This window comes from Pseudomonas sp. NFXW11 (genome assembly GCF_049887815.1).
GTDB lineage: Bacteria > Pseudomonadota > Gammaproteobacteria > Pseudomonadales > Pseudomonadaceae > Aquipseudomonas.
The window spans coordinates 1-111,769 of record NZ_JAGEKI010000011.1 but is presented as its reverse complement, the minus strand read 5'-3'; the positions used below and the strand labels follow the sequence as shown (position 1 = coordinate 111,769).

Here is a 111,769-nt window from a genome sequence, read left to right as displayed (position 1 = left end):
CTGGTCGAACACGCTGGGCAGGGTTTCGTGGGAAGGTGCCAGGGGCAGGCTCAGGGTGACCGCCAACATGCCCGCCGCCACACCCGTAAGGCCGACCCCGACCCAGCCCAGGGACGCTAGCCAGCCGGAGTAGTGGCTCCAGAACCGGGCCCTGGGCCGGTGGGCGGCAGCGCTGGCGACAATCTGCCGGACCAGCGCTGGATCGGGCGCGGGCAACTGGTAACTGTCGAGCTGCTGGTCCAGCCAGCGGGCCTGCTGCAAGGCTTGCAGGGCCTGGGGCTGCCGGCTGTCGAGCAGCACCTGGGCCGCACTGCGCTCGCTGGCGGGCCAGTGCTGCAGGTTGGCGCCATAGGCGTCGGCCAGGTGCGCAAAGCGTTCGGGGGTCATGGTGTTCTCCTTCCTGAGAGGTCCGCGCCGGGGGCCTCGGCGAGGTGGCTACGCAGGTTGCGACGGGCCCGCGCCAGCAGGCTTTCCAGGGCTTCGACGCTGATCTGCATCAGTGCCGCCGCCTCGGTGTTGGACAGTTCCTGGTAGTACTGCAGGACGATCGCCTCGCGCTGGCGCTCCGGCAGTTTGTCCAGGGCCGCGGCCATGCGCCGGCTTTGCGCGCTGGCTTGCAGTAGTTCGTCGGGCGCCGGGCCATGGTCCACCGCCTCCAGGGCTGGTTGGCTATCGACCGACAAGTGCTCCTTGCGCCGACGCAGGCGGTCGTAGCACAGGTTCAGCACCACCCGGTGCAGCCAGGTGTCGAAGCGAGCCTGTTCGCTGCGCCAGCTGGCCGCCTGTTTCCAGATCCGCAGGAAACTCTCCTGGGCAATATCCCGGGCCTCGTCGGCGTCCCCCAGCAGGCGGCCGGCCAGGGCCAGCAGGCGCGGCAGCTTGCGCTCGACCATTTGTTTCACGGCCTGTGCGTCGTTGTTGCCGATGCGGGCCAGCAGCTCCAGATCCGGGTCGGTGTCGTTCAAATGGGCAAGTCTCGGTGCACTAACGGGGCCATCCAGGGCATGACGGAATCAGCGCACCCAGTGGCCTTCGATCCAGAACCAGTTCGGGCCGCGGGCCTGCCAGTGCCCGGGCACCCACTGGCCACGGCGCATCACCGGCTGCCAATGGCCGGGCACCCAGGCATAACCGCCGCGGTGCCAGCGCCAGTGCCCGCGATCCCAGGCGTAGCCGGGGCGGGCCAGGGGGACCGGCTCATAGCGCACGGCGGGCGGCGCCTGCTGGATGATCAGGGGCTGGGCATAGGTGGGGGTGCTTGCCAGCGCGCCGAGTGCCAGGGGGATCAGCAGCACAGTGCGCAGACGCAGCAGGGAACGGACAAGCTTCATGGTGACTCCTTCAGGCCTGCGTTCGCTGATGAACGCAGCTGATGGGTTCAACGATAGATGGGCGAGGAATCCGTCGCGGGAAAATGAAATTTTTATCCGCGCCCGATTCAACCGCGGTTCAGCTTCCGGGGCGCGGGGCGGGCAGGGGTGGCTGGGAAATTTTTATCGAGGGCGGCGACGGATGTTTCCAGGGTGCGCCGTTGAATCGGTAACCCTGTGCAATCGCTGGCGATGGTCGCCAGCGACGCTTGCCGGTCCCATCACACAACCCATGAGGAATTCACCATGTCCCGTCGTATTGCACTGCTGATTGTCATGGCCACCATGCTGTCCCTGGGCGGTTGCGTGGTGTACCCCGGGCACTATCACGGCTGCTGCTATCGCTATGGCTACTACCGCTAGGGCCTGCCCGCCAATGACCCGTGCCCCTGGCGCACAGGGATGAGCGCGGGTGCGGCCGGCGGTTCTTGGCTAACGCCCAGGGGCTCGGCACAATCCTCGACCTTGCAGGGCTTGCTCCGCCGTCACGCCGGTGGCGGGTATGGCCCGATGCGGTGGAGGAAGGTGGATGCCCGAGTTGAAACAGCAGGCCCAGGACCCGGACGCGATTGCGCGCCCGGTGTGCGCCCTGCGCATTTCCACCCAGGAGCAGCGCTGGGAGCGGCCCTGGCACAGCCATCGCAAGGCCCAGCTGTTGTTTCCCCTGTCCGGAGTGATCAGTTGCGAAAGCGCCGAGGGCCTGTGGCTGGCGCCGCCGCAGTGCGCGGTATGGATTCCCAGCGAAGCCCGGCACAAGGTCCAGGGCCTGGAGAACGCCCAGGGTTATTGCCTGTTCGTCGAGCCGGAATATGCCCGCGCCTTGCCCGAAAGCTGTTGCACCCTGGCAGTTTCACCGCTGTTGCAGGAACTGCTGCGGCGCTGTGCACAACTGCCCGTGCTCTATGACCTGGAAGGCGCCGCAGGACGGCTGATGGCCGTGGCCCTGGATGAGCTGGCCGCCGCCCCCCGGGAACAGATCCACCTGCCCATGCCCCGGCATGAACAGCTGCGGCGCCTGGCCGAGCAGATCCTCGAGCAACCGCAACGCCGCCTGAGCCTTGGCCAGTGGGCGGAGCAGATTGCCCTCAGCGAGCGCAGCCTGAGCCGCTTGATCCAGGCCGAAACCGGCCTCAGCTTCGGTCGCTGGCAGCGCCAGCTGCATATTCTTCTGGGGCTCAAGCAACTGGGGCGGGGCGATTCGGTGGAGTGCGTGGCGCTGACCCTGGGCTACGACAGCGCCAGTGCCTTTATCCGCATGTTCAAGAAAGCCGTCGGCCAGCCGCCCGGGCGTTTCTTTGCCGAACGCCGCCAGGTGCTGGAAAGCGATCAGCCCTAGCCAGGTTGTTGGCTGGATTGATCAATAACTTGTCGATATTGACTGATGCGGACAATGGGTTCGGGGAAGATGATAAGCATTCTTGTTTATCAGCTTTCCGAGGTGCCCCATGTATTTCGATCATCAGCATTTTCCCCTGGTCTGGATGCGCCGCGCCGAGGGCGCAGGGCAGCCTGAACTCGATCCTTTCCAGCAGTTGGAGGCGCTGATGCAGCGCGGCCAGGCCTTCGTCCTGGTCAGCGATGCCCTGCCCGACCCGCAACAGCGCAACAGCGAGCAAGGCAAGGCATTGCTCAAGCAGGGGTCGCTGTGGATGAAGCGCAACAAGGCGGCGATTCGCCGCTGGATCAAGGCGCTGATCGTGATCGCCCCGGAGCCTGCGGCGCAGGTCGGGGTCGAGGCCTTTGCCGACACCTACGAAAAGTTCTGGGGCTACCCGCTGTTGCACAGCGCCTCGCCACTGGCCGCCGCCAGCCTGGCCCAGCAACTGCTGGCGCCACCGCGCAGCAACCAGCACAACTGGTGAAGGCGGCGAACCTGCCTTCAGCCTTGCAGGTGCTCGGGGATATTCGCGGTGATGAGCTTGCCCATGCTGATCCGTGGTTCGGCCTGGTAGCCCAGGGCCTGGTAGAAATCCTGCACGGGCGCATTGCTGCTGAGGATCTGCAGGTTGATCTTCAGGCAGCCGCGCGCCTGCAGGGCCTGCTCGCCGTGCTGCACCAGGGCCCGGCCGATGCCGAGCCGCCGCTGTTGCGGGTCCACCGCCAGGGCGTAGAGCCAGCCACGGTGGCCGTCGTAGCCGGCCATCAGGGTGCCGATGACCTGGCCTTCGGCCAGGGCGACGAAGAATAGCCCGTCATCCACCGCCAGCTTGCGGTCGATGGCCAGGCTGGGGGTGTTGTGGGCGGTCTCATAACCGAAGGTGCCATTCCACAGGTCGATCACGGCCTGGCGGTGGTGGGGGTTGCTGTATTCAACGAGTTGGATCATGGCGCAGGCTCGGCGAGGGTTGAGGGGCGGGGTGCGGGCGTTGCCGGCAGCGGCTTTCAGTCCTGGCGGCCGGGCCAGGTTTCCATGGGGAAATAGGCCTCCAGCCCCGGTTCCAGGTGCTCCACCCCGTTGTTGAACCAGTAGCAGCTCAGGCGCGAATAGTTGTCCAGGTCGCCGCGCACCAGGCAGGTGGCGCTGTGCCCTGGCCAGCTGAAATTCACCACGTCGGCCTCGGCGATGGTGGCGCGTTCCACCTTGCCGATGGCGGTGGTGGCCTGGCCGTCGATGGTCTTGACCAGGGTCAGGGCCTGGTTCTCATAGCGGATCACCGCCGTGCCGGCATACGCCGGGCCGCCATCGGGATACTTGCCGATCAGCATGAACTGGCCGGGCAGCATGCTGTAGTAGATGTGCGGTTCGGCCGGGTCTGCGGCCTGGATGCCGCAGCTCGCCAGCAGTGCACCCAGGGCAAGGCCCAAGCGGGGGGCGTGGTTCATGGGGGCTCACTCCTGTTGAGACGGGTGGGCATGATTCCAGACTTGGGTGGGTAGATAAATACCCGGTATCTGTTCGGGGGGCTACTGCGCCTGCGGTCTTGGCTGTTTGCCGAGCTGGCCCTGCGCACCGCCTGTGTTTGGCCTCCTTCATGCGCTTTTTGTAGGAGCTGTCGAAGGCTGCGAAGCAGGCGCAAGGCCTGAATCCCGGGTTTTTTGGGTGTACATATCCGTTGGCGTGGTGATGGCTGCTATTGGTTTCGCCCTTACGGCGCGGGACTGGGTACATATCCGTTGCTGCGGGTGTTGCGGCTATTGGTTTCGCTCTTACAGCGACTCACTTTTGAGGGGCGCAAAAGTAAGCAAAACGCCTCTGCCCTCGCATCCGGCGCCTCGCTAAGGCTCGGCGTTCCCTCGCTCCGGCATTGCTCCGGGGGCACGCCGCCACAGGCCATCCATGGCCTGGGGCGGCTAGCTCGGCATCCATGCCGAGCTGCCCCCTACGCAATGCCTGCACTCGGCCTCCTGAAGGGGCAGGAAGATCAAAAGCAAGATCAAGATCAACAGCGCGTTTTACGCGCTTTTCGTAGGAGCCGGCTTGCCGGCGAAGAGGCCCGTGAATCATGCATCGCTCTGGCGGACGACTTCGCTGGCAAGCGGAACGCCGCCCGGCCAGCTCCTACGAGGAAGGGGGGGCCGGGAGTGCGCTGGAATGGCGTTTAGTCTCTTTCTTTTGTAAGGCATTTCCGAGAAACTGCGGGCCGCTTGAATGCGCCTGGTGGGCGGGCTAGGGTGCCTGGGTCATCGCAAAATCGATGACTCGGATGTGCAAGTCCGAACTTTGCTAAGGCGTAGAAACGCTCAGCCATCCTTGAGCGTTTTTCATGTCCGCTGTTCTATGGCGGCCGTACGCGGGAGATCTTCGGATCTGCCGGGTGTCCTAGCAAACTCGGTCTTGCACACCTGCGTACGGCTGCCACCCTCATTCGTGTGCAAGCGAACGGTGTCGGCTCCTTTCCTTTGTTAGGAGTTTGACCATGAAAAAGATTGTCCCCGATCCACCCACTTCCTATCGCGATCCCGCACTTAAAGCCGCCAACGCCACCTTGCGCGTGGCCCTGGCCCAGCAACCGGCAGACCCGGCGCTGTTGCGGCTTCGCACTCAAGCCCAGCCCGTTGCCGCTGATTCTCTGTTCAGCGTTCGTCCGGGTGTCAGTGCCGAAGAGGCGCTGGTGCATGTCTCGCTGCTGCTCAAATGCGCTGAGGAGGTCTGTGATGAAATCACCCAGCAGGGCAGCGGGGTCGAGCGCGGCCTGATCTGGTCCATGGTGCATTCCGTGGAGATGGCTCGGGCGGTGGTGGAGGCATTGCTTGATGGTGCTCCCAGAGAAGCTGGTGCTTGCTCGCTTGGCCTGGGTTCTCGAGCTTTATTGGAGTAGGAACTCTCTTTAGTTGATTGACGGGGGCGGTTCGGCATTCATGCCGAGCTGCCTCCTGCGTATCGCCTGCGTTTGGCAGCCTTGATGCGGTTTTTGTAGGAGCTGCCGGAGGCTGCGAACGGCTGCGAAGCAGGCGCAAGATCTGAGTCCCAGGTTTTTGGGGTGTACATATCCTTTGTCGCGGGTGTAGCAGCTATTGGTTCCGCTCTTACAGCGGGTCACTTTGGAAAAGGCCCAAAGTAACCAAAGGCCTCCTGCCCCCGCATCCGGCGCCTCGCTAAGGCTCGGCGTGCCCTCGCTCCGGCATTGCTCCGGGGGCGCGCCGCCACAGGCCATCCATGGCCTGGGGCGGCTAGCTCGGCATCCATGCCGAGCTGCCCCCTGCGCAATGCCTGCACTCGGCCTCCTGAAGGGGCAGGAAGATCAGAAAACAAAGCTGCAAGCCGCAAGCCGCAAGCCAAAGCCAAAGCCAAAGCCGCAAGCTTGTAGCTGCCAGCTTGAAGCTTGCCGCTCAGTTTTTAGAGCTTGAGTATTTTCCCGCTGGCGGCCACCGCCACGAGCAATGCGGCAATCAGGCCGAAGGCCGCGCTCAGGCTGCTGCCGTGGGCGATGAAGCCGATCACGGCGGGGCCGGCGAGGATGCCGGCGTAACCGAGGGTGGTGATGGCCGGTACGGCAATGGCTTCGGGCATGACGGTCTGTTTGCCCACGGCGCTGTAGAGCACCGGCACTATGTTCGAGCAACCCGCGCCCACCAGGGCATAACCCAGCAGCGCCGCTTCCCAGGCCGGGGCCAGGGTGGCCAGCAGCAGGCCGGCGGCGGCGGTGCTGCCGCCGATGACGATCACTCGCCGTGCCCCCAGGTGATGGACGATGGCGTCGCCGGTGAGGCGGCCCAGGGTCATGGTCAGGGCGAAGGCGGCGTAGCCCAGGCCGGCGTAGGCCTCATCCAGGCCGCGTTCGGCGCTGAGGAAGACTGCGCTCCAGTCCAGCACCGCGCCTTCGGCGAGGAACACCACGAAGCACAGGCAGCCGATAAACAACACCACGCCATGGGGCACGGCGAAGGCCGGGCCCGAGCTCTGGCTGCCGTAGGGCAGCATGTGCGGCGCGGCCTTGAGCAGGGCCAGCAGGGTCAGGACGATTACCACCAGGGTTGCCCCCAGGGGCGACAGGCCCAGGCCCAGCAGGGCGCTGACCCCGGCGGCGCCGACGATCCCGCCGAGGCTGAACAGGCCGTGAAAGCCCGACATCATGGTCTTACCACTGGCGCGTTCGACGATCACCGCTTGCAGGTTGACTGTGGAATCCACAGCGCCCAGGCCGGCACCGAACAGGAACAGCGCGGCTATCAGCAAGGGTATCGAGCTCAGGGTCGCCAGCAGTGGCAGCGCCAGGCAGATCAGCAGGGTGCCGCCGGCCATCACCCGGCGGCAGCCAAAGCGCCCGGCCAGGGCCCCGGCGATGGGCATGGCGAGGATCGAACCCACCCCCAGGCACAGCAGCAACAGGCCCAGGGTGCCTTCGTCGAGCCCGGCCCGGGCCTTGGCGTAGGGCACCAGTGGCGCCCAGGCGGCAATGCCGAAACCGGCGATGAAAAAGGCGATGCGCGTGGACATCTGTTCAAGGCGGCCAGGGCTGGCCTGGAGGTGGGTGTTGCTGGCAGTCATAACAATCCTTGGCGGTCAGGTGCCGGTGCCGGGCAGCCTGCGGTACACGAGTCCTGATGCGCGCCGGCAACGGGCAGCCATCAGGGCCGGGGCGCGATTGTGACAAAACTGGCGGCTGAAGGTTGCACAAATAACCGTTCTGTTACTGCCCGCGGTCTGCCGGGAACCTGAACGACGCTGATTGCCCCCGGCGAAATAACCGTGGGCGATCGGGCGCTTATTTCGCATAATTGCCGCCCTTTGCACAAAGACCCCAGCAGTGTGCGCCGCTGCTTTTTGGAACCCTCGCCCGCATGAACACCAGTCTCGACGCCTATGACCTGAAGCTGCTCGCCGAGCTGCAGCGCGATGCCAGTACCCCGCAGAGCGAACTGGGGCTGCGGGTCAATCTGTCCACGGCGGCGGTCAATCGCCGGCTCAAGCGGTTGAGCGACGAAGGGGTGATCGAGCGCTACACCGTGCAGGTGGCGCCGGATGCCCTGGGCCATGAGCTGAGCATCATCGTCGAGGTGGAAGTGGAGAGCGAGCGGGCCGATCAGATCGATGCCCTCAAGCGCCATTTCCAGGCTTGCCCCCAGGTGCAGCAGTGCTATTACGTGGCTGGCGACTGCGACTTCGTGCTGATCTTCTGCGTGCGCAGCATGGCCCAGTACACCCAGCTGACCCACGAGCTGTTCTTCGGCAACGACAACGTCAAGCGCTTCAAGACCCTGGTGGCGATGAACCGGGTCAAGGTCGGCCTGGAAGTGCCCACCGCCAGTTGAACCTCAAGGGGCTTGCAGGGCTTGCACCAGGAAGTCGACAAACACTCGCACCTTCTGCGACAGGTGCCGCTGGCTGGGGTACAGGGCGTAGATCTGCCGGCTGCTCAGCTGTTGCTCCGGCAGCACCCGCTGCAACTGGCCGCTGTCCAGCAGCGGCTGGGCGATAAAGCCGGGCAGGGCGCCGATGCCCAGGCCGGCCACCAGCATGTCGCCCAGCAGCAGGCTGTTGTCCACGGCAAAGTGCACCGGCAGTTCGAGCCGGGTCTGGCCTTGTGGGCCTTCCAGTTGCCAGCGCCCGGGATGCTCCGCCAGCCGGTAGGCCAGGCAGCGGTGGCCCTGCAGGTCGGCGATCGAGGTGGGCGTGCCCTGGGCCTGGAGGTAGGCCGGGGCGGCGCAGATGATCTGCTGCACCTGGCCCAGTTGGCGGGCGATCAGGCTTGAATCTTCCAACTGGCGGCGAATCCGCAGCGACACGTCGAAGCCTTCGCCAACCACGTCCAGCACCTGGTCGTTGAGGGTCAGGTCCACCTGGATCTGCGGGTAGCGCTGCATGAAGTTCACCAGGATCGGCGACAGCACCTTGAGCCCGAACGACAGCGGCGCATTGACCCGCAGGCGCCCGCCAGGCTCGCGGCTGCCGGCCTGGGTGGCGCGCTCCAGGGCGTCCAGTTCATCCAGCAGGTGGCAGCATTCGCGGAAGTAGTTCTGCCCGGCTTCCGACAGGCTCATGCGCCGCGTGGTGCGCAGAATCAGCAGGCTGCCCAGGCGTTCCTCCAACTGGCGGACCTGTTTGCTCACCGCCGCGGTGGATTGCCCGAGATCGCTGGCGGCCTGGTTGAAGCTGCCCCGTTCCACCACCCGGCGGAACACCCGCATGCCCATCAGTACATCCATATTATTTCCTCTGGGTTGAATATCTATCCACGAATCGGCTGATTATCTCTGATTGCAAGCTCAATACCATGGCCACTTCACTGTCTAAGGAGCTTGGTCATGGCCAATCGCGCAATCTCGAAAATGCTTCCCGGGGTCTTGGCCCTGTCGCTGTTCAGTGGCCTGTGCAGTGCTGCCGCTGCGCCCCACCCCGAGGTGGGCATCAGCCCCTGGGGCCCCAAGGATGAAATCGGCCGCCTGAACCTGATCACCCCTGAATCCCGGGCGGCGATCATGGCCCGGGTCAGCGGCGCCCAGGCCTACGACCTGGCGGTGGACTACTTCGTCGGTATGCCCAGCTGGCAGGCCGCCGGCGATCCGCCTTATCAGATGTGGATGACCCACACCCCCCACGGCAATGTGATCGCCGACCCGATGCAGGTGGGCGAGCCGATGAACCAGCACGTCAGCTACAGCGGCTCGGCGGTGTCGATGTACGCCCATATGGGCACCCATATCGACGCCCTCAACCACTTCGGCCTCAACGGCAAGATCTGGAACGGCTTCAGTGCCGAGGAGCACCTGGGGGATCGCGGCTGGAATGTCACCGGGGCGGAGAAACTGCCGCCAATCATTGCCCGCGGGGTGCTGATCGATGTGGCCGCGGCCAAGGGCCTGGAGCAGTTGGCGGACAACTACCGGGTCACCCGCGCCGACCTCAAGCAGGCCCTGGCCAAGCAGCAGGTGAACCTGGAGAAGGGCGATGTGGTGTTGATTCGCACCGGGCGCATGCGTGACTACGACAAGGCCCAGCAGTACATGGCCAACCCGCCGGGGCTGAGCCTGGACGCCGCCAAGTTCCTGGTGGAAGAGGGCGGCGCCATGGTGGTGGGGGCCGACAACCTGAGCTTCGAGACCTTCCCTTCCGAGGTCGAGGGCAACTACCTGCCGTTGCATACCTACCTGCTGGCCATGCAGGGCGCGCCGATCATGGAACTGGTGAACCTGGAAGGCTTGTCCCGGGACAAGGTTTATCAGTTCGCCTTTATCGGTGCTTCACTCAAGTTGCGCGGCGCGGATGCGGCGCCGATCCGGCCGATGGCCCTGCCGATTCGTTGAACCTAGCCCATTTCATTGATGCAGGAGATACCCATGTCAAGCCAAGCGGCGCCCCAGGGCGTGCTCAACTTGTTCAACCCGACCGGGCTCTATGACCCCAGCGCCAACGGTTATTCCCATGTCGCCCAGGTGGCTGCCGGCGCGCGCCTGGTGTTTATCGCCGGCCAGGGCGGCGAGAACGTCGATGGCCAGTTGCCGGAAGATTTTCCCGGTCAGGTGCGCCAGGCCCTGGCCAACCTGCAGACCGCCCTGCACTCGGTGGATGCCGAGGTGCATCAGGTGGCCAAGCTCACGGTGCTGATCGTCGATCACAGCCATGAACGCCTGGTGACCTTCGGCAGCCAGCTGCAACAGCTGTGGGGCGATGCACCGACCCCGGCCTGCACCCTGATTCCGGTGCCGCGCCTGGCGCTGGACGGCATGCTGTTCGAGATCGAGGCGATTGCCGCCCTGGCCCCCTGAGTGTTTCCCGCCGCTGGTGGAGGCGCCGCATTTGCCCTAATGTCGGCGCCTCGGTTTTTTCTGGAGGCGGGGCGATGGCGGCGTTTTACGATGCGCGAGGCAATATCTATGCAGTGGTGGCTCCGGCGGCGCTGCGGCGCTTGGGCATTGCCCTGCCCGGTAGCGCGGCCGAGGCGGCGCGGGACCGGCGCCTGTGGGCCGAGCGGGCGATTGCCGCCTTGTGCGACTGGGCCCCGGGCACCCGCCCACCGGGGGCCAAGGCCCATCGCAGCGATGGCTTGCTGGTGGGGCCGTTCCAGGAGGCCGCACCCTTCGACCTGTTGATCGTCAACACCGACGGCACCCTGGCCGAACGCAGCGGCAATGGCTTGACGATCTTTTCCCAGGCGCTGACTGAGCAGGGGCTGTTAGCAGTCCAGGCGCCGACGCTGTTGCAGGTGCATCACGATCAACCCACAGGCGTCTCGCCGGTGGCCACGCTGGTGGAGCCGGCGCAAGTGGCGGGGCAGCAGGGCTTCTGGCTGGATCTCGGCCAGCCGTCCTTCGGGCCCGAGGCGGTCGCCGCGCTTGGTGTCGAGGCGGTGACCCTGAACGGCCGCAAGCTGAGCCGGGTGGCGCCGTTGCAGGCACTCAACCCGCTGTGGGAACACAGTCAGTTCGTGCGGGTGGGCAACCCCCATTGCGTGACCCTGGTGGAGGAGGCCGAGGCCTTGCCGAGCAATCGGCAGATGCTTGAGTCGCCCCTGGCCGAGGGCCTGACCGCTATCGCCTTTGCCTTGCCCCTGGGCAGCGGTGTGCCCTGTCCGGCGGGGGTCAATCTGCAATGGGCGGCGCGGGAATCGGCGCAGCGCATCCAGGCCCGGGTGTTCGAGCGCGGCGAAGGGCCGACCGCCTCCTCGGGCACCAGCGCCAGCGCGGTGGCCTGCGCGGCGTGGCGCCATGGCTGGGTCAAGGCCGGCGAGGTGCAGGTGGTGATGCCCGGCGGCACCGCGCCGTTGCTGCTGCAGGAGACTGACGGTGAGCTGACCCGGGTGAGCCTGTTTGGCTCGGCGCTGAAACTTGCGCAGTGAAGTGCAAGTTTGGTGGCGTCTGGCGCGAGGTGCATGGCATGGGGGCGGCCCCGATAGCTAAACGCCTGGCGCTGCTATAGGGTGGCGGCGGGCTCGGGCCATGACCCGATACAGAGGCCAATCAAAGAACGGATTCGACATGCAAAAAGCAATGCCCCGTCGTGCTGTGGTCAAGGGGGCGCTAGCGGCCCTGGGCGCGCTGGTGGCCGGCAGCCTTGGCGGTTGCCTGACCAGCACGCTGTATGAAGAGCAAGGCAGCGATGAGGTCTATACCGAAGCCGTCGGCCAGTTCTACCTCACCGGTGACGAGCAGAGCTTTGTCATCATTGGCAAGCAGTACCACTACTTTATGCAGGTCGATCCGCAGTTGCTGAAGGCCATTCGCTCAGGCTTGCATCGCAGAATGCAGGCCGAGTTCCTGCCGATCCGCGTCTCTTACTGGCAAACCCTGGAGGGTGAATTCATCCTCCGGATTCCCCAGCTGGATCAGCTTGACCCTGGCCAGATCGAAGAGGCCAGGGCCCTGGGCTTCGTTGCCTCAACGTCGCAGAATGCCCTGCTGCAGCGCTTTGCCATCCGCGGCAGCCGCTTCACCTCCAAGCGCGATATCAGCGCCTATCAGGCCAACCCGCTGAACAGCACCTACACCCTGCACTTCTCGGCCTATCGGGAGAAGAGCAAGGTCGCCCAGGTGCTGTTGACGCCGGTCACCGTCACCGCGGACGGTGTGCTGATGATCCTCGCCCTGCCGTTGCTGCCGCTGGGATTGATGGTGGCCAAGCCGTTCAAGGTCAAGTAGACAGGCCAGAGGCACGGCGGCTCAGTCGCCGATCAGCTGCACCTGGGCCATCTGCCGCTGCATCAGCACCTTGCCATTGCGGATCGAGTACAGCGCCAGGCCCTGGCTGCGGAGCATCTCGTAGTCGCTGTCGGCGGAGAGAATCAGCAGGTTGGCCGGGCGACCTTCCTCCAGGCCGTAGCCATCGCCCAGGGCCAGGGCACGGGCGCTGTTGTCGGTGACCAGGTCCAGGGCGCTCTGCAGGTTGCTGTAGCCGAGCATGTGGCAGATATGCAGGCCGGCTTCCAGCACCCGCAGGATGTTGCCGTTGCCCAGGGGGTACCAGGGGTCGACGATCGAGTCCTGGCCGAAGCAGACGTTCATCCCGGCGTCCAGCAACTCCTTGACCCGGGTCACCCCGCGGCGTTTCGGGAAGCTGTCGAAGCGCCCCTGCAGGTGGATGCTTTCGGTGGGGCAGGACACGAAGCTGATGCCCGAGTGCCCCAGCAGGCGGAACAGCTTGGCGCAGTAGGCGTTGTCGTAGGAGCCCATGGCCGTGGTGTGGCTGGCGCTGACCCGTGAGCCCATGCCGCGGCTGCGGGCTTCCTCGGCCAGCACTTCGAGAAAGCGCGAGTGCGGGTCGTCGGTTTCGTCGCAGTGCACGTCCACCAGGCAGCCCGTGCGCTCGGCCAGGTCCATGAGGAATTTCACCGAGCTCACGCCCTGGTCGCGGGTGTACTCGAAGTGCGGGATGCCACCCACCACGTCGGCGCCCAGGCGAATGGCTTCTTCCATCAATTCGCGGCCGTTGCGGAACGATTCGATGCCTTCCTGGGGGAAGGCGACGATCTGCAGGTCGACCAGGTGCGCGGCTTGCTCGCGGACTTCGAGCATGGCCTTGAGTGCGGTGAGGTTGGGGTCGGTGACATCGACATGGGTGCGCACGTGCTGGATGCCGTGGGCGGCCAGGGCGCGGATAGTCTTGTGGGCGCGCTGGCGGGTGTCTTCGGCGGTGATCGTGGCCTTGCGTTCGCCCCAGCATTCGATGCCTTCAAACAGGGTGCCGCTCATGTTCCAGCGCGGCTCGCCGGCGGTCAGGGTGGCATCCAGGTGAATGTGCGGCTCGACGAAGGGTGGCACCACCAGGTTGCCGCCGGCATCCAGGTGCTCGGGGCCGAAAGCTGGAACGCTGGCACTGGTGTCTGGGCCCTGGCGGACGATGCGGGCAATGCGGCCGTTCTCCAGGTGCAGTTGGTGCAGACCTTCACGGTGGCGCAGGCGGGCGTTGGTGATCAGCATCGGGACGGTTCCTCGGTTCAGGCAAGCAGTGATTCTGTAGCGCGATCAGGGCCGGGCCCTGTCGCGCTTTCGTTGGGCTGTCCCGGTAATGCCGGGGGACAGGGCGTGGCATGCGCGGGCCATGATAGACCCGCAAGGGCGCGGTTGACCAAGGCCAAGGGTTCCACGCCGTGGTTCAGGCCTCGGCGTCGGCGCCCAGGGCTGCGCGGCTGCCAAGCAGTGCGCTGAGCAGGATATAGCTCAGGCTGGCCGTGGCGATGCCCACCAGCGGCGCGACCCAGGGCGAGCTGAAGGCCGCCAGGGTGCCGATGCCGTAGGCGCCCAGGCCCGGCCAGTTCCAGGCCGGCAGTTGGCTCTCGGCCAGCAATGGGTAGCGGCCGCGCCAGCGGTAGAAGAAGTCGGCCATGATCACCCCGCCCACCGGCGGAATCACCGTGCCCAGCAGCACCAGGTAGGGCACCAGCAGGTCGTACATGCCGAGCATCGCCAGCAGGGTGCCGATCAGTGCGCCCACCAGGGTCACGGTCTTGCGCCGGCCAGTGCGCAGCAGGTTGCAGCCGGCCACGGCGAAGTTGTAGATGGTGTTGTCCTGGGTGCTCCAGATGTTCAACAGCAGCATGGCCATGGCCGCCAGGGCGAAGCCTTGCAGCAGCAACACTTCCACCACATCCGGCTGCTGGTAGACGATGGCGCCGTAGGCACCGATCAGCACCATCAGGCCATTGCCGATAAAGAAGCCGATCAGGCTGGCGCTGATCGCCACCTTCGCCGAGCGCGAAAACCGCGTCCAGTTGGTGGCCTGGGTGGCGCCGCTGACAAAGGTGCCGAACACCAGGGTGATGGCGGTGGACAGGTCCAGGCGGGTGCTTGGCGTCACCGCCAGCAGGCCGTCGAGGCCGCCGATATCCACCGTGGCGACCCACATCGACAGCACCAGCAGCAGGCCCATGGCCGGCACCGCGATCCAGGACAGGATCTCCAGCCCGCGATAGCCGATATAGGCCGTGGCGCAGAAGGCCATGCCGAACAGCAGCATCAGCCCCAGCACGGCGCCGGCATCCAGCTCGAAGTATTTGCCCAGCACCACCGCGGCGGTGGCGGTGCCCCAGGCGTACCAGCCGATCTGGGTGAAACCCAGGATCAGGTCGCACAGCTTGCTGCCCCGTTCCCCGAAGCAGAAGCGCCCCATGAGCACGGTGTTCAGCCCGCTCTTGAAGGCGATATAGCCCAGGCTCGCGGCATACAGGCCCAGCAGCAGGTTGCCCAGGACAATCACCGCCAGCAGGGTGGTGAAGTCGTAGGCCACCCCCAGCTTGCCGCCGGCAAACATGGTGGCGGTAAAGAAGGTGAAGCCCAGCAGCACCATAGCCATGGAGGCCAGACCCTTGCGGGCGTGCTGCGGAACTTCGCTCAAGGGGTAGTCGTTGCCGGGCTGCTGCTGGGTCATGGGCCTGTCCCTGGTCGCTGGTTGAGAGCCCGTTGTTGCAGTCGGCGTGCCAAACGGCGTGACAGCTGCGGGCTGCCCGGCAGGTATAGACGATGGTGGGCATTGCGCCACAGCTGGCCGCCGGCACCAGCACGAAAGCGGTGCAGGCGGCGTCATCTTGAGTCACTGGCTGTGCGTGCGGCTCAGTCGAACAGCACCAGGCTGCTACGGCCGTGGTGGAAATCGAAGGCCTCCTGGATATCCCGCAGCACGGTGCGCCCCTGGGACAGCTCGGGCAGTTGATCGAGGGCGAAGAACGCCGCGTCGCTGGTTTCGCTGCCGGCCACCGGGCTGTCGTCACCTTGCCGTTCGCAGAGGAAGTACAGCTTGTAGAAGTCGCGGTGATCGGCCTTGTAGGGGCCCTTGGCCTTGTGCCGCAGGCCGTAGAGCTGGCGCACCGTGACCTTGAGCCCGGCCTCTTCGTGGATTTCCTTGATGATGTTCTCGCCCGCCGACAAGCCGACATCGGCGTAGCCGCCGGGCAGGGCCCAGAGGCCGTCGTGCTGTTCGCGCACCAGCAGAATCCGCTCGTCCTCGATCAGCGCGCCGCGCACCTCCACCATGGGCGTGGAGTAGCGCTGGGCGAAGTCCGAGACCAGGTCGGTGATGCGTTCCAGGGGCACATCGCCCAGTTGTGCGAGCATCTGGTGGGCAATATCGGCGATTTCCTGGTAGCGCTCGCGGTCGTGTTCGTCACGGCAGAAGTGCAGGCCGGTGGAGGCGATGGCTTGCAAGCGTTTGGCGTGGGTCAGCCAGCGGCTTTCCATGGTTGAGGCTCCTGGACAATCCAATTTGAGGCGCCTGTTTTAATCCCTTGGCCGGCCCGGAGCAAGCGCCACGCCGCCGTTTGCGGCGTAGCGCCGGCCACTTAGCCCGGAGCGCCCTGCAGATGGCAGCGCACCTGCTGGCTGGCCGCGCCCTGCAAGGCTTGCGGGTTTTCGCAGCCCGGGCCACGGCGGCTGCAACGTTCGAGGAAGAAGCAGCCACCGGGCAGCTTGCGGTTGCCCGGCAGTTCGGTGGGCGCCGCGCTCTGGCTGTGGGCCAGGGGTGCACCGAGGCGCGGCACCGCCTCCAGCAACAGCCGGGTGTAGGGATGGCGCGGGTGTTCCAGCACCTGCTCGGCGCGGCCCAGCTCGACGATCTGCCCCAGGTACATCACCGCCACCCGGTCGGCCATATGCCGCACCACCGAGACGTTGTGCGAGATCAGCACGAAGGTCAGGCCGCGGCTGCGTTGCAGCTCGGCCAGCAGGTTGAGGATCTGCGCCTGCACCGAGATGTCCAGGGCCGAGGTCGGTTCGTCGAGGACGATGATGTCCGGGTCCGACGCCAGGGCCCGGGCAATGGCGATGCGCTGGCGCTGGCCGCCGGAAAACTGATGGGGGTAGCGCTCCAGGTATTCGCTGCGGATGCCCACCTGCTGCGCCACCCTGGCGGCGATCGCGCGCATCTCGGCCACCGGGGTGCCGCCGAGGGCGAACAGCGGCTCGGTGATGATCTTCCAGATTGGCAGGCGCGGGTCGAGGGACGATTGCGGGTCCTGGAACACGATCTGCACATGTCGGTGGCGTTCGCGCTCGCTGGCGTAGGCCCAGCGCAGGTCGCCGCTGCTGGGCTGCACCAGGCCCATCAGCAGTTGCGCCAGGGTGCTCTTGCCGCAGCCGGATTCGCCGACAATGCCCAGGGTTTCCCCGGGGCGCAGTTCCAGGTCGATGCCGTTCAGGGCGTGGGCGAAGGCCCGGGGTTGGCCCAGCCAGTTGTTGCCCAGGGGAAAGCGTACGCGCACGTCGTTAAGAAGCAGCAGCGGTGCGGCTTGAGTTGGCGAAGCGGTCATTGCGCGGACTCCTTGGCGGACAGCCAGCAGGCGCTCTTGCGCTCGGTGCTGGCGTCGATCGAATGCAAGGGCGGGCGCCGATTGCAGGCCGGCATGGCCTGGGCGCAGCGTTCGCGGAAGGTGCAGCCTTCGGGCAGGTGGGCCAGGTTCGGCACTTGCCCGGGAATGGTCAGCAGCGGCGCGCCGGGCGCCACCTGCTCCGGCAGGCCGCTGAGCAGGCCGCGGGTATAGGGGTGCTGCGGGTCGAGCATCACCTGGGCGGTGCTGCCTTGCTCCACCACGGCGCCGGTGTACATCACGTAGACCCGGTCGCAGAACTGCGAGACCACCGCCATATCGTGGGTAATCAGCAGAATCGCCGTGCCCCGTTGCCGGGCTTTCTCGCGCAGCAACAGCAGCACCTGGCGCTGCACCGTGACATCCAGCGCGGTGGTGGGCTCATCGGCGATCAGCAGTTGCGGGTCGCAGGAAAACGCCAGGGCGATCATCACCCGCTGGCGCATGCCCCCGGACAGCTCGAAAGGGTAGGCCTGGAGCACCTGCTCGGGGTCGGCGATATGCATGTCGCGCAGCAGTTCGATGGCCCGGGCCCGGGCCTGCTCCTGGCTCAGGCGCTGGTGATGGACGATCACGTCGAGCATCTGCCGGCCGATGCGCCGGGTCGGGTTGAGAGCGGTCATCGGCTCCTGGAAGATCATCGCCGCGTCGCGGCCACGGATCTGCAGCAGTTGCTGTTCCGGGGCGGCGAGCATGTCGCGGCCCAGCAGGCTCAGGCTGCCGGAAGTGATGCGGTAGCTGCGCTCGGGCAACAGCCGCAGGCTGAGCATGGCGGTCACCGACTTGCCCGAGCCGGACTCGCCGACCACGCCGACGATTTCCCCCGGGTTGACGTGCAGCGACACGCCGTTGAGGGCTTGCACCTTGCTGCGGTAGGCGGGGAATTCCAGGCTCAGGTTTTCGATGTTGAGAACGGCGGCTTGGCTCATGGTCATTTCCCCTGTTGCCGTGGGTCGAGCAGGTCACGGACGCCGTCACCCAGCAGGTTGAAACCGGTGGCGGTGAACAGGATCGCAAGCCCGGGAAAGGTCGAGTACCACCAGTTGTCGAGGATGAAATTGCGCCCGGTGGCCACCATCGCCCCCCACTCCGCGGTGGGTTGCTGGGCCCCCAGGCCGATGAAACCCAGGGCCGAGGCCATGAGGATGGCGCTGCCGATGTCCAGGCTCAGTTGCACCAGCAACGGCGGCATGGCGTTGCGCCCCACGTGCCAGCTGACGATGTGCCAGCGCCCGGCGCCGTAGGTTTGCGCGGCCTTGACGTAGCCCATCTGGCGGATGCTCAGGGCCTGGCCCCGGGCCAGGCGCACATAGAACGGAATGCGCACCAGGGTGATCGCCAGCATGGCGTTGAACAGGCTCGGGCCCAGGGCGGCGGCCAGGGCCATGATCAGCACCAGCGAGGGCACCGAGAGCATGATGTCCATCAGGCGCATGATCAGGCTGTCGAAGCGCCCGCCGATGATCCCCGACAGGCAGCCCAGCAGGCCCCCGGCCAGGCACGAGGCGAAGGCCACGAACAGGCCCACGCCCACCGATTGGCGGCTGCCGTGCAGCACCCGGCTGAACAGGTCGCGGCCCACTTCATCAGTGCCGAACCAGTGGGCGGCGCTGGGGGCGGCCAGGCGCTGGGCCAGGTTCAGGGCGTTGGGGTCATGGCTCGACAGCCAGGGGGCGAAGGCCATGCACACCAGCACCAGCAGGGTCATGCCCAGCCCGGCGATGGTCAGCGGGCTTTGCCGCACGCGGTAGCCCAGGTAGGCCAGGCGCGCACTCAGGGGGTTGCTGCGGGCCGTGGCCAGGGGAAGATTCAAGGGGGCGGACATCTCAACTTACCTCGCCAATGCGCGGATCGATCACCCGGTACAGCAGGTCGATCGCCATGTTCAGCAGCACATAAATGAATGACACCAGGATCGCGAAGCCCATTACCGCGGGGAAATCCAGGGCCTGGATCGACTTCACCACATAGGCCCCCATGCCCGGCCAGGCGAACACGGTTTCAGTCAGCACCGCGCCGTAGAGCAAGTCGCCCAGGGTCAGGCCGAGCACCGTCACCGAGGGGATCAGGGCATTGGGCAGGGCGTGGCGCAGGATCACCGTCCAGCGCGACAGGCCATAGGCACGGGCGGTGCGGATATAGTCTTCGCCGAGCTGGTCGAGCATGGCCGAGCGAATCTGCCGCGCCACCACCCCGAGGTTGACGAAGCCCAGGGTCACCGCCGGCAGCACCAGGTGCTGCAGGGCATTGAGGAACAGCGGAATATCCCCGGCCAGCAACGAATCGATCAGGTAGAAACCGCTGACCGTCGGCGGCGGTTCCAGGCCTTCATCCAGCCGGCCGCTGCCGGGCATCCAGCCCAGGTGGCCGTAGAACAGCACGATCAGCCCCAGGCCGAGCCAGAAGGCCGGGGTGGAAATGCCGGTGACCGCCAGGGTGCGGGCGATCTGGTCGATCAGGCGGTTGTGGTAGACCGCCGACAGCACCCCCAGCGGCACCCCCACCAGCACCGACAGCAGCAGCGCCGCCAGGGCCAGTTCCAGGGTCGCCGGGAAGAACGCCTGCAGGTCTTCCAGCACCGGCCGGCTGGTGCGGATCGAGGTGCCCAGGTCGCCGTGCAGCAGGTCGAGCATGTAGCGCCCATATTGCTGGTACAGCGGCAGATCCAGGCCCAGTTGGTGACGGATGTTCTGCACGATGGCATCGCTGGCCCGGTCGCCGGCGATCAGCCGCGCCGGGTCACCGGGAATCAGGTGCGAGATGGTGAAGGTGATCAGCGAAACCCCGACGACGACCAGCAGCAGACCGAGCAGGCGTTTGCGCAACATATTCAGGAAGGCCATGAGGCAACCTCGTTAACGCTTGACGAACGGCCGGGAGCACCACGCCCCCAAAGCCGGGCACACAACGCTCCGCCGCAGGCCCGGCGGGGCCTGCGAACGGATGGGCACAACGCCTGTTACTTGCTGATCTGGGCGATGTTGAACACCTGCTCCAGCATCGGATGGAACACGTAGCCCTTGACCGCATCACGCATCGGCAGGCTGTAGTTCTTCTGAAACAGGTAGGCGTAGGCGTTGTCCTTGAGGACGATTTTCTGCGCGCTCTGGTACAGCTCGACGCGCTTGGCGGTGTCGTTGGTGGCCGCAGCTTCGCGCACCAGGCGGTCGACCTCGGGGTTGCTGTAGAACGAGCGGTTGCCCGGCAGCCCTTGCAGGCTGGAGTCGAACCAGAAGTTCATGAACATGTAGGGGTCGGCGAAGTCCGGGCTCCAGGAGCCGATGGCCACGTCGAAGTCACCCTTGCCCACGCGCTCGCGCATGGTGGCGTTGGCCAGTTTCTCCATCTTCAGGTTGATGCCCAGGGGCGCCAGGCCCGCCTGCAGGGTCAGGCCAATGGATTCCCAGTTGGCGTCCTTGTCCGAGTAGAGGTAGGTGAGGTTGCTGATTTTCTGCGGCGCCTTGGCCAGGCTGGCCTTGGCGCCCTCGAGGTTCTGCTGCATCAGCGGCAGGCTCGGGTCGTGGGCCCACATGCCGTCGGGGATCGGCCCGTTCATCAGCTTGGCCTGGCCCTTGAGGATGCCGTCGACGATGCCCTGGTAGTCGATGGCCTGCACCAGCCCCTGGCGTGCCTCGACATTGTTCAGCGGTGCGCGCTGGTTGTTCAGGTACAGGTAGTTGACCCGCAGCGAGGGGAAGGTCTGGATCACCACCCCGGGCTTGCCGGCCAGGGTGCCGAGCTGGTCTTCGGGCATGTCCTCGATGATGTCCAGGTCGCCGCGTTCCAGTTGCAGGCGGCGCACCGAGGCCTCGCTGATGATCTTGATCACCACCTTGTTCAGGCTCGGCTTGGGTCCGGCGTAATAGCTGTTGGGTTCCAGGGTCAGGGCCTGGCCCTTCTGCCAGTTGCTCAGGCGGAAGGCCCCGGAGCCGGCGGTGTGGGTGGAGAGGTAGGCGTTGACGTCGCCCTGCTTGGCCACGTCCGGGTTGATGATGCCGCCACCGTTGTGGGCCAGGGTGTAGAGGAAGGGCGCGTAGGGTTTCTTCAAGGTGAAGCGTACGGTCAGCGGGTCAACCACGGCCACGCTCATGTCATCCGGGAAGGCCCCGGACGGGCCTTGCTTGAGCTGCATCAGGCGGTCGAAGGAGAACTTCACCGCGGCGGCGTCCACCGGCTTGCCGTCGTCGAACTGGTTGCCGCTCTTGAGCTTGAAATCCCAGGTGAGGTTGTCGGCGGAGGTGCTCCAGCTCTCGGCCAGGTCGCCCTCGACTTCGGTGCTGCCCTTGCCGTTCTCGACCTTGTAGGTCACCAGCTTCTGGTAGGCCGGATAGGTCACGGCCCAGTCGTTGTTGTCGATGGTCACGGCCGGGTCGAGGGTTTGCGGGTCGGCGGCCTTGCCGATCATCAGGGTGTCCTTGGGCGCGGCGGCGCTGGCTGCCTGCCAGGCGCCCAGGCTCAGGGCGGCGCACAGCAGCGACAGGGCGACACGGGTGGACAGGCGTGCATCAGGTTGCATACGGGTGCTAGGGGTCATGCCGGTTTCCTTGATCATTCGATTATTGGAAGTTCGTCAGGTTTTTTATAAAAGCTATAACCGGGCAGTTGGAACAGAAGCGGTGCTGCGGGTAACGACCGGCTTGGGGCAGTGGCCTGCCTGTTGTTGTGGCCGGTGGGGGAATGCTCGATCAGTGGTCGAAGGGCTGCTCGTGCTCCTGGATCAGGGGGAAGTCCTCGGCGTTGGGCAATTCGTAGTGCCACCACTCGGTGGGGATCGCCTCGAAGCCAGCGCTGAGCATGATCCCCAGCAACAGCAGGCGGTTGCGCTGCACCTCAGGCGGCAGGTCGCTGTAGAACTGGTGCGACTTGGGCTCCATGGCGTCGAAGGCGGTGCCCATGTCCAGCGGCTGGCCGTTCTCGTCCACCAGGGTCAGGTCCACGGCCACGCCGCGGGTGTGGTGCGAGCCCAGGCGCGGGTCGCGCACATAGTCCGGATTCGGCAGGGCCTGCCACAGCAGTTGCTGGGCGTAGGCTGGGCGGTAGGCGTCGTAGATGCGCAGGCCCAGGCCGGCCATGCGCGCCAGGCGAGCGGCCTGGTACAGGCAGGCCGCGGCGTCCTTGTGCAGCAGGCAGCGGGCGTTGCGGTAGATCACCTGGCCGGCCAGGTTGTCGGCGCTGGCGTACACCAGGTCGACTTGCATCTGGTGGCGCTGGGCGTCGATTTCGACAAGGGGGCTGTTGTTCACTCACTCACTCCATCTTGGGTAACGCTGGAAGATCAGGACTCGAACTGGCCGAAGGCTTGCTGCAATTGGCGGTTCTTCGCCAGGCGCTGGTCCAGGCGCTCGCCATAGCCCTCGGCCACGGCGGACACCATCAGGTTGAACAGGCAGGTCAGGGGCGCCAGGGAATCCCAGAACTGGCCGACATCGGTTTTCAGTTGCAGCAGGTCCAGCGGGTAGTCCCGGGCCCAGGGGCATTGCAGGTCGGTGACCAGGGCCAGGGGCAGGGCATTGGCGTTGGCCACTGCGCAGAAGGTCTGGGTGAGGCTGGAGTAGGCGCGAAAGTCGGAAATGATCGCGTAGGGCTTGGCGAAGCCGGAGTTCAGGGTTTCCGCGTAGATGCCCGACAGCCCGTCGACGTAGTAGACCTTGGGCCGGATGTATTCCAGGTGGCTATGGAAGGCGTTGAGGATGCCCCGGGTGGACTGGATGCCGATGATGAATACTGCGTCGGCCTCGACTATCTGCCGCACTATGTCGGCGAAGGCCTGGCTGCGGGCCAGGCCATAGACATGCTGGATGGCCTCGATCTCGCGGTGCATCGAGCGTTCCAGGGCATCGTCCTGATCGGCTTCGCTGCGAAAGGCGCCCAGCCGGTCGGTGATCAGCCAGGAGGCCGGGGCATCTCCGCGCAGCCCTTGCTTGACCTCGTCCAGGTTGCGGTAGCCCAGGGAACGCAGGAAGCGCCCCACGGAAATGCCCGTGGTGCCGGCTTGCTGGGCAATGCTGTCGGCGGTCTCGAAGGGCAGTTGCTGGAGGTTGGCCAAGAGGTAGGTGGCGATGCGCTTGCCGGTGGGCGTCAGGCTTGCAAACTGCTGTTCCAGGGTGACTTGGAAAGGGTTCTTGTCCATGGGCATCTCACCAGGCATTTGCGGGGAATGTTATTTGAATTTCATTTTTATAGTTTGTGTTAGAAACATAACATCGGCATTCGCGACAAGACAAGGCTTTTGTTCATCGCCCAGGTGACGTGCCACTCAAGCGGTTTTGGTCGAGGTTCAGCGGGCTTGGGCGCCCGCGTTCAGCCATTGGCCGAGGTCGTGGATGGCGCTTTCCACGGTGACGCTGCGCCCGCTCCAGGTGCAGGCCAGCATCAGGTTGCGCGGCAGGTTGAAATCTTCCACCAGGTAACCCTGGGCATCGCGCCCGGCGCCATCGTGGGGCACTTGCTGGCGCAGGCTGGCGGGGCCTTTGAAATACACCCACACCGGCTTGCCCAGGGCGATGGCGGCGCCCACTTCGAAGGCGGTGCCGGAGTCGGGTTCCAGGCCGCGAAAGTCATTGAGGTTGGCCAGCAGGGCGTCGCAGTCGCGGATCATCGCCAGGTTCTGCTGGCAGATCCACTGCGCGGTGGCTTCGGGGCGAGGTTGTGCGGCCCCTGGTTGTCCAGGGGGAACAGCCCGGCAAGGCCCTGGGCCCGGCACAGGGCCTTGAGGTGTTCGCCGTGGGCTAGGGCATCGGCGCGAAACACATCGAAACCGGCGAGGTAGATACGTGGCGGCATGTGGGGGCTCCTAGGGGTATCAGTCCAGCGACTTGTTCATGTACACCCGATGCAGCCCGTGCTCCACCGCGCGATGGGTTTCCACATAGCCGTGGCGGCCGTAGAGGGCAATGTTCTCGCCCATGGCCTCATTGGTGTAGAGGCGCACGCAACTGTGCCCGGCGGCCCGGGCCTGGGTTTCGGCGAAGGCCAGCAATTGCCGGCCATGGCCACGGCCCTGGGCCTCGGGGCTGACCGCGAGATTGTCCAGCAACAGGGCTTCCTGGGCATCGAGCAGGACGATAAAGCCGGCGATCGCTTGTTCCTCCTCCAGCACCCAGACCTGATGGGCCAGCACCAGGCAGGAATAGTCTTCGAGCATGGGGGCAGGTTCCCGGCCGATGCGCGCGATATAGGGCGCGTAGGCGCTCTTGGCGATGCTTTCGATGGCGGCGAGGTCGGGCGGGGCGGCGGGGCGAATGATCGGCGGCATGCTGGCGGGCGCTCGGGCGAAGGGGATGGCGCCAAGCATAGGTGGGAAAAGCCGCGCCTGTCTGTGGACCGCGCCAGAGGTTTGCCTCAGGCCAGGCAATGCCCCGTTGTGGCGAGGGAGCTTGCTCCCGCTTGCGTGCGTAGCGCGCAAGGGCGGCGCAGGTATCAGGTGATTCAGCGAGGGGCCGCGAGCGGCCCAGCGGGAGCAAGCTCCCTCGCCACGCAAGGGCTGTTTATTCGCCGCGGTAGATGCAGCCGCTGGTGCAGGTTTCGTGGATGCGGATCGCGCTCAGCTCCGGCAGCAGGGGCTTGAGCTCGTTCCAGATCCACTTGGCCAGTACTTCGCTGGTGGGGTTTTCCAGGCCGGGAATGTCGTTCAGGTAGTTGTGGTCCAGGCGCTCGTAGAGCGGCTTGAAGATCGCCTTGATTTCCGAGAAATCGCGAATCCAGCCGGTGTGCGCATCGATTTCGCCACTCAGGTGGATCGCCACCTTGAAAGAGTGGCCATGCAGGCGGCCGCACTTGTGGCCTTCGGGCACGAAGGGCAGGCGGTGGGCGGATTCGAAGGTAAATTCTTTGAAGATTTCCACGGTGTCGGTCAGCTCTGTCAGAGGGTAATCGCCAGGTGCGGTTCGAGGCAGGCGGCGAGTTTATCAGCTTGGCCTGCGGCCTGCGGAAAAACCCTGACTAAAGGGTCAGTCCGCAGCCCTGGGCCTTCTCTTAGAGGCTTTGCAGGCGTTCGCCCAGGCGGTTCTGCGCCGCCAGTTCGAGAAACTCGTCACCCAGGCGCCGGCTTTCGTCCATGGCGCTGCGCCAGTATTTCTGTCGGCTGGCGTCGTCGCCCATAAAGCGCTTGAAGTCGTTGCGGTCCGGCAGTTTGCCGTAGGGCAGGCGCGCCAGGTATTCCCGCGATGGCGCCAGCAGCAGGACATCCCGCAGGCGCTCGGGGCTGGCCCGGCGCCAGGGCAGGGTCTTGTCGAACCAGCCGGGGATCACTCGGTCGGTGAAGTGCGGGTAGAGCACGATATCGCTGCCGCTGTAGGGCAGGTCCAGGTGGTAGTCCAGCAGGCCGCCATCGCGGAAGGTGCCAGTGCCGGCACCGGGCAGTTCGCGCACGCCCTGCATCACCATGGGGATCGAGCCCGAGGCCAGCAAGGCCTGGCGCAGGTTGCCGCGATCCAGGGGCACGAAGCGCGAGGGAAAGTCTTCCAGGGCCTGCAGCGGCGGCGCCAGGCGCGGGTCGTGCAGCACCAGGCGCTCGAAATGCCGGGACAGCCGGGCGCGGCCCCGCAGGTTGTCGGCGATCACCGAGCCCAGGCCCAGCCCCAGGCGCCCGCGATGATCGTCGGCGAGCAGGCCGTGGCTTTTGACCACCATGATGTTCAGCCGGTAATGGGGGTTGTCGAGGATCGACGCATCGCGGCCATCCAGCAGCTCGTCGAGCATGCGCTGCGAGCTCTGGCTGATCTGCGCCATGCTCACGCCCTTGGCGAAGCTCTGGGCGTTGTACAGCTGGCCCAGGCGACGGATGCCTTCGGCTGCGTCCGGCAGGCAGGCGCTGGCGAAGCGCCAGGAGCCCACCGAGGCGCCGATCAGCGAGCGTTCCCGGGGCGCGGCGGGCAGCCATTCGCCGAACAGCGCCAGGTCCAGGCCCTGGATGCCCAGCGCCTTGGGCCCGCCGGCAGCACCGGGCAAGGTGCCGACTTCGCTGGCCTGCAGCCCTTGCCGGCGGATGCGCGCCAGGGCGCGAGGGCCGGCCTTGAGGGTCAGGGCGGGAAACTTGATATGGATGGCGGTCATACCGGGCTCACTGTCGAATCAGCCGGGCAGTATAGAGAACCCGCGGGCTGCGGGCCGAGTGAAACTTCTGTCAGGCCCTGTGGCCATTCAGTTTCAATTAAGTTGCCTTGGTTATTGTCGGCGCCATCGGCCTTTGGCCATTGATTCCGGAGACCTGCCATGAAGACCTTCACCCTGCTGTTGAGTGCCGCCCTGGTCACCCTCACCGCCAGCCTGGCCCACGCCCGCGACCTGGGCCCCGACGAAGCCCTGCGGTTGCGCGACGCTGGTACCATTGTGTCCTTCGAAAAACTCAATGCCACGGCCCTGTCCCGGCATCCTGGGGCGAGCATCAGCGAAACCGAGCTGGAACAGGAGTACGGCAAGTACATCTACCAGGTCGAGTTGCGCGACCCCGAGGGCCTGGAGTGGGACCTGGAACTGGACGCGGTGAGCGGCCAGGTACTCAAGGATCATCAGGACACTTAATGAACTCGACTTCGCGTATCGGTCGTCGCGCGGCCCTGGGGCTGTTGCTGCTGTGCTCCCTGGCCCATGCCCGCGATCTGGACCAGGACGAGGCCCTGCGCCTGCGCCAGCAGGGGGTGATTCTGCCCCTGGAGCAACTGCTCAAGCAGGCCCTGGACCGCTACCCGGGGGCCAAGCTGCTGGAGGCCGAGCTTGAGGAAAAACACGATGTGTATATTTACGAGGTCGAGCTGTTGACCCCGGACGGCGTGGTTCGCGAACTGGACCTGGACGCCGCCACCGGGCGCCTGTTGAAAGACGAGGAAGACGACTGATGCGCCTGCTTGTGGTGGAAGATCATGTACCCCTGGCCGACGAGTTACTCGACGGCCTGAAGCGCCAGGGTTACGCCGTGGACTGGCTGGCCGACGGCCGCGATGCCCTGTACCAGGGCGCCAGCGAACCCTATGACCTGATCATTCTCGACCTGGGCCTGCCCGGCGTGCCGGGCCTCGAGGTGCTGCGCCAGTGGCGTGCCGGTGGCCTGGCGACCCCGGTGCTGGTGCTCACCGCGCGGGGTTCCTGGGCCGAGCGCATCGAGGGACTGAAGGCCGGCGCCGACGATTACCTGAGCAAGCCCTTTCATCCAGAAGAGCTGCATTTGCGGGTCCAGGCGTTGTTGCGCCGCGCCCATGGCCAGGCCAACCAGCAGACCCTGGAAGCCGCCGGGCTGCAGCTGGACGAAAGCCGCCAGTGCGTGCTCCGCGATGGCCAGGACGTGCAACTGACCGCCGCCGAGTTCCGTTTGCTGCGCTACTTCATGCTGCACCCGCAGCAGATCCTCTCCAAAAGCCACCTGGCCGAGCACCTGTATGACGGTGAGACCGAACGCGATTCCAATGTGCTGGAAGTCCACGTCAACCATCTGCGGCGCAAGCTCGGGCGTGAGGTGATCGAAACCCGTCGCGGCCAGGGCTACCTGTTCGGCGGGGCGAGCGCGTGAGGTCGATCCAGCGGCGTTTGAGCCTGGGCCTGGTGACGGTGCTGGTGGTGGTCGGCCTGGTGCTGGCGCAAACCAGCCTGTGGTTGTTCGAAGTGGGCCTGCAACGTTACCTGGAGGCCGGCCTGCGCAACGACAGCGAGAACCTGCTGCTGGCCCTGGTACGCGGGCCCCAGGGTTTGCAACTGGATGAACGCCGGCTGTCGCCGGCCTATCAGCGGCCCTTTTCCGGGCATTACTTCCGTATCGATTTTGCCGATGTGCACTGGCGTTCCCGTTCGCTGTGGGACCAGGAACTGCCACAACTGGAGCGCGCCGGCCTGCAGAGCGGCCTGCAACTGGGGCCGGAAGGCCAGCAACTGCTGGTGCTGCGCAGCGACTACAAGCGCCTGGGGCAGTCGATCGCCATCAGCGTGGCCCAGGACTACAGCCCGGTGCGCGAGAGTTTCCAGCGCCTGCGGCAGATCGGCCTGGGCCTGGGGCTGGCGGGGTTGTTGCTGATTCTGCTGCTGCAACGCCTGACCGTGCGCCGCGCCTTGCGCCCGCTGGAAGCCGCTCGCGAGCAGATCGCCCAATTGCAGCAGGGCCAGCGCTCGCAGCTGGACACCCAGGTGCCCCAGGAACTGGAGCCCCTGGTGGCACAGATCAACCATCTGCTGACCCATACCGAAGACAGCCTCAAGCGTTCGCGCAACGCCCTGGGTAACCTCGGGCATGCGCTGAAGACGCCGCTGGCGGTGCTGCTGAGCCTGGCCTCCGGGCCGAGGCTTAAGGCCCTGCCCGAGGTGCGGCGGATACTTGAGGAACAGTTGGAGCAGGTGCAGCAACGGCTCAATCGCGAGCTCAATCGTGCGCGGCTGGCGGGGGATGCCTTGCCGGGCGCGCTGTTCGATTGCGACGCCGAGCTGCCGGGGCTGCTGGCGACCCTGAACATGATCCATGGCGAGCATCTGCACCTGAGCGCGCGGGCCGTGCCCGGGCTGCGCCTGCCCTGGGACCGGGAAGACTTGCTGGAACTGCTGGGCAACCTGCTGGACAACGCCTGCAAATGGGCGGATGCCGAGGTGCGCTTGAGCGTCGAGGAGCGGGCCCAAGGTTTTGTGCTGGCGGTGGACGACGATGGCCCGGGCATTCCCCCGGAGCGCCGCGACCAGGTGTTCAGCCGTGGCACGAGGCTGGATGAGCAGACCCATGGCCACGGCCTGGGCCTGGGCATAGTGCGCGACATAGTCGAGGCCTGGGGCGGGCGCTTGAGTTTGCTGGACAGCGACCTGGGCGGCTTGCGGGTGCAGATCGAGCTGCCCGGGCGCTGAGTGTGCTGCTGGGGTGACGGGGGGGGCCGTTTTCGGGCCCCGCGGGAGCAAGCTCCCTCGCCACCAGCTTGGCTGCGCTTGCTGTGCCACGGCTCAGACGCGGAACTGGTCCATCAGGCTCTGCTGCTGGTTGGCCAGGCTGTTGAGGGACTGGCTGACCCGCGCCGATTCATTGGCCTGCTCCGACAGCGATTCGGTGACATCGCGAATGGTCGCCACATTGCTGTTGATCTCTTCGGCCACCGCGCTCTGCTGTTCGGCGGCGCTGGCGATCTGCAGGTTCATGTCGCTGATCACCGTCACGGCGTCGCCGATCTGGCGCAGGGCGGTCACCGCCTGGCCCACCTGTTCGACGCTGCCCTGGGCATGTTGATGGCTGCTGTGCATGGAGCCGACCACTTCCCGAGTGCCGTTTTGCAGTTGCTCGATCACCTGGCGGGTTTCTTCCACCGATTCCTGGGTGCGCTGGGCCAGGTTGCGCACCTCGTCGGCCACCACGGCGAAGCCGCGCCCGGCTTCCCCGGCGCGGGCGGCTTCGATGGCGGCGTTCAGGGCCAGGAGGTTGGTCTGCTCGGCGATCGAGCGGATCACTTCCAGCACCGAGCCGATCTGCTCGCTGTTGGCCGCCAGGCCTTCGACCTGATTCATCGCGGTGCTCATGTCGGCGGCCAGTTGGTCGATGCTGCGGGTGGTGCGATCGATCACCCCCAGGCCCTGTTGCGTGGCCTGGTCGGCATCGCGCGCGGCCTGGGCCGCCTGGGCGGCGCTGCGGGCCACGTCCTGGGCGGTGGCGCTCATCTCATGGGAGGCGGTGGCCACCTGGTCCACCTGGCGATACTGCTGCTCCATGCCGGCGCTGGTCTGGTTGGCGATGGCCGAGGACTGGTCGGCGGTGCCGCGGGCGTCCTGCACCGAGCGTTTCACTTCGGCAATGATCGGTTGCAGCTTGTCGAGGAAACGGTTGAACCAGCCGGCCAGTTGCCCCAGCTCGTCCTTCTTGTCGTAGGCCAGGCGCCGGGTCAGGTCGCCTTCGCCGCTGGCGATGTCTTCGAGCATATGGGCCACGCCGAGGATCGGCCGGGTCACGCTGCGGGCCATCAGCCACACCAGCAGCAGGCCGACCACCGCGGCCAGCAGGCCCAGGCTCAGCTCGATCAGGGTGCCGCTGCTGTTGCTGGCGTCCAGCTCGCTTTTCAAGGCTTCGGCCGGGCCCACCAGGACCTTTTCCGGAACGTCGAGCAGCACGCCCCAGTTGTTGCCGCCGGGAATCGGGGTGAAGGGCGCCAGCACCTTGAGCCGGTTGTTGTCGTGCAGGCTCTGGGTCTGGCTGCCGTTGGCCAACTTGCGGATCAGTTCGGCGCCGTTGAGGCTGTCGACGCTGTCCAGGCGCTGGCTGAGCTTGCCGGCATCCGGGCTGTAGCCGGCCAGCAGGCCCACCGGGCTGAGGATGCTGACGCTGGTCTGGCCGGCGTAGAGCTTCTGGCTGGCATTGCGGCTGACGGCCTGGAGGCTGTTGAGGTTGATGTCCACCGACAGTGAGGCGATCACCTTGCCGTTCACCAGCAGCGGGAAGACGATGCTGGTCATCAGCACTTGCTGGCCGTCGATGTCATAGAAGTAGGGTTCGATCACGCAGGGCTTGAGGGTGCTGCGCGGGCAGGTGAACCAGGCGTTGGCCGGCTGGCCGCTGGGGCCGCTGCGGGTGTCGCTCATATCGCTTTCCGGCAGCGACATGGAGGTCAGCTTGCCCGGGGTGGGTTGCGACCAGTACAGGGCGAAGCGGCCCTTTTCATTGCTGCCCAGCTCGGCCTGGCCGCTGAACAGCTCGTCCTTGCCATCCAGGGCGTTGGCTTCGAACACCAGGGACAGGCCCAGCAGGTCGGGGTTGGCCTGCAGCGCCGACTTGACCTGGCGGGTCAGGTCTTCACGCAGGTCGAAGGCGTCGAGGAAGCGTTTCTCGGCCTGTTCGCGCAGGAACAGCACCTGGCGCGAGAAACCGTGGCCGTATTGATAGGCGTCCATGAACTGCTGGCGAATGCCCAGGGCCTGGACTTCGCCCTGGGCCTCGATCCGCGCCTGGGCGGCTTCATTGAGCATCTCCATGCTCGAGGTTTTCACCAATTCGGAGCTGTGCTCCATGCGATACAGCGAAAGTCCCACCAACAGCGACACGATGGCCAACAGGCAGAGCCCGGCCAGCAAGGTGATCTTCCATTGGATGGAAAGTTGTCTGAGCGACATGGAGGCGTCCTTTATTCGATAAATATCTGAGACTTTGCACTGTAGCGGCCGACGAACGGTAATCTTTAAACGCGCGTTCGATTTTCTGGGAGGGGGTGGCGGTCTCAGAGAGCATCGCGAGCAAGCTCGCTCCTACAGGTGTTGATGGGAGTTGATGGGGTGTTGGTTTTGACAAGCCGGGCGTGCTGCTGCAAAGTGCGCGCCCTCTAATAAGACCCAATTTCCATTCGATGTCGGCAGCCCGCTGCCTTCCGGTCGGTCACAGGCTTTTGCCCGGTTTTTGCCGGCACTGTAATGAGGTAACGATGATTAACGCAGTAATTGCCGCGGTTGGCGTGATGCTGGTGCTCAGCCTGTCCCGTGTGCATGTGGTGATCGCCCTGATCATTGGTGCGCTGGTGGGCGGGTTGACCGGCGGCCTGGGGATCGAGGCCACGCTCAAGGCCTTCAATAGTGGCTTGGGCGGCGGCGCCACGGTGGCCTTGTCTTATGCGTTGCTCGGCGCCTTTGCCGTGGCGATTGCCAAATCCGGCCTGGCCCATGCCCTGGCGGACAGGATCCTGCTGCTGGTGGACCGCCAGGACGCCAACGGCGGCGGCCAGGTCAAATGGCTGCTGATGGGCCTGCTGTGGGTGGTGGCGATCGCTTCGCAGAATATCCTGCCGATCCACATTGCCTTTATTCCGCTGCTGGTGCCGCCGTTGCTGTATGTGCTGACCAAGCTGCAGCTGGATCGCCGGCTGATCGCCTGCGTGATCACCTTCGGCCTGATCACGCCTTACATGTTCCTGCCGGTGGGCTTCGGCAATATCTTCCTCAATGAGATCTTGCTGGCCAACGTCGCCCGCAGCGGCGTTGACGTCAGTCAGATCAACGTCACCCATGCCATGGGCATCCCGGCACTGGGCATGCTCTGTGGCTTGCTGCTGGCTTTTGTCAGTTATCGCAAGAAGCGTGTCTATGACCTGGAGCGGATCGAGAAGGTCGAGCAGGTGGCGGTGCAGTACAACCCGCGGACCTTGCTGGTAGCGGCGGCTGCGATCATTGCCGCGTTCGTGATCCAGCTGCTGCTGGACTCGATGATTATCGGCGCCCTGTGCGGCTTTCTGATCTTCTCGCTGTCGGGCATCGTGCGCTGGCGCGAGACCGACGAGCTGTTCACCGAAGGCATGAAGATGATGGCGATGATTGGCTTCATCATGATCGCTGCCTCGGGTTTTGCCGAAGTGATGAAGGCCACTGGCGAGGTGAAGAGCCTGGTGGAGGCTTCGGCCGCCTGGATCGGCCACAGCAAGGGCGTGGGTGCGCTGCTGATGCTGCTGGTGGGCCTGCTGGTGACCATGGGCATCGGTTCGTCGTTTTCCACGGTGCCGATCCTCGCGGCGATCTTCGTGCCTTTGTGCGTGCAACTGGGCTTCAGCCCGCTGGCCATCGTCTGCATCGTCGGCACAGCCGGGGCCTTGGGCGATGCCGGTTCGCCAGCCTCGGACTCGACCCTGGGGCCGACCTCGGGCTTGAACGTCGACGGCCAGCATCACCATATCTGGGACACCGTGGTGCCCACCTTCCTGCATTACAACCTGCCGCTGCTGGCCTTTGGCTGGGTGGCTGCCATGGTGCTTTGATAGCCCGGGCAGGGCGGGGCTCAACTTTTGTATTGGCGTGCCGTTAACGCGGTTATCACGCCAATAAAAAACACGAGTGAGCCCACTATGCGCTTGAGCCTGAAGGCCAAAGTTTTGTCCCTGGCGGTACTCCCGGTACTGCTGTTTGCTCTGGTGATCAGCCTGAGTACGGTGTTCATGCTGCGCCAGCAGGCGCAGAAGGAAGTCGAGGAAACCCGCCAGCGCCTGATGGGCGAGGCCAAGGCCACGCTGCAGAGCTATGTCGAGGTGGCCCTGAGCACCGTCAAGCCGCTGTACGACGCTGCCGCGTCCGGGGATCAAGCGGCCCGGGCCGAGGTGGTCAAGCTGCTGTCGAACATCACTTACGGCAAAGACGGCTACTTCTTCGGCTACGACTCCGAGACCGTGCGCCTGTTCAAGGGCAACAGCGCGGATGGCGTGGGCAAGAGCTTCAAGGACAACCGCGACCCCAATGGCGTGTACGTCAACCGCGAGCTGGTGCGGGTGGGCAAGGACGGCAGCCACTACGTGCAGTACAGCTCGACCCAGCCGGGCAGCGATGTGCTGGTACCCAAGCTCGGCTACACCGAATACCTGCCCAAGTGGGACATGGTGCTGGGCACCTCGGTCAATCTCGACGGCATCGACGCCCAGGTGGCGGCGGTGGAGGCCAGCGTCAACCAGCGCATGGAAGGCATGGTGCTGAGCATTCTCGGGATCGCCGCGGTGCTGCTGGTGGTGATCGCCGCCCTGGGCATGCTGGTGGCCAACGCCATGCTGCGGCCGCTGAACCTGATGAAGGCCAACCTCGACGATATTGCCGCCGGCGAAGGCGACCTGACCCGGCGCCTGGCGATTACCAGCCAGGACGAGCTGGGGGACCTGGCCGCCTCCTTCAACCGCTTCGTCGACAAGATCCATGGCCTGGTGCGGCAGATCACCGAGATGACTGGGCAGCTCACTGAGTTGGTGACCCAGGTGTCCGACCAGGCCCATCGTTCGGAGCAGGCCATGGAGCGCCAGCGCCACGAGACCGATCAGGTGGCCACTGCGATCAACGAAATGTCTTCGGCGGCCCAGGAAGTGGCCCGCAGCGCCCAGGGCGCAGCGGTGGCGGCGCAGCAGACCGATGAGGAAGGCCAGGCGGCCAAGCGGGTGGTGGATGGCAGCATCCAGCAGATCCATGCGCTGGTGGGCGACATTCGCAACAGCGGCACTTCACTGGACAGCCTGCAGCAGGACGTGGCGTCGATCGTCAGCGTGCTGGATGTGATTCGTTCCATCGCCGAGCAGACCAACCTCTTGGCCCTCAACGCCGCCATCGAGGCGGCCCGGGCCGGTGAGGCCGGGCGCGGTTTTGCCGTGGTCGCCGATGAGGTGCGGGCCCTGGCCAGTCGGACCCAGCAGAGCACCCAGGAAATCCAGGGCATGATCGATCGCCTGCAGCAGGGCACCCGGGTGGCGGTGGACGCCATGCGCCGCTCCAGCGATGCCGGCGACGGCACCTCGAGCCAGGCCAATCAGGCCGGGGCGTCGCTGGACACCATGGCCCAGCTGATTGGCACCATCAATTCGATGAACGCGCAGATTGCCAGCGCCGCCGAGGAGCAGACGGCCGTGGCCGAGGAGATCAACCGCAGCGTGCACCAGATCGCCGTGGCGGTGGACAGTGTGGCCGACGAAACCCAGCGCGGCGCCCAGACTTCCCGCAGCCTGGCGGACCTGGGCCAGCGCCTGGGTCGTCTAGTGGGACAGTTCCGGATCTGATGCATGTCCCGGCCGCGGCGAGCCGCGGCCTCAGGCGCTGATATCGCGCATCAGCAGGCCGAAGCGCAGGTCCACCTGGTCGGGGATCGGCAGGTACACGGTGTGGCCATCCCCCGGGGCGACTTCGATGTTCTGGCCCTGGGCGTTGTGCAGCTGCTGCAGGTCGAACTGGAAGTTGCCCTTGGGGGTCATCAACTCCATGTGATCGCCCAGGGCAAAGCGGTTCTTCACCTTGACCTCGGCCAGGCGGTCGCGCCGCTCGCCGGTGAGTTCGCCAACGAACTGCTGGCGCTCCGACACCGAGCTGCCGTTCTGGTAGTTCTGATATTCATCGTGCACGTGGCGGCGCAGGAAACCCTCGGTGTAGCCGCGCTGGGCCAGGGACTCCAGGTCGCTCATCAGGCTGCGGTCGAACTCGCGCCCGGCGGCGGCATCATCGATGGCCCGGCGATACACCTGGGTGGTGCGGGCGCAGTAGAAGTGGGATTTTGTACGGCCCTCGATCTTCAGCGAATGCACGCCCATGCGGGTCAGGCGCTCCACGTGCTGCACCGCGCGCAGGTCCTTGGCGTTCATGATGTAGGTGCCGTGCTCGTCCTCGAAGGCCGGCATCAGCTCGTCCGGGCGGTTGGCTTCCTGCAGCAGGAACACCTGGTTGGTCGGCGCGCCCAGGCCCAGGGTCGGCTCCGGTTCGAAGCTCTGGACGATCTCCCCGAGGTTGTTCTCGGTGGCTGCCTCGGCCTTGTACTTCCAGCGGCAGGCATTGGTGCAGGTGCCCTGGTTGGCGTCGCGCTTGTTCATGTAGCCCGAGAGCAGGCAGCGCCCGGAATAGGCCATGCACAGGGCGCCGTGGACAAAGACCTCCAGCTCCATGGCCGGCACTTGCTGGCGGATTTCCTCGATCTCTTCCAGGGACAGTTCGCGGGACAGGATCACCCGGCACACGCCTTGCTGCTGCCAGAACTCGACGCTGGCCCAGTTCACCGTGTTGGCCTGCACCGAAAGATGGATCGGCATCTGCGGGAAGTGCTTGCGCACCAGCATGATCAAGCCCGGGTCGGACATGATCAGCGCGTCCGGGGCCATCTCGATCACCGGCGCCAGGTCCTTGAGGAAGGTCTTGAGCTTGGCGTTGTGCGGGGCGATGTTGACCACCACATAGAAGCGCTTGCCCTGGGCCTGGGCCTCGCGGATGCCGAGCGCCAGGTTGGCGTGGTCGAATTCGTTGTTGCGCACCCGCAGGCTGTAGCGCGGCTGGCCGGCATACACCGCGTCGGCGCCGTAGGCGAAGGCGTAGCGCATGTTCTTCAGGGTGCCGGCGGGGGCCAGGAGTTCGGGTTTGGCGAGGAGGGTCATGGGCCTGTCGATCGCAAAAGGTCGCGAGGGTAGGGCAGTGCCGCACAAGATTCATTGATCTGGATCTATGTCTGTTGCACAAAGCCCCAGTGGCCGGTGTCCGGGGCGTTCAGTCCACCACCTGGTCGAGCATGTGCAGTACTTCATGCTCGTTGAGCAGGCCCTTGCGCACCAGGTTTTCCGCCAGCAGCGAGAGGAACTTGGCGCTGCGGTGGCCTTCCAGGTGCTTGAGTTCGGTGAGGGCGTCGTACACCCGGCTGGAGGTGCAGCGGCCGGCGACACGGTGCGGGTTTTGTGTGGGCATGGCTTCGTCCTTGTTGTAATGGGCCTGTGGCGCGCGGACTGGATCGATCTTGCAGTCCTTGAATGACACAAAGGTGACCGTCCCATGTCGCCCGGAGCGCTGGTGAGACCGGCACACTATTGGCGAATTTGAACGCAAATACTGTTCCAGCAGCGACATCGCGCAGAATTATTCAGATAGTCGGGTGATGGCAGAATGCAACAGGCCCCGCTGGTGGGGCGGGGCCTGTGGGGTTGCTGTCGGTTACCAGCGGCCGGGGCCGTAGTAGTAATGCGGGTGGCCGTAGTAGCCACGGGGCGGGCCGTAGTACACCGGCGCCGGGCGGTAGTAGATAGGTTGCTGCACATAGACCGGCGCCGGCTGGTAGTAGACCGGAGGCGGCGGCGCGGCATACACCGGCTGCGGCTGCACATACACCGGTGCCTGCTGCACGTAGACCGGGCGCTCCTGGTTGGCGACCACCGAACCCACTACGGCCGCACCGACAACCGCGCCCAGGGCCGCAGGGCCGACCCAGCCGCCGCCATGGGCCGACGCCTGGCCGGCCACCGCCAGAGCACCAACAAGCAAGGCAATCTTGGGGATTTTGGAGATCATGATTCTTCCTCGGTTCAACCCTGCGTTTATGGTCTGCACCAGACTCAAGAACTGACGCGGGGATACTACTGAGACAGCACAATGGGTGAAATCTGCACAGTCGTTGAGTAAATATTGTGTAAGGTCTGTACCGGCTTCTTTACCGTCATCCCTGGGCGGTGGGCAGAGGCCCGCGAACAAGCGTCGATATGATCAGGCACAGCGCTACGGCTGACCAATCCCGTCTATCCGAAAGTCCCCAGCGAGGAACACCACATGCAAATGAACCCCAATAAAGACACCCAGCTGTGCATGTCGCTGTCTGGGCGTCCGGGGAATTTCGGCCTGCGCTTTCACAACCACCTGTATGAGCAACTGGGGCTGAATTTTTACTACAAGGCCTTCAGCAGCCAGGACCTGCCCGGTGCGGTGCAGGGCATACGGGCCCTGGGGATTCGCGGTTGCGGGGTGTCGATGCCGTTCAAGGAGGCGTGCATCGCCCTGGTGGATGAGTTGGACGCTTCGGCCCGGGCCATCGATTCGATCAACACCATCGTCAACACCAACGGCCACCTGAAGGCCTACAACACCGACTACATGGCGGTGGCACAGTTGCTGGCCGAGCACCGGGTACCGCGTGATACGAGCTTCGCCCTGCGTGGCAGCGGCGGCATGGCCAAGGCGGTGGCCAGCGCCTTGCGCGACGGCGGGTATGCCCGGGGCGTGATAGTGGCGCGCAATCAACGGGCCGGAAGCGCCCTGGCCGATTCCCTGGGTTATGGGTGGCAGGCGGAGCTGGGGGAGTGGCGCCCGCAGATGCTGATCAACGTCACGCCCATTGGCATGAGCGGCGGGCCGGAAGCCGAGCAACTGGCGTTCTGCGTCGAGGCGATTGCGGCGGCAGAGCGGGTATTCGATGTGGTGGCGGTGCCGGCCGAGACGCCCCTGATACTGCGCGCCCGGGCCGAGGGCAAACAGGTGATCACTGGCCTTGAGGTGATTGCCTTGCAGGCCCTGGAGCAATTCGTGCTCTACACCGGGGTGCGTCCCAGCGCCGAGCAGTTCCAGCAGGCCGTGGCCTTCGCCCGGGGCTGAACGGCCAGTGCTGTAGCCGCTGCGGGCGGCTACAGAGGTTGCGTTTCCCTTAGCCTTCGAGGCGGGCCAGGCGCTCTTCCAGGGCGGCGATCCGTGCTTCCAGTTCTTCGATGCGCTCCACCGAAACAGCGCCGCCGCTGCTGCTGCGCTCCGCTGGGTTGCCGCGGGCGGCGAGTATCGCTTCGATATCCGCCGGGTCGCCCAGGGCGTGGGTGTAGCGGTCTTCGCGCTGGCCGGCCTGGCGTGGCAGGTGCAGGGCCAGGCCCCGGGCGATCAGGCGTTCGAGCTGGTGCAGCACCTGTTCGCTGTCTTCGAAATCATGCATGCGGCCGCTGCGGGTCAGCAGCTCGTTGATGGTCTGCGGGCCCCGCAGGAACATCAGGCCGCAGAGAATCAATTGCGCCGGCACCAGTTCCAGGGCCTTGTCCAGGCGCTGCTCCCAGCGATCGGCGCGGCTGCCCATCACCAGCCGGGTGAAACCCTGGGCCTCGAGGGCGCGCAGGCTTTGCCCAACCTGGCCTTGGGTCAGGTTCATCACTGGCTCGCGGCTGGTTTTCTGGTTACAGGCGATCACCAGCGCATTGAGGGTCAGGGGATAGGTTTCCGGGCTGGTGGCCTGCTTTTCGATCAACGAACCCAGGATGCGGATGTCGGTGCTGCTCAGTTGCAGTGCTGCGCTGGCGTTCGCGTCGTCGCTGTTCATAAGTGCTGGTCCCTTGGTCACTGATGGAGAGGAAGCCGGGCAACGGCCCTAGTCACGCAGCTTCAGGCGTAGCGTGACCGGGGCGGCCGGCTTCGAGGGGCTCTGTTTTACCTGTAGAAGGCGCTTCTGGCCATCGGAACTTGATTGGGCGCGCCGCCGATCGGCCGCGGCGCGCCGGCTGTTCAACCGGCCACCGGCTCGCTGGGCGCCGGTTCGGCCGCTTGCGGCTCGACACTGGGCTTGGAGTGGGCGGCGCTTTCCAGGCATTGCCGGGCAAACCGCGCCAGGTCGGCCAGGGCGGTGCGCGCCGAGCGCAGGTAGAAAGCCTGGAGCTGGAACACATGCCAGCGCTCGGCATGGATTTCCAACCGACAGGGCACGGCGCATTGCCTGGCGCGCTCGGCCAGGCGGCAGGCGTCGGACAGCAGCAGCTCCTGATCGCCGACCTGGATCAGCATTGGCGGCAGCCCACGCAGATCGGCGTGCAGCGGGCGGTGGGCCGAGGCGGGCGGGGCGTAGGCGGCGAAGGCCTGTTGCAGCCAGTCGCGGCGGATCATCGGATCGGCGTTGCGCCGTGTCTGCAGGCTGGCACCGTTCAGTTCGGGATCAGTTACCGGCGACAACAGCATCAACCCGGCGGCGGGCTCGGCACCGAGGGCCTTGAGGGCCAGGGCCAGCTCCAGCACCAGGGCGCCACCGGCGGAGTCGCCGGCGATCAGCACACGCTGCGCCGGGCAGCCCTGGGCGCGGATCGCCTCGTAGCAGGCCAGGCAGTCGTCCAGGGCGGCGGGGTAAGGGTGTTCCGGCGCCAGGCGGTAGTCCGGCACCCAGACCGTGCAGCCGCTGTCCCGGGCCAGGCGGCGGGTGATGCTGGCGTGGCTGTGGGGGCTGCCCAGGCAGAAGGCGCCGCCGTGCAGGTAGAGGATCACCGCGTCCGAAGTGCTCTGGCGGGGCTCGATGATTTCCACGGGCAGTTGGCCCAGCAGGCTGCGCCGACGTTGCACGCCGCCACACCCGGGCATCAGCCAGGACAGGCCGGCGACCAGTTGGCGCTGGGTGGGCAGGCTGCGTGGCGGGCCGATCAGGGCGCGGAAGCTCAGGCGCAGGAACAGCCGCAGAAAGGCCGCATTAGCGCGCTCCAGCCAGTCCCGGGGGGCTGCCACCTGTTGCCCGGCGGCGGGCGAGGGCGCATCCGCCAGGGGGCTGGCGAAGCGATAGGCCGGCAGCGCGGCGTAGCGAGTCAGCAGCCGGTAGGTCCAGGTAAAGCCCGGCCAGTTGGTGCTGTTGTGGCCCTGGCTGTCGACATACCAGCTCTTGCAACCGCTCCATACCGAGGTGGCCAGGCGCCGCTGGATGCCCCGCTGAAAGCGCTGATGCAGGTTGGCGTCCACTTCCAGGGTGCGTGCGCCGCTGTCCAGCAGTGCCCGGCGGGCCTTGATGATGTGGGCGAACTGGCTTTCGAGCATATGGATGATCGAGTTGTGGCCCAGGTTGGTGTTGGGCCCGTAGAGCATGAAGAAATTCGGAAAGCCGGGCACGCTCAGGCCCTGGAAGGCCGCGGCGCCCTGTTGCCAGAGCTGATTGAGCTCCACCCCGTTACGGCCGCTGATGCGCATGGGCGCGAGGAACTCGGTGGCGGCGAAACCGGTGCCGTAGATGATGGCATCGAGCTCATGCTGGCGGCCGTCGAGGGTTTCGATGCCCTGCGCGGTGATGCGCCGGATGCCCTGGGTCAGCAGCTCGACATGGGGCTTGGCGAAGGTCTTGAGGTAGTCGTTGGAGAGCAGGATGCGCTTGCAGCCGATGGGGTAGTCGGGGGTCATTTGCCGGCGCAGCTCGGGGTCGGCCACGGAGCTTTCCAGCAGTGTGCGGAAGGGTTTGCCGACCACCCATTTGGTCAGCCCCTTGAGGCGGGTGAAGCCCAGGGCGCGGGATTCGAAATGCAGGTAGTGGGCGGCGCGCAACAGCTTCATCCGCCACGGATGCTGGAGGAAACGCTGCTGTTCCCTGGCGCTGTAGGGGCGATCGGCCTTGGGCATGATGTAGGCCGGCGAGCGCTGGAAGACCTTGAGCTGGGCCACCTGGTCGGCGATTTCCGGAACGAACTGGATGGCCGAGGCGCCGGTGCCGATCACCGCCACCCGTTTATTGGCCAGGGGATAGTCGTGGTCCCAGGTGGCCGAGTGGAACACCCGCCCCTTAAAGTCGTGCATGCCGGGCAGGTCCGGCAGGGCCGGGCGGCTCAGCTGGCCGGTGGCGCTGATCAGCAGGCGGGCGACATGTTCCTGGCCGTCGTTGCAGGTCACGCGCCAGAGGCCGTGGGTTTCATCGAAGACGGCATGGCGCACTTCAGTGCCGAAGCGGATATGCCGCAGCAGGTCGTAGGCGCGGGCGCAGTGCTGCAAGTAGGCATGGATTTCCGCCTGGGGGGCGAATGCTCGGGACCAGTAGGGATTGGGCTCGAAGGAGAACGAATACAGATGGGAAGGCACGTCGCAGGCGGCGCCGGGGTAGCGGTTGTCGCGCCAGACGCCGCCGACGTCCTGGGCTTTTTCCAGGATCAGCAAGCGGCTGACATGGGCCTTGCGCAAGGCGATGGCCATGCCCAGGCCGCCAAAGCCGCTGCCGATGATGATTGCCTCCATGGGCGCGGTGGAACTGGATTGCAGGTTTTCCGTTGCGGTGAATTCGGGCATGACGACCTCGTTGTTATTGTTGTGCGGCGCGGGGTTGAAGCACCCGGGGCCACTTCCTTGTGTGCTGGGTTGCAGCCCCGTTCAGTGAAGCATGCGAACAATCTGTGGTGGAGCCCATGCTGCAACGGGACAAGTGCTTTAGTATTTGGGCCAAATCAGCTGCTTGATGAACCCGTCCATGAGCGTCCAGTCATTCACTCGCGGGCCCGCCAGTGCCCTGCTATTGCTGAACTTTGGCCGTGAGCGGGGCTTGTCCACGGCGCGCCTGCTGGCCGGCAGCGGCTTGTCCCTGGCGCAGTTGCAGAACCCCGACAGCCTGCTGGCGGCGGACCAGGAGCTGCAACTGGCGAGCAACCTGCTGCAACTGTTGGGGCATCCCCCGGGCCTGGGTTATGTGATCGGCGCGCGTTATCGCTTTTCCAGCTACGGGCTGTTCGGCTATGGCCTGATCAGCAGTGCCACCGCGGCAGATGCCCTGGGGCTGGCCCTGCGCTTTCTGCCGCTGACCTATGCCTTCGCCGGTATCGGCTATCGGCTGGAGGTCGAGCTGGGGGTGCTGACCTTTGATCCGCCCCAGGTGGCGGATGCCCGGGTGCGAGAATTTCTGCTGCAACGGGATATGGCCGTCGCCGCGGTGTTGATGCAAGAGATTGTCGGCGAGGATTTTTCCCTGGCGGGTTTCACTCGCAGTGGCGCCGCACCCCGGGAGGCTGTGGCCACCCAGGGGATTCTCGGCTTGGCGCCGGTGTATCGGGCGAATGGCCACAGCCTGGCCTTTGCCCGGCACTTCCTGGCTCGCGCCTTGCCCCAGGCCAACCCGCTGACGGTGGCCATGTGCGAACAGCTGTGCCAGCAGTTGCTGGAGCGGCGCCAGGCCCATCTGGGCATGGCGGCCCTGGTGTTGCAGCACCTGGACGCAGGGCCCGCCGATGCGCCGCCGGACTTGCCGGGCATGGCGCGCTTGCTGCACACCAGTGCGCGCACCTTGAAGCGGCGGTTGCAGGAGGAGGGCAGCAGTTATCGCCAGCTGCTGGCCCGCCAGCGCAGCGCCCGGGCCCTGGCGATGCTGGGCAATCCCGGGCTGAGCCTGACGCAGATTGCCGAACGCCTGGGCTTCAGCGACCTGTCGAGTTTTTCCCAGAGCTTCAAGCGCTGGTTCGGCGTCGCCCCCAGCCACTATCGCCAAGGGCCGCCGGGATAAGGGCCCCGAAGCGGGCCGCTGTGGCTATAATCGCGGTTCGCTGTTTTCCCCTCCTGCCTGTCGAGACTGTCATGACCATTTCCCTGTACGCCGCCTCCGTTCCTGTCTTCAAGCAAATGCTCAATGCCTTGAGCGATGTGCTGCACAAGGCCGAAGCCCATGCCACGGCGAAGAATATCGAGCCCAATGCGCTGCTGCAGGCGCGCCTGTACCCGGACATGTTCCCGCTGGTGCGCCAGGTGCAGATCGCCGTGGACTTCGCCAAGGGCGTATCGGCACGCCTGGCCGAGGTCGAACTGCCCAAGTACGACGACACTGAAACCAGCTTCGCCGACCTGCAGGCGCTGATCGCCAAGGTCCTGGCGTTTGTCGACGGTATCCAGCCGGCACAGATCGATGGCAAGGAAGGCATCGAGATCGTCACCCGTCCGGGCACCCCGAAAGAGAAGCGCTTCAGTGGCCAGTCCTACCTGCTGACCTATGGCCTGCCGCAGTTCTTCTTCCACGTCACCACCACCTACGCGATCCTGCGGCACAACGGTGTGGAAGTGGGCAAGCGCGACTACATGGGCGCGTTCTAAGCTTTCCGAGCCTGAAAAAAAGCCCGGCCAGGTTGACCCTGGCCGGGCTTTTTAATGACCGCGAATCAGGCGGCGGCTTGCGCCTTGCCTTCCTGGGCCATGCAGGCCGCTGCGGTGAACAGCACGTCGGTGGAGGAGTTCAGCGCGGTTTCCGCCGAGTCCTGCAGCACGCCGATGATAAAGCCCACGGCCACCACCTGCATGGCGATCTCGCTGGGAATGCCGAACAGGCTGCAGGCCAGGGGGATCAGCAGCAGCGAGCCGCCGGCCACCCCGGACGCGCCGCAGGCACAGATGGCCGCCACCACGCTGAGCAGCACGGCGGTGGGCAGGTCGACGGCGATGCCCAGGGTGTGCACGGCGGCCAGGGTCAGCACGGTGATGGTGATGGCCGCGCCGGCCATATTGATGGTGGCGCCCAGGGGGATGGACACCGAGTAGGTGTCTTCATGCAGGCCCAAGCGCTTGCTCAGTTCCAGGTTGACCGGGATGTTGGCCGCCGAGCTGCGGGTGAAGAAGGCGGTGATGCCGCTTTCCCGCAGGCAGGTCAGGACCAGCGGGAAGGGGTTGCGGCGGATCTTCCAGAACACGATCAGCGGGTTCATCACCAGGGCCACGAACAGCATGCAGCCGATCAGCACCGCCAGCAGGTGCAGGTAGCCGAACAGGGCGTCGAAGCCGGAGGTGGCCAGGGTCGAGGCCACTAGGCCGAAGATCCCCAGGGGAGCGAAGCGGATCACCACGCGGACGATGACGGTGACCCCGTTGGACAGGTCGTCGAGCACGGTGCGGGTGGTTTCGCCAGCATGGCGGATGGCTACGCCCATGCCGATGGCCCAGGCCAGGATGCCGATGAAATTGGCGTTCATCAGGGCGCTGACCGGGTTGTCCACCACGCTCAGCAGCAGGCTCTGCAGCACTTCGCCGATGCCGCCGGGGGCGCTGACGGCCACATCATGGGTGGCCAGGACCAGGGACGAGGGAAACAGGCTGCTGGCGATCACCGCCACCGCGGCCGCGGCGAAGGTGCCCAGCAGGTAGAGCACCAGGATCGGCCGGATATGGGTTTCCTGGCCGTGCTTGTGGTTGGCGATCGAGGCCATTACCAGTACGAACACCAGGATCGGTGCCACGGCCTTGAGTGCCGAGACGAAGACCTTGCCGATAAAGGTGGTGGATTTCGCCACCTCGGGCGCCAGCAGTGCCAGGGCGATGCCGGCAATCAGGCCGATGACGATCTGGGTCACCAGGCTCAGGCGTTTGAGGGCGTGGAAAAAGGAAGGAGGTGCGGCGCTCATAGCGGTATCTCTGTTTTTTTAATGTGCAGTGCGTGACAGGCGCTCCTGGCCGTATAGCGGTCCCGGCGCAAGCCGCGGCAGGCATGGCCGGGAAAGCAACGGGCGCTGGTGTAGCGCTTGGGCCAGGGTCCGTTTTTGGCAGGGGCGGACTTTATCACAGCAGGCCTGGCTCGCTGTGTCGATGTGACGATCTGCCACTCGCTGCCGATCGCCATCAGGCGGTGTTTGCCCTGAGCCAGGCTCACTCTGTTAAGATCCGCCATCCTCTTTTCCCATCCAGTCAGCGGGCCCTTCGGGCTGTCGCTGCTGTCGTTGTTTGCGGAGCTTTCCATGTTGTTGCCCATCCTGCTGTTGTCGGCCGCGGGTTTTACCGTGCTGACCACGGAATTCATCATCGTCGGCCTGTTGCCGTCGATCGCCCGCGACTTGCAGGTCAGCGTGTCCCAGGCGGGTTTGCTGGTAACCCTGTTCGCCTTCACCGTCGCCGCGTTCGGGCCTTTCCTGACGGCCTATTGCGCGCGTTTTCCGCGCAAGCAGCTGTTTATCTGGGTGCTGGTGATGTTCGGCCTGGCCAATACCCTGGCAGCACTGGCGCCGAATATCTGGGTGATGTCCCTGGCGCGGCTGGCGCCGGCCCTGGGGTTGCCGGTGTTCTGGGCCCTGGCCAGCGAGACCGCGGTGGATATAGTCGGGCCGGACTACGCCGGGCGGGCGATTGCCAAGATAGGTTTCGGCATCGTTTGTGCCACGGTGTTCGGCATTCCCGTGGGTACCCTGATCGCCGATGCCTGGGGCTGGCGCAGTGCCTTTGGCATTCTGGCGGTGGTGGCTTTTGCCAAGGCCTTGCTGCTGTGGGTGTATTTGCCCAGGACCGCCTCGAAAAACCAGCAGGCGAGCTTGCGTTCGCAGTTTCGCATCCTGCGCAGCCCGCTGATGCAGGGGCATGTGCTGCTGTCGATCCTGGTGTTTTGCGGCATGTTCACTGCCTACACCTACCTGGCGGATATTCTTGAACGCTTGGCCGGCTTCGACGGCACCCTGGTGGGCTGGTGCCTGATGGGCTTCGGCGCGGTGGGGCTGATCGGCAATTCCCTGGGTGGTCGGGCGGTGGACCGCCATCCGTTGATCGCTTCCATGGTGTTCTGTGGCTTGATGATCGGCGGCATGGTTGCACTGGTGCCGAGCATTCATTCGACCCTGGGGCTGGCCGCGGCCATGGGCGTCTGGGGCGTGACCCAGGCGGCGATGTTCCTGGTCAGCCATGTGCGCCTGATCAAGGCGGCACCGCAGGCGCCGGCGTTCGCCGCGTCGCTGAATATCGCCGGGGCCAACCTGGGCATCGGCCTGGGAGCGCTGGTGGGTGGGCGGGTGATCGATACCCTGGGCCTGGGCAGCCTCGGGTTCGCGGCGTCGGTCTTTATCCTGCTGTCCATCGCCCTGGCCCTGTTGCTGATGAGGCTCAAGGCGCCACAGGCCTGCGCTTCCTGATCAGTGCGCCAGCGGTGTGAACAGTTCCCGGCGTGCGCCTTCGGTGATGGCCAGGATGCCGGGGTGCTTGACCTTACGCTCCACCGAAATGGCATAGAAGGATTCGGCCACGGCGTCGGTCTGGCCAATCAACTGCACGCCGTACTGCTGGCGGACTTCGTCGGCGATCACGCTGGGGGCAATAAAGATGCCGCTGCCCGACTGGCCGAAGGCCTGCATCAGGGCGCTGTCGTCGAACTCGCCGATGATCCGCGGTTGCAGCTGTTGCTCGGCAAACCAGCGCAGCAGGCGGCTGCGAACCACGGTTTCCTGTCCGGGAATCAGTAGCGGTGCGCCGTGCAGGCCGCGGGGGAAGTCGGCGCCGTGCCGGCGTGCCAGTTCCTCGGTGGCGAAAAAGCTGATGCCGCATTCCCCGAGCTTTTGGCTGTAACCCTTGATGTCCAGGTGCGAAGGCATGGGGCTGTCGGAGATCACCAGGTCCAGGCGCTGGATGGCCAGGTCGGCGAGCAGGCGTTCCAGTTTGTCTTCGCGGCAAGTGAGGCGGATCGGTTCGCTGAGTTCCATGGTCGGGGCGATCAGGCGGTAGACGATGGACTTGGGCACCACATCGGCCACGCCGACGCGGAACTGGATCTGCTGTTCGTCGGGGCGGGCGCGGAACATGGCTTCCAGTTCGCCGCCAAGCTGGAACATCTGCTCGGCATAGGGCAGGGCCTGGCGCCCGGCTTCGCTGAGTTCGAGCTGGCGGCCGACCCGATGGAACAGCTCGATGCCGTAGGTCTGCTCCAGCAGGCTGATCTGCCCACTGATGGTTTGTGGGGTGAGGTTGAGCTGCTCGCAGGCGCGGACGATGCTGCCCGTCTTGGCCACGACCCAGAAGTAGTGCAGTTGGCGGTAGTTGAGCATGGCGACCAATCATTCGTGAAAAGCGAATTATAAGCCAAAAAAATACGAATTTTCCTGAAGTATCGACCTCCTTAGAATGCCTCGCTATCGACGCGGCGCTACTGGGCCCCGTGCGTTCTATCGAGGAATACGGCATGTCATTCAAAACCTTGGGCGCGGCATCGATGCTGGCCCTGTCTATGCTGGCTCTGGGCGGTTGCGAGCAGGCGGAAAAAAGTGCCCAGCAGGTGCTGGATAAAGCGGCCGAGAGCGCCAAGCAGGCCATCGACGACACCCACAAGGCGGCGGAGCAGGCGTTGAGCGATGCCACGCAGAGCGTCACCGGCAAGGAAAAACCGCGGGACGACGAGGCCAAGAAGCCTGAGTCGTCCCAGGAAATCTGATCTTTCATTACAACCGAGTCGGGATTGACCCATGGATTACCTTTTACAGCTCGCTGCCAGCCCTACTGCCTGGGTCGCCCTGGCCACCCTGGTGGTGATGGAGATCGTGCTTGGCATCGATAACCTGATCTTTATCTCCATCCTCACCAACAAGCTGCCGGAAAAGCATCGGGCCAAGGCGCGGCGCATTGGTATCGGCATGGCGCTGTTCTTGCGCCTGGCGTTGCTCAGCACCATCGCCTTCATTGTCCAGCTCACCGAGCCGGTGATTGAGGTGATGGGCCAGAGCTTCTCCTGGAAGGACATGATCCTGATTGCCGGTGGCCTGTTCCTGGTGTGGAAAGCCACCACCGAGATTCACCACAGCATGGTGCCGGAGCCTGAGGAAACCAAGACCGAGACCCCGGGCGTGGCCATTGGTTTTGCCGCGGCGATCGGCCAGATCCTGTTGCTGGACATGGTGTTTTCCATCGACAGCATCATTACCGCGGTGGGCATGACCGAGCACTTGCCGATCATGATCATTGCCGTGGTGGTGTCGGTGCTGGTGATGCTGCTGGCCGCCGAACCGCTGGCCAAGTTCATCAACGACAACCCGACTGTGGTGATGTTGGCCCTGGGCTTCTTGATCATGATCGGCATGACCCTGATCGCCGAAGGTTTCGGTGCTCATGTGCCCAAGGGGTATGTGTATGCGGCGATGGCCTTCTCGGCGGCCATTGAAAGCTTGAACATGCTGTCCCGCCGGGCCAAGCAGAAGCGGTTGGCGGCCCAGCACCAGGGCTGATTCGCTGGCAGGAACAACGGCCGTCTGTACTCTCGGGAGTCAGGCGGCCGTTTGCTTTTCGGGGGAAAGGCTGGTCAGTGCGCGGTGGCGTGGCGGCGGGCGGATTTTTCCGCGCTGCGTGGCTGGGGCTGAGGATGGTGGCGGCGGGTGATGCGCAGTACGCCCCAGAGCATCGCGGCGGCAACCGCCAGCCAGCCCAGGATCAGCATCAGGATCGTCGTTGTCAGGCTCATTTGTGCCTCCTTTGTGCCCAGGTCCGGGCACACACTCTTGCCAAGGGACAGTCTAGTCGGCGCTGTGTTGCAGGCTATTGACCAATAGTCGAGAGTCTTCGAACACTTCGCTCTATGGATTTCCATTTACTGTTATCTGACGCTATACCGTCGCTCCAAGGCACCCTATGATCAGGGCCCTCAGCCAGGGCGGGGTCGGCCCGGCGTCTGAATATAGAGAGTGATGATGGAGCGGGTTTTTCCTCGATTTCGCGTGGTGTTGCTGGCTGCTACCTGTGTCCTGGGTCTGGTCGGTTGCGCCGGCAATGTGCAACCCGAGATCCAGCGACTGCCGGAGCGGGTGGAGCTCAACAGCGTGCCGTTCTTTCGCGGGGAGCTGTATCAGAGTGGCCCTGGTGCCCTGGCCAGCATGCTGTCGCAGCAGGGCATAACCATCACCCCGGGGCTGCTGGACAAGCCCCTGCATCTGCCGGGCGCCGAGGCGCAACTGCAGCAGAACATGCAGAAGCTGGCGCGGGAGTACGGGATGCTGGTGTATCCGCTGGACGATCATCTGCCGGCCTTGTTGGCCCAGGTGGCGGCGGGGTATCCGGTGCTGGTGCGCTTTACCGAGGGTTCGGCCTTCTGGGCCGAGCCGCGCTATGCGGTGCTGGCCGGTTACAACCGGGACAAGCGGACGGTGCTGTTGCGGGGGGCGAAGAGCCGTCGGCAGTTGATGAGCTTCAGCGAGTTCGAATCGTCCTGGACCAATGCTGGCAATTTTGCGGTGCTGATCCAGGCGCCCAATCAGTTGCCGGCCAAGGTCGATCACCAGCGCTGGCTGAAAGCCGCCAATGAACTGGCCCAGGCTGGGCAGGAGCAGGCGGCGGCCCAGGCGCGCAAGGCACTCGAGGGGCATTGATTTCTGCTGGATAGAACAACGGCGCCAAGTGGCGCCGTTGTTCTATCCGGGAATCAGTGTGAGGCCTGGGGGGCCGCGGTCTGACGGTTCTTGAGGTTCTTGTCGGCCTTGTAGCGCAGGGCGACATCCGGTGCCGTGCCGCTTTTGCCGGTTTCCACCCAGTTGCGGATGCGGCTGGCATCGGCGAAGTGGGTGTATTTGCCAAAGGCGTCGAGGATTACCAGGGCGACCGGACGATTGCCCATGCTGGTGACCAGCACCAGGCAGTGACCCGCTTCATTGGTAAAGCCGGTCTTGGTGATCTTGATGTCCCATTTTTCCTTGTTGACCAGATGGTCGGTGTTGCGAAAGCCCAGGGTGTAGTTGGGCTTGCGAAAGGCCACGGTCTTTTCCTTGGTGGTGCTCAGTTCGCTGAGCAGCGGGTACTTGCGCGCGGCCACCAGCAGCTTGCTCAGGTCGCGAGCGGTGGAGACGTTGTGGATCGACAGGCCGGTGGGTTCCACATAGCGAGTGTGAATCATGCCCAGGGACTTGGCCTTGGCGTTCATCGCCGCAATAAATGCCGCATAGCCGCCTGGGTAGTGGTGGGCCAGGCTGGCGGCGGCGCGGTTCTCGGAGGACATCAGGGCGATCAGCAGGGTTTCCCGGCGGCTCAGTTCGCTATTGAGCTTGACCCGGGAAAACACGCCCTTCATCTCCGGGGTGTCGCGGATGGTCATGCTGATGTACTCGTCCAGGGGCAGCTTGGCGTCGAGCACCACCATGGCGGTCATCAGTTTGGTTACCGAGGCGATAGGCACCACCACGTCCGGGTTGCTGGAGTAGATGACCTTGTTGGTCTGCAGGTCCAGCAGCAGGGCGCTGCCTGAAGCGATATGCAATTGTGAAGTGTCTCTTGGCGCCGCGGTGGTTTCGCTGGCGTCGACGCTGTGCGCGATCAGGGTGCCGGACACAGCAAATAACAAGCTGAGAATGGAGAGACGAATTTTCACGCGGGCGGACTCGATAAAGATGGATGTGCCGTTTGGCAACGGGCTTTTTCGGAAAAGCGTTACATTTTATGAGTATGGCTGAAGTACTGTCGATTGTTCTTCAGCGGTCGGCTGAAAACCCTTAAAAACCAAGAAAAAACCCGTTTTTTTCCTGAGCGGCAGCCTTGATGCAGGATAGGCCGGGGAGGGGCTGGCAGGCTAAGAGTCTGGGGCAATAAAGAGCCTGCGGGGCTGTGCTGTCGCAGAATAAAAAAGCCCGCCGGGGTGGCGGGCTTTCGTGGAGCTGGGAAACACTCAGTTGTGCAGCGATTCTGCAGCGTACAGGGTATTTTCCAGCAGGCAGGCGCGGGTCATGGGGCCTACGCCGCCCGGCACAGGAGTAATCCAGCCGGCCCGGGGCAGGGCGGTGTCATAGACCACGTCACCCACCAGCTTGCCGTCTTCCTGGCGATTGATGCCGACGTCGATGACGATCGCGCCTTCCTTGATCCACTCACCCTTGACCAGGCCTGGCTTGCCAGCGGCGACCACCACCAGGTCGGCACGACCGACGTGGCCGGCCAGATCCTTGGTGAAGCGGTGGGTTACGGTCACGGTGCAGCCGGCCAGCAGCAATTCCATGGCCATGGGGCGGCCGACGATATTGGAGGCGCCCACTACTACTGCGTCCATGCCATATAGATCGGCACCGGTGCTTTCCAACAAGGCCATGATGCCTTTGGGGGTGCAGGGGCGCAGCAGCGGAATGCGCTGGGCCAGGCGGCCGACGTTATAAGGATGGAAGCCGTCCACATCTTTGTCCGGGCGAATGCGCTCTAGTAGTAGAGAAGCATCCAAGTGTTCGGGCAATGGCAGTTGTAGCAGGACGCCATCGATGTTCGGGTCATCATTGAGGCGATCGATCAGGCCGGCCAGATCTTCCTGAGTAGTGCTGGCGGGCAAGTCATAGGCTTGTGAGAGGAATCCGACCTCTTCGCAGTCTTTACGCTTGTGCGAGACATAAACTTGAGAGGCTGGATCGCTGCCGACCAGAATCACCGCAAGGCCAGGAGTACGCAGGCCTTGTTGGCGACGCTCGGCGACACGCTGGGCGATCTGCTGGCGCAGGCTAGCGGCGATCGCTTTGCCGTCGATTAGTTGTGCAGTCATGACGCGTGATTAACCATCGAAAGGGTGAGAAAAAGAGAACGCATTCTCGCATGTCGGAACGTGAGGGCAAAGGCGCTTGGTCTGCAAATTCCCCTAACCCCTTTAATTAAATGAATTTTTTTCAAAAAAGAGTTGACGACCTAACGGACCGTCTATAACATTCGTCGCACTTGTCGGGCACAGCCTAGCACTGGTTAAGAAGGTCGGGCAGAGTTAGATGTTTAGCTCGTAACGACTGAAGCAATTAGTTTGTAATCCCTAAAGAATACAGATTAATAAGGCGCCCGTAGCTCAGCTGGATAGAGCATCCGCCTTCTAAGCGGATGGTCGCAGGTTCGAGTCCTGCCGGGTGCGCCATTAGGCAGCTTTGGCACAAGTAACGCAATATGGTGGGCGTAGCTCAGTTGGTAGAGCACAGGATTGTGACTCCTGTTGTCGTGGGTTCGATCCCCATCGTCCACCCCATATTCGAAGAAGGCGCCAGATTAACAGTCTGGCGCCTTTGCTTTAAAAGCTTGTTACGCGGACGTGGTGGAATTGGTAGACACACTGGATTTAGGTTCCAGCGCCGCAAGGTGTAAGAGTTCGAGTCTCTTCGTCCGCACCAATCAAGTAGCTAGTTGATAGCAGAATACGGCGCAGTTCCTGAAAAGGGCTGCGCCGTTTTCGTTTCTGGGATCGATGTCTTGGCATGGGCCTCTGTAGTGGGGCGTCAAGATGTGTTCGAGTGCAGCTATCGCTGGTGTTGCTGGGGGTGCCGATTGCTTCCTTCTATATATAGAAGGGCTGGTGTAGAGGCCCTGGCTTGATTCGCAGTATTTGCTCTTATGGCAGGGTGCTGTCGTTTGTCCCTGTCTTCACATTGCCGGTGGTTTTTTACCCCTTTCCAGCAGGGTGACTTCTTGAGTTCGACCCTCTAGAATGCATGCCCTTGATTCTGGGGTCGGAAAACGGCCGGCTAACGTCTGTGCAACGAGGAATATCCATGCAAGTTTCTGTTGAAAATACTACTGCTCTTGAGCGCCGCATGAGCATCACCGTGCCGGCTGAGCGCGTCGAGAGCCAGGTCAACAAGCGTCTGCAGCAGACTGCCCAAAAGGCCAAGATTCCAGGCTTCCGTCCTGGCAAGGTTCCAATGAGCGTGATTCGTCAGCGTTATGAGGCTGATGCGCGTCAAGAAGCTGTAGGTGATGTGATCCAGGCTTCCTTCTATGAAGCTGTTGTCGAGCAGAAACTGAACCCGGCTGGCGCTCCTTCGGTCGAGCCGAAAGTGCTGGAGAAGGGCAAGGACCTGGAATACGTTGCTACTTTCGAAGTGTTCCCAGAGTTCACCGTTGCCGGTTTTGAAGGTATCGCTATCGAGCGCCTGAGCGCTGAAGTGGCTGATGCCGATCTGGACAACATGCTGGAAATCCTGCGCAAACAGAACGTCCGTTTTGAAGTGGCCGAGCGCGCCGCACAGAAAGACGACCAGTTGAACATTGACTTCGTTGGCAAGATCGACGGCGAAGCCTTTGCTGGCGGTTCGGCCAAGGGTACTCAGCTGGTGCTGGGCTCCGGTCGCATGATCCCTGGCTTTGAAGAAGGCCTGGAGGGTGCCAAGGCGGGTGAAGAGCGTGTTCTGAACCTGACTTTCCCTGAGAACTACCAGAACCTGGATCTGGCCAACAAGGCTGCCGAGTTCACTGTTACCGTCAACAGCGTTTCCGAGCCTAAGCTGCCAGAGCTGACTGAAGAGTTCTTCGCTCAGTTCGGTATCAAGGAGTCCGGTCTGGAAGGTTTCCGTGCCGAAGTTCGCAAGAACATGGAGCGCGAACTGCGTCAGGCCATCAAGTCCAAGGTGAAGAATCAGGTTATGGATGGTCTGCTGGCCGTCAACCCGATCGAAGTGCCTAAGGCGCTGCTGGACAACGAAGTCAACCGTCTGCGCGTTCAGGCCGTTCAGCAGTTCGGTGGCAACATCAAGCCGGACCAGCTGCCAGCCGAGCTGTTCGAAGAGCAAGCCAAGCGCCGCGTAGTGCTGGGTCTGATCGTGGCCGAAGTGGTCAAGCAATTCGACCTCAAGCCTGATGAAGATCGCGTTCGTGAGCTGATCCAGGAAATGGCTTCGGCTTACCAGGAGCCTGAGCAGGTCGTGTCCTGGTACTACAAGAACGAGCAGCAATTGAACGAAGTCCGTTCGGTTGTGCTGGAAGAACAAGTTGTGGATACTGTTCTGCAGAAAGCTAGCGTGACCGACAAATCGGTCTCTTACGAAGAAGCGGTCAAGCCGGTAGAAGCACTTCAAGCCGACTGATTCTCTTCTAGTTCGAAGCACACACCATAAGCCAGCCTTCGTGCTGGCTTATGCGTATTCAAGACATGACTATTTGGGAGTGACTGCAGGACATGTCCCGCAATTCTTATTATCAGCAGAGCTCTGACATCCAGGCCGCAGGCGGCCTGGTCCCGATGGTTATCGAGCAGTCCGCCCGTGGCGAACGCGCCTATGATATCTACTCGCGCCTCCTGAAGGAGCGGGTGATCTTCCTGATCGGCCCAGTAGAGGACTACATGGCCAATCTGGTTGCGGCGCAGCTGCTGTTCCTTGAAGCGGAAAATCCGGACAAGGACATCCATCTCTACATCAACTCGCCAGGCGGTTCGGTGACTGCAGGCATGTCGATCTACGACACCATGCAATTCATCAAGCCCGATGTTTCGACTATCTGCATTGGTCAGGCTTGCAGCATGGGCGCATTCCTGCTTGCTGGGGGCGCTGCTGGCAAGCGTCACTGCCTGCCCAACTCGCGAATGATGATTCACCAACCGCTCGGCGGTTTCCAGGGCCAGGCATCGGATATCGATATCCATGCCAAAGAGATCCTGCATATTCGTTCGCGCTTGAACTCGCTGCTGGCTCACCATACTGGCCAGAGCCTTGAAACCATTGAACGTGACACTGAGCGTGACAACTTCATGAGCGCCGAGCGCGCAGCGGAGTACGGTCTGATCGACTCCGTGATCAACAAGCGTCAAATGCCCGCCTAAGCAACTCAAATGTGGGTGGCCGGTTTAACCGGCTGCCTGCGGACTTGAAAAAGCCCGCAATTGCCTTCATCTTGTGTTGCAAGCCTATCGGATTTGGATCGATCGAATGACTGACACCCGCAACGGCGAGGACAACGGCAAACTGCTTTATTGCTCCTTCTGTGGCAAAAGCCAGCATGAAGTACGCAAATTGATTGCCGGCCCCTCGGTCTTTATCTGCGACGAGTGCGTCGACTTGTGCAATGACATCATCCGTGAGGAGGTGCAGGAAGCACAGGCCGAGAGCAGCGCGCATAAATTGCCTTCGCCTAAAGAAATCAGCGGCATCCTTGATCAGTACGTGATTGGTCAGGAGCGCGCGAAAAAGGTTCTGGCGGTAGCGGTGTACAACCACTACAAGCGTCTGAACCAGCGTGACAAAAAGAATGACGATGTCGAGCTCGGCAAGAGCAACATCTTGCTGATCGGCCCTACCGGCTCGGGCAAGACGCTGTTGGCGGAAACCCTGGCTCGTCTGTTGAATGTCCCTTTCACCATCGCCGACGCTACCACTCTGACCGAAGCCGGTTATGTGGGTGAGGACGTCGAGAACATCATTCAGAAGTTGCTGCAGAAGTGCGACTACGACGTAGAGAAGGCCCAGATGGGTATTGTCTATATCGACGAAATCGACAAGATTTCCCGCAAGTCCGACAACCCTTCGATCACTCGGGATGTTTCCGGCGAAGGCGTGCAGCAGGCTCTGTTGAAGTTGATTGAAGGCACGGTCGCTTCCGTTCCACCTCAAGGTGGTCGCAAGCACCCGCAGCAGGAATTCCTGCAAGTCGACACCCGTAACATCCTGTTCATCTGCGGTGGTGCGTTCTCGGGTCTGGAGAAGGTTATCCAAAACCGCTCCACCCGTGGCGGCATTGGTTTCAATGCCGAAGTACGCAGCAAGGAAGAGGGCAAGAAGGTTGGCGAATCGCTGCGTGAAGTCGAGCCTGACGATCTGGTCAAGTTCGGTCTGATCCCGGAGTTCGTGGGTCGTCTGCCAGTGTTGGCTACCCTGGACGAGCTGGATGAAGCCGCTCTGATCCAGATCCTCACCGAGCCGAAGAACGCCCTGACCAAGCAATACGCCAAGTTGTTCGAGATGGAAGGTGTAGACCTGGAGTTCCGTACCGACGCATTGAAGTCGGTGGCCAAGCGCGCGCTAGAGCGCAAGACTGGTGCTCGTGGTCTGCGTTCGATTCTCGAAGGTGTGTTGCTCGACACTATGTATGAAATCCCATCGCAGTCCGATGTGAGTAAAGTAGTGATCGATGAAAGCGTTATTGAAGGCAAGTCCCAGCCACTGTACATCTATGAGAACAGTGAGCCGACGGCCAAGGCAGCGCCAGACGCCTAAGCGTTGTGCTGTTGGATTGAAAGAAGGGGCCTTCGGGCCCCTTTCTTATTAGTGCCTTTAAAGTGCTGACGTTGAGCTTGTTTTTTTTAAAGGCAGCCCCCATCTTGGTTTCAAGCTTACTTCCATCTGTTTACGGCCGAACGGCCGCCGTAGAGGCGAAATCATGAAGACAACCATCGAATTGCCTCTCCTGCCATTGCGTGATGTCGTGGTTTATCCGCACATGGTTATCCCGCTGTTCGTGGGGCGCGAGAAATCGATCGAAGCCCTTGAGGCAGCGATGACGGGTGACAAGCAGATTCTCTTGCTGGCACAGAGAAACCCTGCTGATGATGATCCCGGTGAAGATGCACTCTATCGCGTAGGCACCATCGCCACTGTACTGCAGTTGCTCAAGCTGCCTGATGGCACCGTCAAGGTCCTGGTTGAAGGCGAGCAGCGTGGTGCTGTCGAACGCTTCAGTGAAGTGGATGGTCATTGCCGCGCCGAAGTCTCCCTGATCGACGAAGTGGACGCCCCGGATCGCGAATCGGAAGTGTTCGTGCGCAGCCTGTTGTCTCAGTTCGAGCAATATGTGCAGTTGGGCAAGAAAGTTCCTGCCGAGGTGCTGTCTTCCCTCAATAGCATCGATGAGCCGAGCCGCCTGGTCGATACCATGGCTGCCCACATGGCCTTGAAGATCGAGCAGAAGCAGGAAATCCTCGAGATCATCGATCTCTCCGCTCGGGTCGAACACGTCCTGGCGTTGCTGGATGCCGAAATCGACCTGCTGCAAGTGGAAAAGCGCATTCGCGGTCGCGTCAAGAAGCAAATGGAGCGCAGCCAGCGCGAGTACTACCTGAATGAGCAGATGAAGGCCATTCAGAAAGAGTTGGGTGATGGCGACGAAGGCCACAACGAAATCGAAGAGCTGAAAAAGCGTATCGATGCCGCCGGTCTGCCCAAGGACGCCATGACCAAGGCCCAGGCCGAGCTGAACAAGCTCAAGCAGATGTCGCCGATGTCAGCCGAAGCCACTGTGGTTCGCTCCTATATCGATTGGCTGGTCCAGGTGCCGTGGAAGGCCCAGAGCAAGGTGCGTCTGGACCTGGCCCGCGCTGAAGACATCCTCGACGCTGACCACTATGGCCTGGAAGAAGTCAAAGAGCGGATCCTCGAATACCTCGCCGTGCAAAAGCGGGTGAAGAAGATTCGTGGCCCGGTGCTGTGCCTGGTCGGTCCGCCCGGCGTGGGCAAGACCTCCCTGGCCGAGTCGATCGCCAATGCCACCAATCGCAAATTTGTGCGCATGGCCCTGGGTGGTGTGCGTGACGAAGCGGAAATCCGTGGTCACCGGCGGACCTACATCGGTTCGATGCCGGGAAGATTGATTCAAAAGATGACAAAGGTTGGCGTGCGCAACCCACTGTTCCTGCTCGATGAAATCGACAAGATGGGCAGTGATATGCGCGGCGATCCGGCGTCGGCCCTGCTCGAGGTGCTCGACCCCGAGCAAAACCACAATTTCAACGATCACTACCTGGAGGTCGATTACGACCTGTCGGATGTGATGTTCCTCTGCACCTCCAACTCGATGAATATTCCACCGGCACTGCTGGATCGGATGGAGGTGATTCGTCTGCCGGGCTACACCGAAGACGAGAAGATCAACATTGCGGTCAAGTACCTGTCGCCCAAGCAGATCCAGGCCAATGGCCTGAAGAAAGGCGAGCTGGAATTCGACCCGGATGCGATCCGCGACATCATCCGCTACTACACCCGCGAAGCCGGTGTGCGTGGCCTGGAGCGGCAGATTGCCAAGGTCTGCCGCAAGGCGGTCAAAGAGCACGCTCTGGAGAAACGCTTCGCGGTCAAGGTCACCCCTGATCTGCTGGAGCACTTCCTCGGCGTGCGTAAATTCCGTTATGGCCTGGCCGAGCAGCAGGACCAGATCGGCCAGGTAACGGGCCTGGCCTGGACTCAGGTTGGCGGCGAGCTCCTGACCATCGAGGCGGCGGTAGTTCCAGGCAAGGGCCAGTTGATCAAGACCGGTTCCCTGGGCGATGTCATGGTCGAGTCGATCACCGCGGCGCAGACCGTGGTGCGCAGTCGGGCGAAGAGCCTGGGCATTCCCCTGGACTTCCACGAGAAGCGCGACACACATATCCATATGCCGGAAGGGGCCACCCCCAAAGACGGTCCTAGCGCCGGCGTAGGCATGTGCACGGCGCTGGTCTCGGCGCTCACCGGCATTCCGGTGCGGGCCGATGTGGCGATGACCGGTGAGATCACCCTGCGTGGCCAGGTATTGGCCATCGGTGGCTTGAAAGAGAAATTACTCGCAGCGCATCGGGGTGGAATCAAGACCGTGATCATTCCCGAAGAGAATGTTCGCGATTTGAAAGAAATTCCTGACAATATCAAGCAGGATCTGCAGATCAAACCTGTTAAATGGATTGACGAAGTCCTGCAAATTGCGCTGCAATACGCGCCGGAGCCCTTGCCGGATGTGGCTCCTGAGATAGTTGCAAAGGACGAAAAACGCGAGTCTGACTCTAAGGAAAGAATTAGCACGCATTAATACGCATTAGCCTGGGGGGCTTCCTTGACAGCTTTTTAGAGCCCTTGTTATAAAGCGGCTCTTAAGTGTCTGTAGGCCATTCAGCACTCGTTTTTGCTTTCACCAAAAAACTTAGAATCATACTCATAGATATATAAGGGGACTTAGAGTGAACAAGTCGGAACTGATTGATGCTATCGCTGCATCTGCTGATCTCCCGAAAGCTGCTGCTGGCCGTGCGCTGGACGCTGTAATCGAATCCGTTACTGGCGCTCTGAAGGCCGGTGACTCTGTTGTTCTGGTTGGTTTCGGTACTTTCTCCGTCACCGATCGTCCAGCTCGCGTCGGTCGTAACCCACAGACCGGTAAGACTCTGGAAATCGCTGCTGCTAAAAAGCCAGGTTTCAAAGCCGGTAAAGCACTGAAAGAAGCCGTTAACTAAGTTTCTTCAGGGGCTTTGCCCATCCGGGTCGGGGTCATGCCTGATCCGGCAGCGGGGCGCCAATCGGCCGGTAGGCACCGGCCATGCCGAGAGTCGCAATTTCAGCTCTCGTCCGCTTCGCCAGTTACGAGAAGGCGCATCCTCGGATGCGCCTTTCTTCTATCCGGACTCTACCCACGCTCCACGGTTGCTTACATTTGAAGTACAACCGTTTCTGGGGGACGCATGCTGCAGAATATCAGGGACAATTCACAAGGCTGGATTGCCAAAACCATCATCGGGGTCATTGTCGCGCTGCTGGCGCTGACCGGTTTCGATGCCATTTTCAAGGCCACTACCCACAATCAGGACGCGGCCAAGGTCAACGGCGAGGAAATCACTCAGAACGAGTTGAGCCAGGCCGTCGATATGCAGCGCCGTCAGCTGATGCAACAGCTGGGCAAGGATTTTGACGCCTCCCTGTTGGATGAGAAGATGCTGCGCGAAGCCGCTCTGAAGGGGCTGATCGATCGCAAGCTGTTGCTGCAAGGCGCACAGGATTCCAAGTTCGCGTTCTCCGAAGGCGCACTGGACCAGGTGATCCTGCAGACACCGGAATTCCAGGTAGACGGCAAGTTCAGCCCTGAACGATTCGACCAGGTGATCCGTCAGCTCGGTTACACCCGCCTGCAGTTCCGCCAGATGCTGGCCCAGGAAATGCTCATCGGCCAGGTACGTGCCGGCCTGGCAGGCAGCGGCTTTGTCACCGATGCCCAGGTACTGGCCTTCGCCCGCCTGGAAAAGCAGACCCGTGACTTCGCCTCCCTGACCATCAAGGCCGACCCGGCAGCCGTCAAGCTGAGCGACGATGAGGTCAAGGCCTACTATGACTTGCATGCCAAGGAGTTCATGACTCCGGACCAGGTGGTCATCGACTACATCGAGCTGAAGAAAGCCGCTTTCTTCGACCAGGTCAGCGTCAAGGACGAAGACCTGCACGCGCTGTACAACAAGGAAATCGCCAACCTGTCCGAACAGCGTCGTGCCGCGCACATCCTGATCGAAGTCAACGACAAGGTTAACGAAGCCCAGGCCAAGGCCAAGATCGACGAGATCCAGGCGCGCCTGGCCAAAGGCGAAAGCTTCGAGGCCCTGGCCAAGGAGTTCTCCCAGGACCCGGGTTCGGCCAGCAATGGTGGTGACCTGGGTTACGCCGGCCCTGGCGTCTACGACCCGACCTTCGAGAAAGCCCTGTACGCGCTGAACAAGGATCAGGTTTCGACCCCGGTGCGCACCGAGTTCGGTTTCCACCTGATCAAGCTGCTGGGTATCGAAGCTCCAGAAGTGCCTAGCTTCGACAGCCTCAAGGGCAAGCTGACCCGGGAACTGAAAGCCCAGCAAGTCGAGCAGCGTTTCGTCGATGCCACCAAGCAACTGGAAGACTCGTCGTTCGAAGCTTCCGACCTGGCCCAACCGGCTCAGGACCTGAAGCTGACCGTCCACACTTCCGCGCCATTCGGCCGTGAAGGTGGTGACGGCATCGCCGCCAACCGCGCCGTGCTGCAAGCCGCCTTCAGTACCGAAGTCCTCGACGAGGGTGCCAACAGCACCGCCATCGAACTGGACCCGGAAACCGTCGTGGTGCTGCGCGCCAAGGAACACCGCAAGCCTGAACAGCTGCCGCTGGAAAGCGTAGCCAGCGCCATCCGCACCCAGCTGGCCAAGGAGCACGCCAGTGCTGCGGCCATGACCAAGGCTGAAGAGCTGATCACCAGCCTGCGCGATGGCAAGACTGCACTGAACAAGCCGGTGAATGGCCAGGACTGGAAAGTCGCCCATGCCGTGACCCGTGGTCAGGAGGGTATCGACCCGACTGTGCTGCAGGCGCTGTTCCGCATGAGCAAGCCCGAGTCCAAGGACAAGCCGAGCTTCACCAGCGTGACCCTGCCTAACGGCAACCTGCTGGTGCTGCAGCTCAATGCGGTCAACGAGGCTGCTGCACCGACCGAGGAAGAGAAGGCCCAGTACCGTCGCTTCCTGGCTTCGCGCGTTGGCCAGCAAGACTTTGCCGCCTACCGCAAGCAGCTGGAAAACCAGGCAGAGATCAAGCGTTATTGATGCCTGATCTGCCCTGTTGAAAAAGACCCCGTCCGCAAGGCCGGGGTTTTTTTTCGCCTGGCGCCGGCGGCTTCAATAACGGGCGGGGAAGCCCTGGCGCCTGGCGTTCGCCACCACCGCCAAGCTCAGCAGCAGCAGGGCGCCAATCACCCAGGGAAAGGTGCTCACCCCCGGGCCTTGTAGCAGCAATGCCCCAAGCAGGCCGCCGCCGGCGATCGCCAGGTTCCACAGGGTCACCAGCATCGACTGGGCGCTGTCGGCATGCTCGCCGGCGGCCTTGGCCAGGGCGGTTTGCAACAGGGTGCCGATGCCACCGAACGCCAGCCCCCAGATGGCCGCCGCGGCATAGATCGCCGTGGGCCACTGGCTGCAGCCGGCAAGCAGCAACATGGCGGCGAAGAACAGCAGGCAGCTGCCCAGCACCAGCTGGCGCAGCCAGCGATCGATCAGCAGGCCGACGATCCAGATGCCGAGCACCGCCGCCAGGCCGAACACCAGCAACACTCGCTCGATCTGCCCGGCCAGCCCGAGGGGCTGCAGGAACGGCGCGATGTAGGTGTAGAGAATGTTGTGCCCCAGCACATAGGTGAAGGTCACCAGCAGCACCGGCTTGATCCCCGGCAGGGCCAGCACCCGGCGCAGCGGTTGGCGCTGGTTGGCGCGCAGCCCGGGAAAGTCCGGCACCTGCATCAGCACCCAGCCGATCAGCCCCAGGCTCATCAGGGTCATGACCGCGAAGCTCATGCGCCAGCCCACCAGGTGGCCCAGCCAGGTCCCGGCGGGTACCCCCACCGACAAGGCCAGCGGCGCACCCAGCATGGCCAGGGTAATTGCCCGGCCTTGCAGGTGCGGGGCCACCATGCGGCTGGCGTAACCGGCCAGCAGGGCCCACAGCAGACCGGCGAAGACGCCGGCACAAAAACGCGCGAGCAGGGTCAGGCTGTAGTCGGTGGACAGCGCGGTGACGCTATTGACCAGGGCAAAGCCGACGAGGGTGATCAACAGCAATGGCCGTCGCCGCCAGGCCTGGGTCAGCAGCACCAGGGGAATGGCCGCCAGCAGCGAGCCCAGGGCATAGACCGTGACCAACTGGCCGATCAGCGCCGGGGAGACGTCCAGGCCGCCGCTCATCTGCGGCAGCAGGCCGGCGGGCAGGGTTTCAGTCATCAGGGTAATGAACCCGGCGCTGGCCAGGGCCAGCAAGCCGCCGAGCGGCAGTCGATCATGGCTTGCCAAACCTGGGTGCAGCAGCTCGCCGGCATTGACGGAGTCGCTCATGGGGGCCTCGCTAGGAAGTCAAAAGTGAGGGGCCAGGGTAGGGCCCTGCGCATGGCGGAAAAATAGGCTAATGTTCCGAACTTATCGGACTTGAGAGTCCTTAATCCGGAGGTGGGCGATGGATTGGCTGGGCAGTATTCCGGTGTTTATGCAGGTGGCCGAAACCCGCAGTTTCACCGAGGCTGGGCGCTTGCTCGGGGTCTCGTCCTCGGCGGTGGGCAAGAGCATCGCGCGTCTGGAGGAGCGCCTGGAAACCCGCCTGTTCCATCGCACCACCCGCAGCATCAGCCTGACGGCCGAAGGCGCAGGCTTCCTCGAGCGCTGCCGGAGAATCGCTGCCGAGGCCGAGTCCGCCGAGTTCCAGCTGTGCGATTCCTCCAGCGCGCCGGTGGGCAAACTGCGCATCAGCGCGCCCCAGGTCCATGGCCTGCTGATGCCGGTGCTGGCCGAGTTCATGCAGCGTTATCCGCAGATCGAGCTGGAGGTGGACCTCTCCGACCGCATGGTCGACGTGGTGGAGGAGGGCTTCGACCTGGTGGTGCGTACCGGCAACCCCAAGGACTCACGGCTGCTGGCCCGGCAACTGGGGCGCTTTCGCATGGTACTGGTAGGCAGCCCCGGGTACTTCCAGCGCCATGGCGTGCCCCGCTGCCCCGAAGAGCTGCGCCAGCATGCCTGCCTGCGACACACCTTCCATCACACCGGCAAGCTCGAACCCTGGCCATTCAAGCCCCAGGCCTGCGGACCGGAGCCGGTGCTGCCAACCCGCCTGACCAGCAGTTCCAGCGAAGCCGTGGAGCATGCGGCGCGCAGTGGCCTGGGCATCGCCTGCCTGCCGGATTTCATGGTGCAGGACGCCGTGAGCCGGGGTGAATTGTACACAGTGCTCGACGAATACCTGGAGTTCAAAGGGGCCTTCTGGGTGCTCTGGCCATCGAGCCGACACGCTGCGGCCAAGTTGCGGGTGCTGATCGATCATCTGAGCGAGCGACTTTTTGCGTAAAACCGCGGTCAGTCATCAAGTGTGAGATTCAACACGCCAATTACCTGCGCGATGGGTTGTCGATCTGTTGCACAATACGCCCCGGAGCGTTTTCCTCAGGATTTTCGATGTCTAGATCATTTCATCTGCGTGCGGCAGCCGGGCTGTTGCTGCTGTCCGCAGTCGCCGGCTGTTCGTCGCACAAGACCGCCATCTACGAGCATGAGAGCTTCGACGATTCCGGCACCTTTTCCCGCAATTATCCGGTGAGCGAGGTCGCTTCCTGCGAAGCCGCGCGGCGTGCGCTGCTGAGCCAGGGCTACATCATCACCAGCAACGATCCGAAACTGGTCAGCGGTCACAAGAGCTTCCAGCAGACCGGCGAAACCCACCTGGAGATCAGCTTCAACGTGGTCTGCGCCCGAGACGGCAACAGCGGCCCGCGTTCCACGGTATTCGCCAACGCCCTGCAGGATCGCTATGCGCTGAAGAAGGTCAACAACTCGGCAAGCCTGGGTGTCGGGGTGCTGGGTTCGGTGTCGATGCCGATCGGCTCCACTGACGACTCGATGGTCAAGGTGGCCAGCGAGACAGTGTCCTCGGCCAAGTTCTACGAGCGTTACTTCGCCTTGGTGGAACTGTTCCTGCCTCAGGAAGCCAAGCAGGCGGCGCATATCGAAGAGAAGCCCAAGGCCGACCTGGGGGTGCCGGAAAGCAAGCCCGAGCCCAAGCCTGAACCCACGCCGGAAGCTGCGCCGAGTGCACCGGCAGCGGCGCTGATGCCGACGCCTGCGCCGGCACCCGTGGTCGCGGCGCCTGTGCTGAGCGAGCCCGAACCCGCCGCCTCGCAACCGCTGGCGCCACCGGCCGAGGCGGCGCCCATAGTTCCGGCCGCCAGCAGCGAGCCGGCCAGCCAGAGCATCACGCCGCCACCGGCCAGCAACCTGTCGCCACCTACCGAGCCGATCCAGGCCCTGCCGAGCCACTGAGTCACTCAACTCCAGCCCGGAGCTCTGTTTCCGGGCCGATTGCCTCACAGACTAACTTTTTCTCGCGCAGTTACGTTTTAACCCTATAAATCTTGACCGAGGGGGTAGAAATTTTTCTGTCATCCCGGCACTTTATGCTGGTCCCCACGGTCTCTAGGCACAGGGTTATTCAATCAACGGAAAAAGGAGTCCGCGATGGACGATTACCAAGAGGAACTGCTGGAGTACCAGGCTTTCGAACTCGATCCCCTGGAACCTGCAGACGACGCCACCGAGCTGTAACGCCGGTGGCGTTTTTTTTAGCCGAACTGCCGGTGGCTGCGGCGAAATTCCCCAGGGGTCTGACCGTTCCAGCGCTTGAACGCGCGTTGAAACGCCTCGGCTGAGGCAAAGCCCAGCAGGTAGGCAATCTCGCCGAACGCCAGTTCGGTATCACGGATATAGGTCATGGCCAGGTCGCGCCGGGTGTCGTTGAGAATCGCCCGGAACTGCGTGCCTTCCTCCGCCAGCTTGCGCCGCAGGGTCCAGGTCGGCAGCTTCAGGCGCATCGCCACTTCTTCCAGGTCCGGTTCCCGGCCGCCATTGAGCAAAGGCCCCAGCAAGGCAATGATGCGCTCGCGCAGGCTGCGGGTGCGGGTCAGTTGTTCCAGTTCCCGTTCGCACAATTGCAGCAGGTGGCGCCAGGTGCTCGGGCAATGTTCCGGGTTGCGCAGGGCCAGGCTGGCCTGGCTCAGGCGCAGCTGATTGCGTTCGGCGCCGAAGTGGATTGGCGCAGGGCCAAGCAGGGCATAGGCCTGGTGATAGTCCGGGCGCTCGAATTCGATATCGATCTGCTCGGCATCGATGCTCGCGCCACAGAGGCTGGACAACTGATGCAGCCAGCCAGAGATGATCGAGTCCACCACAAAGCGGTTGTAGGCGTTGTACGGGCTGATGGAGTAGAAGCGCAGCCAGGCGCCGTTGGCGTCCTCGTGAAAGCTTGACTGGCCGCGATAGTTGGAGCCGTACAAGGCTTCGAAGCGGGTCAGGCAGCGGGCCGCTTCGCGCACGCTGGGCGCCTGGGCCGCCGTAATCCCGGCCAGGCCGGCCTGGCTCAGGCGGCTGAGGCGGCCCATGCGCAGGCCCAGCGCCGGATCCCCCGTCAGCTGGATGGCGGCATGGCCCAGGCGCATATAGCGGGGGATCGACAACCGCGCTCCAGCCTCTGCCAGGCGAGCGGTGTCCAGTGCGTATTGTGCAAGCAGCGGGGCGGGGTCCTGGCCGTGGCTGCGCACCGCATCGGCCAGGCTGTGGACGAAACCGACAGACAAGTCGCCCAGGCGCATCGGCGGGTTCTTCATCGACCTAGAGCCAGAGGTTCAGCAGGCGGGCGCCCTGTTTGCCCTGATCGGCAAACACCTGGCCCTGGCTGTTGATAAAGCTTTGGCCGCTGCTGCCCTGGTCCCAGAACTGGCCGCGCAGGAACACGCTGACCCCGGCATTGGCCAGGCTGCCGGGGGCCTGGGCGCTGAGGGTCAGGCGCTGCCAGGCTTGGCCCTGGCTGAGCGCGCCGGGCTCGAGGCTGGCAATGCGCTGGTCGCCGCGCCAGGGTTGCTCCCAGCCATCGCGTCCCATGATGAAGGCCGGGACTGCCACCAGTCGCGCCCCCTGTTGATTGAGCGTGCGATAACTCTCGGGATACCAGCTGTCGCTGCCGATCAGCACCCCGAGGCGGCCGGCAGGGGTATCGATCACCTGCAGCCCTTGGCGTGTATCGCCGCTTACATAGCCGCTTTCGGCTGAGGTGGGGTAGACCTGCCGCTGGGGCTGGCCGATGGGCAGGCCGTCGCTGCCAAACACCAGGCTGCTGTTGTACAGGGCGCCGCTGCCGATCTGCAGCCGGCCCTGGCTGACGCTGGGCTCGGGCAGGATGATCGAGCCGGCCACTAGGGTCACTTGGAATTCCCTGGCCAGGCCGCCGAACAGCAACTGGTAGTCCTTGGCCATTTTCTTCGCCTTCATGCGCAGGTAGGCATCGTCCAGGCGGCTTTGCCCCTTGGCGCCGATCAGCGCCTTGAGGAACGGCAGGGGGTTGCTCACTGCCAGCCAGTTCATGGCTTCCTTCAGGGACCTGGCCTGGTACAGCTCATTCTTTTCGCCGCCGACCATCAGCCAGGTGCCGATATGTTCCGGTAGCACCACCACGGTCTTGGCATTCACCAGGCCTTGCTCCCGAGCCTGTTGCAGATAGGCCGCGAGCTTGCGGTGCAGGCGCTCGATGTTCTGGTAGTCGGTGGGGAAGACCTCGGTCTGCACGGCCAGCAGGTTGCCACGATCGGCAGGCGTGCCCTGGTTCACCGCGAGCTGGATGCGCAGGTCCGACAGGTAGTGCGCCTGCGGGCGATCGCGAGTCCATAGGGCATAGCTGGTAAGCAGTGCCATCAGGGCCAGGGACAAGCTGATGTAGAGGAGTTTGCGCATGGGAAAACAGTCAGCGACCGTGTGCAGGAAGCCTGTGATTTTCGCTCAATTTGCGGTGGGAAGATATGCAAAATTAATCGCCGCTGCCTCTGCAATAAGCCTCAGCGCTCAGTTCCAGCGGGTATCTTTCGGGAGCCTGGCGGCTGGCCAAGGGCGGATGCGCCTGGCCAGGCTGCTCACGTGCAGGCTAGGGCGCGACCTGTTCGCGCCATAGCTGGGCCCAGTTCCGCGCCCAGCAGCAATGGTGGTCATAGCCGGGAATCAGCCTGAGGCGGGTGCGACTCCCCGCGGGATAACCGGCGATGAAGGCTTGCGCCAGGTCCGCAGGCATCACAGTGTCCGCCTCACCCACCAGGTGCAGCTGCGGCACAGGGGCCAGCAACGGGCGCAGCGCGACCGGGTTGAGCGAGCCCCGCAATGGCGCGACCCTGTGGTAGCGGGTCCAGGCAGCATGATCGAGATTACCGGCCACCGTCACCACCCGTTCCACGTCACTGCGACGTGCCGCCAGCAGCAGGGCCAGGGCGCCACCGCCCGAGTAGCCGATGATGATCAGCCGCTGTGCGCCGGCGCGCGCCTTCAACTGTTCGACTGCCTGGTCGAGGCTCTGCACCACCTCCTCGGAAAACCGTGCATCCGTCCAATAGCGTGCATGGCAGGGTGGTAGTGTTCCCAGGTATTGGCAGGGGCGGCCCAGGTAGGCGACGTTGCCCGTCGGCTGCGCCAAGGCCAGCCGCAGTGCCAGTGGGTCCAGCGGGGTCGGGTCAGGGGAGGGCTGGCGGGAGTTGAGCCAGGCCAGGCCGTCGCCCTCGACATACACCGTGAGTACCGGGTTCGGCGCGTAAGTGCGTGGCACATAGGCTTGCAGGCGGAACGCCCCGGCGTTCAATTCCAGTGCCTGCCAGTGGTGCGCGGCGGCCAAGGCAGTGCTGTGTTCCCGGCGTTGTTCCGGTGTCGGAAGCGAGGCGCAAGCCACGAGCAGGGTGGCGATGGCCAGCGGCACTAGCCGTTGCAGTCCCATAGGCTGGAACTCCTTGAATGGGCGAGCGTGGTCGGTTGGGTGGCGGGATCGGGCCGCGTCCGGGGATGCGGCCCTGCTCCGGTGCAGCCAGGTGCTAGAAGGCCCAGCGGGCCTTTACCGAAGCGCCCTGATTGGTGAAGCCACTGCGCAGCTCGGCATCGTAACGCAGGCCGATTTCGCTGCCGTTGTCCAGGGTATGGGTCAGGCCCAGGCCCGCACGGGCCAGCCAGGGCTCGAGGTCCAGGCCCCGGGTGTGAAAGGTCGCGCCAGGCGCGCCGGCATAGGATGAAGTGATGGCGCTGCCATCGTCGATCACGTCATAACCGGCGCCCAGATTGGCGCTGACTACCGTGGCCTGGCTCAGGGCGTAGTTGAGCTTGCCATCGACGCTCAGCAGCAGTTCTTCGCTGGCATTGCTGTCGACCTTCAGGTTGAGCGCGCCGGCGCCTTTCTCTTGGTAGGCATCGCTGCCGATCCAGGTGTAGTCGGCACGGGCCGAGGGCACAAAGGTCAGTTGCTCGCTCAGATGCAGGCTGTGACCGATGCCCAGGCCGGCATGGAAGTTGTAGCCGTCATGGTTGCCCTTGGCGGTGGCATCGGCAAACGGCATGTGGCGCGTGCTCTTGGAACGGTTCTGGCCGCCGTCGAGCTGGAAGTTCAGCTCGGTTTCGGGGGCCAGGGCGTAGCTGCCGTAACCGATCAACTGGTAGGTATCGATCTTCATGTCTTGCGGCGCGACGTGGGAGTCATTGTTCAGGTCGGTGCGGGCATAGGCGAACGCCAGGCCCAGGCGCGCATACTCGGAAGTGGCGGCATCGGCACCGATCGCCAGGCCCTGTGTATTGGCGTCGTAACCGGAGACGCCACCTCGCGCATCCTGCTCGGCCCAAGAACCGAACGTCTTGATCCACAGGTTGTGCTCGGTCTGCACGGGGTCGCCGGAGGACAGCCCGCTGTTGCTTTCCTGGCGGGCCTGGATCACCCGGTTGATGCCGGCCAGGGTGCTGCTGGTGGCGTTCTGAGCGTTGCCGGCGGCGGTCGGCAGGGTTTGCGAAACGGCGTTGGAAACCTCCCCGGTGCTGCTCAGGCCGAGGAAGTGTCTGGCCAACTCGCCAGTCGGGTTGGCGCTGAACGCCTGGTCGAGCACCCGGGCGGCGCCAAACGCCGGACTGTTGCCCAGGTTACGCACGCTGTCTTCCACCAGGCCGGTACCGGCGCTGCCGGAGCCCCCCGCGGCGGCGAGGGTCAAATCTACGGTATTGCCGTCCTTGACTGCGCCGAAGTCGAACAACAGGGAGTTGTCGGTAACGGCGAAGGTGCCATCGCTGACCAGTGTTCCGGCCTTGAGAATGTCCTGCAGGCTTTTGCTGCTGAAGCGATAGCCAGGGTCGCTCACATCGACGTTGATCCTGGCGTTGCTGGGGAGGCTGGCCACGCCACTGACCCGCAATTTTGCGTAGGAACTGTCGTCGGCCACGCCAATTTTCAGGGTGCCGCTGGCGGTCTGGGTATAGTCGCCCTGTACGGTGCCGGTCACGCCGCTGGCCAGGGCCAGGGTACCGCTGTTGTGCAGGCCGTTGCTGACGCTGATGCCATCGGCCATGGCGCTGGTGGATGGGCTGTTGCGCAGATTCAACAGGGCGCCGTTTTCCACGTTGAAACTGCGCACCATGAAGGCATTGCTGCTGCTGAACACCGCGCCGGACTTGACGCTGACATCGCTGTCACTGGCACGCACATCCCCGCGGAAGGCCGCAGTGTCGTTGCCCATGATGTCGATGCGGGTCAGGGTCGCGCCGCTGTTGGGCGCGACATAGACCGCATACGTGCCACCCTCGATATGCCCGCTGTTGGTCAGCGAGCCAACCCTGGAGTTGGCGCCGATGGTCAAACCGTTGTCGCCGCCTTTGAGGACGGCCGCGGAATCGTTGGTGATGCTGCCCAGGGTACTGCCGTCAAGCTGCAGCCCGGTCAGTTTGCCCTGCAGGATGCCTGAGTTGACCAGGCTGTCGACAGAGCTCTGCTCAAGCAGAACGCTGGCCGTATCGCCGCGGCCATTGAGTGTTCCCTGGTTCGTCAAGGTGCCGCCGATGCTGCTGCCCGTAAGTCGGATAGCGCCGGCTGAGCCATCGATCACGCCCTGGCTGGCGTTGCTGAAATTGCCGCCGATGGTGAAACCGCTCAACTCGATCGCCGAATGTTCGTTGCTGCCCTGGTTGCTGATCTGGCCGTCATTGAGCAGGTCGCTGGTGATTTTGCCTGCGTCGCCGTAGATGGCTGCGCCGCCGCCGTTACTCGCGATACGGCCGTCGTTGATCAGGTTGCCATTGATCGAGGCATTGTTGACCAGCTTTATGGCGTTGCCGGACGCCGAGTTGTAGATGTTGCCGGTAGCCAGGTTGTGCAGCACGCCAATGGATGCGTTATCGATCGCTATCCCCGTACCGTTGATGTTGCCGCTGGTGATTTCGCCCGCGTTGGTCAACGAGCTCAGGTAGTAGCCATTGGCCAGAACAACGCCGTTGATGCCCCCCTGGATCGACGAAGACTCCTGGTTCAACAAGGCAAAACCACGGAAGTTGCCCGACAGATTGATACCGTTGCCGGTGCCGCTACCAATCACGTAGGCGTTGTTGGTGATCCGTATGAAGCCCCTGGGTGCCGTAATGGCGTCACTGTTGTTCAACAGTGTGGCATTGACCTCCACGCTGCCTTGGCCGGATGAGTGGAGCGTGCAGGTGTCGTTACCGCCGCCGTTGTCGGAAATCTCCACCTCAATGGTGTTGCAGCGCTCCTGGGCCTGCGCCATGCCTGGATTAGCCAAGACCAGACAGCCGCTGCCCGCCGCAGCCAGCAGCAGGCGTGAGTGGCTGCGCTTGCCGCCGGTAGCAGTGAGTTCATCGGTGACCATGAACGCCTGGCGGGCATGGCTGCAGATAATACGGAAAGCGCGCTTCATACTGCTCCTCTGGATGGCTGTGCAGGCCGTGTGAGAAATGACGCGCGAATCTAATAGGAAGATTGGTTCTAGAAAAGAGCTAATTTCAGCTTTATTTGAATAAGTGCTGCGCGTTTGGGTCATTAACTTGTCAGTTGCGGTCATTGAGCGCCGAATACGCTGCTCTTAGTCTGTGCAGCACTACTGATGGAAGCCGCAGAGCTTCCGCATTTTCCGTGATTGCCCGATCTGGAGTTCGACCATGGCTGCAGCCCCTTACCCGCACTTGCTGGCCCCCCTCGACCTGGGGTTCACCACCTTGCGCAACCGCACCCTGATGGGTTCGATGCACACGGGCCTTGAGGAGAAGCCCGGCGGCTTCGAGCGCATGGCGGCGTATTTCGCCGAGCGCGCTCGCGGCGGCGTGGGCCTGATGGTTACCGGCGGTATCGGCCCCAATGACGAAGGCGGGGTGTACTCCGGCGCGGCCAAGCTGACCACCGAAGAAGAAGCCCTGAAGCACCAGATCGTGACTCGTGCAGTGCATGAGGCGGGCGGCAAGATCTGCATGCAGATCCTTCACGCCGGGCGTTATGCCTACAGCCCCAAGCAGGTGGCGCCGAGCGCGATCCAGGCGCCAATCAACCCGTTCAAGCCCAAGGAGCTGGACGAGGAAGGCATCGAGAAGCAGATCCGTGACTTCGTCACCTGCTCGACCCTGGCGCAGAAGGCCGAGTACGACGGCGTGGAAATCATGGGTTCGGAAGGTTATTTCATTAACCAGTTCCTCGCCGCCCACACCAACCACCGCACCGACCGCTGGGGTGGCAGCTACGAGAACCGCATGCGCCTGCCGGTGGAAATCGTGCGCCGGGTGCGTGAGGCCGTGGGCCCGAACTTCATCATCATTTTCCGCTTGTCGATGCTCGACCTGGTGGAAGGCGGCAGCACCTGGGATGAAATCGTGCAGCTGGCCCAGGCCATCGAAGGCGCCGGCGCCACTATCATCAACACCGGCATCGGCTGGCACGAAGCGCGGATTCCCACCATCGCCACCAAGGTGCCACGGGCTGCATTCAGCAAGGTCACGGCCAAGCTGCGGGGTTCGGTGAGCATTCCGCTGATCACCACCAACCGCATCAACACCCCGGAAGTGGCCGAGCAGATCCTCGCCGAGGGCGATGCCGACATGGTCTCCATGGCCCGGCCATTCCTCGCCGACCCGGACTTCGTCAACAAGGCCGCCGCAGGCCGTGCCGACGAGATCAACACCTGCATCGGCTGCAACCAGGCCTGCCTCGACCACACCTTCGGCGGCAAGCTCACCAGCTGCCTGGTCAACCCTCGCGCCTGCCATGAAACCGAGCTCAACTACCTGCCGGTGCAGCAGATCAAGAAAATCGCCGTGGTCGGCGCCGGCCCTGCCGGGCTGTCTGCCGCCACCGTGGCCGCCGAGCGCGGGCACCAGGTGACCCTGTTCGATGCGGCCAGCGAGATCGGCGGCCAGTTCAACGTGGCCAAGCGGGTGCCGGGCAAGGAAGAGTTCTACGAGACCCTGCGCTACTTCAAGCGCAAGTTGCAGACCAGCCATGTCGAGCTGTGCCTCGATACCCGGGTGGATGTGCAGCAACTGGTGGCCGGAGGCTTTGACGAAATCATCCTGGCCACCGGCATCGCCCCGCGTACACCGGCGATTCCCGGTATCGAGCACGCCAAGGTGCTGAGCTACCTGGACGTGCTGCTGCAACGCAAGCCGGTGGGCAAGAGCGTGGCGGTGATCGGCGCCGGCGGCATCGGCTTCGACGTCTCCGAGTTCCTGGTGCACCAGGGCGTGGCCACCAGCCAGGATCGCCAGGCGTTCTGGAAGGAGTGGGGCATCGACAGCCAGCTCGAAGCCCGCGGTGGCGTGGCCGGGATCAAGGCCGAACCCCATGCGCCGGCGCGCCAGGTGTTCCTGCTGCAACGCAAGAAATCCAAGGTCGGTGACGGCCTGGGCAAGACCACCGGCTGGATTCACCGCACCGGGTTGAAGAACAAGCAGGTGCAGATGCTCAACAGTGTCGAGTACCTGAAGGTCGACGACGCCGGCCTGCACATCCGCATTGGCGAAACCGGCGAGCCGCAAGTGCTGCCGGTGGACAACATCGTCATCTGCGCTGGCCAGGACCCGCTGCGCGAGCTGCAGGAAGGCCTGCTGGCGGCGGGGCAGAACGTGCACCTGATCGGCGGTGCCGATGTGGCCGCCGAGCTGGATGCCAAGCGCGCCATCAACCAGGGCTCGCGCCTGGCGGCCGAGTTGTAATCCGCCTGCCAAACACGGCGGGCAAAGCAGAGGCGCACTGTTAAACTGCGCCTCTTTTTTTGAATCCAGCGCCGATGTCCTTTGCCACGTCCTTTGCCGGCTTGCCCCGAGCCCCCTTGCAACCACTGGAGCTGGACTGGCTGCGCCGGGCCAGGGTCGAGGTGGCGGTACTGCGCCTGGACCTGATCGACCCGCTGATCAGCGGCAACAAGTGGTTCAAGCTCAGCCAGCACCTGGCCGCCGCACATTGCAGCGGCGCCCGGGGCATCATCAGCCTCGGCGGTGCCCATTCCAATCATCTGCATGCCCTGGCCGCCGCCGGCCAGCGTTTCGGCTTTGCCACGGCCGGGCTGCTGCGCGGGCATCCCCAGGACACGCCGACGGTACGCGACCTGCAGCGCTGGGGCATGCAATTGCACTGGTTGGGTTACGGCGGTTATCGGGCGCGAAATGAGCCCGGCTTCTGGGCGCCCTGGCAGGCGCAGTACCCGCAGCTGTACCCGGTGCCCGAGGGCGGTGGCGGGCTAGCCGGTGCCCGGGGCTGCATGCCTTTGCTGGATCAGGTGCGCGAACAGCTGCCGGCCCTGGGCTGGGGCGACTATCACGGCTGGTGGCTGGCCGCCGGCACCGGCACCACCCTGGCCGGGCTGGTGTTGGCCGAAGCCGGGGCTCGCCCGGTGTACGGCGCCCTGGCGGTGCCGCTGGACCATGGCGTGGCGCAGTCGGTCAGGGCGATTCTTGGCGAAGCCGGGGTGGAGGACGCAGGTTATCGATTGCTGGACGCCAGCCGAGGCGGCTTTGCCAAGGTGGACGAGAAACTGCTGGCCTTTATCCAGGACAGCGAGCAGTGCAGTGGGCTGCCCCTGGAGCCGCTGTACACCGGCAAGGCGCTGCTGGCCCTGCGGCAACAGGTCGAGGCGGGTGTTTTTGCTGTGGGGAGTCGGCTGATCTTCGTGCATACCGGCGGCCTGCAAGGCCGCCGGGGCTTTGCGCCTCAGGCCTGACCGCGTTTGCGCCACATGCGTTGCAGGGTGTTGTCGCGCATCACGTAGTGGTGATAGAGCCCGGCCAGGGCATGCAGGCCGATCAGCCAGTAGCCGACCGTCCCCAGCAGCTCATGCCAGTTCTGCAGTTGCTTGGCCAGGGCCTTGTCCTCGTTCAGCAGCAAGGGCAGGTCCAGGCCATAGAACATCACCTGATGGCCCTTGGCGCTGGTGGTCAGCCAACCCAGCAGGGGCATGGCGATCATGAACAGGTACAGCGCCCAGTGCATCAGGGTCGACAGCAGCCGCTGCCACTGTGGTGGCGTGGGCACTATCTGCGGTGCCACCCCCAGGCTACGGGCGAACAGTCGCAGCCAGACCAGCACGAACACCGTCAGGCCGAGCATGAAGTGCGCCTCGACGATCAGGCTGCGGCCACCGCTGCCCTTGGGAAAGATGCCGCGAAATTCAATACAGGCGTACACCACCGCCAGCAGCACCAGCATCAGCCAGTGCAAGGCGATCGACACGGTGCTGTAGCGCGCGTCGGTGTTTTTCCAGGGCATGGGGGCTTCCTCGGTCATCAGGTCTTGAGCCTCCGTTCTTGAATGACGGAGTGTTCTAACTGTAATCCGCTTTGTGCCGATTTGCCCGGGCCTGGCATGGCTTTTATCGCGGCAGGGGGCTCTGGCCCGGGAGCTGGCGATAAAAAACGGCCCCGAGGGGCCGTTGTTTGAACGGGGTGCGCTGCGTTCAGCTGCTCTGGGGCATTTCCCCGCGGGCCAGGCGCAGGTTGATGTCGGCAATCACCTGGGGCAGGTCGGCGATGGTGTCGATCAGGTAGTGCGGGCGCGAGGCTTCGAACAGCTTGTGGATGCGCTGGCGCTCGCTGGCCAGGGTATCGCTGGCCAGGGCCTTGAAACCTTCGTAGCTCAGGCCCAGGGCGTTGCCCGAGCAGGTCAGGGCCACGGTCCACATGCCGGCGCGGCGGCCTTCGAGGATGCCCGGTACGGTGTCGTCGATCTTCACGCAGGCGGCCACATCATCGATGCCCAGGGCGATCACGTTGGCCAGGGCCTGGGCCGGCCAGGGGCGGCCGTTGGGCACTTCGTCGGTGGCCACCACATGGTCGGCCACGTAGCCGTTGCGGGCGGCCAGGGCCACCACCTTGTCCATCACCTGCTTGGGGTAGCCGGAGCAGGAGCCGATCTTGATGCCTTGCTCGCGCAACTGGGCAATTACCTCCAGGGCCCCGGGGATCAGCGCCGAGTGTTCGGCGATCTTGTCGATCTGCAACGGCATGAAGCGTTCGTAGATGGCGGTGGCGTCGGCATCGCTCGGGGTGCGGCCGAACACCTGGCGGTAACGCTCGGCCACCTGCGGCAGGTCGCACAGGGTGCGGATATGGTCCCATTTGCCCATGCCCATCGGGCCACGGGCTTCTTCGATGGAAACCTGTACATCGAACTCGGCAAAGGCTTCGACAAAGATCTGGGTCGGGGCGAAGGAGCCGAAGTCGACCACGGTGCCGGCCCAGTCGAGGATCGCGGCTTGCAGCTGAGTGGGGTTGTTGTAGTTCATGGGGCCAATACCTGTTGTTGGGGGCGAGGGTGCTCGCGAAAAAGGGTCTGGGACCGCGTTGCCTGGTTCGCGAGCAAGCTCGCTCCTACAGGAGGCGGTGGAACGTCAGATATCGAGCACTTGCATTTCCCGCAGCACTTCGCCAATGGCCGCGACCGCCGCCTGCATGCCCTGGCGATCGACATGGCCGATGCAGCCCACGCGGAAGGTCTCGACCTCGGTCAGCTTGCCGGGGTAGAGGATGAAGCCCTTGGCCTTGACCCGTTCATAGAAGTCCTTGAACTGGTAGCGCGGGTTTTGCGGGGCGTGGAAGGTGACGATGATCGGCGCCTGGATCGACGCCGGCAGGAAGCTGCGCAGGTCCAGGGCTTTCATGCCTTCGAGCAGGGCCTGGCAGTTGTCGGCGTAGCGCGCGTGGCGTGCCGGCAGGCCGCCTTCCTCCTGGTATTGCAGCAGGGCTTCATGCAGCGCAGCCACTACGTGGGTCGGCGGGGTGAAGCGCCATTGGCCGGTCTTGGCCATGTAGGCGTGCTGGTCGTGCAGGTCCATGGCCAGGGAATGGGCATTGCCCGCGGCACGGGCCAAAGATTCCTTGCGGGCGAACACGAAACCCATGCCGGGCACGCCTTCCAGGCATTTGCCGGACGCGGCGATCAGCGCCTCGAAGGGAATCTCGCGGGCATCGATGGGCAGGGCGCCGAAGGAGCTCATGGCGTCGATGATCAGGCGCTTGCCATAGCGCGCCACCACCTGGGCGATCTCCGGCAGCGGGTTGAGGATCCCGGTGCTGGTTTCGCAGTGGATCAGCGCCACATGGCTGATGGCACTGTCGGCCTTTAGCAGGCGTTCGACATCGGCGGCGGTGGTGGGCTGGTCCTCGGCGCTGACAAAGGTGCTGAAGTCGCGGCCCAGCACTGCGCAGATCTTCGCCAGGCGTTGGCCGTAGGCGCCGTTGATCAGCACCAGGACCTTGCCGTCGCGGGGCACCAGGGTGCCGATCGCGGCTTCCACGGCAAAGGTGCCGCTGCCCTGCAGGGGCACGCAGTGGTGGCTGTCGGCGCCGTCGATGATGGCCAGCAGCTGCCGGCACAGGCTGGCGGTCAATTGGTTGAAGCGCTCATCCCATGAACCCCAGTCCACCAGCATCGCCTGACGGGTACGGGCAGAGGTAGTCAGGGGGCCGGGGGTAAGCAGGATTGGCTCGGCGATGCTCATGCTGTGTCCTCGAAAATGATCGGATCAAGCTACGGGGACTAAATTGCAGTTTGCCTTGTCATCAATCAAATTGTTTGTTGTTATGCCAGCCATAAGTGAGGCCGATAAATATGAACCTGTTCCAACTCCGTGCATTCGACGCCGTGGCCCGTGAAGGCAGCTTCACCCGTGCTGCGGCGCGGCTGTTTATCAGCCAGCCGGCGGTGACCGGGCATATCAAGGCCCTGGAGGAGCACTACCAGATCACCCTGCTGCGGCGTACTGCGCGTCGGGTCGAACTGACCGAGGAGGGCACCAAGCTCGCGGCCATCACCCGGGCCATGTTCGGTATGGCGGAGGAGGCCCAGGCGCTGCTGGAGGCCAACCGGCAACTGCTGACGGGGCGCCTGGAAGTGGCGGCGGATGGCCCGCACCTGGTCATGCCGATGCTGGCCAGCCTGCGTGAGCGTTATCCGGGGGTGACGGTCAACCTGCGCCTGGGCAATGCCCAGGAAACCCTGGCGGCGCTGCTTTCCGAGCATGCCGACGTGGCGCTGCTGACCGAGGTCGAGCCGCGCAAGGGCTTGCATCTGCACAGCCTGGACGAGTCGCGGATGTGCGCCCTGGTGCCCGCCGGGCATCCCTGGCTGGAGCTGCCCGAGGGCATCGCCATCGACCAGCTGGACCAGGTGATCATGGTGCTGCGCGAACCCAGCTCCATCACCCGCCGCACCTTCGACCAGGCCTGCACCCTGGCCGGCATCCAGCCCCGGGTACTGCTGGAGCTGGACAGCCGCGAAGCGGTGACCGAGGCGGTGGCGGCGCATCTGGGGGTAGGTGTTGTCAGCTCGGTGGAAGTCGGCGCCGACCCGCGGGTACGTACCGTGCCGATTCGCGGGGAAGGGCTGGTCAATCGGCATATGCTCGGCTGCCTGGAACGCCGCCGTGATTTGCGCCTGATCCAGGCGTTCTTCGACCTGGCACCACGAGCAGCGGCAAGCGGCAAGCTGCAAGCCGCAAGATAAAAGCCTGCTGCCTGCCGCTTGAGGCTTGCCGCTGCCTCTATTGCAGGCTGTTGTGCACCAGTTCGAGAAAGGTCGCGACGATTCGTCGCGAGCTCTGCTCGCGCAGGCACACCAGGGTTTCGGTCATGCGCCGTTCGCAGTCGATGATCGGCAGGGCGCAGACCCGCGAGTCGGCGCCAAACTCCGCCGCCGACACCACCCCCACGCCAATCCCCACCACCACCGCCTCGCGCGCCGCTTCGCGGCCTTCCACCTGGATGGTTGGGCGGATGCGCAGGCCGGCGCGGTGCATTTCCTCTTCCAGGGTCTGGCGGGTTACCGAGCCGACTTCCCGCAGCACCAGGGGCATGTCGTCCAGGTCCGCCAGGTGGATCGACTGGCGCTCGGCCCAGGGGTGATGACGGGACACGAAGGCCACCAGTGGATCGTTGCGGAGGGTCAGGGACAGCAGGCGTTCGTCATCCACCTCGCGCCCCAGCAGGGCCAGGTCGGCCTGGTAGTTGAACAGGCGCAGCAGGGATTCGTCGGTGTTGCCGGTCTCGATCCGTACATTGATCCCCGGGTACAGCTCGCAGAAACGGGCGATTTGCGGCAGTACATGCACCGGTGCGTCCACTGCCAGCACCAGGCTGCCGGTTTGCAGGGCCTGGGAATCCTGCAGCAGTTCCTTGGCCTCGGCTTCCACCACGAACAGCCGATGGGTGATGGCCAGCAGGCGTTCCCCCAGGTCGGTGAGGCGCACCGAGCGCTTGTTGCGATGGAACAGCAAGACCCCGAAGCGCTCCTCGAGCTTGCGCACCTGGTCGGAAATGGCCGGCTGGGTCAGGTACAGGCGTTCGGCGGCCTTGGTGAAGTTGCCGTGCACCGCCACCGCGTGGAAGGCCTTCAACTGTGCATGGGAAACCGACATGGGCGAGTCCTCTTACAAGCTGAACTTATATTTGAAATACGATAAATCGATTTCATTTATTAATCGGTAATTGCTTCCATCTTTCAAGGCCCGCTGCCCCCTCGTTCGAGCGGCTATGGGCCCTGATGCCTGTGCGTGCATTTCCCCGCCTCGAAACCGGGGCAGCAACAGGACTCATCTGACCAGCAGTGCCCGCCGCAAGGGCCTTGCTGCAGTGCTCAACAATAAAAAACACAGGCGTTTGCTCCTCATTCTGCCGGCACACTCACCCTGAGGTCAGAACCACAATGAACAAGCAGAAGCGCACCCTGAAAAGTTGGCGAGTGCAGATATTCGCCATTACCTGGATCGCCTACGCGGCGTTCTACTTCACTCGCAAAGCCTTTTCCGTGGCCAAACTGGGGATCGCCGACGACCCCGATTTCACCCTCGACAAGATGGCCATGGCCAACCTCGATGCCCTCTACCTGGCGGCTTACGCCGTGGGCCAGTTCACCTGGGGAATCTTTGCCGACCGCTTCGGGCCGCGGGTGGTGGTGCTGGGGGGGTTGCTGATTTCCGCTGCAGCGGCCCTGGTCATGGGCAGCTTCGCCACCTTGCCGGTGTTCGCCACCTGCATGCTGGTGCAGGGGCTGGCGCAGTCCACCGGCTGGTCCGGGCTGTGCAAGAACATCGGCAGTTTCTTTCCCGCCCGGCAGCGCGGCCGGGTGCTGGGGCTGTGGAGTTCCTGCTATGCCTTCGGCGGGCTGGTGGCTTCGCCCTTTGCCGGCTGGTGGGCCTATACCCTGGTCGGCACCTGGCATGCGGCGTTCTATTCCAGCGCGGCGGTGGTGGCCCTGACCGCCGTGCTGTTTTTCATCTATCAGCGCGACACCCCGCAGGACGTGGGCCTGCCGGCGGTGGATGGCGAGTTGGCGGATGATGCCGACCAGCGCGCTGTCGGGCTCGGGGCGAGCGTTTGGGGGCCGCTGCGGGAGATCCTGCGCAACCGCACGGTACTGGTGCTGGGGCTTGCGTATTTTCTGCTCAAGCCGGCGCGTTACGCGATCCTGCTGTGGGGGCCGGTGATCGTCTATGAACAGATGCCCACGGTGGGCAAGGTGGGCGCGGCGATAGTGCCCACCAGCTTCGAGCTGGCCGGGCTGTTGGGGCCGATCATGATCGGCCTGGCCTCGGACAAGCTGTTCGGCGCCCGGCGCATGCCGGCCTGCGTCATCAGCCTGCTGGCGCTGACGCTGTCGCTGGCGCTGTTCATGGGGGCGCTGCACAGCGGCAGCGTGCTGCTGGTGATGGCGCTGCTGTTCTTTATGGGCCTGACCCTGTATGGGCCGGACTCGATGATCAGCGGCGCGGCCGCCATCGATTTCGGTTCGGCCAGGGCTGGGGCCACAGCGGCGGGCTTCGTCAACGGCTGCGGTTCGGTGGGGGCGGTACTGGGTGGCCTGCTGCCGGGCTATTTCGACACGGTCACGGTGTTCATCCTGTTTGCCGGCTGCGCCCTGGTCTCGGCGTTGCTGCTGTTGCCGTTCTGGAACAGCCGGCCCAATGGCGTCGAGCCGCCACAATCGGTGGTGCCCAACGGCCCCTTGCTGATCAAACCCCTGCGTTCCTGAACCACACCCCGGCCCGCCGGCTGCCGCGCATTGTTGCCGGAGGCGGCGGGTGCGGTGTTGGCCTTCGCCTTTGACTGGAGATCGAGCATGCGACCTTTCTGGCTGGAACAGGCCCTGCAACAGGAAAATCCCACCCCTTGCCCGCCCCTGCAAGGGGCTACCTCCTGCGCGGTGGCGATTGTCGGCGGCGGCTACACGGGGCTGTGGACCGCGATCATGCTCAAGGAGCAGAACCCGGGGCTGGATGTGCTGCTGATCGAGGCCGATATCTGCGGCGCCGGCGCCAGTGGGCGCAACGGTGGCTGTGCGCTGTCCTGGTCGGCCAAGTACCTGACCCTGGAGCGCCTGTTCGGCATCGAGGAGGCGGTGCGCCTGGTCAAGGAATCGGAGCGCAGCATCTATGCCATTGGCGACTTCTGCCAGCGCTACGCCGTGGATGCCCAGTACCGCCTCGACGGTACTTTGTACACCGCCACCAACGCCGCTCAAATGGGCGCCACCGATGGCGTGATCGCGGCCCTGGAGCGCCGTGGCATCAACTCCTTCGACAAGCGCCCGCTGGCCGATGTGCAACGCCTGGCCGGCTCCAGCCAGCACCTGGAAGGCTGGTATTCGAAGGCCGCCGCCAGCGTGCAGCCGGGCTTGCTGGTGCGCGGGCTGCGGCGGGTGGCCTTGCAGCTGGGGGTGCGGATTCATGAGCACACGGCGCTGACCGGGCTGGAAGAGGGGCGTCCGGCGCTGCTGCATACGCCAGCAGGTTCGATCCGCGCCGAACGGGTGGTGCTGGCGATGAATGCCTGGATGGCCCGGGCCTTCCCGCAGTTCGAGCGCAGCGTGGCCATAGTCTCCAGCGACATGCTGATCACCGAGCCGCGTCCGCAGCTGTTGCAGCAGATCGGCTTCACCAGTGGGGTGACGGTGCTGGATTCGCGGATATTCGTGCATTACTACCGCAACACCCCGGACGGTCGGATCATGCTCGGCAAGGGTGGCAATACCTTCGCCTATGGCGGGCGGATACTGCCGGTGTTCGACCAGCCCTCGCCGCACCTTGGCCTGCTGCAACGCAGCCTGGCGCAGTTCTTCCCGGCCTTTGCCCAGGTGCCGCTGGCGGCCAGCTGGAACGGCCCCTCGGACCGTTCAGTGACCGGCCTGCCGTTCTTCGGCCAGATGAGCCGCGCGGGCAATCTGTTCTATGGCTTCGGCTACTCCGGCAGCGGCGTCGGCCCCTGCCATATGGGCGGGCAGATCCTTGCCTCCCTGGTGCAGGGGCTGGACAACCCCTGGACCCGCTCGCCGCTGGTCAACGGGCCCCTGGGCTACTTCCCGCCGGAGCCGATCCGCTACCTGGGGTCGTTGATGGTGCGCAATGCCATTCGCCGCAAGGAGCGGGCCGAGGATCAGGGGCGCCGGCCGCGGCATTTGGATCTGCGCCTGGCGCGTTTTGCCGCTGCCGCGGGCAAGGCCGACAAGGGCTGAAGGGGCATGGGCCTTGAGTTTTTGGTCGATCAGGGCCTTGAGGACGTATAAACTTGCCCATCGCGTCGGCCAAATCCAACTCGACGCCATAGATCAAAGAGAGTGAGTAATGGGCGCACAGTGGAAGGTTAAACACAAAGAAGCGGCAGCCAACGCCAAGGGCAAGATCTTCGGCAAGCTGGTGAAAGAGATCACCATTGCCGCACGCAATGGCGCTGACACTGCCACCAACGCCCACCTGCGGCTGGTGGTCGAACAGGCCAAGAAGGCCTCGATGCCTCGCGAGACCCTTGAGCGCGCCATCAAGAAAGGCTCGGGCCAGCTGGGCGAGACCGTGCAATACCATCGCGTGACCTACGAAGGCTTCGCCCCGCACCAGGTGCCGCTGATCGTGGAATGCGTGACTGACAACATCAACCGTACCGTGGCGGAAATCCGCGTGGCCTTCCGCAAGGGCCAACTGGGTGCCTCGGGTTCGGTGTCCTGGGACTTCAACCATGTGGGCATGATCGAAGCCTCGCCAGACAGCCCGGATGCCGATCCGGAACTGGCGGCGATCGAGGCCGGTGCCCAGGATTTCGAGCCGGGCGAAGAGGGCGCGACCCTGTTCCTCACCGAGCCTGCCGACCTCGACGCGGTGCAGAAGGCCTTGCCCGAGCAAGGCTTCACCGTGCTTTCGGCCAAGCTCGGCTATCAGCCGAAGAACCCGATCAGCGGCCTGAGCGATGAGCAGATGGCGGAAGTCGAAGCCTTCCTCGAAGGTCTGGACAACCATGACGACGTGCAGGATATGTTCGTCGGCCTGGCGGGTTAAGACCGCAATTCGCCGGCAGCCCGGCTCTCACCCCTGGGGGTAGGAGCCGGCTTGCCGGCGAAGCTTTTTCAAAGCTCCGCCAATGCCTCGCAGACCTGGGCAAAGTCCGGTCGCGCCAGCACCTGCGGCTGGCAGCAGTCCTGCACCAGCGCCAGCAGTTTGCGCTTCGCCTCCGCGGCCAGCGAGCCGTCTTCACGCTCTAGCAACTCCTCCAGCAAGATACCGAAGGCCCGCACTTCCAGGCGTTGCAGTGCGCGGCTCTGCTGGCTGTCGTCCCTGGCATGGAAGGAGGCCGCGCCAAAGTCCCCCAGCAGGCAGTCGCCCTGGGCATTGAACAAGGTGTTGTGGCCGTACAGGTCGCCGTGGGTAATGCCCTGGGCGTGCAGGTGGCCGCCCACTGCAGCCAGGCCGCGGGCCATGCGCAGAATCACTGCGGCGCTGTAGCACGCGCCTTCGGGGTAGATGTCCCGGGAGCAGGAGTCCAGGCTCGGCAGCGCCGCCAGGTTGCCGAAGCTGGGGTCGATCAGTTGCATCACCAGGCCGTGCTGGCCCTGGGGGTGATCGGCGATCCGGCCCTCGACGCGGATCAAGTTCGGATGCAATCCGGCACTGATGCAAGCGTTCATTTCATGCAGCGGCGAACCGTCGCTGGTCATCTCGCCCTTGTACAGCTTGACCGCCACGGCCCGTGGCGGCTGCCTGGCGGCTTGCCATTGCGCCTGGTGAATCACCCCGGAAGCCCCTTCCCCCAGGCGTTGCCCCAGGCTCAATTGCGACCAGGGAATGTTCGGCGTGGATTGCAGCGCCGCGGCATCGGCTTCCGACTCCAGCGGATTGCCGGCGTAGGCCAGCCAGGTCAGGCTCGGCAGTTGCAACAGGAAGGGCGGCAGCTCGCTGAAGCGGTTGGCGGCGATGCGCAACAGTTCCAGGCGGTGGCACTGGCCAAGGCTCGCGGGCAGGCGGCTCAGGCGATTGCCGGCGAGCATCAGTTTTTGCAGCAGCGGGCGCCGGCCCAGTTCGTCCGGCAGCTCGCTGATGCGGTTGTCGGTCAGGATCAACCAGCGTAGCTGGGGCGGCAGGGCCGCAGCCGGTACTCGTTCGATGCGGTTGGCCTTGAAGCCGATCATGCTCAATTGTGCGCACTGGCCGATGCAGGCCGGCAGTTCGCTGAAGCGGTTGTCGGAGCAGAACAGGATGCGCAGGCGGGTCAGCCGGTGCAGGTCGTCGGGCAGGCTGCTCAAGGCATTGCCGCTGAGGTTGAGGATTTCCAGGGAGTCGGCGAGGGCGAAGATTTCCCGCGGGAATTCAGTCAGGCCGCAGGACAGGTCCAGGCGCTTGATGCCAGCCAGCTGGCCGGCCCGCAGTTGGGCAAGGGTATCCATGAACAGCGTCAACACTCGAAAGAGGAACAGGGCGCGCAGGATAAAGCAGATTGGGCGGTTTTGCTGCGTGCTCAGTGGTCGCGTTGGCACAGCCAGCGTGCCAGGCGGCGAAATGCTGCAGGCCGCTGCTTGTTCCCGGCAGCGGATAAAGGCTCGCGCAGGTTCTGCTGTTGCAGGGTGGCTTTGACGGCGCGAGTAGCGGCGTTAGCGAATGAGTGCTCAGTGTTGAAGTCGCTTTCCAGGGTGCTGAGCAAGTAGGCGCCTTTGCGGCTGCATTGGCTGAAGCGCAGGACGATTCGCTGGTCGAGTATTGCCGCGCCATCGCGTTTGTCGCTGGAAAAGTAGAAGACCCAATCGGGGTGGACGTTCTTCGCGTGCTTGAGCAGGGTGGTGAGGCGCACGCCAGGGGCAATGGAAAAGCCGCTGCCCAGGTCCTGGTCGTTGCAGAAGTAGCGCTTGCACAGCAGGCCCAGGGTTTTCTTCTGGTACCGGGCGCCCAGGTTCTTTTCGTAGAAGTGCAAGTCGGATGCTTCGCCAATCCGTTCATAGCCATGGGCCGCCAGCTCCTGTGGCGAGAAGCTGTTCAGGCCGAGCACATGGGGATGCTTGAAGGTCGAGTCCGCCCGGTACAGGGAGAAAATTTCGCAGAAGGTTGCCGGTAACATATCGATCTTGATCAATCCTGGATGTGGGCCGCGGGGTTCAGGCCAGCGCTGGCCGGGGGGCCGATTTCCTGCAACTGGCCAAGGCGGCTACGGGTCCGCGCCAGGTCGATGGCCTGGCCGCCGAGGCTTTCGCCAAGGGGCCGCTGGCCGATCAGCAGCAGGCGCTTGTCCTGGTCGTAGAGCACGTCGATCAGGTTGATAAAGCGCTGCTGGGCGGCGATCGAGCAGTCTTCCAGCAAGGGCAGCTCGTCGATGATCCAGGTGTCGAAGCGCCGGCTCAGTTCCAGGTAGTCCATCACCGCGGTGGGCTGTTCGCAGAGGTCGGCGAACTCGACGCGAATACTGCGCTGCTGCACCTGGCGTACCTGCAACTGGCGGTTGCCGACCCCCAAGCGGCTGGCCGGGGCATGCCGCTCGGGCAGCGCCAGGGCCTGGCGCTGGGCCTGGGTACCGGGCCAGACATACTGCCCCTGGGTGAAGAGCTGCTGGTCGTGGGTGCGCGCCTGGGTGCGGTAGTCGTGAGGGCCGCCCACTTCCATGACCTGCATCTTGCTGTTGATCAGGTCGATCACCGGCTTGAAGCGCGCGTGGTACAGCGGGTTGGGCAGCAGGCCCTCGGGGGCGTAGTTGGAAGTCACCAACAGCACGATGCCACGCTGGAACAGGGCCTTGAACAGCCGGGTGATGAGCATGGCATCGCCGATGTCATGCACATGGAATTCGTCGAAGCACAGCACCTGGCACTGATCCAGCAGTTCATCCAGGGTGGCTCCCAGGGCATCGCCCTGCTGCTGGTGGCGGAACATGCCCTGGTGCAGCTGGGCGAAGAAGTCATGGAAGTGCAGGCGACGCTTCTGCGCGATGGGCAGGGCGCGGAAAAAACCGTCCAGCAGCCAGCTCTTGCCTCGGCCCACGGCGCCATGCAGGTACAGGCTCCGGGCCTGATGCGGCACTTGCGACAGGCCCTCGGCTTGCCGGGCCATGCTGTCGATCACCCGCAACTGGCTGTGGCTCAGGGTGTAGCCCAGGCTTTGGGCCTTGTGTCGGAAGTAGTCGTGGATCACCCCACCGTTGCCCGGCATGGCTGGCCCGCTGCGGGCGAACAGGCGGCGCCAGCGTGAAGGCTGTGTTGCAGGTTCTGGTGGTAAAGCGGCCAATGGTGGTTACCCCGATGATTCCTGGCCGCAGACCTTAAAAGCGGCGCGGTAATTTAACCAATAGCAAAGCGCTCGACCAGCGATCTCGAAAAGGCATGGCTGCGAGCGCTGGCGCTCGGGCCAGCATGCCAGTGATCGATTAATACGCTAACTGGCGGTTTCTTCCCTGATTGCTAACCTGATTTCAGCGAATGCTCCTCACTAAGGATTTGAGGCCTTGAATGGATATAGGGGTTTGGCCGTCATGAGCGCCTTGCTGGGTGCTACGGCAAGTGCCACGGACCTGCAAGTGCAGGTGCGGGTCGATGTGCTGCGTGGCTGTCAGTTGGTAGGGCAGCAGCGCGAAGCGGGTGTGGCGCAGCTGGGTGTGCTGGATTTCGGCAGCAGTGCGCGCCTGGATGACCCGGCGGGCCCCTTGGGGGCGGCCCTGGCCAGTGGCCGTCAACCGCGTCTGGAATGCAATCCCGATACCCCTTATCAGATGCGCATCGACGGTGGTCAGCACGGCGGTGTCGGCGAGGTGCGCTATCTGGCCGGCAACGGCGCGTTGGCCAAGGCCATTCCCTATCGCCTCTACCAGGACCCGGCGCAGCGGATTCCGTTGCCGGTGAATGTCCCGGTCAGTGGCCGGGTGCCGGATTCCGGCACGGTGGACCTGCCGCTGTACGGGCGTATCGAACCCCTGGCCGAGATTCCTCGGGCCGGGAACTATTCCGATGTATTGAAGGTGACCCTGACCTGGTAGGCCGGGGTCATGAACGCTGCCGCGGGGAGCCGGGCAGTACAGGGAAGCCGTTGTTGCAGGCGGCTCGGGCGGGAGTCCTGATGGAACCGGGATGGATGCGATGAAAGGCAGACGCTGGACCATTGTCGCCCTGGGCTCACTGTGCCTGTTGGCCGACGACGCCCAAGCTGCGATCAGCGGGCAGATCCAGGCACGCCTAGTGATCACCGCCAGCTGCCAGGTGACCAATGGCGGCAGCGGCTCTGCCGGCGGTGCACTGAATTCTCCTGGAGTGCTGGATTTCGGTCAGCAGGGGCCGACCTGGGTCAACCCGATCAAGGCCAGCCTCGACAACAGCGCCGACGGCCAGGTGCAGGTGGCCTGCAACCCTTCGGTCACAGGTTTTACCGTGACCATCAACGGCGGTCTCAATGGCGACGGCAGCACCCGGCGCCTGAGCAACGGCCGCCAGACCATTCCCTATCGATTGTTTGTCGATGCTTCCGGTAGCGACAGCTACAGCATCGGCCAGCAGCGCAATTTCGCAGTGAGCAGCGGCAGACGGATTCCCATTCCGGTGTTCGGCTCTGTGGTCGCGAATACCCGCGCGGTTCCGGCAGGGGTCTACACCGACACCCTGACGATCACGCTGGATTGGTAATCATGAGAGGACATCCATCATGCACGCGCTTGTATTCAGAACTGCCTGGCCATTGCTGGGCCTGGCCATGTGTTGCTCGGCCAATGCCGCAACCACTGTCACCGGGCAGATCAACTCGACCCTGATCCTCACCAGCAGTTGCCAGGTCAACGGGGTGGGCGGCAGCACCGGCCTGAGCTTCGGTGCCTTGAACTTCGGCACCACCAACAGCCTGTTCACCACCGCCACTGGCCAGGTGCTGGGGGGCGGTGGTGGGGCGCTGTCGATCCTCTGCTCCAGCGGCACCACGCCGAGCCTGACGATCCAGGGCGGGGCCAATGACGGCATGTCCAGCGGTGGCACCCGGGCCCTGTATGACGGGGTGGCCAATTATGTGCCCTATGACCTGTACACCGACGCCGGCCATTCGCAGATTCTGGCGATCAACGGGGTGATCAACCTGGCGCCCAGCACCGGGGTGGCACAGACGGTGAACATCTACGGCCAGGCGGTGGGCAAGGCCGGGCTGCCGGCGGGGACCTACACCGATACGGTGGCGGTGCAACTGACGTTCTGAGGCCTGTGCCTGGCGCGGGCGATCAGCCCCGCCGGCAGGGCTTGATGTTCAACGCCAAGGGGCGAAACGCCGGGGGGCGTAGCATGCAAGCATTCACATCCAGATGGGGCCTGGCCTTGCTCGGGTTGGCCATGGTCGGCCAGGCCGATGCAGCCACCACGGTCACCGGGCAGATCAGTGCGTCCTTGATTCTCACCACCAGTTGCCTGGTGAACGGGGCCGGCGGCAGCTCGGGCCTGAACTTTGGCTCCTTGAACTTCGGCACCACCAACAGCCTGTTCACCACCGCCAGCGCCCAGGTACTGCAGGGCGGGGGAGGGGCCTTGTCGATCCTCTGCTCCAGCGGTACCTCGCCGAGCCTGAAAATCGCTGCCGGTACCAACGATGGCAAGTCCACGGGCGGCTCCCGGGCACTGTTCGACGGGGTGGCCAACTATGTGCCCTATGACCTGTACACCGACGCCGGCCATTCACAGATTCTGGCGATCAACGGGGTGATCAATCTGGCGCCCAGCACCGGTGTGGCGCAAACGGTGAACATCTACGGCCAGGCCGTGGGCAAGGCCGGGCTGCCGGCCGGAACCTATACCGACACGGTGTCGGTGCAGTTGACCTTTTGATGTCATGGCCCGCCATGGAGTGGTATGGCTGGCGTTGGTCTGCGCCAGTGTCTGGCCGGGAGGGGGCTTCGCGGCGACCAGCCAGAGCTTTCAGGTCAGCGCCAGCATCGTTGCCGGTTGCCTGGTGGTGGGCGGGGTCAGCAATTACGGCAGCCTGGCGTTCGGTACCCAGTCGGCGCTGGCCACCGGCACGGTCAATGTCGCCCTGAGCGGCGGGGTGCAGTTGCAATGCACCCCGGGGGTGACCCTGAACATGACGGTGGACGGTGGCCAGTACAACAGTGGCGGGCGGCATATGCAGCTCAATAGCGGCAGTGCCCAGGTGGCCTACCAGCTGTTTCGCGATGCCGGGTACAGCCAGAGCCTGGGCATTGGCCAGAGCGTGGCCGTGGCCTACAGCGATGCCAATAACATCAGCCTGCCGATCTATGGGCAGGCGCAGTTGCCGGGCACTCAGCCTGGGGGGACGTACAGCGATGTGCTGCAGGTGCAGCTGTCGTGGTGATGGGGCGGATCAACAACCAGCCGGCAGGCGGACAAGGAGTAGCAGTATGCATTTACCTTTGCGGGGCCTGCGGGTCGCCAGTGTTCTGATCGTGGCCGGACTATTGTCCGGCGTTTCCGGGGCCCAGGCGGCGAGTTCGGTGCTGATCTGGCCCATCGACCCGGTGCTGGAGGCGGACCAGCAGGCCAGTGCCCTGTGGCTGGAGAACCGTGGCAGCGAGACCGCCAACCTGCAGATCCGGGTGTTTGCCTGGAGCCAGAGCAGTTTCGATGATCAGTACCAGAACCAGCGCGATGTGATCGGCAGCCCGCCAGTGGCGAAGATCGAACCCGGGCAGAAGCAACTGGTACGCCTGACCCGCACCCGGGAGATTCCGCCAGGGCAGGAGCTGGCGTATCGGATCATCATCGACGAGATCCCTTCGGCCAAGCCCATAGTTCCCCAGGGCGAGGCCAAGAGCGCCGCGGCCATTCGCTTCCAGATGCGCTATTCGGTGCCGCTGTTCGCCTATGGGGCCGGGCTCTGGAGCAAGGAAGACAGCTCCCGCCCGCGTGACCCCAAGGGCGCCGGGGTGCCGGACCTGAGCTGGCGCAAGGTGGCGGTGGACGGCAAGAACTTCCTCGAACTGCGCAACCAGGGGGCGGTGCATGCGCGGCTCACCGATGTTTCCGTGAAGCAGGGCGGGCAGAGCCGGCCGTTGGCGCCGGGGCTCCTGGGCTATGTGCTGCCCGGGGCGGTGATGCGCTGGCCGGTGGCGGAACCGCTGACGGCGGAGGCCACTCTGCAACTGCGGGTCAACGGTGCGCCGCAGGTGCAGAACCTGGCCCCGGCGCACTGAGCCACAGGTGTAACGCGGCGGCCTGTCGGGCGGCTGTCAGGGAGAGAGACGGATGTGCGCGCAGTGGCGCATCCGCCTTGGGATGGAGAGGTCCATAGATGGGCTTGAACCCGCCATGAGCCAGGATGCGGCTCGTCGCTTGCGGCGCCGGAACGGATGGCTGAGCGGGCTCTGGGGCTTGACGCTGTGCTGTTCGATCGAGGCCGGCGAGCTGCCCCCTCCGCCCAGCAGCCCGGAGTCGATGGCCGATGCACCGCTGTTTCTGGAACTGGTGATCAATCAGATGAGCACAGGCAAGGTCGTGGCCGTGGAGCAACGCTCCGGACGCTTGTTTATGCCCTTGCAGACCCTGCAGGAGAACGGCATCACGCTGCCCGAGGGGCAGGGCGCCGAAGTCGATCTGGAAGGCCTTCAGGGCCTGCACAGCGACTACGACAGCCAGGGCCAGCGGCTGCTGCTGGAGGTGCCACCGGACTGGCTGCCGGAGCAGTTTATCGGCAGCCGCCAGGCCTACCCGCGAACCCCGGCCCTGAGCAGCTTTGGCGCCTTGCTCAACTATGACCTGTACCTGAACGACACCGATGACGGCGGCACCTACTTGGCGGCCTGGAACGAGGTTCGGCTGTTCGACAGCTGGGGCACCCTGTCCAACACCGGGCAGTATCGGCGGACCCTGTCCGGGGCCCAGGCTACTTCGCTGAACAATGGCTATCGGCGCTACGACACCACCTGGCGCTTCTCCGATGACGAGCGCCTGCTGACCTACGAGGCTGGCGATGTGATCAGCGGCGCCTTGCCCTGGAGCAGCTCGGTGCGCCTGGGGGGCGTGCAACTGTCCCGGGACTTCGGCGTGCGCCCGGACCTGGTCACCTATCCCTTGCCGCAGTTCGCCGGGGAAGCGGCGCTGCCGTCCTCGGTGGATCTGTTTATCAACGGCTACAAGTCCAGCAGCGCCGACTTGCAACCGGGCCCCTACACCCTGACCAACATCCCTTTCATCAATGGCGCCGGCGAAGCCGTGGTGGTCACCACCGATGCCCTGGGCCGGCAGGTTTCCACCACGGTGCCTTTCTATGTCACCAGCAGCTTGCTGCAGAAAGGCCTGACCGACTTCTCGGTGGCGGCCGGGACCTTGCGTCGGGACTACACCCAGCGCGACTTCGGCTACGGCCCGGGGGTGACCTCCGCCAGCCTGCGCCATGGCCTGAGCGACAGCCTGACCCTGGAAGGCCATGTCGAGGCGGCCAATTCCCTGACCCTGGGCGGGGTTGGCGGCAACCTGCGCCTGGGTCAGTTCGGCGTGCTCAATACTGCCATCAGCCAGAGCCGGTTCGAGGGCGCCGGCGGCCAGCAACTGAGCCTTGGCTACCAGTACAGCAGCCAGCGCTACAGCATTGCCTACCAGCGGATGCAGCGCCGCGACCAGTACGCCGACCTGAGCCGGGTCGACAGCCCCTACACCCGCCTCAGCGAGCGCAGCGAGCAACTGACCCTGAGCCTCAACCTGGAGCGCTACGGCAGCCTGGGGGCTGGCTACTTCGATGTGCGCGCCGCCGATTCGAGCCGTACCCGGTTGCTCAACCTGACCTGGAGCAAGCCACTGTGGCACAACAGCAGTTTTTATCTATCGGCCAACCGGGAAATCGGTGACAGCCAATGGGCCATGCAGGCGCAGCTGGTGATTCCTTTCGACCTGCACGGCAGCTTGAGTATCAGCAACGAGCGCAGCAAGGCCGGGGAGAACCGCCAGCGGCTCAACTTCAGTCGCGCGGTGCCGCTGGAGGGCGGGGTCGGCTACAACCTCGGCTATGCCACCGGCGATGGGCCGGACTATCGTCAGGCGGATGCCACCTGGCGCTTGCAATCGGTGCGCTTGCAGGCCGGGGTCTACGGCACGCGTGAAGCCGAGACGCGCTGGGCCGATGCCAGCGGCTCGCTGGTGTGGATGGACCGGCAGCTGTTCGCCGCCAACCAGATCGACGACGCCTTTGTGGTGGTCAGTACCGGCGGCTACCGGGATATTCCGGTGCGCTACGAGAACCAGCTGGTGGGCCAGACCGACAAGAACGGGCACCTGCTGGTGCCCTGGAGCAGCGCCTATTACCGCGGCAAGTACGAGATCGATCCGCTGAACCTGCCGGCCAACGTGCAGAGCCCGAATGTCGAGCAGCGGGTCGCGGTGCGCCGTGGCAGTGGTTATCTATTGGAATTCCCACTGACCCGGGTGATCGCCGCCAGCGTGGTGCTGGTGGATGCCGGGCAACGGCAACTGCCGTTGGGCAGCACCGTGACTCACCGGCAGAGCGGGGCGCGCACCGTGGTCGGTTGGGATGGGCTGGTGTATCTGGAGAATCTCTCGGCGCACAACGACCTGGAGGTCAGCCTGGCCGACGGTTCGAGTTGCCGGGTGCAATTCGAGATGGATCTGCAACAGCAGCAGGTGCCGCTGATCGGCCCGCTGGTCTGTCAGTAGCGGCGGTATCGGCCAGGGAGGGCTGGGTGTGGAAAGGTTCAAGGGTTGGCAACAGGCAGGGCTGGGATTGGCGGTGAGCCTGCTGGCGCTGCCGGCCCAGGCGCTGTGCAACACGGTGCCGACCGCTCCAGCGGGCTTTGGCACCGTCAGTTCGATCCTGGTGCGCACCACCTCGCAGCCGGCTTCCACCACCAATGCCGGCCTGAGCTGCACCGGCTCGCTGCTGAGCCTGCTGGCCAGCAACGATCACTTCTACGCCACCATCACCTCCGTTACCAGTGGCCTGGTCGGCCCCACGGGGGATGTCATCAACTACACCCTGTACGCCAACAACAGCACCAGCTACCCGATTACCCGAGGCGTGCAGTTCGACTTCGCGCGCAATTCGATCATCGACCTCCTGGGCCTGCTGGGCAGCCCCACCGTGGCCAAGACCGTGCCTATCTATATGGGCACGCTGACCGGCAGCAATGTCGCGGCGGGCATCTACAGCGAAACCCTGAGCATTTTCTGGAGCTGGAATTACTGCTCCGGCATCGGTGCCCTGGGTGTGTGCCTGGGGCGCGATATCGGCAGCGGCACCCAGAGCCTGACGGTGAACATGACGGTGTCCAACGACTGCGTGATCACTGCGCCGAACATCAGCTTCGGCAGCGCCCCGGTGATCAGCGCCTTCGCCACGGTCAGCGGCCAGACCATCAACCTCGCCTGCACCAAGGGCAGTGCCTACACCGTGGGCTTGAGCGACGGGCAGAACCCGGTGAGTGTCGGCGGCCGCCGGCGCATGGTGTCCAGCGGCAACTACCTGGCCTACGACATCTTCAAGAGCGCCGGCAGCACCCGCTGGGGCAGCGTCGGCAGTGCCCGGCGCTCCAGCACCGATGCCGAGGTGAACCCGGGCAACGGCCTGGGCACCGGCAGCCAGATCTTCAACTACAACGCCAAGATCTACACCGACCAGAGCACCCCGCCGGCCGGCACCTATATCGACAACGTGGTGCTGGATGTGGGCTTTTGAAGCCCGAGCCGTTGCGTATCGTTTTCGAGGCGACCCGGCCTATGGCGCATCAATTGGCACGGCGCACTGGGCGGGGGCTTGCGCGGGGCTCAGGCTCCACCGCCAGTAGCCCAGGGCGACGCCATTGATCGCCGCACCCAGCAGGCACACGCCGGTCCAGCCGGCCCAGGCATAGGTGGCGGTGGCGGCGATCGAGCCGCTGGCACTGCCGACCGAATAGAACAGCATGTAGCCGGCGGCCAGGCGGCTCTGGGCTTCGGGGCGCACGCTGTAGATCAGGCTCTGGCTGGTGACGTGCACGGCCTGCAGCCCCAGGTCGAAGGTGATCACCCCCAGCAGCAAGGCCAAAAGTGACGACTGGGTAAAGGCGATGGGCAGCCAGGACAGCAGCATCAAGGCCAGGGCCAGGCCGCTGGTCCACTGTGCCAGGCCGCGATCGGCCAGGTGCCCGGCGCGGGCCGCACCCAGGGCGCCGGCGGCACCGGCCAGGCCGAACAGGCCGATCTGGGTATGGGACAGAGACAGCGGCGGCGCGCTCAGGGGCAGTACCAGCGGGGTCCAGAGCACGGTGCCGGCGGCGAAGATCAGCATCGCCAGCACGGCCCGGTCACGCAGGACCTTTTCTTCCTTGAACAGCTGCCACAGCGAGCCGAGCAACTGACCGTAGCGCTGCTTTGCCGGTGGCTGCTCGACGCTCGGCAGCACGCGCCACAGGGCCAGGGCCACCAGCAGGGTCAAGGCGGCGGACAGCAGGTACACCGAGCGCCAGCCCGCCAGGTCGGCCATGGTCCCGGCCACGGTGCGGGCCAGCAGGATGCCCAGCACCACGCCGCTGGTGACCATGCCCACCACCCGTCCGCGTTCGGCCATTGGCGCCAGGTTCGCGGCGTAGGCCACCAGCACCTGGGTCACTACCGCCAGCAGGCCGGTGCAGGCCATGCCCAGCAATAGCCAGGCGCTGCTGGGGGAAAAGGCCACCAGCAGCAGGGCCAGTACCGACAACAGGCTCTGAGTGACGATCAAGCGTCGGCGGTTGAGCAGGTCTCCCAATGGCACCAGCAATAGCAGGCCCAGGCCATAGCCCACCTGGGTCAGGGTGATGACGATGCCCACCGTGGCCGGCGCCAGGTTGAAGGTGCTGGCCATGGCATCGAGCAATGGCTGGGCGTAGTAGACATTGCCCACCGCCAGCCCGCAGGCGAGGGCGAACAGCAGGACGACTTTGCCTGACAAGGTGGCAGGGGCGGAATCAGCTGACATGGACATCTCCGATAGTGGTTTCGTAATGAAACCACTTGTACGGTAGTGATGGCGGTTTTATATTGCAACCACTTTTCGTGGCCCGATTGGAGAATGCCCTGCATGGTCAAGCGCACCAGCCTGCAAGACGCCGAGTGCCCAGTGGCCCGTTCACTGGATGCGATCGGTGATTGGTGGTCGTTACTGATAGTGCGCGATGCCTTTGACGGCATTCGTCGTTTCGGCGAGTTCCAGCGCAACCTTGGCATGGCCAAGAACATTCTTGCCGCGCGCCTGCGCACCCTGGTGGAGCACGGCGTGCTCCAGGTGCTGCCGGCTTCCGATGGCAGTGCCTATCAGGAATACGTGCTGACCGAGAAGGGCCGCGGGCTGTTTCCCCTGATCATCGGCTTGCGCCAATGGGGCGAGGCGTATTTCTACCAGGAGGGCGAAGCCCATTCGCGGATGGTCGACCGGCACACCGGGCAGCCGTTGCCTGCCCTGGAGTTGCGGGCTGCGGATGGGCGTCTGCTGGGGCCGGATGACTGCCGACGAGTGCCGGCCGAGTAAGGGGAGGCTGGCTGCGGGAGTGTTTCCCGCAGCCAGTGGATGGGTTTAGCGCAGGCTGTCCACCAGGTCGGCGAGGGTGCTCAAGACATCCTTGCCCAGTTGCATGGAACGTTTGCCCGACCAGCCAGTGACTGGGTTGGGAGCGTCGTCGTGATCCTTGAAGGGCATTTCCAGGGTCAGCGCCAGGCAGTCGTACTTCTCTCCCACGGCGTTGCAGGCCAGGGCCATGTTGGCCTGGCCGGGCTGGTCGCGGGTGTAGCCGTGGGTGGTCTGGAAGTCTCGGGTTTGGCGCTTCAGGTGACTGCGGAAATGCTCTTCGAGCTCTGCCTGGCGCGGCGTGTAGCCCGGGTTGCCCTCGCAGCCGGCGGTGAACACGTGGGGGATCTCTTCATCGCCGTGCACGTCGAGAAACAGGTCGACGCCGTACTGTTCCATCTGCTGCTGGACGAACAGCACTTCCGGGCTGAGGTCTTTACTGGCGCTCTGCCAGGCGCGGTTGAGGTCCTGGCCCTTGGCGTTGGTGCGCAGGTGGCCGTGGAAGGCGCCATCAGGGTTCATGTTCGGCACCAGGTACAGGTCGGCCTTGGCCAGCAGCGCATTGAGCTCCGGGTCATCACGGTGCTGCAGGCGCTCGATCACCCCCTCCATGAACCACTCGGCCATGTGCTCGCCGGGGTGCTGCTGGGCGATGATCCAGATCTTGCGTTGACTCGGCTCGCCGCTGCCCTTGCGCAGTAGCTGGATTTCCCGGCCTTCGACGCTTTTGCCCATGGCCAGCAAGTCGCAATCGGCCTTGGTCAGGGCCTGGTCGATCAGCCAATCGTGGCGCCCGCGGCTGTAGGGCTCGAAGTAGGCGAACCAGGCGTGGGTCTGGGTGGCTTCGAGGTTGAAGCGCAGGGCGTCGCCTTCGAAGATGGTGGGGACGCGAAACCAGTTCACATGGTCATAGGAGGCAACGGCTTGGTAGCCGGTCCAGGCCTTGTTGTAGGAGGACTGGCTGGCATTGGTCAGGCGGAACCAGTGTTCCTGGCCAACATGCAAGCCGCTGACCTTGAAGTGAAACCACTGGAAATGCTGGCTTTGGCTGTCCGGGCGGATGGCCAGGATGGCCTGCAATGGATTGCTGATGTCCAGCACCTGGATATTGCCGCTGTCGAAGTCGGCGCTGATCTGGAAGGAGGTGTGATTGCCCACGGTCATAATAGGTTCCTGTATAGGATTGTTATGACCGCTACTCTACACATTGGAGGGGGTAATAGAAGGGGGGGCGTCGTCCTTGACGCGGACCAAGCTTAGTGTTTATGCGATTGATTCTCAAGCGCTACTTTGCACTTTCCAGGCCTTTAGTCCGGCGGTTCACTTGCAAATGGACATTCTTTTGCTATCATCGCCGCCATTCTTTTAGCAGCACCCACGTCTTCATTAGCCTGAAGCCAAGCCAGAAAACTGGCAAAAAAAAAGACCCGGCAAAAAAGCCGGGTCAAAAACCGTGATTAGCCTGATGAGGAGATAATCCAAAGGTCCGACCTAAGGTCCTTTGGGCTATCGACTGATCTCGCGACCAGTTGCTTGCAATAATAATCATTATCATTTGCAAGTCAAATGTTTTTCCCTCTCTCCTGGAAAATATTTTTCCAATCCTGCAGCTCCCCCTGGCCGATCGCTGATCCGCAGTAGAGCCTGCACTTCAACTTGACTCATAACGCTGGCTTTCCAGGGACTTGTCCACCAGGGCCTTGGCCAGGTCGATCATGTGCACCACTGAAAACGCCAGGTCTCGATTGGCTCCACGCAGATTGTCGGCCGCGTCGTAGGCGGTGGCCGCCGCGCAACGCAGCAGATCGGAGGCATGGATCATGGCTTCCTCGCAGCTCAGGCTGCGCCTGATCTCGAAGAATTTCTCTTCCTCCTTGTCCGGCTCGTTCAATGCGGGTTTCAAGTAGTAGTCCATGGCGCGTCGGGCCGCATGGCTATCCTTGAGTGAGTTCAATGTGGCTTCGGTATCGAATTCCGGCACGTCCTTGCTGCTTGTATTCATGAAGTGTTCTGCCTTGTTGGAGAGAATGAAGAAGAGGGGTAGGCAGGATGTTAATACGTATTGTAATTGTGACCATATTTCAAATACTACAACTTGTGTGTTGAGGAGGGAAATACACAACGTATTGTTCGGTCCATGGACAAATGGATCGAGTTGGTCAAAGCCAACATGAAAGGCCGCAAGGTCACACAGGAAAAACTCGCCGAGCGTCTGGGCATGTCTCAGGGTGGTATCGGTCATTGGCTGAGCAAGCGTCGCCAGCCCAAGATCGAAGACATGAACCGGGTGCTCGAAGAGATCGGCATGGGCTTCCTTGAAGTTGCCCTGGTGGTCCGCGAGAAACCCATGCTGGGCGACGATGGCGAGCCGCTGGTGAGCGAGCCTGCGCTGCAGGACAAGTACAACCCGTACTTCCGCTACCCAGTGAGCGATTGGCGGGTGGCCGGGGAGGTTCGCGAAGAAGGCCTGCCGGCCTATGTGCCGGAGCGCTATGAACTCTCCGACTACCAGGCCCAGGGCGCGGCGTTCTGGCTGGTGGTGGTGGGCGACGCGATGATTGCGCCCAGTGGTTTGAGTATCAGCCAGGGCATGTTGATCCTGGTGGATCCGGCGATTGCCGCCGAGCCTGGGAAGTTGTTGGTGGTGCAGTGTCCCGATAACACCGAGGCGGTCTTTCGCAAGTTGGTACAAGAGGGTGGCCAGCGTTACCTGGTGCCGCTCAACCCCACTTATCCGAAGATGCTCTACAGCGATGAGTGCCGTGTCATAGGTGTAGTCGTACAAGCTACTGCGAAGTTTTAACCTGATTGAAAAGCCCCTTTCCTACTTACGGGAAAGGGGCTTTCTTAGTTGGTGGCGTTACTCCAGCTCCACCAATGCGCTGCCTTCACTGACCATCTCGCCTTCCTGGCAGTACAGCGCCTTGACCACCCCGGCCTGGGGCGCGCGGATGCTGTGTTCCATCTTCATGGCTTCCAGCACCACCAGTTGTGCCCCGGCCTCGACGCTCTGCCCGGCGCTGACCAGCACCCGCACTATGCTGCCGTTCATGGGCGCGGTCAGGCCGCCGTGGTGGCTGTGACTGGCGTCGGCCGCCGCAATCGGGTCATAGGGAGTAATGCTGTGCATCTCGCCTTGCCAGTTCAGGTACAGGGTGTCGCCACGGCGGATGGCCCGATGCTCGCGGCGCAGCCCCTGCTGCTCCACCCACAGCCGTTCGCCTTGCAGTTGGAAGCCCGAGGTGGGGGCTCCCAGGCTGACGGCCTGATCCTGGCCGGCACAACTCAGGTGCAGGCTGGTTTGCGCCGGCAAGTTGCTGCGCCAGCCATTGACCGCCGACCAGGGCGATTGACTGTCGTCGCTACGCACCCGCTCAGGCTGACTTTGCGCAAAGGCTTGTGCGGCTGCTTGCCAGAAGTTGCTGTCGAGTTCAGTGGCCGCCGGCAGTAATTGCTCCTGATAGCGTGGGATAAAGCCGGTATCCAGTTGCGCTTCGGCGAACGCCGGGTGAGCGACGATGCGCCGCAGGAACGCCAGGTTGGTTTTCAGGCCGCCAATGCTGAACTCGTCAAGCATGCTCAGCAGGCGCAGGCGTGCCTGTTCGCGGTTCTCGCCCCAGGCGATCAGCTTGCCCAGCATCGGGTCGTAGAAAGGCGAGACACTGTCGCCTTCAGCGACGCCACTGTCCACCCGACGGCCCGGACCCGCGGCCGATTCGCGGTACAACTCCAGGCGTCCGGTGGCCGGCAGGAAGTCATTGCCCGGATCCTCGGCATACAGCCGCACTTCAATGGCGTGCCCCAGCAGCGGCACCTGTTCCTGGCTGATGGGCAGGGGCTCGCCCTGGGCCACGCGAATCTGCCAGGCCACCAGGTCCAGGCCGGTGATGGCCTCGGTGACTGGGTGTTCCACCTGCAGGCGGGTGTTCATTTCCATAAAGAAGAATTCGCCCCGGGCATCGAGGAGAAACTCCACGGTGCCGGCGCCGACATAGCCGATGGCCTGGGCCGCGCGCACCGCGGCTTCACCCATGGCCTTGCGCAGCTCGGGGCTGAGGCCCGGGGCCGGGGCTTCCTCCACCACTTTCTGGTGGCGACGCTGGATCGAGCAGTCGCGTTCGTTGAGGTACAGGCAGTTGCCGTGCTGGTCGGCGAATACCTGGATCTCCACATGGCGCGGCTTGAGCAGGTATTTCTCCACCAGCATCCGCGAATCGCCAAAGGACGACTGGGCTTCGCGTTGCGCCGAGGCCAGGGCTTCGGCCAGCTGGCTGACGTCCTCGACCACTTTCATGCCCTTGCCGCCACCGCCAGCGGTGGCCTTGAGCAGTACCGGGTAGCCGATGCGCTCGGCGGCGCTGCGGAAGGTTTCCAGGTCCTGGGCTTCGCCGTGGTAACCCGGCACCAGGGGCACGCCGGCGGTTTCCATCAGGGCCTTGGCCGCCGACTTGCTGCCCATGGCATCGATGGCCGCGGCGGGCGGGCCGAGGAAAATCAGCCCGGCGGCCTCGATGGCCCGGGCGAAACCGGCGTTCTCGGACAGAAAGCCATAGCCGGGGTGGATGGCCTGGGCGCCGCTGGCCTTGGCGGCGGCAATCAGCTTGTCGATCTGCAGGTAGCTGTCGGCCGCCTTGCTGCCCCCCAGGTCGACGCGGATATCCGCTTCACGGCTGTGCCGGGCCTCGCGATCGGTGGCGCTGTGTACCGCCACAGTCGTCAGGCCCAGGGCCTTGGCAGTGCGCATCACGCGGCAGGCGATCTCGCCGCGGTTGGCCACCAGCAGGGTATCTAGAACAGGGGCGCTCATCAGCGGGACTCCTTGGTCGGGCGCTCGGACTGCCAGCCGGGCGGGCGTTTTTCCAGGAACGCACGCAGGCCTTCCTGACCCTCGGCGCTGACACGAATCCGCGCAATGGCGTTTTCACAGTAGCGGCGCAGGGCGGTGGTCAGGGCGCCGTTGCCCACTTCCCGCAGCAGGTCCTTGCTGGCGCGCATGGCCTGGGGGCTGTTGAGCAGCAGGTTGTCGACCCACTGGCCCACCTGCTGTTCCAGTTCGGCTGTCGGATAGCTTTCCGCCAGCAAGCCGATTTCCCGCGCGCGCTGGCCGCTGAAGCGCTCGGCAGTTAGGGCATAGCGCCGGGCCGCACGTTCGCCGATGGCTTGGACCACGAAGGGGCTGATCACTGCCGGTGCCAGGCCGATTCGCACTTCCGACAGGCAGAACTGCGCCTCGTCGCTGCCGATGGCCATGTCGCAGCAACTGATCAGGCCCAGGGCGCCGCCAAAAGCCGCACCTTGGACCACGGCCAGGGTCGGGATCTTCAGCTTGGCCAGGTTGTACATCAGCTCCGCCAGTTCCCGGGCGTCATCCAGGTTGGTCTGGTAGTCGAGTGTCGCCGACTGCTGCATCCAGGCCAGGTCGGCACCGGCGCTGAAGTGCCGGCCACGGCCGCGCAGCAGCAGAAAGCGCAGGCTGGAGTCGCCTTGCACCTGATCCAGGGCGAGGATCAGCTCGCGGATCATTTCGGCATTGAAGGCGTTGTTCTTGTCTTCGCGGCTGAGCCACAGGGTGGCAAAGCCACGAGGGTCACGCTGCAGTTCCAGGGTATTGAAGTCGTTCATGATCTTCTCGCGCAGGATTACATGCGGAACACGCCGAAGCGGCTCTGTTCGATGGGGGCGTTGAGGGCCGCGGACAGCGCCAGGGCCAGTACCTCACGGGTTTGCGCCGGGTCGATGACACCGTCGTCCCACAGCCGTGCGCTGGAATAGTAGGGGTGGCCCTGGTGCTCGTACTGGTCGAGGATCGGCTGCTTGATCTCGGCCTCCTGGGCCGCATCGAAGCCGTGCCCGCCACGTTGTGCCTGCTCGCGCTTGACCTGCACCAGTACCCCGGCGGCCTGCTCGGCACCCATCACGCCGATGCGAGCGTTGGGCCACATCCACAGGAAGCGTGGATCGTAGGCGCGGCCGCACATGCCGTAGTTACCGGCGCCGAAGCTGCCGCCGATGATCACGGTGAATTTGGGCACCTGGGCGCAGGCCACGGCGGTCACCAGCTTGGCGCCGTGCTTGGCGATACCGCCGGCTTCGTATTTCTGGCCGACCATGAACCCGGTGATGTTCTGCAGGAACAGCAGTGGAATGCCACGCTGGCAGGCCAGTTCGATAAAGTGCGCGCCTTTCTGCGCGGCTTCGGCGAAGAGGATGCCGTTGTTGGCGAGGATGGCCACCGGATAGCCGTGCAAGTGAGCGAAACCGCAGACCAAGGTGGTGCCGAACAGCGCCTTGAACTCATCGAACAGCGAACCGTCCACCAGCCGGGCGATGACTTCGCGCACATCGAAGGGTTGCTTGGCATCGGCCGGTACCACGCCATACAGCTCGTCGCTGGCGTACAGCGGGGCGATAGGCGTGCGCTGCTGGAGCTGGCCCTGCTTGTGCCAGTTGAGGTTGGCCACGCTGCGCCGGGCCAGGGCCAGGGCGTGCTCGTCGCTGTCGGCATAGTGGTCGGCGACCCCGGAGATCTTGCAGTGCACATCGGCGCCGCCCAACTCCTCGGCGCTCACCACCTCGCCGGTGGCGGCCTTCACCAGGGGCGGGCCGGCGAGGAAGATGGTGGCCTGTTCACGGACCATGATCGCTTCATCGGCCATGGCCGGTACGTAGGCCCCGCCAGCGGTGCAGGAGCCCATCACCACGGCGATCTGCGGGATGCCCTGGGCGCTCATGTTGGCCTGGTTGAAGAAGATCCGCCCGAAGTGTTCGCGGTCGGGGAACACCTCGTCCTGGCGCGGCAGGTTGGCACCGCCGGAGTCCACCAGGTAGATGCAGGGCAGGCGGTTCTGCTGGGCGATGGTTTGCGCCCGCAGGTGCTTTTTCACCGTCAGCGGGTAGTAGGAACCGCCTTTCACCGTGGCATCGTTGGCCACGATCATGCATTCGACACCTTCGACCCGGCCGATACCGGCAATCACTCCGGCGGCGGGCACGTCTTCGCCATAGACCTCGTAAGCGGCCAGGGGGCTGACTTCCAGAAAGGGCGAGCCAGGATCGAGCAGGCGGTTGATGCGCTCCCGCGGCAGCAGTTTGCCCCGCGAGGTGTGGCGTTCCTGGGCCTTGGCGCCGCCGCCTTGCTGGACCTGGGCGAGCAGGCTGTGCAAGGCCTCGACCTGGGCCTGCATGCTCGCAGCGTTCTGCGCGAACTCGGGTGATTTCGGGTTGAGTTGAGACTTCAGGATCATTGGGGCTCCCAGCGCAGCTCGAAGCCATAAGCTTCAAGCTGCAAGAGTAAGTCGGTGTTATGGCTGCTGTGGCTTGCCGCTTGTAGCTCGCCGCTTGCTACTGTTCTCACTTGGTTTCGTTGAACAGTTCGCGACCGATCAGCATGCGGCGGATTTCGCTGGTGCCGGCGCCGATTTCGTACAGCTTGGCGTCGCGCAGCAGGCGGCCTGCCGGGAATTCGTTGATGTAGCCGTTGCCGCCGAGAATCTGGATCGCATCCAGGGCCATCTGGGTGGCGCGTTCGGCGCTGTAGAGGATCACCCCGGCGGCGTCCTTGCGGGTGGTCTCGCCACGCTCGCAAGCCTGGGCCACGGCGTAGAGGTAGGCACGGCTGGCGTTGAGCTGGGTGTACATGTCGGCGATCTTGCCCTGGATCAGCTGGAATTCGCCGATGCTCTGGCCGAACTGCTTGCGGTCGTGGATGTAGGGCACCACCAGGTCCATGCAGGCCTGCATGATCCCGGTCGGGCCGCCGGAGAGCACTACGCGCTCGTAGTCCAGGCCGCTCATCAGTACTTTCACGCCGCCATTGAGCACCCCGAGGATGTTTTCTTCCGGTACTTCGACATCATCGAAGAACAGCTCGCAGGTGTTGGAGCCGCGCATGCCCAGCTTGTCGAACTTGTTGCTGCGGCTGAAGCCTTTCCAGTCGCGCTCGACGATAAAGGCGGTGATGCCGTGGGGGCCTTTGTCCAGGTCGGTCTTGGCATAGATCACGTAGGTGTTGGCGTCGGGGCCGTTGGTGATCCAGGTCTTGCTGCCGTTGAGCACGAAGTGGTCGCCGCGCTTGTCGGCCCGCAGTTTCATCGACACCACATCGGAGCCGGCGTTGGGTTCGCTCATGGCCAGGGCGCCAATGTGCTCGCCGCTGATCAGCTTGGGCAGGTACTTGCTCTTTTGCTCATGGTTGCCGTTGCGGTTGATCTGGTTCACGCAGAGGTTGGAGTGGGCGCCGTAAGACAGGGCCACCGAAGCCGAGCCGCGGCTGATCTCTTCCATGGCCACCACGTGGGCCAGGTAGCCCAGGCCGGCGCCGCCGTATTCTTCCGCCACGGTGATGCCCAGCAGGCCCATGTCGCCGAACTTGCGCCACATATCGGCCGGGAACAGGTTGTCGACGTCGATCTGTGCGGCCCGAGGGGCCAGCTCCGCCTTGACGAAGGCCTGGACCTGATGGCGCAGCATGTCGATGGTTTCACCGAGGGCGAAGTTCAGGGTCGGGTAACTCATGGCGGGGCACCTTCAGACTTGTTTTTATCGAGGGATTTGGCGTGGAGAGTGGCATGGCCTGGCTCTCACCTTTACGTTAACGTAAACCTGCGACCGAAGGCTGTCAATCGTCCTTTACGTAAACGTCAACTTGCGCCAGAGTAGCCAGGCTTTCGAGTGGAGCCGGGCTTCTTCGCAGCATCGGCCGGGCTTCTGTACACCCACTAATAAAGACAATAGGGGTCGTCATGGAACACTTGGGTTTCCAGCCGGATCGCAGTTACACCCGTGGTACGCAAACGCAGCCACTGCTGGCCTTGACCATTGGCCAGGCCTTCGACAATACCGTCGCGGCCTATCCCCAGGGCGAGGCCCTGGTGGTGCGGCACCAGCAGTTGCGCTACAGCTGGCAGCAATTGCGCGAGGCGGTCGATCTGCACGCCAGGGCGCTGCTGGCCCTGGGGCTCAAGACCGGCGATCGCCTGGGAATCTGGGCCCCCAACTGCGCCCAGTGGTGCATTACCCAGTTCGCCAGCGCCAAGATCGGCGTGATCCTGGTGAACATCAATCCGGCCTACCGCAGCAGCGAACTGGAGTATGTGCTCAAGCAATCCGGCTGCCAGTGGCTGGTCTGCGCCGGAGCCTTCAAGACCTCCGACTACCACGGCATGCTCCAGGGGCTGATCCCGGAGTTGGCGGAACAATCCATTGGCCAACTGCTTTGCCAGCGCCTGCCCGAACTGCGTGGGGTGATCAGCCTGGCTGCCCAGCCGCCATCCGGCTTCCTGCCCTGGGCGCAGCTTGCGGACCTGGCCGCCGAGGCCAGTGCCGAACAGTTGCAGGCGCGCCAGGACAGCCTGGATTTCGATCAGCCGGTGAATATCCAGTACACCTCGGGCACCACCGGTTTTCCCAAGGGCGCGACCCTCAGTCACTACAACATCCTCAACAACGGCTACATGGTGGGCGAGAGCCTGGGGCTCACGGCGGCCGATCGCCTGGTGATCCCGGTGCCGCTGTATCACTGCTTCGGCATGGTCATGGGCAACCTGGGCTGCATCACCCATGGCACTACCATGATCTACCCCAACGACGCCTTCGACCCGCTGCTGACCTTGAGCGCCGTGGCCGAAGAGCGTGCTACCGGGCTGTACGGCGTGCCCACCATGTTTATCGCCATGCTCGACCAGCCGCGGCGCGATGAATTCGACCTGTCGAGCCTGCGCACCGGGATCATGGCCGGTGCTACCTGCCCGATCGAGGTGATGCGCCGGGTGATCAGTGAGATGCACATGAGCGAGGTGCAGATCGCCTACGGCATGACGGAAACCAGCCCGGTGTCCCTGCAAACCGGGCCCGATGATGATCTGGAACTGCGTGTTACCACCGTGGGCCGGACCCAGCCGCACCTGGAGAGCAAGATCGTCGACGAAGCCGGCAATGTGCTCCCGCGCGGTGCCATGGGCGAGCTCTGTACCCGGGGCTACAGTGTGATGCTCGGTTACTGGAACAACCCCGAAGGCACCCGTGAGGCCATCGACCCGGCAGGCTGGATGCACACCGGCGACCTGGCCACCATGAACCAGCAGGGTTATGTGTGCATTGCCGGGCGTAACAAGGACATGATCATTCGCGGCGGCGAGAATATTTACCCGCGGGAACTGGAGGAGTTCTTCTTCACCCATCCGGCGGTGGCCGATGTGCAGGTGATAGGCATCCCCTGTGCCAAGTACGGTGAGGAGATAGTCGCCTGGATCAAGTTCCATCCCGGGCATACCGCCAATGAGCTGGAGCTGCAAACCTGGTGCAAGGAGCGCATCGCGCACTTCAAGACGCCGCGTTACTTCAAGTTTGTCGAGGATTTCCCGATGACGGTGACCGGCAAGGTGCAGAAATTTCGCATGCGTGAAATCAGCATCGAGGAGCTGCGCGAGCAGGTAGGCAAGGGGTGATCGTTACTGGAGCGTGCATCGGGTGCGATGCACGCTTTATGGGCAAAACGAGGCAGGCAAAAGCTGAATGGCAGAAAGCACAAAGGGGAGCCGAAGCTCCCCTTTAATTTTGTCGTTGCGTGCTCTTTTTTATTATTGAGGGGCGGTCTGTTGTTGTTTTTGGTAACCGTGGCCCTTACCGCTGTTTTGGCGATCCCCATCCGGGATCAAGAGCAAACGTATTTTTTTGAGCGCTGATTCAATGTGTCGCCGAAGCGATCCAACCCGTTCTGGAGCTACCTTGGGGTAGTTTTATTGTTCTCTGACCGGTTGCGGGTGGCTCTTGCAAGCCCTCCTGCACATTGCACCTTCTCCAAAAAAATCTGTTAGCTGCGTCTCTGCCGTGTTGTTTTTGTTATGTCAGAGTCGTTTCGTCTTATTTTTATTAGCTTTGCTGCTTTTTATTCTTGTTATGCCATAGAGATAGCAGAAGCCGTGCCAACTTTTTAAAGTCCTTTAAAATCAATGGTTTGATAATTTTGTAGGACAATTAGTGCGGAAAGAAACTCGGTAAACTGTTTCCGTGTTACTCGTTCCCGCCGCAGTTTAGAGCGGTCGGTAACACCCGGCCGCATCATCTCACTTGGCGCTGCGGGCTTTGGCCACGCGGGAACCGCTGGGGCGTCCCAGCACGCTGCTGATCTGCCGGCCAGCCTCGACCAACCGGTCCATATCGATGCCGGTATGGATACCCAGGCCATCGAGCAGGTAGAGCACGTCCTCGGTAGCGACGTTGCCGCTGGCGCCCTTGGCATAGGGGCAGCCACCGAGGCCGGCGACCGAGCTGTCGAACACCGCGATACCTTCCAGCAGGCTGGCGTAGATATTGGCCAGGGCCTGGCCATAGGTGTCGTGGAAGTGTCCGGCGAGTTTTTCCCGGGGCACCTGGGCGCCCACCACTTCAAACATCTTGCGAGTGGCGCCGGCGGTACCGGTGCCGATGGTGTCGCCCAGGGACACTTCGTAGCAGCCCATGGCGTACAGCTCGCGAGCCACCAGGGCCACCTGCTCCGGGGCCACCGCGCCTTCATAGGGGCAACCCAGCACGCAGGAAACGTAGCCGCGCACACTGATGCCATGCTGCCTGGCGGCGTCCATGATCGGCACGAAGCGCTCCAGGCTTTCGCTGATGGAGCAATTGATATTGCGTTGGGAGAAGGCCTCGGACGCGGCGGCAAATACCGCGACTTCCTTGACCCCGGCCGCCAGGGCGTCCTCGAAGCCGCGCATATTCGGCGCCAGTGCACCGTACACCACACCTGGCTGGCGCTGGATACGGGCGAAAACTTCGGCCGAGCCGGCCATCTGCGGCACCCATTTGGGCGAGACGAAACTGCCGACTTCTATATAGCTCAGGCCGGCGCCGGTCAGGGCGTCGACCAGTTGCACCTTGTCCTCGACGCTGATGGGCTGGGCTTCGTTCTGCAGGCCGTCGCGCGGGCCGACTTCGATCAGGCGTACATGGCTGGGGAGTGACATTCAGGTTCACCTTTTGCTGAGTGAGGGCGGCCACCGGCGCAGGCGCCCGGGCGTGCCGAGAATTACTGGGCTTTCTGGCTTTGCAAGGTCTGCTGCAGGGCCTGGGTGCAACGCTCTTCGGCGGTGTCGAGTTCCAGCTTCATCTGTTCGATGTCCAACAACTGTTGCTCGAGCTGTTCACGGCGTTCGGTGATTTTCGCCAGCATGCTGTGCAACTGCTTGAGGTTGCCGCTGCTGGGGTCATAGAGCTCGATCAGCTCGCGGCATTCGGCCAGGGAAAAGCCGATGCGCTTGCCCCGCAGGATCAGCTTCAGGCTGACCTTGTCCCGGGGCGAATAGATGCGTTCCTGGCCACGGCGCTCGGGAGCCAGCAGGCCTTGCTCCTCGTAGAAGCGGATGGCTCGGGTGGTGATGTCGAGCTCGCGGGCGAGGTCGGAAATGCTGTAGGTCTGACTGCTCATGGGCACGCTCAAGGTGGGACTTGGCGCTAAGCTAAAGGCAGGTTGACGTATACGTCAAGCAGCGGTTTTCGCCGTTCAGCCAGCTCCTCTCCGGGCCTGTAGGAGCCAGCTGGCTGGCGAATGGGCTTCAAGCCGACTGCTGGTCGAGCTTCTTCTCGTGGGCGGTGACCTGTTGGCACAGCTCGATCATCTGCTCGCGCATCCAGCGGTTGGCCGGGTCCTGGTCGGTGCTTTCGTGCCAGTACAGGTGGGTTTCCACCGGCGGCACGTTATTCACTGGCAGGTTGAAGGCGTGCAGGTCGTGGCGACGGGCGAAGCGCTCGGGCACGGTCATCACCATGTCGGTCTGCTGCAGCACCTGGGAGGCCATCAGGTAATGCTGCGAGCGCAGGGCGATCTTGCGCTGGATGCCCATCTTGCCCAGGGCCAGGTCGACATGGCCCAAGCCACTGCGGCGGCTGGAGATATGAATGTGGGTCAGGGACAGGTAGTCCTCGAGGCTGAACTTGTCCTTGCCCGCCAGGGGGTGGCCCTTGCGCATGGCGCACACGTAGCGGTCTTCCATCAGCTTGACGTGGCGCACCTGCGGGTCGGTGTTGAGCGGCGCATCCACGGCGAAGTCCAGGCGTCCGGCCGCCAGTTCCTTGGTGGTTTCCCGGCGCTTGGAGAGGAAGCTCTCGATGACCACCGCCGGCGCCAGGCGGCGCAGGCGCTGGAACAGCGGCGGCAGGATCACTGCCTCGGTCAGGTCGGTCATGCTGATGCGGTAGGTCTTGACCGCTTGCAGCGGGTTGAAAATCCGACTTTCCTGGACCGAAACCCGCAGCAACGACAGCGCATTACGCACCGGTCCGATGATGTTCTGCGCCATGGGCGTGGGCACCATGCCCTGGGCGGTCCTGACGAACAGCGGGTCGTTGAAGGTCTCGCGCAGCCGGGCCAGGGCATTGGATACCGCCGGCTGGGTGATGCCGACGATCTGCCCGGCCCGGGTCAGGTTGGCTTCGGTGTAGATCGCGTCGAAAACGATGAAGAGGTTGAGGTCGACCTTGCTCAGATTCATGGCGCTGCACTCTTATTGTTAGGGCCTGTGGCTCGGGCTCGGAGGCCTGGCGGATCAGCCGATCATATATCGGTGATGAATGTTAATACACGCCGAGAATAGGTTAGGTAAATTTTCGTAGCTGAACTAGCATCGATTTCAGTCCCCTAACACCCGTTTTTCACAAAGGTAGAACTGCCCATGGAATTCGCCTATTCCCCCAAGGTTCAGGAACTGCGTGAGCGCGTCACCGCGTTTATGGATGCCTATGTCTATCCGGCTGAAGCGGTCTTCGAACGCCAGGTTGCCGAAGGCGACCGCTGGCAGCCGACCGCCATCATGGAAGAGCTCAAACTCAAGGCCAAGGCTGAAGGCCTGTGGAATTTGTTTCTGCCTGAGTCGGAACTGGGCGCCGGCCTGACCAACCTGGAATATGCGCCGCTGGCGGAAATCATGGGCCGTTCGCTGCTGGGCCCCGAGCCGTTCAACTGCTCGGCGCCGGACACCGGCAATATGGAAGTGCTGGTGCGCTATGCCAATCAAGAGCAGAAGCAGCGCTGGCTGGAGCCCCTGCTGCGCGGCGAGATCCGTTCCGCGTTCGCCATGACCGAGCCGGACGTGGCTTCGTCCGACGCCACCAACATGGCCGCCCGTGCTGTGCGCGACGGCGATGAATGGGTGATCAACGGCAAGAAGTGGTGGACCTCGGGCGCCTGCGATCCGCGCTGCAAGATCCTGATCTTCATGGGCCTGAGCAACCCGGATGCGCCGCGTCACCAGCAGCACTCGATGATTCTGGTGCCGGTGGATGCCCCCGGGGTGAAGATCGTCCGCCCATTGCCGGTGTTCGGCTACGACGACGCGCCCCACGGCCACGCCGAGGTGCTGTTCGAGAATGTCCGTGTGCCTTATGAAAACGTGCTGCTGGGCGAGGGCCGTGGTTTCGAGATCGCTCAGGGGCGTCTGGGCCCGGGGCGCATTCACCACTGCATGCGCTCCATCGGCATGGCCGAGCGCGCGCTGGAACTGATGTGCAAGCGCTCGGTAAGCCGCACCGCATTCGGCAAGCCGCTGGCCCGCCTGGGTGGCAATATCGACAAGATCGCCGACTCGCGGATGGAGATCGACATGGCCCGGCTATTGACGCTGAAGGCCGCCTACATGATGGACACCGTGGGCAACAAGGTGGCCAAGAGCGAGATTGCCCAGATCAAGGTGGTGGCGCCGAACGTGGCCCTGCGGGTGATCGACCGGGCGATCCAGATTCACGGCGGGGCCGGGGTTTCCAATGACTTCCCGCTGGCCTACATGTACGCCATGCAGCGCACCCTGCGCCTGGCCGACGGCCCGGACGAAGTGCACCGTGCCGCCATCGGCAAATTCGAGATCGGCAAGTACGTGCCCCGGGAACTGATGCGCAGCGGGCACTGATAGGCATGCCGCGGGCCGGTCAAGCGACAGGCCCGTGGCTTTGGCTTCAATGCACCCAGACTTCCACCCGGCGGTTCTTGATCCTTCCCTCATCGGCAGTGTTGGCGGCTACCGGCAGTTCGGCGCCGAAGCCGCGAATCTCCCGCAGCACCACGCCACTCTTCACCAACTCCCGACGCACCGCCATGGCCCGCAGCTTGGACAGCAGCGCCGCCCGGGCCGGGTCGTTCTTGGCATCGCCAAAGCCGGCCAGGGTCACCTGGCGGTTCATCTTGCCGTGCTGGCGCAGGTAATCCAGCACTCGGTTGAGGTCCTGGCGGGCCTTGTTGTCCAGACTGGCGCTGCCTTCCTCGAAGCGAAAGTTCACGCTCAGGCGCTGCCCGTTACGGCATAGCGCCTGGTAGGCCTCGGGCATCTGCGCGCTGGGGGCAACCTTCATCGCCTGCACGGTCTGGGCGACAAAGCCGTTGGCGGCGACTATGGCCTGGCCCTTGGCGCTCTGGGCGAAACTCACCAGGGCATCGGCCCAGGGGTTCTGCCCATTGGGCGGCAGGTACAGGTACAGCCGGCGCGACAGCGGGTAGTCCTCGGTGGCGATCAGGCTGGTGAGGGGCAACATGGGCTGCGAATCGCCATCGACAATGGCCACGGCCTTGGCCTGGCGCACATAGGGCAGGCCGATAAAGCCAATGCCTTGAGGGTCCTGGCTGACGGCATCGGACAACTGCTCGCTGGATTCGAAGCGCTTGGCACTCGGGCTCAGGGTCTTGCCGCGGCGGCCGAGCACCAGTTCCTTGAAGGTGTCGTAGGTGCCGGAGCGGTCATCGCGGGCATATAGATGTACAGGCCCACCGGTGCCTCCCAGTTCTTCCCAGGTTCTGGCTTCGCCGCTGAACAACCGGGCCAGTTGCTCGGTAGTCAATTGGTTCAGAGGGTTGTGCGGGTGCAGGATAATCGCCAGGCCGTCAATGGCGATCACCTGTTCGGCGTCGGGGCTCTTCAGGTCGCCCAGGTTTTCCAGTTCAACCAGTTCGCTGTCCTTGATGGGGCGCGAGGCGGCAGCCAGATCGGCCTGGGCGTTTTTCAGCGCGACAAAACCGGTGCTGGAACCGTGGGCGGACAGTTCCACCCTCACCGTGCGGCCCTGGGCACTTTGCCCCACGATGCGCTGCTCATTGTCCTTGCCGCTGTCCTCGATGCGCACCTCATGCAAGCCCTGTTGTTCCATTAGCCCCTTGACCAGCGCCGGACCCAGTCGCGCGCCTATGGTGTTGGAGCCCTGGATGCGCAGAACGGCAGCATTTTCCGCCGCCAGGGGCAGGGCGGCGAACACCGACCAGGGCAGGGCATAGCAAACGAAGCCGATCAGCAACAGGCTGATGGTCCGGTACCAGATATCTCGTTCACTGACGCTTGAAGCGCGGGGCATGGCGGCACTGGCCTTCTAGAAAGGGAGGAGGAAAGTGCTGGCGAGATTAAGTCGGAGAGGTGACGAAAATGTGACAAATGGCACTTTCGGCGCACAAATGGCGAAAGTCCTACGTCATAAATAGCTGTTTTCCCTAGATTTTTTGAGACTTGTCCTAACGACCGGTCTCGGAACGCTGCGTAGAGTGAGCAACTTTGTCTGGCGGGGAATGGGGCGACTGCCAACGTCTCATCACCGCGGATGCCTCGGCAGTGTTGAGCTGCTATTTCGTGGTATGCAAAGGAGTTAGAAATGAGTGCCTGGTTCGAGCTGAAGCAGTATGGCAGTGGTGCATGCAGGTTCTTGCTGAAGACAAAGGAGGCGCAGACCATGCTGCAAAGCGACCGCTACCCTTGCCGGGACAGTGCCGAGGCGGCTCTCGGCCTGTTCCGCGCACATTGTGCTTCTCCCGAGCGCTACGTCAAGAAAATTTCCTCGGGCGGCAAGCCCTATTTCAAGCTCAAGTCTGGCAAGGAAGTGATTCTGGTCAGCCACCTGTACGATTCCGAGCCGACCCTGGAGAGCGCCATCGAGGCAATCGCCGCCGCTGGCACCACTGATCGGGTAGAGCACGTGCAGCACTGACCGAACGGAAAAAAGCCCATCGCAAGATGGGCTTTTTTGTGCCTGTTGTCCCGTCCTGAATAAGGTTTACACCTCCCATCCCGAATTTCCGGAGAGTCAGATGGAACAAGGTGTAAAGCGCACACAACGAGATTACTCACTGTCCTTTAAATTGGCGGTGGTTGATCAGAT

Annotated in this window: 102 protein-coding genes, 3 tRNA genes and 3 pseudogenes (1 of these 108 cut by a window edge); 52 read left to right on the top strand and 56 right to left on the bottom strand. The window is 63.8% G+C overall.

The genetic code is table 11. From position 1 onward, the window contains the following. The 3 genes in view from J4P02_RS18215 to J4P02_RS18205 are tightly spaced (at most 48 nt apart) and all read right to left on the bottom strand, a layout consistent with a single transcriptional unit that may run on beyond the window. Positions 1 to 387, bottom strand: partial view of a hypothetical protein gene (locus J4P02_RS18215; RefSeq protein WP_426192715.1) — the 5' portion only. It extends 51 nt beyond the left edge of the window; the window shows 387 of its 438 coding nt (coding positions 1-387); the start codon lies at positions 385 to 387; its stop codon lies beyond the left edge, outside the window. Continuing rightward, positions 384 to 965, bottom strand: coding sequence for an RNA polymerase sigma factor (locus J4P02_RS18210; RefSeq protein WP_426192712.1), 582 nt, complete (start codon positions 963 to 965; stop codon positions 384 to 386). The genes J4P02_RS18215 and J4P02_RS18210 overlap by 4 nt, the downstream gene beginning before the upstream one ends. A gap of 48 nt (positions 966 to 1,013) precedes the next feature. After that, positions 1,014 to 1,331, bottom strand: a complete 318-nt coding sequence (locus J4P02_RS18205; RefSeq protein WP_426192710.1) for a YXWGXW repeat-containing protein — start codon at positions 1,329 to 1,331, stop codon at positions 1,014 to 1,016. Positions 1,332 to 1,899: 568 nt separating this feature from the next. Between J4P02_RS18205 and J4P02_RS18200 the strand changes: the two genes are divergently transcribed. Both J4P02_RS18200 and J4P02_RS18195 read left to right on the top strand, forming a co-directional pair. Next, positions 1,900 to 2,706 (top strand): AraC family transcriptional regulator, encoded by an 807-nt coding sequence (locus J4P02_RS18200; RefSeq protein WP_426192708.1) that lies wholly within the window; start codon positions 1,900 to 1,902, stop codon positions 2,704 to 2,706. 109 nt (positions 2,707 to 2,815) lie between these two features. After that, entirely contained in the window at positions 2,816 to 3,232 is a 417-nt protein-coding gene (locus J4P02_RS18195; protein WP_426192706.1) for a hypothetical protein, read from the top strand. Between the two features lie 17 nt (positions 3,233 to 3,249). Here the strand turns inward: J4P02_RS18195 and J4P02_RS18190 are convergent, their stop codons facing one another. Both J4P02_RS18190 and J4P02_RS18185 read right to left on the bottom strand, forming a co-directional pair. Continuing rightward, positions 3,250 to 3,696, bottom strand: a complete 447-nt coding sequence (locus J4P02_RS18190) for a GNAT family acetyltransferase (protein WP_426192704.1) — start codon at positions 3,694 to 3,696, stop codon at positions 3,250 to 3,252. A 56-nt stretch (positions 3,697 to 3,752) separates the two neighbouring features. Then, positions 3,753 to 4,193, bottom strand: coding sequence for a hypothetical protein (locus J4P02_RS18185; RefSeq protein ID WP_426192702.1), 441 nt, complete (start codon positions 4,191 to 4,193; stop codon positions 3,753 to 3,755). 1,034 nt (positions 4,194 to 5,227) lie between these two features. On the opposite strand from J4P02_RS18185, the gene J4P02_RS18180 reads away from it, so the two are divergent. Further along, positions 5,228 to 5,629 (top strand): DUF6124 family protein, encoded by a 402-nt coding sequence (locus J4P02_RS18180; RefSeq protein WP_426192700.1) that lies wholly within the window; start codon positions 5,228 to 5,230, stop codon positions 5,627 to 5,629. Positions 5,630 to 6,147: 518 nt separating this feature from the next. Here the strand turns inward: J4P02_RS18180 and J4P02_RS18175 are convergent. After that, positions 6,148 to 7,299, bottom strand: coding sequence for an MFS transporter (locus tag J4P02_RS18175; RefSeq protein WP_426192698.1), 1,152 nt, complete (start codon positions 7,297 to 7,299; stop codon positions 6,148 to 6,150). Positions 7,300 to 7,592: 293 nt separating this feature from the next. On the opposite strand from J4P02_RS18175, the gene J4P02_RS18170 reads away from it, so the two are divergent. Beyond that, a complete protein-coding gene (locus J4P02_RS18170) occupies positions 7,593 to 8,063 on the top strand; it encodes an Lrp/AsnC family transcriptional regulator (protein ID WP_426192696.1) in 471 nt (156 codons plus the stop codon). A 3-nt stretch (positions 8,064 to 8,066) separates the two neighbouring features. On the opposite strand, the gene J4P02_RS18165 is transcribed toward J4P02_RS18170, so the two are convergent. Next, complete coding sequence (locus J4P02_RS18165; RefSeq protein ID WP_426192694.1) at positions 8,067 to 8,957, bottom strand: LysR substrate-binding domain-containing protein; 891 nt, start codon at positions 8,955 to 8,957, stop codon at positions 8,067 to 8,069. 99 nt (positions 8,958 to 9,056) lie between these two features. Between J4P02_RS18165 and J4P02_RS18160 the strand changes: the two genes are divergently transcribed. The 4 genes from J4P02_RS18160 to J4P02_RS18145 all read left to right on the top strand — a co-directional run bounded on the left by J4P02_RS18160 (position 9,057) and on the right by J4P02_RS18145 (position 12,386). After that, a complete protein-coding gene (locus J4P02_RS18160; RefSeq protein WP_426192692.1) occupies positions 9,057 to 10,055 on the top strand; it encodes a cyclase family protein in 999 nt (332 codons plus the stop codon). Positions 10,056 to 10,088: 33 nt separating this feature from the next. Further along, positions 10,089 to 10,517: a RidA family protein gene (locus J4P02_RS18155; protein WP_426192690.1), complete on the top strand. Its 429-nt coding sequence runs from the start codon at positions 10,089 to 10,091 to the stop codon at positions 10,515 to 10,517. A gap of 74 nt (positions 10,518 to 10,591) precedes the next feature. Beyond that, positions 10,592 to 11,587: a diaminopimelate epimerase gene (locus J4P02_RS18150; protein WP_426192688.1), complete on the top strand. Its 996-nt coding sequence runs from the start codon at positions 10,592 to 10,594 to the stop codon at positions 11,585 to 11,587. Between the two features lie 151 nt (positions 11,588 to 11,738). Beyond that, entirely contained in the window at positions 11,739 to 12,386 is a 648-nt protein-coding gene (locus tag J4P02_RS18145) for a hypothetical protein (RefSeq protein ID WP_426192686.1), read from the top strand. 21 nt (positions 12,387 to 12,407) lie between these two features. Here J4P02_RS18145 and codA read toward each other — a convergent pair whose 3' ends face one another. The 14 genes and pseudogenes from codA to J4P02_RS18075 form a co-directional block, all read right to left on the bottom strand. Beyond that, complete coding sequence (gene codA, locus J4P02_RS18140; protein ID WP_426192684.1) at positions 12,408 to 13,664, bottom strand: cytosine deaminase; 1,257 nt, start codon at positions 13,662 to 13,664, stop codon at positions 12,408 to 12,410. 175 nt (positions 13,665 to 13,839) lie between these two features. Beyond that, a complete protein-coding gene (codB, locus tag J4P02_RS18135; protein WP_426192682.1) occupies positions 13,840 to 15,111 on the bottom strand; it encodes a cytosine permease in 1,272 nt (423 codons plus the stop codon). A 182-nt stretch (positions 15,112 to 15,293) separates the two neighbouring features. Then, positions 15,294 to 15,917, bottom strand: coding sequence for an NUDIX hydrolase (locus tag J4P02_RS18130; protein ID WP_426192680.1), 624 nt, complete (start codon positions 15,915 to 15,917; stop codon positions 15,294 to 15,296). Positions 15,918 to 16,018: 101 nt separating this feature from the next. Beyond that, positions 16,019 to 16,984: an ABC transporter ATP-binding protein gene (locus J4P02_RS18125; protein ID WP_426192678.1), complete on the bottom strand. Its 966-nt coding sequence runs from the start codon at positions 16,982 to 16,984 to the stop codon at positions 16,019 to 16,021. After that, positions 16,981 to 17,976: an ABC transporter ATP-binding protein gene (locus J4P02_RS18120; protein WP_426192676.1), complete on the bottom strand. Its 996-nt coding sequence runs from the start codon at positions 17,974 to 17,976 to the stop codon at positions 16,981 to 16,983. The genes J4P02_RS18125 and J4P02_RS18120 overlap by 4 nt, the downstream gene beginning before the upstream one ends. Next, on the bottom strand, positions 17,973 to 18,866 hold the full coding sequence (ddpC, locus tag J4P02_RS18115; RefSeq protein WP_426192674.1) for a D,D-dipeptide ABC transporter permease: 894 nt from the start codon (positions 18,864 to 18,866) through the stop codon (positions 17,973 to 17,975). Before ddpC ends, J4P02_RS18120 begins: the two co-directional genes overlap by 4 nt. A gap of 1 nt (position 18,867) precedes the next feature. Next, complete coding sequence (locus J4P02_RS18110) at positions 18,868 to 19,884, bottom strand: ABC transporter permease (protein ID WP_426192672.1); 1,017 nt, start codon at positions 19,882 to 19,884, stop codon at positions 18,868 to 18,870. A 116-nt stretch (positions 19,885 to 20,000) separates the two neighbouring features. Continuing rightward, positions 20,001 to 21,575 (bottom strand): ABC transporter substrate-binding protein, encoded by a 1,575-nt coding sequence (locus tag J4P02_RS18105; RefSeq protein ID WP_426192670.1) that lies wholly within the window; start codon positions 21,573 to 21,575, stop codon positions 20,001 to 20,003. A 151-nt stretch (positions 21,576 to 21,726) separates the two neighbouring features. Next, positions 21,727 to 22,284, bottom strand: a complete 558-nt coding sequence (gene ddpX / locus J4P02_RS18100) for a D-alanyl-D-alanine dipeptidase (protein ID WP_426192668.1) — start codon at positions 22,282 to 22,284, stop codon at positions 21,727 to 21,729. 32 nt (positions 22,285 to 22,316) lie between these two features. Then, positions 22,317 to 23,177: a MurR/RpiR family transcriptional regulator gene (locus tag J4P02_RS18095; protein WP_426192666.1), complete on the bottom strand. Its 861-nt coding sequence runs from the start codon at positions 23,175 to 23,177 to the stop codon at positions 22,317 to 22,319. A gap of 141 nt (positions 23,178 to 23,318) precedes the next feature. Further along, a pseudogene (locus tag J4P02_RS18090) lies at positions 23,319 to 23,824 on the bottom strand (nucleoside 2-deoxyribosyltransferase). Positions 23,825 to 23,843: 19 nt separating this feature from the next. Continuing rightward, positions 23,844 to 24,296, bottom strand: a complete 453-nt coding sequence (locus J4P02_RS18085; RefSeq protein WP_426192664.1) for a GNAT family N-acetyltransferase — start codon at positions 24,294 to 24,296, stop codon at positions 23,844 to 23,846. 232 nt (positions 24,297 to 24,528) lie between these two features. Further along, positions 24,529 to 24,885 (bottom strand): 6-carboxytetrahydropterin synthase QueD, encoded by a 357-nt coding sequence (gene queD / locus J4P02_RS18080; RefSeq protein ID WP_092312716.1) that lies wholly within the window; start codon positions 24,883 to 24,885, stop codon positions 24,529 to 24,531. Positions 24,886 to 25,015: 130 nt separating this feature from the next. Further along, positions 25,016 to 26,095: a patatin-like phospholipase family protein gene (locus tag J4P02_RS18075; RefSeq protein WP_426192662.1), complete on the bottom strand. Its 1,080-nt coding sequence runs from the start codon at positions 26,093 to 26,095 to the stop codon at positions 25,016 to 25,018. Between the two features lie 159 nt (positions 26,096 to 26,254). Here J4P02_RS18075 and J4P02_RS18070 point away from each other — a divergent pair, with 159 nt between their 5' ends. The 4 genes from J4P02_RS18070 to J4P02_RS18055 are packed head-to-tail and all read left to right on the top strand — an operon-like array spanning position 26,255 to position 28,855. After that, entirely contained in the window at positions 26,255 to 26,563 is a 309-nt protein-coding gene (locus J4P02_RS18070; protein WP_426192660.1) for a PepSY domain-containing protein, read from the top strand. Continuing rightward, entirely contained in the window at positions 26,563 to 26,877 is a 315-nt protein-coding gene (locus J4P02_RS18065; RefSeq protein WP_426192658.1) for a PepSY domain-containing protein, read from the top strand. Before J4P02_RS18070 ends, J4P02_RS18065 begins: the two co-directional genes overlap by 1 nt. Then, on the top strand, positions 26,877 to 27,545 hold the full coding sequence (locus tag J4P02_RS18060) for a response regulator transcription factor (protein WP_426192656.1): 669 nt from the start codon (positions 26,877 to 26,879) through the stop codon (positions 27,543 to 27,545). The genes J4P02_RS18065 and J4P02_RS18060 overlap by 1 nt, the downstream gene beginning before the upstream one ends. Then, entirely contained in the window at positions 27,542 to 28,855 is a 1,314-nt protein-coding gene (locus J4P02_RS18055; RefSeq protein ID WP_426192654.1) for an ATP-binding protein, read from the top strand. Before J4P02_RS18060 ends, J4P02_RS18055 begins: the two co-directional genes overlap by 4 nt. A gap of 93 nt (positions 28,856 to 28,948) precedes the next feature. Here J4P02_RS18055 and J4P02_RS18050 read toward each other — a convergent pair whose 3' ends face one another. Beyond that, positions 28,949 to 29,704, bottom strand: a complete 756-nt coding sequence (locus J4P02_RS18050; protein WP_426192886.1) for a methyl-accepting chemotaxis protein — start codon at positions 29,702 to 29,704, stop codon at positions 28,949 to 28,951. Positions 29,705 to 29,806: 102 nt separating this feature from the next. Further along, a pseudogene (locus tag J4P02_RS18045) lies at positions 29,807 to 29,953 on the bottom strand (HAMP domain-containing protein); the annotation flags it as partial. 1,451 nt (positions 29,954 to 31,404) lie between these two features. Here J4P02_RS18045 and J4P02_RS18040 point away from each other — a divergent pair. The 3 genes and pseudogenes from J4P02_RS18040 (at position 31,405) to J4P02_RS18030 (ending at position 34,488) form a co-directional block, all read left to right on the top strand. Further along, on the top strand, positions 31,405 to 32,721 hold the full coding sequence (locus tag J4P02_RS18040) for a Na+/H+ antiporter family protein (RefSeq protein ID WP_426192884.1): 1,317 nt from the start codon (positions 31,405 to 31,407) through the stop codon (positions 32,719 to 32,721). An 87-nt stretch (positions 32,722 to 32,808) separates the two neighbouring features. Next, positions 32,809 to 33,630, top strand: a pseudogene (locus J4P02_RS18035) (cache domain-containing protein); the annotation flags it as partial. A gap of 36 nt (positions 33,631 to 33,666) precedes the next feature. After that, on the top strand, positions 33,667 to 34,488 hold the full coding sequence (locus tag J4P02_RS18030; RefSeq protein ID WP_426192882.1) for a methyl-accepting chemotaxis protein: 822 nt from the start codon (positions 33,667 to 33,669) through the stop codon (positions 34,486 to 34,488). 30 nt (positions 34,489 to 34,518) lie between these two features. Here the strand turns inward: J4P02_RS18030 and yegQ are convergent, their stop codons facing one another. The 3 genes from yegQ to J4P02_RS18015 all read right to left on the bottom strand — a co-directional run bounded on the left by yegQ (position 34,519) and on the right by J4P02_RS18015 (position 36,745). Continuing rightward, positions 34,519 to 35,844 (bottom strand): tRNA 5-hydroxyuridine modification protein YegQ, encoded by a 1,326-nt coding sequence (yegQ, locus tag J4P02_RS18025; protein WP_426192652.1) that lies wholly within the window; start codon positions 35,842 to 35,844, stop codon positions 34,519 to 34,521. Positions 35,845 to 35,953: 109 nt separating this feature from the next. Continuing rightward, positions 35,954 to 36,148: a hypothetical protein gene (locus J4P02_RS18020; RefSeq protein ID WP_426192650.1), complete on the bottom strand. Its 195-nt coding sequence runs from the start codon at positions 36,146 to 36,148 to the stop codon at positions 35,954 to 35,956. Between the two features lie 243 nt (positions 36,149 to 36,391). Further along, a complete protein-coding gene (locus J4P02_RS18015; RefSeq protein ID WP_426192648.1) occupies positions 36,392 to 36,745 on the bottom strand; it encodes a hypothetical protein in 354 nt (117 codons plus the stop codon). A 255-nt stretch (positions 36,746 to 37,000) separates the two neighbouring features. Between J4P02_RS18015 and J4P02_RS18010 the strand changes: the two genes are divergently transcribed. Further along, a complete protein-coding gene (locus J4P02_RS18010) occupies positions 37,001 to 37,819 on the top strand; it encodes a shikimate 5-dehydrogenase (protein ID WP_426192646.1) in 819 nt (272 codons plus the stop codon). A gap of 49 nt (positions 37,820 to 37,868) precedes the next feature. Here the strand turns inward: J4P02_RS18010 and J4P02_RS18005 are convergent, their stop codons facing one another. After that, positions 37,869 to 38,522, bottom strand: coding sequence for a YceH family protein (locus J4P02_RS18005; protein WP_426192644.1), 654 nt, complete (start codon positions 38,520 to 38,522; stop codon positions 37,869 to 37,871). Positions 38,523 to 38,704: 182 nt separating this feature from the next. After that, on the bottom strand, positions 38,705 to 41,218 hold the full coding sequence (locus tag J4P02_RS18000) for a flavin-containing monooxygenase (protein WP_426192642.1): 2,514 nt from the start codon (positions 41,216 to 41,218) through the stop codon (positions 38,705 to 38,707). Positions 41,219 to 41,396: 178 nt separating this feature from the next. Here J4P02_RS18000 and J4P02_RS17995 point away from each other — a divergent pair, with 178 nt between their 5' ends. Continuing rightward, the gene (locus J4P02_RS17995) at positions 41,397 to 42,419 is read left to right on the top strand and encodes an AraC family transcriptional regulator ligand-binding domain-containing protein (protein ID WP_426192640.1); all 1,023 of its coding nucleotides are present in this window, start codon (positions 41,397 to 41,399) and stop codon (positions 42,417 to 42,419) included. 71 nt (positions 42,420 to 42,490) lie between these two features. Continuing rightward, entirely contained in the window at positions 42,491 to 43,000 is a 510-nt protein-coding gene (locus J4P02_RS17990) for a DUF1993 domain-containing protein (protein WP_426192638.1), read from the top strand. 65 nt (positions 43,001 to 43,065) lie between these two features. Here J4P02_RS17990 and sstT read toward each other — a convergent pair whose 3' ends face one another. Next, positions 43,066 to 44,298, bottom strand: coding sequence for a serine/threonine transporter SstT (gene sstT, locus J4P02_RS17985; RefSeq protein WP_426192636.1), 1,233 nt, complete (start codon positions 44,296 to 44,298; stop codon positions 43,066 to 43,068). A gap of 330 nt (positions 44,299 to 44,628) precedes the next feature. On the opposite strand from sstT, the gene J4P02_RS17980 reads away from it, so the two are divergent. Next, positions 44,629 to 45,786: an MFS transporter gene (locus tag J4P02_RS17980; protein ID WP_426192634.1), complete on the top strand. Its 1,158-nt coding sequence runs from the start codon at positions 44,629 to 44,631 to the stop codon at positions 45,784 to 45,786. Here J4P02_RS17980 and nhaR read toward each other — a convergent pair whose 3' ends face one another. Then, positions 45,787 to 46,692 (bottom strand): transcriptional activator NhaR, encoded by a 906-nt coding sequence (gene nhaR / locus J4P02_RS17975; protein WP_426192632.1) that lies wholly within the window; start codon positions 46,690 to 46,692, stop codon positions 45,787 to 45,789. A 134-nt stretch (positions 46,693 to 46,826) separates the two neighbouring features. Between nhaR and J4P02_RS17970 the strand changes: the two genes are divergently transcribed. Together J4P02_RS17970 and J4P02_RS17965 are read left to right on the top strand one after the other, a co-directional pair. Next, complete coding sequence (locus tag J4P02_RS17970; RefSeq protein ID WP_426192630.1) at positions 46,827 to 47,075, top strand: hypothetical protein; 249 nt, start codon at positions 46,827 to 46,829, stop codon at positions 47,073 to 47,075. Positions 47,076 to 47,106: 31 nt separating this feature from the next. Next, positions 47,107 to 47,862, top strand: coding sequence for a TerC family protein (locus J4P02_RS17965; RefSeq protein WP_426192628.1), 756 nt, complete (start codon positions 47,107 to 47,109; stop codon positions 47,860 to 47,862). Positions 47,863 to 47,936: 74 nt separating this feature from the next. Here J4P02_RS17965 and J4P02_RS17960 read toward each other — a convergent pair whose 3' ends face one another. Continuing rightward, a complete protein-coding gene (locus J4P02_RS17960; RefSeq protein WP_426192626.1) occupies positions 47,937 to 48,095 on the bottom strand; it encodes a hypothetical protein in 159 nt (52 codons plus the stop codon). 226 nt (positions 48,096 to 48,321) lie between these two features. Between J4P02_RS17960 and J4P02_RS17955 the strand changes: the two genes are divergently transcribed. Continuing rightward, positions 48,322 to 48,996, top strand: a complete 675-nt coding sequence (locus J4P02_RS17955) for a PA2778 family cysteine peptidase (RefSeq protein ID WP_426192624.1) — start codon at positions 48,322 to 48,324, stop codon at positions 48,994 to 48,996. A gap of 53 nt (positions 48,997 to 49,049) precedes the next feature. Here J4P02_RS17955 and pbpG read toward each other — a convergent pair whose 3' ends face one another. Further along, on the bottom strand, positions 49,050 to 49,988 hold the full coding sequence (gene pbpG, locus J4P02_RS17950) for a D-alanyl-D-alanine endopeptidase (protein WP_426192622.1): 939 nt from the start codon (positions 49,986 to 49,988) through the stop codon (positions 49,050 to 49,052). Between the two features lie 294 nt (positions 49,989 to 50,282). Continuing rightward, positions 50,283 to 51,137 (bottom strand): bifunctional methylenetetrahydrofolate dehydrogenase/methenyltetrahydrofolate cyclohydrolase FolD, encoded by an 855-nt coding sequence (gene folD / locus J4P02_RS17945; RefSeq protein ID WP_426192620.1) that lies wholly within the window; start codon positions 51,135 to 51,137, stop codon positions 50,283 to 50,285. Positions 51,138 to 51,417: 280 nt separating this feature from the next. Between folD and J4P02_RS17940 the strand changes: the two genes are divergently transcribed. From J4P02_RS17940 to J4P02_RS17900, 9 genes are all read left to right on the top strand, one after another. Further along, positions 51,418 to 51,494, top strand: a tRNA-Arg gene (locus J4P02_RS17940). Between the two features lie 32 nt (positions 51,495 to 51,526). After that, positions 51,527 to 51,602: transfer RNA gene (locus J4P02_RS17935), tRNA-His, on the top strand. A gap of 57 nt (positions 51,603 to 51,659) precedes the next feature. Further along, positions 51,660 to 51,744: transfer RNA gene (locus J4P02_RS17930), tRNA-Leu, on the top strand. Positions 51,745 to 52,122: 378 nt separating this feature from the next. Further along, on the top strand, positions 52,123 to 53,433 hold the full coding sequence (gene tig / locus J4P02_RS17925) for a trigger factor (RefSeq protein WP_426192618.1): 1,311 nt from the start codon (positions 52,123 to 52,125) through the stop codon (positions 53,431 to 53,433). Positions 53,434 to 53,525: 92 nt separating this feature from the next. Continuing rightward, on the top strand, positions 53,526 to 54,167 hold the full coding sequence (gene clpP, locus J4P02_RS17920; protein WP_016965272.1) for an ATP-dependent Clp endopeptidase proteolytic subunit ClpP: 642 nt from the start codon (positions 53,526 to 53,528) through the stop codon (positions 54,165 to 54,167). 106 nt (positions 54,168 to 54,273) lie between these two features. Beyond that, positions 54,274 to 55,557 carry an ATP-dependent Clp protease ATP-binding subunit ClpX gene (gene clpX, locus J4P02_RS17915; RefSeq protein WP_426192616.1) on the top strand — a complete coding sequence of 428 codons (1,284 nt, stop codon included), beginning with the start codon at positions 54,274 to 54,276 and terminating at the stop codon, positions 55,555 to 55,557. A 163-nt stretch (positions 55,558 to 55,720) separates the two neighbouring features. Beyond that, positions 55,721 to 58,117: an endopeptidase La gene (gene lon, locus J4P02_RS17910; RefSeq protein ID WP_426192614.1), complete on the top strand. Its 2,397-nt coding sequence runs from the start codon at positions 55,721 to 55,723 to the stop codon at positions 58,115 to 58,117. A 148-nt stretch (positions 58,118 to 58,265) separates the two neighbouring features. Next, entirely contained in the window at positions 58,266 to 58,538 is a 273-nt protein-coding gene (locus tag J4P02_RS17905) for an HU family DNA-binding protein (protein ID WP_022639715.1), read from the top strand. A 225-nt stretch (positions 58,539 to 58,763) separates the two neighbouring features. Then, positions 58,764 to 60,635 carry a SurA N-terminal domain-containing protein gene (locus J4P02_RS17900; protein WP_426192611.1) on the top strand — a complete coding sequence of 624 codons (1,872 nt, stop codon included), beginning with the start codon at positions 58,764 to 58,766 and terminating at the stop codon, positions 60,633 to 60,635. A 72-nt stretch (positions 60,636 to 60,707) separates the two neighbouring features. Here the strand turns inward: J4P02_RS17900 and J4P02_RS17895 are convergent, their stop codons facing one another. Then, the gene (locus J4P02_RS17895) at positions 60,708 to 61,913 is read right to left on the bottom strand and encodes an MFS transporter (RefSeq protein WP_426192609.1); all 1,206 of its coding nucleotides are present in this window, start codon (positions 61,911 to 61,913) and stop codon (positions 60,708 to 60,710) included. Between the two features lie 118 nt (positions 61,914 to 62,031). On the opposite strand from J4P02_RS17895, the gene J4P02_RS17890 reads away from it, so the two are divergent. Together J4P02_RS17890 and J4P02_RS17885 are read left to right on the top strand one after the other, a co-directional pair. After that, positions 62,032 to 62,916 carry a LysR family transcriptional regulator gene (locus J4P02_RS17890; RefSeq protein WP_426192607.1) on the top strand — a complete coding sequence of 295 codons (885 nt, stop codon included), beginning with the start codon at positions 62,032 to 62,034 and terminating at the stop codon, positions 62,914 to 62,916. A 107-nt stretch (positions 62,917 to 63,023) separates the two neighbouring features. Then, positions 63,024 to 63,884, top strand: coding sequence for a DUF2242 domain-containing protein (locus J4P02_RS17885; RefSeq protein WP_426192605.1), 861 nt, complete (start codon positions 63,024 to 63,026; stop codon positions 63,882 to 63,884). A 299-nt stretch (positions 63,885 to 64,183) separates the two neighbouring features. Here J4P02_RS17885 and J4P02_RS17880 read toward each other — a convergent pair whose 3' ends face one another. From J4P02_RS17880 to J4P02_RS17865, 4 genes are all read right to left on the bottom strand, one after another. Then, on the bottom strand, positions 64,184 to 65,224 hold the full coding sequence (locus J4P02_RS17880; RefSeq protein WP_426192603.1) for an AraC family transcriptional regulator: 1,041 nt from the start codon (positions 65,222 to 65,224) through the stop codon (positions 64,184 to 64,186). Between the two features lie 4 nt (positions 65,225 to 65,228). Continuing rightward, on the bottom strand, positions 65,229 to 66,344 hold the full coding sequence (locus tag J4P02_RS17875; protein WP_426192601.1) for a carbon-nitrogen hydrolase family protein: 1,116 nt from the start codon (positions 66,342 to 66,344) through the stop codon (positions 65,229 to 65,231). A 187-nt stretch (positions 66,345 to 66,531) separates the two neighbouring features. Continuing rightward, a complete protein-coding gene (locus J4P02_RS17870; protein WP_426192599.1) occupies positions 66,532 to 67,365 on the bottom strand; it encodes a dienelactone hydrolase family protein in 834 nt (277 codons plus the stop codon). A gap of 94 nt (positions 67,366 to 67,459) precedes the next feature. Then, positions 67,460 to 70,324: an autotransporter domain-containing protein gene (locus J4P02_RS17865; RefSeq protein WP_426192597.1), complete on the bottom strand. Its 2,865-nt coding sequence runs from the start codon at positions 70,322 to 70,324 to the stop codon at positions 67,460 to 67,462. Between the two features lie 241 nt (positions 70,325 to 70,565). On the opposite strand from J4P02_RS17865, the gene J4P02_RS17860 reads away from it, so the two are divergent. Together J4P02_RS17860 and J4P02_RS17855 are read left to right on the top strand one after the other, a co-directional pair. After that, the gene (locus J4P02_RS17860) at positions 70,566 to 72,605 is read left to right on the top strand and encodes an FAD-dependent oxidoreductase (RefSeq protein ID WP_426192595.1); all 2,040 of its coding nucleotides are present in this window, start codon (positions 70,566 to 70,568) and stop codon (positions 72,603 to 72,605) included. A 74-nt stretch (positions 72,606 to 72,679) separates the two neighbouring features. Next, a complete protein-coding gene (locus tag J4P02_RS17855; RefSeq protein WP_426192593.1) occupies positions 72,680 to 73,609 on the top strand; it encodes a 1-aminocyclopropane-1-carboxylate deaminase/D-cysteine desulfhydrase in 930 nt (309 codons plus the stop codon). On the opposite strand, the gene J4P02_RS17850 is transcribed toward J4P02_RS17855, so the two are convergent. The 3 genes from J4P02_RS17850 to J4P02_RS17840 all read right to left on the bottom strand — a co-directional run bounded on the left by J4P02_RS17850 (position 73,600) and on the right by J4P02_RS17840 (position 76,384). Continuing rightward, the gene (locus J4P02_RS17850; RefSeq protein WP_426192880.1) at positions 73,600 to 74,154 is read right to left on the bottom strand and encodes a cytochrome b; all 555 of its coding nucleotides are present in this window, start codon (positions 74,152 to 74,154) and stop codon (positions 73,600 to 73,602) included. The genes J4P02_RS17855 and J4P02_RS17850 overlap by 10 nt on opposite strands. 187 nt (positions 74,155 to 74,341) lie before the next feature. Further along, complete coding sequence (gene phnX, locus J4P02_RS17845) at positions 74,342 to 75,169, bottom strand: phosphonoacetaldehyde hydrolase (protein WP_426192591.1); 828 nt, start codon at positions 75,167 to 75,169, stop codon at positions 74,342 to 74,344. Positions 75,170 to 75,274: 105 nt separating this feature from the next. After that, on the bottom strand, positions 75,275 to 76,384 hold the full coding sequence (locus J4P02_RS17840) for a 2-aminoethylphosphonate--pyruvate transaminase (RefSeq protein ID WP_426192589.1): 1,110 nt from the start codon (positions 76,382 to 76,384) through the stop codon (positions 75,275 to 75,277). A 110-nt stretch (positions 76,385 to 76,494) separates the two neighbouring features. On the opposite strand from J4P02_RS17840, the gene J4P02_RS17835 reads away from it, so the two are divergent. Next, entirely contained in the window at positions 76,495 to 77,388 is an 894-nt protein-coding gene (locus J4P02_RS17835) for a LysR substrate-binding domain-containing protein (RefSeq protein WP_426192587.1), read from the top strand. Between the two features lie 37 nt (positions 77,389 to 77,425). Here the strand turns inward: J4P02_RS17835 and J4P02_RS17830 are convergent, their stop codons facing one another. Beyond that, positions 77,426 to 78,298: a LysR substrate-binding domain-containing protein gene (locus J4P02_RS17830; protein WP_426192585.1), complete on the bottom strand. Its 873-nt coding sequence runs from the start codon at positions 78,296 to 78,298 to the stop codon at positions 77,426 to 77,428. 224 nt (positions 78,299 to 78,522) lie between these two features. On the opposite strand from J4P02_RS17830, the gene J4P02_RS17825 reads away from it, so the two are divergent. The 3 genes from J4P02_RS17825 (at position 78,523) to J4P02_RS17815 (ending at position 82,204) form a co-directional block, all read left to right on the top strand. Beyond that, entirely contained in the window at positions 78,523 to 79,911 is a 1,389-nt protein-coding gene (locus J4P02_RS17825; protein WP_426192877.1) for an MFS transporter, read from the top strand. An 87-nt stretch (positions 79,912 to 79,998) separates the two neighbouring features. After that, complete coding sequence (locus J4P02_RS17820; RefSeq protein ID WP_426192583.1) at positions 79,999 to 81,390, top strand: FAD-dependent oxidoreductase; 1,392 nt, start codon at positions 79,999 to 80,001, stop codon at positions 81,388 to 81,390. Positions 81,391 to 81,499: 109 nt separating this feature from the next. Further along, a complete protein-coding gene (locus J4P02_RS17815; protein WP_426192581.1) occupies positions 81,500 to 82,204 on the top strand; it encodes a YebC/PmpR family DNA-binding transcriptional regulator in 705 nt (234 codons plus the stop codon). 68 nt (positions 82,205 to 82,272) lie between these two features. Here the strand turns inward: J4P02_RS17815 and J4P02_RS17810 are convergent, their stop codons facing one another. From J4P02_RS17810 to zapE, 3 genes are all read right to left on the bottom strand, one after another. Further along, positions 82,273 to 83,586 carry a leucine-rich repeat-containing protein kinase family protein gene (locus J4P02_RS17810; protein WP_426192579.1) on the bottom strand — a complete coding sequence of 438 codons (1,314 nt, stop codon included), beginning with the start codon at positions 83,584 to 83,586 and terminating at the stop codon, positions 82,273 to 82,275. A 71-nt stretch (positions 83,587 to 83,657) separates the two neighbouring features. Next, entirely contained in the window at positions 83,658 to 84,251 is a 594-nt protein-coding gene (locus tag J4P02_RS17805; protein WP_426192577.1) for a hypothetical protein, read from the bottom strand. 11 nt (positions 84,252 to 84,262) lie between these two features. Then, entirely contained in the window at positions 84,263 to 85,408 is a 1,146-nt protein-coding gene (gene zapE / locus J4P02_RS17800; protein WP_426192575.1) for a cell division protein ZapE, read from the bottom strand. Positions 85,409 to 85,652: 244 nt separating this feature from the next. Here zapE and J4P02_RS17795 point away from each other — a divergent pair, with 244 nt between their 5' ends. The 8 genes from J4P02_RS17795 (at position 85,653) to J4P02_RS17760 (ending at position 92,803) form a co-directional block, all read left to right on the top strand. After that, on the top strand, positions 85,653 to 86,153 hold the full coding sequence (locus J4P02_RS17795) for a Csu type fimbrial protein (RefSeq protein WP_426192573.1): 501 nt from the start codon (positions 85,653 to 85,655) through the stop codon (positions 86,151 to 86,153). Between the two features lie 100 nt (positions 86,154 to 86,253). Continuing rightward, on the top strand, positions 86,254 to 86,793 hold the full coding sequence (locus tag J4P02_RS17790) for a Csu type fimbrial protein (RefSeq protein WP_426192571.1): 540 nt from the start codon (positions 86,254 to 86,256) through the stop codon (positions 86,791 to 86,793). A 19-nt stretch (positions 86,794 to 86,812) separates the two neighbouring features. Continuing rightward, a complete protein-coding gene (locus J4P02_RS17785) occupies positions 86,813 to 87,349 on the top strand; it encodes a Csu type fimbrial protein (RefSeq protein WP_426192569.1) in 537 nt (178 codons plus the stop codon). Between the two features lie 83 nt (positions 87,350 to 87,432). Continuing rightward, on the top strand, positions 87,433 to 87,969 hold the full coding sequence (locus tag J4P02_RS17780; RefSeq protein WP_426192567.1) for a Csu type fimbrial protein: 537 nt from the start codon (positions 87,433 to 87,435) through the stop codon (positions 87,967 to 87,969). Between the two features lie 4 nt (positions 87,970 to 87,973). Next, positions 87,974 to 88,474 (top strand): Csu type fimbrial protein, encoded by a 501-nt coding sequence (locus J4P02_RS17775; protein WP_426192565.1) that lies wholly within the window; start codon positions 87,974 to 87,976, stop codon positions 88,472 to 88,474. A 46-nt stretch (positions 88,475 to 88,520) separates the two neighbouring features. Next, the gene (locus J4P02_RS17770) at positions 88,521 to 89,312 is read left to right on the top strand and encodes a fimbrial biogenesis chaperone (RefSeq protein WP_426192563.1); all 792 of its coding nucleotides are present in this window, start codon (positions 88,521 to 88,523) and stop codon (positions 89,310 to 89,312) included. Between the two features lie 115 nt (positions 89,313 to 89,427). After that, on the top strand, positions 89,428 to 91,785 hold the full coding sequence (locus J4P02_RS17765) for a fimbria/pilus outer membrane usher protein (RefSeq protein WP_426192561.1): 2,358 nt from the start codon (positions 89,428 to 89,430) through the stop codon (positions 91,783 to 91,785). A 28-nt stretch (positions 91,786 to 91,813) separates the two neighbouring features. Then, the gene (locus J4P02_RS17760; RefSeq protein ID WP_426192559.1) at positions 91,814 to 92,803 is read left to right on the top strand and encodes a Csu type fimbrial protein; all 990 of its coding nucleotides are present in this window, start codon (positions 91,814 to 91,816) and stop codon (positions 92,801 to 92,803) included. Positions 92,804 to 92,842: 39 nt separating this feature from the next. Here the strand turns inward: J4P02_RS17760 and J4P02_RS17755 are convergent, their stop codons facing one another. Then, complete coding sequence (locus J4P02_RS17755) at positions 92,843 to 94,063, bottom strand: MFS transporter (protein ID WP_426192558.1); 1,221 nt, start codon at positions 94,061 to 94,063, stop codon at positions 92,843 to 92,845. Between the two features lie 102 nt (positions 94,064 to 94,165). On the opposite strand from J4P02_RS17755, the gene J4P02_RS17750 reads away from it, so the two are divergent. Then, positions 94,166 to 94,612, top strand: a complete 447-nt coding sequence (locus tag J4P02_RS17750) for a winged helix-turn-helix transcriptional regulator (RefSeq protein WP_426192557.1) — start codon at positions 94,166 to 94,168, stop codon at positions 94,610 to 94,612. Between the two features lie 45 nt (positions 94,613 to 94,657). Here J4P02_RS17750 and J4P02_RS17745 read toward each other — a convergent pair whose 3' ends face one another. Further along, the gene (locus J4P02_RS17745; RefSeq protein WP_426192555.1) at positions 94,658 to 95,812 is read right to left on the bottom strand and encodes a M14 family metallopeptidase; all 1,155 of its coding nucleotides are present in this window, start codon (positions 95,810 to 95,812) and stop codon (positions 94,658 to 94,660) included. A 487-nt stretch (positions 95,813 to 96,299) separates the two neighbouring features. After that, on the bottom strand, positions 96,300 to 96,650 hold the full coding sequence (locus J4P02_RS17740) for a DUF6124 family protein (RefSeq protein ID WP_426192553.1): 351 nt from the start codon (positions 96,648 to 96,650) through the stop codon (positions 96,300 to 96,302). Between the two features lie 135 nt (positions 96,651 to 96,785). Here J4P02_RS17740 and J4P02_RS17735 point away from each other — a divergent pair, with 135 nt between their 5' ends. Beyond that, positions 96,786 to 97,451 (top strand): LexA family protein, encoded by a 666-nt coding sequence (locus J4P02_RS17735; RefSeq protein WP_426192551.1) that lies wholly within the window; start codon positions 96,786 to 96,788, stop codon positions 97,449 to 97,451. Positions 97,452 to 97,508: 57 nt separating this feature from the next. Here the strand turns inward: J4P02_RS17735 and J4P02_RS17730 are convergent, their stop codons facing one another. The 4 genes from J4P02_RS17730 to J4P02_RS17715 all read right to left on the bottom strand — a co-directional run bounded on the left by J4P02_RS17730 (position 97,509) and on the right by J4P02_RS17715 (position 103,162). Next, positions 97,509 to 99,455 carry an acetyl/propionyl/methylcrotonyl-CoA carboxylase subunit alpha gene (locus J4P02_RS17730; protein ID WP_426192549.1) on the bottom strand — a complete coding sequence of 649 codons (1,947 nt, stop codon included), beginning with the start codon at positions 99,453 to 99,455 and terminating at the stop codon, positions 97,509 to 97,511. Then, complete coding sequence (locus J4P02_RS17725) at positions 99,455 to 100,270, bottom strand: gamma-carboxygeranoyl-CoA hydratase (protein ID WP_426192547.1); 816 nt, start codon at positions 100,268 to 100,270, stop codon at positions 99,455 to 99,457. The genes J4P02_RS17730 and J4P02_RS17725 overlap by 1 nt, the downstream gene beginning before the upstream one ends. Before the next feature lie 17 nt (positions 100,271 to 100,287). Beyond that, entirely contained in the window at positions 100,288 to 101,892 is a 1,605-nt protein-coding gene (locus tag J4P02_RS17720) for a carboxyl transferase domain-containing protein (RefSeq protein WP_426192545.1), read from the bottom strand. A gap of 106 nt (positions 101,893 to 101,998) precedes the next feature. After that, on the bottom strand, positions 101,999 to 103,162 hold the full coding sequence (locus tag J4P02_RS17715; protein WP_426192543.1) for an isovaleryl-CoA dehydrogenase: 1,164 nt from the start codon (positions 103,160 to 103,162) through the stop codon (positions 101,999 to 102,001). A 227-nt stretch (positions 103,163 to 103,389) separates the two neighbouring features. Between J4P02_RS17715 and J4P02_RS17710 the strand changes: the two genes are divergently transcribed. Then, a complete protein-coding gene (locus J4P02_RS17710; RefSeq protein WP_426192541.1) occupies positions 103,390 to 105,093 on the top strand; it encodes an AMP-binding protein in 1,704 nt (567 codons plus the stop codon). A gap of 618 nt (positions 105,094 to 105,711) precedes the next feature. Here the strand turns inward: J4P02_RS17710 and J4P02_RS17705 are convergent. The 3 genes from J4P02_RS17705 to J4P02_RS17695 form a co-directional block, all read right to left on the bottom strand. Next, the gene (locus tag J4P02_RS17705) at positions 105,712 to 106,611 is read right to left on the bottom strand and encodes a hydroxymethylglutaryl-CoA lyase (RefSeq protein ID WP_426192539.1); all 900 of its coding nucleotides are present in this window, start codon (positions 106,609 to 106,611) and stop codon (positions 105,712 to 105,714) included. A gap of 62 nt (positions 106,612 to 106,673) precedes the next feature. After that, positions 106,674 to 107,072, bottom strand: a complete 399-nt coding sequence (locus J4P02_RS17700; protein ID WP_426192537.1) for a MerR family transcriptional regulator — start codon at positions 107,070 to 107,072, stop codon at positions 106,674 to 106,676. 127 nt (positions 107,073 to 107,199) lie between these two features. After that, positions 107,200 to 108,135 carry a LysR family transcriptional regulator gene (locus J4P02_RS17695; protein ID WP_426192535.1) on the bottom strand — a complete coding sequence of 312 codons (936 nt, stop codon included), beginning with the start codon at positions 108,133 to 108,135 and terminating at the stop codon, positions 107,200 to 107,202. A 180-nt stretch (positions 108,136 to 108,315) separates the two neighbouring features. Here J4P02_RS17695 and J4P02_RS17690 point away from each other — a divergent pair, with 180 nt between their 5' ends. Beyond that, positions 108,316 to 109,545: an acyl-CoA dehydrogenase gene (locus J4P02_RS17690; RefSeq protein WP_426192533.1), complete on the top strand. Its 1,230-nt coding sequence runs from the start codon at positions 108,316 to 108,318 to the stop codon at positions 109,543 to 109,545. A gap of 46 nt (positions 109,546 to 109,591) precedes the next feature. On the opposite strand, the gene J4P02_RS17685 is transcribed toward J4P02_RS17690, so the two are convergent. Continuing rightward, the gene (locus tag J4P02_RS17685) at positions 109,592 to 110,974 is read right to left on the bottom strand and encodes a substrate-binding domain-containing protein (RefSeq protein ID WP_426192531.1); all 1,383 of its coding nucleotides are present in this window, start codon (positions 110,972 to 110,974) and stop codon (positions 109,592 to 109,594) included. Between the two features lie 291 nt (positions 110,975 to 111,265). Between J4P02_RS17685 and J4P02_RS17680 the strand changes: the two genes are divergently transcribed. Next, positions 111,266 to 111,598 (top strand): DUF1508 domain-containing protein, encoded by a 333-nt coding sequence (locus tag J4P02_RS17680; protein ID WP_426192529.1) that lies wholly within the window; start codon positions 111,266 to 111,268, stop codon positions 111,596 to 111,598. Positions 111,599 to 111,769: the final 171 nt, after the last annotated feature.

Bases quoted from the DNA above. Each gene is read 5' to 3' on its own strand.
- J4P02_RS18205 (WP_426192710.1), bottom strand. From the start codon at position 1,331: ATGAAGCTTGTCCGTTCCCTGCTGCGTCTGCGCACTGTGCTGCTGATC.
- J4P02_RS18200 (WP_426192708.1), top strand. From the start codon at position 1,900: ATGCCCGAGTTGAAACAGCAGGCCCAGGACCCGGACGCGATTGCGCGC.
- J4P02_RS18195 (WP_426192706.1), top strand. From the start codon at position 2,816: ATGTATTTCGATCATCAGCATTTTCCCCTGGTCTGGATGCGCCGCGCC.
- J4P02_RS18190 (WP_426192704.1), bottom strand. From the start codon at position 3,696: ATGATCCAACTCGTTGAATACAGCAACCCCCACCACCGCCAGGCCGTG.
- J4P02_RS18185 (WP_426192702.1), bottom strand. From the start codon at position 4,193: ATGAACCACGCCCCCCGCTTGGGCCTTGCCCTGGGTGCACTGCTGGCG.
- J4P02_RS18180 (WP_426192700.1), top strand. From the start codon at position 5,228: ATGAAAAAGATTGTCCCCGATCCACCCACTTCCTATCGCGATCCCGCA.
- J4P02_RS18175 (WP_426192698.1), bottom strand. From the start codon at position 7,299: ATGACTGCCAGCAACACCCACCTCCAGGCCAGCCCTGGCCGCCTTGAA.
- J4P02_RS18170 (WP_426192696.1), top strand. From the start codon at position 7,593: ATGAACACCAGTCTCGACGCCTATGACCTGAAGCTGCTCGCCGAGCTG.
- J4P02_RS18165 (WP_426192694.1), bottom strand. From the start codon at position 8,957: ATGGATGTACTGATGGGCATGCGGGTGTTCCGCCGGGTGGTGGAACGG.
- J4P02_RS18160 (WP_426192692.1), top strand. From the start codon at position 9,057: ATGGCCAATCGCGCAATCTCGAAAATGCTTCCCGGGGTCTTGGCCCTG.
- J4P02_RS18155 (WP_426192690.1), top strand. From the start codon at position 10,089: ATGTCAAGCCAAGCGGCGCCCCAGGGCGTGCTCAACTTGTTCAACCCG.
- J4P02_RS18150 (WP_426192688.1), top strand. From the start codon at position 10,592: ATGGCGGCGTTTTACGATGCGCGAGGCAATATCTATGCAGTGGTGGCT.
- J4P02_RS18145 (WP_426192686.1), top strand. From the start codon at position 11,739: ATGCCCCGTCGTGCTGTGGTCAAGGGGGCGCTAGCGGCCCTGGGCGCG.
- codA (WP_426192684.1), bottom strand. From the start codon at position 13,664: ATGCTGATCACCAACGCCCGCCTGCGCCACCGTGAAGGTCTGCACCAA.
- codB (WP_426192682.1), bottom strand. From the start codon at position 15,111: ATGACCCAGCAGCAGCCCGGCAACGACTACCCCTTGAGCGAAGTTCCG.
- J4P02_RS18130 (WP_426192680.1), bottom strand. From the start codon at position 15,917: ATGGAAAGCCGCTGGCTGACCCACGCCAAACGCTTGCAAGCCATCGCC.
- J4P02_RS18125 (WP_426192678.1), bottom strand. From the start codon at position 16,984: ATGACCGCTTCGCCAACTCAAGCCGCACCGCTGCTGCTTCTTAACGAC.
- J4P02_RS18120 (WP_426192676.1), bottom strand. From the start codon at position 17,976: ATGACCATGAGCCAAGCCGCCGTTCTCAACATCGAAAACCTGAGCCTG.
- ddpC (WP_426192674.1), bottom strand. From the start codon at position 18,866: ATGTCCGCCCCCTTGAATCTTCCCCTGGCCACGGCCCGCAGCAACCCC.
- J4P02_RS18110 (WP_426192672.1), bottom strand. From the start codon at position 19,884: ATGGCCTTCCTGAATATGTTGCGCAAACGCCTGCTCGGTCTGCTGCTG.
- J4P02_RS18105 (WP_426192670.1), bottom strand. From the start codon at position 21,575: ATGACCCCTAGCACCCGTATGCAACCTGATGCACGCCTGTCCACCCGT.
- J4P02_RS18095 (WP_426192666.1), bottom strand. From the start codon at position 23,177: ATGCCCATGGACAAGAACCCTTTCCAAGTCACCCTGGAACAGCAGTTT.
- J4P02_RS18085 (WP_426192664.1), bottom strand. From the start codon at position 24,296: ATGCCGCCGATCATTCGCCCCGCCGCCCCGCCCGACCTCGCCGCCATC.
- J4P02_RS18075 (WP_426192662.1), bottom strand. From the start codon at position 26,095: ATGACCGCCATCCATATCAAGTTTCCCGCCCTGACCCTCAAGGCCGGC.
- J4P02_RS18070 (WP_426192660.1), top strand. From the start codon at position 26,255: ATGAAGACCTTCACCCTGCTGTTGAGTGCCGCCCTGGTCACCCTCACC.
- J4P02_RS18065 (WP_426192658.1), top strand. From the start codon at position 26,563: ATGAACTCGACTTCGCGTATCGGTCGTCGCGCGGCCCTGGGGCTGTTG.
- J4P02_RS18060 (WP_426192656.1), top strand. From the start codon at position 26,877: ATGCGCCTGCTTGTGGTGGAAGATCATGTACCCCTGGCCGACGAGTTA.
- J4P02_RS18050 (WP_426192886.1), bottom strand. From the start codon at position 29,704: ATGGAGCAGCAGTATCGCCAGGTGGACCAGGTGGCCACCGCCTCCCAT.
- J4P02_RS18030 (WP_426192882.1), top strand. From the start codon at position 33,667: ATGACTGGGCAGCTCACTGAGTTGGTGACCCAGGTGTCCGACCAGGCC.
- yegQ (WP_426192652.1), bottom strand. From the start codon at position 35,844: ATGACCCTCCTCGCCAAACCCGAACTCCTGGCCCCCGCCGGCACCCTG.
- J4P02_RS18020 (WP_426192650.1), bottom strand. From the start codon at position 36,148: ATGCCCACACAAAACCCGCACCGTGTCGCCGGCCGCTGCACCTCCAGC.
- J4P02_RS18015 (WP_426192648.1), bottom strand. From the start codon at position 36,745: ATGATCTCCAAAATCCCCAAGATTGCCTTGCTTGTTGGTGCTCTGGCG.
- J4P02_RS18010 (WP_426192646.1), top strand. From the start codon at position 37,001: ATGCAAATGAACCCCAATAAAGACACCCAGCTGTGCATGTCGCTGTCT.
- J4P02_RS18005 (WP_426192644.1), bottom strand. From the start codon at position 38,522: ATGAACAGCGACGACGCGAACGCCAGCGCAGCACTGCAACTGAGCAGC.
- J4P02_RS18000 (WP_426192642.1), bottom strand. From the start codon at position 41,218: ATGCCCGAATTCACCGCAACGGAAAACCTGCAATCCAGTTCCACCGCG.
- J4P02_RS17995 (WP_426192640.1), top strand. From the start codon at position 41,397: ATGAGCGTCCAGTCATTCACTCGCGGGCCCGCCAGTGCCCTGCTATTG.
- J4P02_RS17990 (WP_426192638.1), top strand. From the start codon at position 42,491: ATGACCATTTCCCTGTACGCCGCCTCCGTTCCTGTCTTCAAGCAAATG.
- sstT (WP_426192636.1), bottom strand. From the start codon at position 44,298: ATGAGCGCCGCACCTCCTTCCTTTTTCCACGCCCTCAAACGCCTGAGC.
- J4P02_RS17980 (WP_426192634.1), top strand. From the start codon at position 44,629: ATGTTGTTGCCCATCCTGCTGTTGTCGGCCGCGGGTTTTACCGTGCTG.
- nhaR (WP_426192632.1), bottom strand. From the start codon at position 46,692: ATGCTCAACTACCGCCAACTGCACTACTTCTGGGTCGTGGCCAAGACG.
- J4P02_RS17970 (WP_426192630.1), top strand. From the start codon at position 46,827: ATGTCATTCAAAACCTTGGGCGCGGCATCGATGCTGGCCCTGTCTATG.
- J4P02_RS17965 (WP_426192628.1), top strand. From the start codon at position 47,107: ATGGATTACCTTTTACAGCTCGCTGCCAGCCCTACTGCCTGGGTCGCC.
- J4P02_RS17960 (WP_426192626.1), bottom strand. From the start codon at position 48,095: ATGAGCCTGACAACGACGATCCTGATGCTGATCCTGGGCTGGCTGGCG.
- J4P02_RS17955 (WP_426192624.1), top strand. From the start codon at position 48,322: ATGGAGCGGGTTTTTCCTCGATTTCGCGTGGTGTTGCTGGCTGCTACC.
- folD (WP_426192620.1), bottom strand. From the start codon at position 51,137: ATGACTGCACAACTAATCGACGGCAAAGCGATCGCCGCTAGCCTGCGC.
- tig (WP_426192618.1), top strand. From the start codon at position 52,123: ATGCAAGTTTCTGTTGAAAATACTACTGCTCTTGAGCGCCGCATGAGC.
- clpP (WP_016965272.1), top strand. From the start codon at position 53,526: ATGTCCCGCAATTCTTATTATCAGCAGAGCTCTGACATCCAGGCCGCA.
- clpX (WP_426192616.1), top strand. From the start codon at position 54,274: ATGACTGACACCCGCAACGGCGAGGACAACGGCAAACTGCTTTATTGC.
- lon (WP_426192614.1), top strand. From the start codon at position 55,721: ATGAAGACAACCATCGAATTGCCTCTCCTGCCATTGCGTGATGTCGTG.
- J4P02_RS17900 (WP_426192611.1), top strand. From the start codon at position 58,764: ATGCTGCAGAATATCAGGGACAATTCACAAGGCTGGATTGCCAAAACC.
- J4P02_RS17895 (WP_426192609.1), bottom strand. From the start codon at position 61,913: ATGAGCGACTCCGTCAATGCCGGCGAGCTGCTGCACCCAGGTTTGGCA.
- J4P02_RS17890 (WP_426192607.1), top strand. From the start codon at position 62,032: ATGGATTGGCTGGGCAGTATTCCGGTGTTTATGCAGGTGGCCGAAACC.
- J4P02_RS17885 (WP_426192605.1), top strand. From the start codon at position 63,024: ATGTCTAGATCATTTCATCTGCGTGCGGCAGCCGGGCTGTTGCTGCTG.
- J4P02_RS17880 (WP_426192603.1), bottom strand. From the start codon at position 65,224: ATGAAGAACCCGCCGATGCGCCTGGGCGACTTGTCTGTCGGTTTCGTC.
- J4P02_RS17875 (WP_426192601.1), bottom strand. From the start codon at position 66,344: ATGCGCAAACTCCTCTACATCAGCTTGTCCCTGGCCCTGATGGCACTG.
- J4P02_RS17870 (WP_426192599.1), bottom strand. From the start codon at position 67,365: ATGGGACTGCAACGGCTAGTGCCGCTGGCCATCGCCACCCTGCTCGTG.
- J4P02_RS17865 (WP_426192597.1), bottom strand. From the start codon at position 70,324: ATGAAGCGCGCTTTCCGTATTATCTGCAGCCATGCCCGCCAGGCGTTC.
- J4P02_RS17860 (WP_426192595.1), top strand. From the start codon at position 70,566: ATGGCTGCAGCCCCTTACCCGCACTTGCTGGCCCCCCTCGACCTGGGG.
- J4P02_RS17855 (WP_426192593.1), top strand. From the start codon at position 72,680: ATGTCCTTTGCCACGTCCTTTGCCGGCTTGCCCCGAGCCCCCTTGCAA.
- J4P02_RS17850 (WP_426192880.1), bottom strand. From the start codon at position 74,154: ATGCCCTGGAAAAACACCGACGCGCGCTACAGCACCGTGTCGATCGCC.
- phnX (WP_426192591.1), bottom strand. From the start codon at position 75,169: ATGAACTACAACAACCCCACTCAGCTGCAAGCCGCGATCCTCGACTGG.
- J4P02_RS17840 (WP_426192589.1), bottom strand. From the start codon at position 76,384: ATGAGCATCGCCGAGCCAATCCTGCTTACCCCCGGCCCCCTGACTACC.
- J4P02_RS17835 (WP_426192587.1), top strand. From the start codon at position 76,495: ATGAACCTGTTCCAACTCCGTGCATTCGACGCCGTGGCCCGTGAAGGC.
- J4P02_RS17830 (WP_426192585.1), bottom strand. From the start codon at position 78,298: ATGTCGGTTTCCCATGCACAGTTGAAGGCCTTCCACGCGGTGGCGGTG.
- J4P02_RS17820 (WP_426192583.1), top strand. From the start codon at position 79,999: ATGCGACCTTTCTGGCTGGAACAGGCCCTGCAACAGGAAAATCCCACC.
- J4P02_RS17815 (WP_426192581.1), top strand. From the start codon at position 81,500: ATGGGCGCACAGTGGAAGGTTAAACACAAAGAAGCGGCAGCCAACGCC.
- J4P02_RS17810 (WP_426192579.1), bottom strand. From the start codon at position 83,586: ATGGATACCCTTGCCCAACTGCGGGCCGGCCAGCTGGCTGGCATCAAG.
- J4P02_RS17805 (WP_426192577.1), bottom strand. From the start codon at position 84,251: ATGTTACCGGCAACCTTCTGCGAAATTTTCTCCCTGTACCGGGCGGAC.
- J4P02_RS17795 (WP_426192573.1), top strand. From the start codon at position 85,653: ATGAGCGCCTTGCTGGGTGCTACGGCAAGTGCCACGGACCTGCAAGTG.
- J4P02_RS17790 (WP_426192571.1), top strand. From the start codon at position 86,254: ATGAAAGGCAGACGCTGGACCATTGTCGCCCTGGGCTCACTGTGCCTG.
- J4P02_RS17785 (WP_426192569.1), top strand. From the start codon at position 86,813: ATGCACGCGCTTGTATTCAGAACTGCCTGGCCATTGCTGGGCCTGGCC.
- J4P02_RS17780 (WP_426192567.1), top strand. From the start codon at position 87,433: ATGCAAGCATTCACATCCAGATGGGGCCTGGCCTTGCTCGGGTTGGCC.
- J4P02_RS17775 (WP_426192565.1), top strand. From the start codon at position 87,974: ATGGCCCGCCATGGAGTGGTATGGCTGGCGTTGGTCTGCGCCAGTGTC.
- J4P02_RS17770 (WP_426192563.1), top strand. From the start codon at position 88,521: ATGCATTTACCTTTGCGGGGCCTGCGGGTCGCCAGTGTTCTGATCGTG.
- J4P02_RS17765 (WP_426192561.1), top strand. From the start codon at position 89,428: ATGAGCCAGGATGCGGCTCGTCGCTTGCGGCGCCGGAACGGATGGCTG.
- J4P02_RS17755 (WP_426192558.1), bottom strand. From the start codon at position 94,063: ATGTCAGCTGATTCCGCCCCTGCCACCTTGTCAGGCAAAGTCGTCCTG.
- J4P02_RS17750 (WP_426192557.1), top strand. From the start codon at position 94,166: ATGGTCAAGCGCACCAGCCTGCAAGACGCCGAGTGCCCAGTGGCCCGT.
- J4P02_RS17745 (WP_426192555.1), bottom strand. From the start codon at position 95,812: ATGACCGTGGGCAATCACACCTCCTTCCAGATCAGCGCCGACTTCGAC.
- J4P02_RS17740 (WP_426192553.1), bottom strand. From the start codon at position 96,650: ATGAATACAAGCAGCAAGGACGTGCCGGAATTCGATACCGAAGCCACA.
- J4P02_RS17735 (WP_426192551.1), top strand. From the start codon at position 96,786: ATGGACAAATGGATCGAGTTGGTCAAAGCCAACATGAAAGGCCGCAAG.
- J4P02_RS17730 (WP_426192549.1), bottom strand. From the start codon at position 99,455: ATGAGCGCCCCTGTTCTAGATACCCTGCTGGTGGCCAACCGCGGCGAG.
- J4P02_RS17725 (WP_426192547.1), bottom strand. From the start codon at position 100,270: ATGAACGACTTCAATACCCTGGAACTGCAGCGTGACCCTCGTGGCTTT.
- J4P02_RS17720 (WP_426192545.1), bottom strand. From the start codon at position 101,892: ATGATCCTGAAGTCTCAACTCAACCCGAAATCACCCGAGTTCGCGCAG.
- J4P02_RS17715 (WP_426192543.1), bottom strand. From the start codon at position 103,162: ATGAGTTACCCGACCCTGAACTTCGCCCTCGGTGAAACCATCGACATG.
- J4P02_RS17710 (WP_426192541.1), top strand. From the start codon at position 103,390: ATGGAACACTTGGGTTTCCAGCCGGATCGCAGTTACACCCGTGGTACG.
- J4P02_RS17705 (WP_426192539.1), bottom strand. From the start codon at position 106,611: ATGTCACTCCCCAGCCATGTACGCCTGATCGAAGTCGGCCCGCGCGAC.
- J4P02_RS17700 (WP_426192537.1), bottom strand. From the start codon at position 107,072: ATGAGCAGTCAGACCTACAGCATTTCCGACCTCGCCCGCGAGCTCGAC.
- J4P02_RS17695 (WP_426192535.1), bottom strand. From the start codon at position 108,135: ATGAATCTGAGCAAGGTCGACCTCAACCTCTTCATCGTTTTCGACGCG.
- J4P02_RS17690 (WP_426192533.1), top strand. From the start codon at position 108,316: ATGGAATTCGCCTATTCCCCCAAGGTTCAGGAACTGCGTGAGCGCGTC.
- J4P02_RS17685 (WP_426192531.1), bottom strand. From the start codon at position 110,974: ATGCCCCGCGCTTCAAGCGTCAGTGAACGAGATATCTGGTACCGGACC.
- J4P02_RS17680 (WP_426192529.1), top strand. From the start codon at position 111,266: ATGAGTGCCTGGTTCGAGCTGAAGCAGTATGGCAGTGGTGCATGCAGG.